98 protein-coding genes, 4 tRNA genes and 1 pseudogene (2 of these 103 running past the window's edge) are annotated in these 115,343 nt (G+C 60.3%); 50 read left to right on the top strand and 53 right to left on the bottom strand.

Annotated features, from left to right (window positions below; genetic code table 11):
• From FRT59_RS07770 to FRT59_RS07760, 3 genes are all read left to right on the top strand, one after another.
• Window positions 1–315: the 3' portion of an ABC transporter permease gene (locus FRT59_RS07770; protein WP_153871130.1), read on the top strand. 2,148 nt of this gene lie to the left of the window's left edge; 315 of the gene's 2,463 nt are visible here — the last part of the coding sequence; its start codon lies off the left edge, out of view; its stop codon occupies window positions 313–315.
• Complete coding sequence (locus FRT59_RS07765; protein ID WP_153870850.1) at window positions 305–1,369, top strand: lipocalin-like domain-containing protein; 1,065 nt, start codon at window positions 305–307, stop codon at window positions 1,367–1,369. Before FRT59_RS07770 ends, FRT59_RS07765 begins: the two co-directional genes overlap by 11 nt.
• A 166-nt stretch (window positions 1,370–1,535) precedes the next feature.
• Window positions 1,536–2,981 (top strand): hypothetical protein, encoded by a 1,446-nt coding sequence (locus FRT59_RS07760; protein WP_153870849.1) that lies wholly within the window; start codon window positions 1,536–1,538, stop codon window positions 2,979–2,981.
• Between the two features lie 5 nt (window positions 2,982–2,986).
• Here the strand turns inward: FRT59_RS07760 and FRT59_RS07755 are convergent, their stop codons facing one another.
• On the bottom strand, window positions 2,987–3,691 hold the full coding sequence (locus FRT59_RS07755; RefSeq protein ID WP_153870848.1) for a sterol desaturase family protein: 705 nt from the start codon (window positions 3,689–3,691) through the stop codon (window positions 2,987–2,989).
• A gap of 744 nt (window positions 3,692–4,435) precedes the next feature.
• On the opposite strand from FRT59_RS07755, the gene FRT59_RS07750 reads away from it, so the two are divergent.
• The 6 genes from FRT59_RS07750 to FRT59_RS07725 all read left to right on the top strand — a co-directional run bounded on the left by FRT59_RS07750 (window position 4,436) and on the right by FRT59_RS07725 (window position 11,406).
• On the top strand, window positions 4,436–5,356 hold the full coding sequence (locus FRT59_RS07750; protein WP_153870847.1) for a substrate-binding domain-containing protein: 921 nt from the start codon (window positions 4,436–4,438) through the stop codon (window positions 5,354–5,356).
• 63 nt (window positions 5,357–5,419) lie between these two features.
• On the top strand, window positions 5,420–6,928 hold the full coding sequence (locus FRT59_RS07745; protein ID WP_153870846.1) for a sugar ABC transporter ATP-binding protein: 1,509 nt from the start codon (window positions 5,420–5,422) through the stop codon (window positions 6,926–6,928).
• Complete coding sequence (locus tag FRT59_RS07740) at window positions 6,894–7,886, top strand: ABC transporter permease (RefSeq protein ID WP_034120454.1); 993 nt, start codon at window positions 6,894–6,896, stop codon at window positions 7,884–7,886. The genes FRT59_RS07745 and FRT59_RS07740 overlap by 35 nt, the downstream gene beginning before the upstream one ends.
• 27 nt (window positions 7,887–7,913) lie before the next feature.
• Window positions 7,914–9,005 (top strand): alcohol dehydrogenase catalytic domain-containing protein, encoded by a 1,092-nt coding sequence (locus tag FRT59_RS07735; RefSeq protein WP_153870845.1) that lies wholly within the window; start codon window positions 7,914–7,916, stop codon window positions 9,003–9,005.
• Between the two features lie 4 nt (window positions 9,006–9,009).
• A complete protein-coding gene (locus FRT59_RS07730) occupies window positions 9,010–10,542 on the top strand; it encodes an FGGY-family carbohydrate kinase (RefSeq protein WP_153870844.1) in 1,533 nt (510 codons plus the stop codon).
• 138 nt (window positions 10,543–10,680) lie between these two features.
• Window positions 10,681–11,406, top strand: a complete 726-nt coding sequence (locus FRT59_RS07725; protein WP_153870843.1) for an SDR family oxidoreductase — start codon at window positions 10,681–10,683, stop codon at window positions 11,404–11,406.
• Here the strand turns inward: FRT59_RS07725 and FRT59_RS07720 are convergent.
• The 16 genes from FRT59_RS07720 to FRT59_RS07645 form a co-directional block, all read right to left on the bottom strand.
• The gene (locus FRT59_RS07720) at window positions 11,403–12,407 is read right to left on the bottom strand and encodes a LacI family DNA-binding transcriptional regulator (RefSeq protein ID WP_034120447.1); all 1,005 of its coding nucleotides are present in this window, start codon (window positions 12,405–12,407) and stop codon (window positions 11,403–11,405) included. The genes FRT59_RS07725 and FRT59_RS07720 overlap by 4 nt on opposite strands.
• A 58-nt stretch (window positions 12,408–12,465) precedes the next feature.
• On the bottom strand, window positions 12,466–13,329 hold the full coding sequence (locus FRT59_RS07715) for a LysR family transcriptional regulator (RefSeq protein ID WP_153870842.1): 864 nt from the start codon (window positions 13,327–13,329) through the stop codon (window positions 12,466–12,468).
• A gap of 77 nt (window positions 13,330–13,406) precedes the next feature.
• Entirely contained in the window at window positions 13,407–14,651 is a 1,245-nt protein-coding gene (locus FRT59_RS07710) for a Vps62-related protein (RefSeq protein WP_167524261.1), read from the bottom strand.
• A 223-nt stretch (window positions 14,652–14,874) separates the two neighbouring features.
• Window positions 14,875–15,117: a hypothetical protein gene (locus FRT59_RS07705; RefSeq protein ID WP_052224604.1), complete on the bottom strand. Its 243-nt coding sequence runs from the start codon at window positions 15,115–15,117 to the stop codon at window positions 14,875–14,877.
• Between the two features lie 124 nt (window positions 15,118–15,241).
• Entirely contained in the window at window positions 15,242–16,642 is a 1,401-nt protein-coding gene (locus FRT59_RS07700) for an amidase (RefSeq protein WP_153870840.1), read from the bottom strand.
• Complete coding sequence (locus FRT59_RS07695; RefSeq protein ID WP_153870839.1) at window positions 16,639–17,907, bottom strand: Zn-dependent hydrolase; 1,269 nt, start codon at window positions 17,905–17,907, stop codon at window positions 16,639–16,641. Before FRT59_RS07695 ends, FRT59_RS07700 begins: the two co-directional genes overlap by 4 nt.
• 13 nt (window positions 17,908–17,920) lie before the next feature.
• A complete protein-coding gene (locus FRT59_RS07690; protein ID WP_153870838.1) occupies window positions 17,921–18,616 on the bottom strand; it encodes an ABC transporter ATP-binding protein in 696 nt (231 codons plus the stop codon).
• Window positions 18,616–19,365: an ABC transporter ATP-binding protein gene (locus FRT59_RS07685; protein WP_153839222.1), complete on the bottom strand. Its 750-nt coding sequence runs from the start codon at window positions 19,363–19,365 to the stop codon at window positions 18,616–18,618. Before FRT59_RS07685 ends, FRT59_RS07690 begins: the two co-directional genes overlap by 1 nt.
• Window positions 19,362–20,372 carry a branched-chain amino acid ABC transporter permease gene (locus FRT59_RS07680; RefSeq protein WP_034120435.1) on the bottom strand — a complete coding sequence of 337 codons (1,011 nt, stop codon included), beginning with the start codon at window positions 20,370–20,372 and terminating at the stop codon, window positions 19,362–19,364. Before FRT59_RS07680 ends, FRT59_RS07685 begins: the two co-directional genes overlap by 4 nt.
• 1 nt (window position 20,373) lies before the next feature.
• Complete coding sequence (locus tag FRT59_RS07675; protein WP_015884776.1) at window positions 20,374–21,234, bottom strand: branched-chain amino acid ABC transporter permease; 861 nt, start codon at window positions 21,232–21,234, stop codon at window positions 20,374–20,376.
• 57 nt (window positions 21,235–21,291) lie between these two features.
• The gene (locus tag FRT59_RS07670; protein ID WP_153870837.1) at window positions 21,292–22,494 is read right to left on the bottom strand and encodes an ABC transporter substrate-binding protein; all 1,203 of its coding nucleotides are present in this window, start codon (window positions 22,492–22,494) and stop codon (window positions 21,292–21,294) included.
• 244 nt (window positions 22,495–22,738) lie between these two features.
• Window positions 22,739–23,506 carry a FadR/GntR family transcriptional regulator gene (locus FRT59_RS07665; RefSeq protein ID WP_153870836.1) on the bottom strand — a complete coding sequence of 256 codons (768 nt, stop codon included), beginning with the start codon at window positions 23,504–23,506 and terminating at the stop codon, window positions 22,739–22,741.
• A 106-nt stretch (window positions 23,507–23,612) separates the two neighbouring features.
• Window positions 23,613–24,368: an alpha/beta fold hydrolase gene (locus tag FRT59_RS07660; protein ID WP_034120431.1), complete on the bottom strand. Its 756-nt coding sequence runs from the start codon at window positions 24,366–24,368 to the stop codon at window positions 23,613–23,615.
• Between the two features lie 107 nt (window positions 24,369–24,475).
• The gene (locus FRT59_RS07655) at window positions 24,476–25,888 is read right to left on the bottom strand and encodes an efflux transporter outer membrane subunit (protein ID WP_198809611.1); all 1,413 of its coding nucleotides are present in this window, start codon (window positions 25,886–25,888) and stop codon (window positions 24,476–24,478) included.
• On the bottom strand, window positions 25,881–27,854 hold the full coding sequence (locus FRT59_RS07650) for a MacB family efflux pump subunit (protein ID WP_034120429.1): 1,974 nt from the start codon (window positions 27,852–27,854) through the stop codon (window positions 25,881–25,883). The genes FRT59_RS07655 and FRT59_RS07650 overlap by 8 nt, the downstream gene beginning before the upstream one ends.
• A gap of 1 nt (window position 27,855) precedes the next feature.
• Window positions 27,856–29,031: an efflux RND transporter periplasmic adaptor subunit gene (locus FRT59_RS07645; RefSeq protein WP_034120428.1), complete on the bottom strand. Its 1,176-nt coding sequence runs from the start codon at window positions 29,029–29,031 to the stop codon at window positions 27,856–27,858.
• 255 nt (window positions 29,032–29,286) lie between these two features.
• On the opposite strand from FRT59_RS07645, the gene FRT59_RS07640 reads away from it, so the two are divergent.
• From FRT59_RS07640 to FRT59_RS07625, 4 genes are all read left to right on the top strand, one after another.
• Window positions 29,287–29,769 carry a sigma-70 family RNA polymerase sigma factor gene (locus tag FRT59_RS07640; protein ID WP_034120427.1) on the top strand — a complete coding sequence of 161 codons (483 nt, stop codon included), beginning with the start codon at window positions 29,287–29,289 and terminating at the stop codon, window positions 29,767–29,769.
• A gap of 119 nt (window positions 29,770–29,888) precedes the next feature.
• A complete protein-coding gene (locus FRT59_RS07635; RefSeq protein ID WP_153870835.1) occupies window positions 29,889–31,226 on the top strand; it encodes a lysine N(6)-hydroxylase/L-ornithine N(5)-oxygenase family protein in 1,338 nt (445 codons plus the stop codon).
• A 76-nt stretch (window positions 31,227–31,302) separates the two neighbouring features.
• A complete protein-coding gene (locus tag FRT59_RS07630) occupies window positions 31,303–32,523 on the top strand; it encodes a putative DNA modification/repair radical SAM protein (protein ID WP_034120425.1) in 1,221 nt (406 codons plus the stop codon).
• A complete protein-coding gene (locus FRT59_RS07625) occupies window positions 32,520–33,353 on the top strand; it encodes a TIGR03915 family putative DNA repair protein (RefSeq protein WP_034120424.1) in 834 nt (277 codons plus the stop codon). Before FRT59_RS07630 ends, FRT59_RS07625 begins: the two co-directional genes overlap by 4 nt.
• A 122-nt stretch (window positions 33,354–33,475) precedes the next feature.
• On the opposite strand, the gene FRT59_RS07620 is transcribed toward FRT59_RS07625, so the two are convergent.
• The 7 genes from FRT59_RS07620 to ctlX all read right to left on the bottom strand — a co-directional run bounded on the left by FRT59_RS07620 (window position 33,476) and on the right by ctlX (window position 39,381).
• The gene (locus tag FRT59_RS07620; RefSeq protein WP_043048767.1) at window positions 33,476–33,973 is read right to left on the bottom strand and encodes an Lrp/AsnC family transcriptional regulator; all 498 of its coding nucleotides are present in this window, start codon (window positions 33,971–33,973) and stop codon (window positions 33,476–33,478) included.
• Window positions 33,974–33,977: 4 nt separating this feature from the next.
• Entirely contained in the window at window positions 33,978–34,808 is an 831-nt protein-coding gene (locus tag FRT59_RS07615) for an ABC transporter ATP-binding protein (RefSeq protein ID WP_203451924.1), read from the bottom strand.
• Window positions 34,809–34,811: 3 nt separating this feature from the next.
• Entirely contained in the window at window positions 34,812–35,525 is a 714-nt protein-coding gene (locus FRT59_RS07610; protein WP_046068753.1) for an ABC transporter permease, read from the bottom strand.
• A complete protein-coding gene (locus FRT59_RS07605; RefSeq protein WP_034120421.1) occupies window positions 35,522–36,223 on the bottom strand; it encodes an ABC transporter permease in 702 nt (233 codons plus the stop codon). The genes FRT59_RS07610 and FRT59_RS07605 overlap by 4 nt, the downstream gene beginning before the upstream one ends.
• 137 nt (window positions 36,224–36,360) lie before the next feature.
• A complete protein-coding gene (locus FRT59_RS07600) occupies window positions 36,361–37,140 on the bottom strand; it encodes an ABC transporter substrate-binding protein (protein ID WP_034120420.1) in 780 nt (259 codons plus the stop codon).
• Between the two features lie 256 nt (window positions 37,141–37,396).
• Window positions 37,397–38,443: an ornithine cyclodeaminase gene (locus FRT59_RS07595; RefSeq protein WP_153870834.1), complete on the bottom strand. Its 1,047-nt coding sequence runs from the start codon at window positions 38,441–38,443 to the stop codon at window positions 37,397–37,399.
• Window positions 38,444–38,454: 11 nt separating this feature from the next.
• The gene (ctlX, locus tag FRT59_RS07590) at window positions 38,455–39,381 is read right to left on the bottom strand and encodes a citrulline utilization hydrolase CtlX (RefSeq protein ID WP_153870833.1); all 927 of its coding nucleotides are present in this window, start codon (window positions 39,379–39,381) and stop codon (window positions 38,455–38,457) included.
• A gap of 282 nt (window positions 39,382–39,663) precedes the next feature.
• On the opposite strand from ctlX, the gene FRT59_RS07585 reads away from it, so the two are divergent.
• Window positions 39,664–40,554, top strand: coding sequence for a GNAT family acetyltransferase (locus tag FRT59_RS07585; protein ID WP_153870832.1), 891 nt, complete (start codon window positions 39,664–39,666; stop codon window positions 40,552–40,554).
• A gap of 72 nt (window positions 40,555–40,626) precedes the next feature.
• Here FRT59_RS07585 and FRT59_RS07580 read toward each other — a convergent pair whose 3' ends face one another.
• The 5 genes from FRT59_RS07580 to FRT59_RS07560 all read right to left on the bottom strand — a co-directional run bounded on the left by FRT59_RS07580 (window position 40,627) and on the right by FRT59_RS07560 (window position 46,679).
• Entirely contained in the window at window positions 40,627–41,646 is a 1,020-nt protein-coding gene (locus FRT59_RS07580) for a branched-chain amino acid aminotransferase (protein WP_034120414.1), read from the bottom strand.
• A gap of 84 nt (window positions 41,647–41,730) precedes the next feature.
• A complete protein-coding gene (gene lpdA / locus FRT59_RS07575) occupies window positions 41,731–43,110 on the bottom strand; it encodes a dihydrolipoyl dehydrogenase (RefSeq protein WP_153870831.1) in 1,380 nt (459 codons plus the stop codon).
• A 4-nt stretch (window positions 43,111–43,114) separates the two neighbouring features.
• Window positions 43,115–44,383 (bottom strand): dihydrolipoamide acetyltransferase family protein, encoded by a 1,269-nt coding sequence (locus FRT59_RS07570; protein WP_153839229.1) that lies wholly within the window; start codon window positions 44,381–44,383, stop codon window positions 43,115–43,117.
• Window positions 44,384–45,442 (bottom strand): alpha-ketoacid dehydrogenase subunit beta, encoded by a 1,059-nt coding sequence (locus tag FRT59_RS07565; protein WP_005789444.1) that lies wholly within the window; start codon window positions 45,440–45,442, stop codon window positions 44,384–44,386.
• A gap of 1 nt (window position 45,443) precedes the next feature.
• On the bottom strand, window positions 45,444–46,679 hold the full coding sequence (locus tag FRT59_RS07560) for a 3-methyl-2-oxobutanoate dehydrogenase (2-methylpropanoyl-transferring) subunit alpha (RefSeq protein ID WP_153870830.1): 1,236 nt from the start codon (window positions 46,677–46,679) through the stop codon (window positions 45,444–45,446).
• A 195-nt stretch (window positions 46,680–46,874) separates the two neighbouring features.
• Between FRT59_RS07560 and bkdR the strand changes: the two genes are divergently transcribed.
• A complete protein-coding gene (gene bkdR / locus FRT59_RS07555; RefSeq protein WP_017136255.1) occupies window positions 46,875–47,363 on the top strand; it encodes a Bkd operon transcriptional regulator BkdR in 489 nt (162 codons plus the stop codon).
• A gap of 120 nt (window positions 47,364–47,483) precedes the next feature.
• Here the strand turns inward: bkdR and FRT59_RS07550 are convergent, their stop codons facing one another.
• Window positions 47,484–48,347, bottom strand: coding sequence for an MBL fold metallo-hydrolase (locus FRT59_RS07550; protein WP_153870829.1), 864 nt, complete (start codon window positions 48,345–48,347; stop codon window positions 47,484–47,486).
• Between the two features lie 94 nt (window positions 48,348–48,441).
• On the opposite strand from FRT59_RS07550, the gene FRT59_RS07545 reads away from it, so the two are divergent.
• The 6 genes from FRT59_RS07545 (at window position 48,442) to FRT59_RS07520 (ending at window position 58,649) form a co-directional block, all read left to right on the top strand.
• Window positions 48,442–48,777 (top strand): ArsR/SmtB family transcription factor, encoded by a 336-nt coding sequence (locus tag FRT59_RS07545; RefSeq protein WP_005789341.1) that lies wholly within the window; start codon window positions 48,442–48,444, stop codon window positions 48,775–48,777.
• Window positions 48,778–48,828: 51 nt separating this feature from the next.
• On the top strand, window positions 48,829–50,073 hold the full coding sequence (locus FRT59_RS07540) for an NAD(P)/FAD-dependent oxidoreductase (RefSeq protein ID WP_153839231.1): 1,245 nt from the start codon (window positions 48,829–48,831) through the stop codon (window positions 50,071–50,073).
• Window positions 50,074–50,880: a sulfite exporter TauE/SafE family protein gene (locus FRT59_RS07535; protein WP_153870828.1), complete on the top strand. Its 807-nt coding sequence runs from the start codon at window positions 50,074–50,076 to the stop codon at window positions 50,878–50,880. It abuts the gene before it with no gap.
• A 338-nt stretch (window positions 50,881–51,218) separates the two neighbouring features.
• Complete coding sequence (locus tag FRT59_RS07530; RefSeq protein ID WP_233094166.1) at window positions 51,219–55,733, top strand: SET domain-containing protein-lysine N-methyltransferase; 4,515 nt, start codon at window positions 51,219–51,221, stop codon at window positions 55,731–55,733.
• A gap of 130 nt (window positions 55,734–55,863) precedes the next feature.
• Window positions 55,864–57,507, top strand: a complete 1,644-nt coding sequence (locus tag FRT59_RS07525; protein ID WP_153870826.1) for an MFS transporter — start codon at window positions 55,864–55,866, stop codon at window positions 57,505–57,507.
• Window positions 57,504–58,649, top strand: coding sequence for an HlyD family secretion protein (locus FRT59_RS07520; RefSeq protein WP_153839234.1), 1,146 nt, complete (start codon window positions 57,504–57,506; stop codon window positions 58,647–58,649). Before FRT59_RS07525 ends, FRT59_RS07520 begins: the two co-directional genes overlap by 4 nt.
• Before the next feature lie 83 nt (window positions 58,650–58,732).
• Here the strand turns inward: FRT59_RS07520 and FRT59_RS07515 are convergent, their stop codons facing one another.
• The 5 genes from FRT59_RS07515 to FRT59_RS07495 form a co-directional block, all read right to left on the bottom strand.
• Window positions 58,733–59,608: an SMP-30/gluconolactonase/LRE family protein gene (locus FRT59_RS07515; protein ID WP_153870825.1), complete on the bottom strand. Its 876-nt coding sequence runs from the start codon at window positions 59,606–59,608 to the stop codon at window positions 58,733–58,735.
• Between the two features lie 31 nt (window positions 59,609–59,639).
• Complete coding sequence (locus FRT59_RS07510) at window positions 59,640–60,458, bottom strand: NAD-dependent epimerase/dehydratase family protein (RefSeq protein WP_153870824.1); 819 nt, start codon at window positions 60,456–60,458, stop codon at window positions 59,640–59,642.
• 118 nt (window positions 60,459–60,576) lie between these two features.
• A complete protein-coding gene (gene copD / locus FRT59_RS07505; protein WP_034120399.1) occupies window positions 60,577–61,434 on the bottom strand; it encodes a copper homeostasis membrane protein CopD in 858 nt (285 codons plus the stop codon).
• Between the two features lie 3 nt (window positions 61,435–61,437).
• Window positions 61,438–61,803 (bottom strand): copper homeostasis periplasmic binding protein CopC, encoded by a 366-nt coding sequence (gene copC / locus FRT59_RS07500; RefSeq protein WP_034120398.1) that lies wholly within the window; start codon window positions 61,801–61,803, stop codon window positions 61,438–61,440.
• Entirely contained in the window at window positions 61,797–62,264 is a 468-nt protein-coding gene (locus FRT59_RS07495) for a GNAT family N-acetyltransferase (protein ID WP_034120397.1), read from the bottom strand. The genes copC and FRT59_RS07495 overlap by 7 nt, the downstream gene beginning before the upstream one ends.
• Before the next feature lie 143 nt (window positions 62,265–62,407).
• Here FRT59_RS07495 and FRT59_RS07490 point away from each other — a divergent pair, with 143 nt between their 5' ends.
• Window positions 62,408–63,028, top strand: a complete 621-nt coding sequence (locus FRT59_RS07490) for a TetR/AcrR family transcriptional regulator (RefSeq protein WP_034120396.1) — start codon at window positions 62,408–62,410, stop codon at window positions 63,026–63,028.
• 122 nt (window positions 63,029–63,150) lie between these two features.
• Here FRT59_RS07490 and preA read toward each other — a convergent pair whose 3' ends face one another.
• From preA to hydA, 3 genes are all read right to left on the bottom strand, one after another.
• The gene (gene preA / locus FRT59_RS07485; RefSeq protein ID WP_153870823.1) at window positions 63,151–64,425 is read right to left on the bottom strand and encodes an NAD-dependent dihydropyrimidine dehydrogenase subunit PreA; all 1,275 of its coding nucleotides are present in this window, start codon (window positions 64,423–64,425) and stop codon (window positions 63,151–63,153) included.
• Window positions 64,425–65,792 (bottom strand): NAD(P)-dependent oxidoreductase, encoded by a 1,368-nt coding sequence (locus FRT59_RS07480; RefSeq protein ID WP_034120394.1) that lies wholly within the window; start codon window positions 65,790–65,792, stop codon window positions 64,425–64,427. Before FRT59_RS07480 ends, preA begins: the two co-directional genes overlap by 1 nt.
• A gap of 162 nt (window positions 65,793–65,954) precedes the next feature.
• Window positions 65,955–67,394, bottom strand: coding sequence for a dihydropyrimidinase (gene hydA / locus FRT59_RS07475; RefSeq protein ID WP_034120393.1), 1,440 nt, complete (start codon window positions 67,392–67,394; stop codon window positions 65,955–65,957).
• Between the two features lie 593 nt (window positions 67,395–67,987).
• Between hydA and FRT59_RS07470 the strand changes: the two genes are divergently transcribed.
• Together FRT59_RS07470 and FRT59_RS07465 are read left to right on the top strand one after the other, a co-directional pair.
• On the top strand, window positions 67,988–69,469 hold the full coding sequence (locus tag FRT59_RS07470) for an NCS1 family nucleobase:cation symporter-1 (protein WP_153870822.1): 1,482 nt from the start codon (window positions 67,988–67,990) through the stop codon (window positions 69,467–69,469).
• Between the two features lie 24 nt (window positions 69,470–69,493).
• Window positions 69,494–70,777: a Zn-dependent hydrolase gene (locus FRT59_RS07465; protein WP_153870821.1), complete on the top strand. Its 1,284-nt coding sequence runs from the start codon at window positions 69,494–69,496 to the stop codon at window positions 70,775–70,777.
• 118 nt (window positions 70,778–70,895) lie between these two features.
• Here FRT59_RS07465 and FRT59_RS07460 read toward each other — a convergent pair whose 3' ends face one another.
• The 4 genes from FRT59_RS07460 to FRT59_RS07445 form a co-directional block, all read right to left on the bottom strand.
• Window positions 70,896–71,354, bottom strand: coding sequence for an REP-associated tyrosine transposase (locus FRT59_RS07460; RefSeq protein WP_153870820.1), 459 nt, complete (start codon window positions 71,352–71,354; stop codon window positions 70,896–70,898).
• Between the two features lie 237 nt (window positions 71,355–71,591).
• Complete coding sequence (locus FRT59_RS07455; protein ID WP_153870819.1) at window positions 71,592–73,010, bottom strand: efflux transporter outer membrane subunit; 1,419 nt, start codon at window positions 73,008–73,010, stop codon at window positions 71,592–71,594.
• Entirely contained in the window at window positions 72,994–74,160 is a 1,167-nt protein-coding gene (locus FRT59_RS07450) for an efflux RND transporter periplasmic adaptor subunit (RefSeq protein WP_153870818.1), read from the bottom strand. The genes FRT59_RS07455 and FRT59_RS07450 overlap by 17 nt, the downstream gene beginning before the upstream one ends.
• Window positions 74,150–77,371 carry an efflux RND transporter permease subunit gene (locus FRT59_RS07445; protein ID WP_153870817.1) on the bottom strand — a complete coding sequence of 1,074 codons (3,222 nt, stop codon included), beginning with the start codon at window positions 77,369–77,371 and terminating at the stop codon, window positions 74,150–74,152. The genes FRT59_RS07450 and FRT59_RS07445 overlap by 11 nt, the downstream gene beginning before the upstream one ends.
• Before the next feature lie 205 nt (window positions 77,372–77,576).
• Here FRT59_RS07445 and FRT59_RS07440 point away from each other — a divergent pair, with 205 nt between their 5' ends.
• Window positions 77,577–77,987 (top strand): PA0061/PA0062 family lipoprotein, encoded by a 411-nt coding sequence (locus FRT59_RS07440; protein WP_034120384.1) that lies wholly within the window; start codon window positions 77,577–77,579, stop codon window positions 77,985–77,987.
• On the opposite strand, the gene FRT59_RS26955 is transcribed toward FRT59_RS07440, so the two are convergent.
• Window positions 77,984–78,145 (bottom strand): hypothetical protein, encoded by a 162-nt coding sequence (locus FRT59_RS26955; RefSeq protein WP_167524260.1) that lies wholly within the window; start codon window positions 78,143–78,145, stop codon window positions 77,984–77,986. The genes FRT59_RS07440 and FRT59_RS26955 overlap by 4 nt on opposite strands.
• A 210-nt stretch (window positions 78,146–78,355) precedes the next feature.
• Between FRT59_RS26955 and FRT59_RS07435 the strand changes: the two genes are divergently transcribed.
• A complete protein-coding gene (locus FRT59_RS07435; protein WP_153870816.1) occupies window positions 78,356–79,018 on the top strand; it encodes a peptidase C39 family protein in 663 nt (220 codons plus the stop codon).
• 125 nt (window positions 79,019–79,143) lie between these two features.
• On the opposite strand, the gene pbpG is transcribed toward FRT59_RS07435, so the two are convergent.
• Together pbpG and folD are read right to left on the bottom strand one after the other, a co-directional pair.
• The gene (gene pbpG, locus FRT59_RS07430; protein ID WP_198809609.1) at window positions 79,144–80,067 is read right to left on the bottom strand and encodes a D-alanyl-D-alanine endopeptidase; all 924 of its coding nucleotides are present in this window, start codon (window positions 80,065–80,067) and stop codon (window positions 79,144–79,146) included.
• 206 nt (window positions 80,068–80,273) lie between these two features.
• Window positions 80,274–81,128, bottom strand: coding sequence for a bifunctional methylenetetrahydrofolate dehydrogenase/methenyltetrahydrofolate cyclohydrolase FolD (gene folD / locus FRT59_RS07425; RefSeq protein WP_034120381.1), 855 nt, complete (start codon window positions 81,126–81,128; stop codon window positions 80,274–80,276).
• A gap of 275 nt (window positions 81,129–81,403) precedes the next feature.
• On the opposite strand from folD, the gene FRT59_RS07420 reads away from it, so the two are divergent.
• From FRT59_RS07420 to FRT59_RS07375, 10 genes are all read left to right on the top strand, one after another.
• Window positions 81,404–81,480 (top strand) — tRNA-Arg (locus FRT59_RS07420).
• 32 nt (window positions 81,481–81,512) lie between these two features.
• A tRNA-His gene (locus tag FRT59_RS07415) sits at window positions 81,513–81,588 on the top strand.
• Window positions 81,589–81,644: 56 nt separating this feature from the next.
• Window positions 81,645–81,729 (top strand) — tRNA-Leu (locus FRT59_RS07410).
• 77 nt (window positions 81,730–81,806) lie between these two features.
• A tRNA-His gene (locus FRT59_RS07405) sits at window positions 81,807–81,882 on the top strand.
• A gap of 397 nt (window positions 81,883–82,279) precedes the next feature.
• Window positions 82,280–83,590, top strand: coding sequence for a trigger factor (gene tig / locus FRT59_RS07400; protein ID WP_153839241.1), 1,311 nt, complete (start codon window positions 82,280–82,282; stop codon window positions 83,588–83,590).
• A gap of 91 nt (window positions 83,591–83,681) precedes the next feature.
• On the top strand, window positions 83,682–84,317 hold the full coding sequence (clpP, locus tag FRT59_RS07395; RefSeq protein WP_034120379.1) for an ATP-dependent Clp endopeptidase proteolytic subunit ClpP: 636 nt from the start codon (window positions 83,682–83,684) through the stop codon (window positions 84,315–84,317).
• 112 nt (window positions 84,318–84,429) lie between these two features.
• On the top strand, window positions 84,430–85,713 hold the full coding sequence (gene clpX, locus FRT59_RS07390) for an ATP-dependent Clp protease ATP-binding subunit ClpX (RefSeq protein WP_010209414.1): 1,284 nt from the start codon (window positions 84,430–84,432) through the stop codon (window positions 85,711–85,713).
• A gap of 188 nt (window positions 85,714–85,901) precedes the next feature.
• On the top strand, window positions 85,902–88,298 hold the full coding sequence (gene lon / locus FRT59_RS07385; protein WP_034120378.1) for an endopeptidase La: 2,397 nt from the start codon (window positions 85,902–85,904) through the stop codon (window positions 88,296–88,298).
• Between the two features lie 133 nt (window positions 88,299–88,431).
• Entirely contained in the window at window positions 88,432–88,719 is a 288-nt protein-coding gene (locus FRT59_RS07380; protein ID WP_221034285.1) for an HU family DNA-binding protein, read from the top strand.
• A gap of 230 nt (window positions 88,720–88,949) precedes the next feature.
• The gene (locus FRT59_RS07375; protein ID WP_153870815.1) at window positions 88,950–90,824 is read left to right on the top strand and encodes a SurA N-terminal domain-containing protein; all 1,875 of its coding nucleotides are present in this window, start codon (window positions 88,950–88,952) and stop codon (window positions 90,822–90,824) included.
• 82 nt (window positions 90,825–90,906) lie between these two features.
• On the opposite strand, the gene nhaA is transcribed toward FRT59_RS07375, so the two are convergent.
• Together nhaA and FRT59_RS07365 are read right to left on the bottom strand one after the other, a co-directional pair.
• On the bottom strand, window positions 90,907–92,250 hold the full coding sequence (nhaA, locus tag FRT59_RS07370) for a Na+/H+ antiporter NhaA (RefSeq protein WP_198809608.1): 1,344 nt from the start codon (window positions 92,248–92,250) through the stop codon (window positions 90,907–90,909).
• A gap of 117 nt (window positions 92,251–92,367) precedes the next feature.
• Window positions 92,368–93,549: an MFS transporter gene (locus FRT59_RS07365; protein ID WP_153870814.1), complete on the bottom strand. Its 1,182-nt coding sequence runs from the start codon at window positions 93,547–93,549 to the stop codon at window positions 92,368–92,370.
• Between the two features lie 115 nt (window positions 93,550–93,664).
• Between FRT59_RS07365 and FRT59_RS07360 the strand changes: the two genes are divergently transcribed.
• Window positions 93,665–94,564: a LysR family transcriptional regulator gene (locus tag FRT59_RS07360; protein ID WP_198809607.1), complete on the top strand. Its 900-nt coding sequence runs from the start codon at window positions 93,665–93,667 to the stop codon at window positions 94,562–94,564.
• A gap of 89 nt (window positions 94,565–94,653) precedes the next feature.
• A complete protein-coding gene (locus FRT59_RS07355) occupies window positions 94,654–95,466 on the top strand; it encodes a DUF2242 domain-containing protein (protein WP_153870812.1) in 813 nt (270 codons plus the stop codon).
• 1 nt (window position 95,467) lies between these two features.
• On the opposite strand, the gene aceE is transcribed toward FRT59_RS07355, so the two are convergent.
• A complete protein-coding gene (aceE, locus tag FRT59_RS07350; RefSeq protein ID WP_153870811.1) occupies window positions 95,468–98,128 on the bottom strand; it encodes a pyruvate dehydrogenase (acetyl-transferring), homodimeric type in 2,661 nt (886 codons plus the stop codon).
• Between the two features lie 145 nt (window positions 98,129–98,273).
• Between aceE and FRT59_RS07345 the strand changes: the two genes are divergently transcribed.
• The gene (locus FRT59_RS07345; RefSeq protein WP_034120371.1) at window positions 98,274–98,744 is read left to right on the top strand and encodes a MarR family winged helix-turn-helix transcriptional regulator; all 471 of its coding nucleotides are present in this window, start codon (window positions 98,274–98,276) and stop codon (window positions 98,742–98,744) included.
• 43 nt (window positions 98,745–98,787) lie between these two features.
• On the opposite strand, the gene FRT59_RS07340 is transcribed toward FRT59_RS07345, so the two are convergent.
• Window positions 98,788–99,792 (bottom strand): transketolase-like TK C-terminal-containing protein, encoded by a 1,005-nt coding sequence (locus FRT59_RS07340; protein WP_153870810.1) that lies wholly within the window; start codon window positions 99,790–99,792, stop codon window positions 98,788–98,790.
• A 122-nt stretch (window positions 99,793–99,914) separates the two neighbouring features.
• On the opposite strand from FRT59_RS07340, the gene FRT59_RS07335 reads away from it, so the two are divergent.
• Complete coding sequence (locus tag FRT59_RS07335) at window positions 99,915–100,112, top strand: hypothetical protein (RefSeq protein ID WP_152612363.1); 198 nt, start codon at window positions 99,915–99,917, stop codon at window positions 100,110–100,112.
• Between the two features lie 8 nt (window positions 100,113–100,120).
• Here the strand turns inward: FRT59_RS07335 and FRT59_RS07330 are convergent, their stop codons facing one another.
• Both FRT59_RS07330 and FRT59_RS07325 read right to left on the bottom strand, forming a co-directional pair.
• Window positions 100,121–101,155, bottom strand: a complete 1,035-nt coding sequence (locus FRT59_RS07330; RefSeq protein WP_153870809.1) for an AraC family transcriptional regulator — start codon at window positions 101,153–101,155, stop codon at window positions 100,121–100,123.
• A gap of 3 nt (window positions 101,156–101,158) precedes the next feature.
• On the bottom strand, window positions 101,159–102,289 hold the full coding sequence (locus FRT59_RS07325; protein ID WP_034120365.1) for a carbon-nitrogen hydrolase family protein: 1,131 nt from the start codon (window positions 102,287–102,289) through the stop codon (window positions 101,159–101,161).
• A 211-nt stretch (window positions 102,290–102,500) separates the two neighbouring features.
• Between FRT59_RS07325 and FRT59_RS07320 the strand changes: the two genes are divergently transcribed.
• Entirely contained in the window at window positions 102,501–104,540 is a 2,040-nt protein-coding gene (locus FRT59_RS07320) for an NADPH-dependent 2,4-dienoyl-CoA reductase (RefSeq protein ID WP_153870808.1), read from the top strand.
• Window positions 104,541–104,597: 57 nt separating this feature from the next.
• The gene (locus tag FRT59_RS07315) at window positions 104,598–105,488 is read left to right on the top strand and encodes a 1-aminocyclopropane-1-carboxylate deaminase/D-cysteine desulfhydrase (RefSeq protein ID WP_153870807.1); all 891 of its coding nucleotides are present in this window, start codon (window positions 104,598–104,600) and stop codon (window positions 105,486–105,488) included.
• Here the strand turns inward: FRT59_RS07315 and FRT59_RS07310 are convergent.
• Entirely contained in the window at window positions 105,485–106,039 is a 555-nt protein-coding gene (locus tag FRT59_RS07310; RefSeq protein WP_153870806.1) for a cytochrome b, read from the bottom strand. The two genes, FRT59_RS07315 and FRT59_RS07310, sit on opposite strands and share 4 nt — an antisense overlap.
• 372 nt (window positions 106,040–106,411) lie before the next feature.
• On the opposite strand from FRT59_RS07310, the gene FRT59_RS07305 reads away from it, so the two are divergent.
• Both FRT59_RS07305 and FRT59_RS07300 read left to right on the top strand, forming a co-directional pair.
• On the top strand, window positions 106,412–111,205 hold the full coding sequence (locus tag FRT59_RS07305) for an RHS repeat-associated core domain-containing protein (protein WP_153871125.1): 4,794 nt from the start codon (window positions 106,412–106,414) through the stop codon (window positions 111,203–111,205).
• 5 nt (window positions 111,206–111,210) lie between these two features.
• On the top strand, window positions 111,211–111,570 hold the full coding sequence (locus tag FRT59_RS07300) for a hypothetical protein (protein ID WP_153870805.1): 360 nt from the start codon (window positions 111,211–111,213) through the stop codon (window positions 111,568–111,570).
• A 401-nt stretch (window positions 111,571–111,971) separates the two neighbouring features.
• Here FRT59_RS07300 and FRT59_RS07295 read toward each other — a convergent pair.
• Window positions 111,972–112,700, bottom strand: a pseudogene (locus FRT59_RS07295) (helix-turn-helix domain-containing protein).
• A 69-nt stretch (window positions 112,701–112,769) separates the two neighbouring features.
• On the opposite strand from FRT59_RS07295, the gene FRT59_RS27510 reads away from it, so the two are divergent.
• The 6 genes from FRT59_RS27510 to FRT59_RS07270 form a co-directional block, all read left to right on the top strand.
• Window positions 112,770–113,063, top strand: a complete 294-nt coding sequence (locus tag FRT59_RS27510) for an RNase A-like domain-containing protein (RefSeq protein WP_167524259.1) — start codon at window positions 112,770–112,772, stop codon at window positions 113,061–113,063.
• Window positions 113,060–113,401, top strand: coding sequence for a contact-dependent growth inhibition system immunity protein (locus FRT59_RS07290; RefSeq protein WP_153870804.1), 342 nt, complete (start codon window positions 113,060–113,062; stop codon window positions 113,399–113,401). The genes FRT59_RS27510 and FRT59_RS07290 overlap by 4 nt, the downstream gene beginning before the upstream one ends.
• A 236-nt stretch (window positions 113,402–113,637) precedes the next feature.
• Window positions 113,638–113,970, top strand: coding sequence for a hypothetical protein (locus tag FRT59_RS07285; RefSeq protein ID WP_034120352.1), 333 nt, complete (start codon window positions 113,638–113,640; stop codon window positions 113,968–113,970).
• 41 nt (window positions 113,971–114,011) lie between these two features.
• On the top strand, window positions 114,012–114,314 hold the full coding sequence (locus FRT59_RS27505; protein WP_153870803.1) for a polymorphic toxin type 47 domain-containing protein: 303 nt from the start codon (window positions 114,012–114,014) through the stop codon (window positions 114,312–114,314).
• A complete protein-coding gene (locus FRT59_RS07275; protein ID WP_153870802.1) occupies window positions 114,311–114,700 on the top strand; it encodes a hypothetical protein in 390 nt (129 codons plus the stop codon). Before FRT59_RS27505 ends, FRT59_RS07275 begins: the two co-directional genes overlap by 4 nt.
• Window positions 114,701–114,923: 223 nt before the next feature.
• A protein-coding gene (locus FRT59_RS07270; RefSeq protein WP_153870801.1) for a hypothetical protein crosses the window boundary here: on the top strand, window positions 114,924–115,343 show its 5' portion. Its footprint extends 237 nt past the window's final position; the window shows 420 of its 657 coding nt (coding positions 1–420); its start codon is at window positions 114,924–114,926; the stop codon falls past the right edge of the window.

The following is a 115,343-nucleotide window of genomic DNA, read 5'->3' as shown; positions in this document are numbered from 1 at the left end:
CTCGCCCCGCTGTGGGCGCTGGGGGTGACGCGGCGGCAATTGATGCTGCTCAACCTGGGCCAGACCTGGTTGCTGGCGGTACTCACGCTGATCCTCGCATTGCCGTTGGGGCTGCTGCTGGCGTGGTGCCTGGATGCGGTGATCAACGTCCAGGCCTTCGGCTGGCGCCTGCCGTTGCAGGTGTTCCCCTGGCAGTTGGCGCAATTGCTGGGGCTGGCGCTGCTCGCCACGTTGCTGGCGTCTGCGTGGCCCTTGTGGCAGCTGTACCGCAGCCGCCCGGCGGATCTGTTGAGGACCTTTGCCCATGAAGATTAAGGCGTTGTACTGCGCTGCCTTTTTGCTGCTAAGCGCGTGCGACAAGGCTCCCGCGCCCGAGGCAAGCTTCGCCGGCCTGGGCAGTGATGCTGCGGACTTTGCCCAGGTCGTGCCTGGCAAAGCCTTTAGTTTTCCCGAGGACCACGGCCCGCATCCAGGCTTTCGTATCGAATGGTGGTACGTCACCGCCAACCTCAAGGACGCCCAAGGCAACGTCTTCGGCGTGCAATGGACGCTGTTTCGCAACGCGTTGAAAGCCGGCCCCACGCAACCGGGCTGGCACGACTCAACCGTATGGCTGGGCCACGCGGCCGTCACTTCGGCCACCCGTCACTACGCCGCCGAACGCCTGGCCCGCGGTGGCATCGGCCAAGCCGGGGCCCAGGCCGTACCGTTCAACGCCTGGATCGACGACTGGAACTTCGCCACCCAACCTGGCGCGGCCAGCCCCTTGGCCGACATGCAACTCAAGGCCAGCGGCGCGCAATTTACCTACGACCTGCACCTGACCTCCAGCCGCCCATTGGTGCTGCAAGGCGACAACGGCTACAGCCGCAAATCCGACCAGGGCCAGGCGTCGTACTACTACAGCCAACCGTTTTTCACCGCCAGCGGCAGCGTCAGCCTCGACGGGCAGGTCTACCAGGTCAACGGCCCGGCCTGGCTCGATCGCGAATGGAGCAGCCAACCCCTGGCCGCCAGCCAGACCGGCTGGGACTGGTTCTCCCTGCACCTGGACAGCGGCGAGCACCTGATGCTGTTTCGCGTGCGGCAAACAGACGGTGCCGGCTACCTCACCGGCACCTGGATCGACGCCCAAGGCCACACCGAGACATTGCACAACGCGGATATCCAACTCACACCGCTCACCACCACTGACATCGACGGGCGCAGCCTTCCTACGCGCTGGTCGCTGAAAATTCCCGGCAAACAGCTGGATATCACGACGCAGGCTGTTAATCCCAAGGCGTGGATGGACTTGAGTATTCCGTACTGGGAAGGGCCGGTGCAGTTTGAGGGTGGGGTGGGGTATTTGGAGATAACGGGGTATTAGGGAGCGAATAGCCAAATCGAATGTTCCTACGAGTCGGAGGGAGCAGTCGCACAAATTATTTAAAAAATACTGTACATGCATACAGTCATATCCTACAGTCCATCCCAGGTGACCGGATGTCACCGGTTACCTGAGCTTCAATTTTTTAACTATGGATGGATAAAAAATGAAATCGAAAAAAGCCTTTATGCTGGGCGCTGCCATGGCGGCCTCTTGCTTCGTCTCGGCCTGTGCCCTGGCCGAGCAACCCCCTCTGAAACTCAGTGCGCAGACGGTCAAGCAGGCCGTGGATACAGCGTTGAAACCTGGTGGTACGCTGGAAAAAACCATCGTTTCCGACGCGCTCAAGCAAAAACTCAATGCGGCCAAGGCCGGGCAGCCCAAGGTCGTCAAGAGCAAGGCAGCGGCCAGCAATGTGGCGATTGATAGCAAAGTCGGCGAGCTGGAAAAGCCCGACCCGGCGCACATGAAACAGGCTGCGATTGCTGCATTCACGCCGCTGTTTCCAACCCTGGATATCAATACCCTTTACACCCTCACCGGGGTAGAGACCGGCGCGCAAATCGCTTACCACTTCAACCTGCCGAAAAACGCACGAATTCAGGTACAACTGCTGAACCAGAGCGCCGGCACGGATATGTCGTTGACCCTGTTCCATGATGATGGCCAGGGTAACCTGACGCCACTGGGTACTTCTGATAACCCTGGCAGTGCCGACGAATACCTCAACGGCGTGTTGCCGGCTGGTGACTACTACTGGTTCATGGTGGCTAATGCCGCGAGTAACGCGCAGTTCAGTTTTGGCGTGGCAGTGGACAGCAACATTGATGCCTACGAGCCCAACGACACCGAGCAAACCGCGTTCGCCCTGCCGGATGCCCTGAACCAGGTGACTGGCAATCTCGACAGCGTCAACGATGTGGATTACTTCTCCTTCGTCTCGTTGCGTGGCCAAGGCGTAGGTATGTTCCTCGGTGATGACGGTGCGGGCACGCGTAACCAATGGATCTTCGAGCGGTTCGATGGCACCAAGTGGGTGGAAATCCCGCAGGGTTCCACCTCCACCTATCCGAACCTGACTCCAGGCTACACGGTCAAGGTACGTGTACGGGCCAACCCTGCGGTGGCGCTGAACCCGCAGGCAAAATACACGCTGAGCCTGGGCTCGGCACCACGCCTGGACCAGTCCGATGTGAACGGTGACAACGTGGTGCGCATCCCCAGTTCGATCTACCAATTGGCCACCCAGGCGGCACGCAGTCTGAGCTGGAGCACCCGGTGGTCAGACAGCACCGGCGAGCCACTGCGCGGGGTCACTCCGGTACTCAGGGTCGACAAGCGATTTAGTGGTCCCTACAACTGGGTCAACTACGAGGCCAAGACCGGTATCACCGGCGCAGCCTCTGGCAACGTCGACCTGGGCACTTGTTCCGGTGATTTCCATGTGGTCTATCCGGACAGCGGGTCCGGCCAGACCTACAACTGGGATACCTGGTTCAACGAAGGGGGGTGGCGCATCGAGCTTAAAGAGTTCCCAGGTGTGGGCGTAGGCGGCAACATCTCGCAGTACGTCAGCCTGGGTCATATCTGCAGCCAACGCATCGTGCGCTGATAGATTTACTTGAGTGAAGCAGGGGGCAGTCCATTGGGGCTGCCCTTTTTTTTGGGTGACGCAGATTCCCAATGCAGGGTGCCGAACAGGTAGTCCATCAGCGGCAGCACGATATTGAAATTGCGCCCCTGCATCAGCTCGCGGCGGTGATGCAGGGCGTGCAGGCGATGCATCTGGCGAATCCACGGCAGGCGCGCCACCGGGTGTTCAGCGGGCAAGTGTTCGCAGGCGTGGAACACTTCGTAGAGCAGGTAGCCGAGGATCATGCACCCGGCAAACAGCCCGGCGACGTTGGGGCTCAGTTGCTTGAGCAGCCACCAGCCGGGGAGGGTGATAGCCAGGCTGTGTAGCACGATCAACCAGGCAGGAAACAGGATCACGCGCCAGTCCCGGGGGCTGTTGTAGGTCATGTGGCCGGGGGTGAAGAAGCTGTGGTGGTCACCGGTGTGGCGTGCGTAGAACAGCCGGGCGAACGCGTGTTTGTGATGGCCGAGGTGGCGGTGTACGAGGTAGATGCACAGGTTGAAGAACACCAGGGTCAGGGGCACGGTAAGCCACTGTAGCGCGGTGATGTTGGCGGTAGACGACCAGGCCAGTGTGATGCAGGCGATGCCGTAGCCGAGGACGAACGTGGCGTGCAGCCAGGGGTTGTAAAGGCGGTGCACGTTGGCGCGGTAGTGGGCACGGAAGGTGTCGGTGGGGTGGGGCATGGTGGTGTGCTCGGTGTTTTTGTTGTGGGCTGAGCTTAGTTGGTGGGGGGGGGATGTGCGAGTTTTTGCTGGGGGGCTTGCTTTCGTGGCGGCTCGATAGTCGACTTTTCAGACCGAGTACATGTCCGTTTTTGCGGTAACGGCGGCTATTGGTTCCGCCCTTACGGCGGCTCACTTTTGAAAAGCCCAAAAGTAAGCAAAAGGCTCTTGCCCCACCACTCGGCACCTCGCTGAGGCTCGGTGTGCCCGAACGCAGGCTTGAATCCGTGGGCCGCCGCAATGGGCCATCCATGGCCCAGTGCGGCTAACCCGGCGTCCTGCCGGGTTACCCACAGATTCAAGCCTGCGTTCGGCCAGCGTGGTTTAACGGGGCGCCTGAGATCAAAAGCCAGATCAAGAGCGACTCGCTACGCATCGTAGTTACGCTGGCGGCGCTTCTGCTTTTCTGTAGGAGCGAGCTTGCTCGCGAAAAACCTGAGTGCGCCGCGCTCATCCTGATTCCCACGTCATCGTTAACCACCTTCGCGAGCAAGCCCGCTCCCACAGGGTTACGCGCACGCAACATCGATCAGGTCGGCTATAAGGCCGCAACGGGCTCAAGCTCTCCCATAACTGACCAAACTCATCGCAGAACCTCAAACGACCAACGGGGGCTTGCGCCACCCCCATTTACTTGTTAGCGTCTCGCAAAATGTTAACGATAACATTTGCTCTAAAAATAAAAACAAAACAGAGACTCACGCCATGAAAATGCTCCCGAAAACCCTGTGTTTACTGGCTGTCGGCATCACCCTCGGCACTCAAGCATTTGCCGCCACTCAACCCGCGCCTATCCGCATCGGCGCGTCGTTCCAGGAAATCAACAACCCCTATTTCGTCACCATGAAAAACGCCCTGGAAGAAGCCGGTGCGACCATCGGTGCGAAGCTGATCATCACCGACGCCCGCCACGACGTGTCCAAGCAGGTCAGTGACGTTGAAGACATGCTGCAAAAAGGCATCGATATCCTGCTGATCAACCCCACCGATTCGGTCGGCGTGCAATCGGCCGTCAAGTCGGCCCATGCCGCTGGCGTCGTGGTGGTGGCGGTGGACGCCCAGGCTGACGGCCCGCTGGATTCCTTCGTGGGGTCGAAGAACTTCGACGCTGGTTTCCAGGCCTGCGAATACCTGGCGAAAAACATCGGTGACAAAGGCAATATCGCCATTCTCGACGGTATCGCCGTGGTGCCGATCCTCGAGCGTGTGCGTGGTTGCAAAGAGGCGGTGGCCAAGCACCCGGACATCAAGATTGTCAGCATCCAGAACGGCAAGCAGGAACGTGACCAGGCGCTGACCGTCACCGAAAACATGCTGCAGGCCCAGCCCACCCTCAAGGGCATTTTCAGCGTCAATGACAACGGCTCCCTCGGCGCACTCTCTGCCATCGAAGCCAGTGGCATGGATGTGAAGCTGGTCAGCGTCGACGGCGCGCCGGAAGCGATCAAGGCGATCCAGAAACCCGGCAGCCATTTCATCGCCACCTCGGCCCAATACCCGCGCGACCAGATCCGCCTCGCCCTGGGCATTGCCCTGGCCAAGAAGTGGGGAGCGCAAGTTCCGGCCAGCGTGCCGGTGGACATCACCTTGATCGACCAGGCCAAGGCCAAGGACTTCAGCTGGTAAACCCCCCAGGCCCCACGCAGTCCGTGGGGCCCAGGTCTTCCTTCTGAACGCGAGGTCGGCGGTATGAGCAGTCTTCTGAAGCTGGAAAACATCTGTAAGCGGTACCCGGGAGTACAGGCCCTCAAGTCCATCAACCTGCAAGTGGAGCGCGGTGAAATCCACGCCTTGCTCGGGGAAAATGGCGCGGGCAAATCTACCCTGATGAAGATCCTCGGCGGCGTCGAGCATCAGGACGAAGGGCAGATCCTGATCGATGGCCAGGCCCGGCAATTTGCGACGTACCGCGACGCGATCGCTGCCGGTATCGGCATCGTGTTCCAGGAGTTCAGCCTGATTCCCTACCTCACGGCGGTAGAAAACATCTTCCTCGGCCATGAGTTGAGCAATCGCCTGGGCCTGTTGCGCAAGCGCGAGATGGCCGAGGCGGCGCAGGCGTTATTCCAGCGCCTGGGGGTGAGTATCGACCTGCACTGCGCGGTCAAGCACCTGAGCGTTGCCGAGCAGCAGTTCGTCGAAATCGCCAAGGCCCTGGCCCTGGATGCGCGCCTGCTGGTACTCGACGAACCCACCGCGACCCTGACCCCCAGCGAAGCCGAGTTGCTGTTCGAGATCATGCGCGAACTCAAGCGCCAGGGCGTGGCGGTAATTTTCATCTCGCACCACCTGGAAGAGATTTTCCAGGTGTGCGACCGCATCAGCGTGCTGCGCGATGGCGGCAATGTGGGCGTCACCGATGTGGCCGACAGCGATATCGACCGCCTGGTGGAGATGATGGTCGGTCGCCGCCTGGAATGCAGTTTCCCACCCAAGCCAACCACCGAACGCGGCCCGTTGTTGCTGGAGGTCAAGGACATCCAGTTGGTGCGCAACGGCCCGCACAATAGTTTCCAACTGCACAAGGGTGAGATTCTCGGCTTCGCCGGGCTGGTGGGCTCAGGCCGCACCGAGCTGGCCCTGGGCATGATGGGCGCGCTGCCGTCGGTGAGCAAAGAGGTATGGCTGCGCGGCGAAAAGATCAGCCTCGACGACCCGGCCCAAGCCTTGGCGCAAGGCATCGGCCTGCTGCCGGAAAGCCGCAAGAGTGAAGGGCTGATCACCGATTTCAGCATTCGCGAAAACATCACCCTGAACAACCTGCCCAAGTATCAGAACGCCTCGGGCCTGATCGACAAGGCCAGGGAATGCGCCAGCGTCGAAGCGCTGATGCGCCAGTTGTCGATCAAGGCGCCCAGCGGCGAGAGCCGGGTGCTTAACCTCAGCGGCGGCAACCAGCAAAAAGTCGTGATCGCGCGCTGGATCAACCATCACTGCGACGTGCTGGTGTTCGATGAACCCACACGCGGCATCGACGTCGGCGCCAAGGCGCAGATCTACGCCTTGATGCGCAGCCTCACCGAACAAGGCTACGCCATCATCATGATTTCTTCCGAACTGCCCGAAGTCATCGGCATGTGCGACCGCGTCGCCGTGTTCCACAAGGGCGCGATCGTCAAGGTGCTGGAAGCGTCCGCCGTCAATCCTCAAGAGGTCATGCGCCATGCAACAGGGGGCTCAAGTGAATACGTCCATTAACCCGACAGGCACCAGTCGCTTGCGCCTGAACCTGGCACGGTTGCTGCGCTCGCCGGCGTTTTATCCGTTTGTCGGGCTGGTGGTGGTGACCCTGGTGATGATCCTTGCCAGTGACACGTTCCTCACCGCCAGCAACCTCTCCAACATCGCCCGCCAGGTATCGATCAACGCGATTATCGCGGTGGGCATGACCTGCGTGATTCTCACGGGCGGCATCGATTTGTCGGTGGGCCCGGTGATGGCGTTGTCCGGCACCTTGACTGCCGGGCTGATGGTCGCGGGTGTGCCGCCGGGCCTGGCGATTGGCGCCGGGCTGCTGGTGGGCGTGGCCTTCGGTATCGGCAACGGGTTATTCGTGGCTTACCTGCACATGCCGCCGATCATCGTCACCCTGGCGACCATGGGCATCGCCCGTGGGTTCGGGCTGATGTACACCGATGGCTATCCGATTTCCGGGTTGCCGGAGTGGTTTGCCTTTTTCGGGCGCGGCAGTGTGTTCGGCATGCAGGTGCCAATCCTGATCATGCTGCTCACCTACCTGGCCGCCTATGTGCTGCTGCAACACACGCGTATCGGCCGCTACATCTACGCCATCGGTGGCAATGAAGAAGCAGTGCGCTTGTCCGGGGTACGCGCAGCACGCTTCAAGCTGCTGGTGTATGGCATCAGTGGCCTCACCGCCGCGATTGCCGGGCTGGTGCTCACTTCGCGCCTGATGAGCGGCCAGCCGAATGCCGGTGTGTCGTTCGAGCTGGATGCGATTGCCGCCGTGGTACTCGGTGGTGCATCGATTGCCGGCGGGCGCGGCGTGATCGTCGGCACCTTGCTTGGCGCCATGCTGCTGGGCGTGTTGAACAACGGCTTGAACATGCTTGGCGTGTCGCCCTACGTCCAGAGCGTGATCAAGGGCGGGATCATTTTGCTGGCGATCTTTATCAGCCGTCAGCGCCATCGATAAATACTTCACCACACAGGACCGAACACCATGGACAAGCACACCCAAATGCAAGCCGTCGTCTGCCACGGCCCGAAAGACTATCGCCTGGAACGCATCGGCAAACCCCAGGCCCGCGCCAATGAACTGGTGATCCGCATCGCCGCCTGCGGCATCTGCGCCAGTGACTGCAAGTGCCACTCGGGCGCGGCGATGTTCTGGGGCGGTGACAACCCCTGGGTCAAGGCGCCGGTGGTGCCGGGCCATGAGTTTTTCGGCTACGTAGTGGAAGCGGGCGAGGGCGCCGAGGAGCATTTTGAGGTCAAGGTCGGTGACAAGGTCATCGCCGAACAGATTGTGCCGTGTGGCAAGTGCCGCTTCTGCAAGTCGGGCAAATACTGGATGTGCGAGGTGCACAACATCTTCGGCTTCCAGCGCGAAGTGGCCGAAGGCGGCATGGCCCAGTACATGCGCATTCCCAAGACCGCCATCGTGCACAAGATTCCTGAGTCGGTGTCCCTTGAAGACTCGGCGTTGGTGGAGCCGATGGCTTGCTCGATTCACACCGTCAACCGCGGTGATCTGCAGCTCGACGATGTGGTGGTGATTGCCGGTGCGGGCACCCTCGGCCTGTGCATGGTCCAGGTGGCGGCGTTGAAGACGCCGAAAAAACTGGTGGTGATCGACATGGTCGACGAGCGCCTGGAACTGGCGAAAAAATATGGTGCCGATGTGGTGATCAACCCGGCCCGTGACAACGCCCGCGAGATCATCAACGGCCTCACGGATAACTACGGCTGCGACGTCTACATCGAAACCACTGGCGTCCCGGCCGGCGTCACCCAGGGCCTGGAGCTGATCCGCAAGCTCGGGCGCTTTGTCGAATTCAGCGTGTTTGGCGCCGAGACCAGTGTCGACTGGTCGATCATCGGCGACCGCAAGGAGCTCGATGTACGCGGCGCGCACCTTGGCCCGTATTGCTACCCGATTGCCATCGACCTGTTCGAGCGTGGCCTGGTTACCTCCAAAGGCATCGTCACCCATGATTTCCCGCTGGACGACTGGGCCGAAGCGTTTGAGCTGGCCAACTCGACCAATTCGATCAAGGTGCTGTTGAAACCGGTGCTGCCTGGCCATGAATAACAGCATGAGCTACGTCATGGGTGTCGACATAGGGACCCAAAGCACCAAGGCGCTGCTGGTGGATGCCCACGGCACGATCATCGCCCAGCACAGTCAGGGCTATCGGGTGGATACGCCGAAAGTGCGCTGGGCCGAGCAATGGCCGCAGGTGTGGCTGGACGCGGTCGAAGCCTGCGTGACCCAGTGCATGGCCAAGGCTGGCGTGCCGCCGCAGCAGGTCAAGGCGCTGTGCATCAGCAGCCTGTACGGTGGCTCGGGGGTTGCCGTGGATGCGCAGATGACGCCGCTGCACCCGTGCCTGATCTGGATGGACCGTCGCGCCGGCGAGCAGGTGGCCTGGGTGCGCGAGCAGGTAGACCTGGACCGGCTGTTCACGGTCACCGGCAACTCGGTGGACAGCTACTACGGCTTCACCAAGATGCTCTGGCTCAAGCAGCATCAACCGCACGTGTGGGCGAACACCCGTTACCTGCTGCCGCCCAACAGCTATATCAATTGGTGCCTGACCGGCGAATTGGCGGTGGACCATAGCAGCGCCGGCAATATCGGCGGTGTGTATGACGTGGCGCAGCGCGGTTGGTCCGAGGAGATGCTCGCGGCGCTGGAGATTCCCCTGGCGATGATGCCCGAGCGCCTGCTGTATTCCGGCGAGGTGGTGGGTGGGCTGTTGCCGGACTGGGCCGTGCGCCTGGGCTTGCAGGCGGGCACGCCGATTCTTGCTGGCGGCGTGGACGCGGCCATGGCGACCCTGGCCGCCGGCGTCACCCAACCGGGCAACCATGTGGCGATGATCGGCACCAGCATGTGCTGGGGTTACCTCAACCAGCAGGTCGATGCACACCATGGCTTGGTGAGCATGCCCCACGTCTACAACGGCCACCGCGACCTGTACATCTTCGGCGGTGCGATCACTGCCGGGGCCTCGGTCAGCTGGTTTCGCGAGCAGTTCTGCCAGGCCGAAGAACAGCAGGCCAAGGCGACGGGGCAAGACAGCCTGGTGCTGCTGGAACAGAGCGCGATGAAGATCCCGGCGGGCAGTGAAGGCCTGTTGTTCCTGCCGTACCTGATGGGCGAACGCAGCCCGGTATGGGATGACCGCGCCAGTGGCAGTTTTGTCGGGCTCAACCTGTATCACAGCCGCATCCACCTGTATCGCGCAGTGCTGGAAGGCGTGAGTTTTGCCCTGCGCCACAATATCGAAGCGGGCACCCAGGGCGCGCACTCCCTGGACCCGCGCCTGATTGTGGTGGGCGGGGCGAGCCATTCGGATGTGTGGATGCAGATCATCGCCGATGTCACCCGCTATCCGGTCTATACCATTGTCCAGGAGGTTGAAGCCGCCTTGGGCGCGGCGTTGTTGGCGGCGCATACGGTGGGGTTGGTGAGTGACGCGGCGATGGACACGGGCTGGGTGCAGTTGGAGCAACGGGCGCAGCCCAAGCGCGAGAATGTCATGGCCTATGACCGGGCGTTTACCGAGTACCTGAAGCTGTATCCCGCCCTGAAACCGATCATGCACAACCTGCAAGTCACCTGACTCAACACAGTCCAAAAATGTGGGAGGGGGCTTGCTCCCGATGGCGGTGGGTCAGTCACAGATGCACTCACTGACACTCCCTCATCGGGGGCAAGCCCCCTCCCACATGGGTCTTTATTGTTCTCGAGAGTTTCGTTTATGCAAGCCACCTTCGATTTCACCCACCAGCGTATCCTCGTCACCGGCGCCAGCAGTGGCATCGGTCGCGAAATCGCCCGGCAACTGATCAACAGCGGCGCCGAAGTCTTCGCCCTCGGCCGCGACGCCAACGCGCTGTCGCAACTGGGCTGCCGCACGTTGTGCCTGGATATCGCCGACAGCCCGGCCCTCGATAGAGCGCTGCAAGACCTGCCGCCCCTGCACGGCCTGGTCAACTGCGCCGGCATCTCGCGCCTGGAGCCCGCCGCCGCCATCAGCGCCGAGGCTTTCGATCAGGTGATGAACGTCAATGCCCGTGCCGCTGCCCAGGTGGCCAGTCGTGTCGTGGCAAAAATGCTCGAGGCGAATATCGCCGGCAGTATCGTCAACGTTTCCAGCCAGGCGTCGTTGGTGGCGCTGGACGACCATCTCGGCTACTGCGCCTCCAAAGCCGCACTGGATGCAATCACCCGAGTGCAATGCGCTGAATGGGGGCGTTTCGGCATACGCGTCAACAGCGTCAATCCCACGGTGACGTTGACGCCGATGGCGAGCATGGCCTGGTCCGACCCGGCCAAGCGCGACCCAGCGCTGGCAGCCATTCCGTTGGGGCGTTTTGCGCAACCGGCGGAAGTGGCGTTGCCAGTGCTGTTCCTGCTGAGCGACGCGGCAAGCATGATCAGTGGCGTGAGCTTGCCTATCGATGGTGGTTACACCAGCCGCTAGCCGTTTTCCAACTGCCCGGCGATGACGACCTTGTCCCGTGGCTTGTACGGGTCTTGCAGGCGGTCGAGCAGCAGGCGTACGGCGCTGCTGCCGGCCAGGGAGGCGTCGTGGGCCACACAGGCGATGGGTACGCCGAAAATATCGGCGAAGGGCAGGCGGTCGATACCGCAGATGGTCAGGCTGTCGTGGGGGATGTTGTGCATGCGCAATGCGCGCAGGGCTCCCAGGGTGATCAATTGGTTGAAACCCATGATTGCGTCCGGCACCGAGTGATCGGCCAGGTAGTCGAGGGTGTGCAGGTAAGCCGGCATCAAGGTGTAGTCGCCGGCCTGCACTTCAACTTCGACCTGCGGGTGTTCGGCCAGCACCTCGCGCAGGCCCTTGAGACGCTCCACGGTGATGCGTGAATGCTCGGGGCCGGTCAGCACCAGCAGGCGTTTGAGGTGTGGGGTCTGGCGTAGCAGGTAGTGTGCGGCCTGTAGGCCACTGTGGTAATTGTCGAGCACCACGCGGCTGAAAGGGCTGTCGTGGATAGTGCGATCAAGCAGTACCACCGGCGTCTTGCCGTTGCCCAGGCGCTCAAGATAGTCAGGCTGGTAGCTGGGCTCATCGGAGACCGGCGAGAGGATGATCCCCGCCACGCGGTAGCCCAGCAGGGTGTCCACCGCTTTGCTCTCGAGTTCTTCCAGCTCGTCGGTGTCCACCAGCATGATGGTGTAGCCGTGCTGTTTGGCCTCGCGGGAAATCGCCTTGATCATCTCGCTGTAGAACGGGTTGTCCACCGATGCGGTAATCACCCCGATGATCAGGCTTTCACTGCGCTTGAGCCCACGGGCGAAGGCATTGGGCACATAGTCCAGCTCGCGCGCCACCTCGAGGATGCGCGCCAGGGTGGCGGGTTTGACCAGGTCGGGTTTGCTCAGCGCCCGGGACACCGTGATGGTGGTCATGCCGACCCGTTTGGCGATGTCGCTGATGGTGACGGACTTTTTCTTGTTCATCGCAAAGGCTGCAAAAGGAAACACCCGCAGGCTAGCATGCGCGGCGCCATCCGGCGCTTCAAATCAGCGGGTCCCAGCGTTGCGACCAGTCACTTTCGGCCTTGACCACCTCGCGCAGCAGCGCCAATGCCTGTTGCAACACCGCCGAATCCCGCGCCCGTGAATACACCAGGTAAGTCGGGAAACTGAACTCCGGTGCCTTGGCTACCCGCTGCATCACGCCACTGTCCAGGTAGCTCTGCACCACCCTCGTGCGGAAATACCCGGCGCCGCCATTCTCCAGGATGTACTGCAACGCCAGCGGCCCGAGGTTGAAACTCAGCGCAGCGCGGGCCTTATCGGGCAGGGCGGTGTCATGTTGCTGGCGAAAACCCTGGCCCCAATCGATATACACGTACGGCTCCGGCTGGCTTGCCAGTTGCACCAGGATCAGTTTTTCCTCCAGCACCTGCTCCACCTGCAAGCCCGGCCAGTAGTGCGGCTGGAACACCAACGCGGCATCGAGCACGCCCAGTTCCAACTGGCGCAACAGATAGTCGCCTTCGCGGATTTCGGTGCGCAGGGCATGCCCGGGGATGTGCTCGCGCAGGGCCTGGGCCCAGCCGAGCATCAACGGGTTGCACAAGCTGACCTCGCCGCCGATATGCAGCACATTGCGGTAACCATCGGGTAACGGCAGGTCACGCTTGGCGGCTTCCCAGGTTTGCAGCAGCTGGTTGGCGTACACCATGAAGGCCTCGCCATCGGCGGTCAGGCGTGCCCCTGCGCGGTTGCGGATAAACAGCGTGCTGCCCAACTGGCTCTCCAGGTTCTTCACGCGGGCGGTGATGGCGGTCTGGGTGACGTGCAGTTTCTCGGCTGCTGCGGCGAGGCTGCCGCAGCGGGTGATTTCGAGGAAGGTGCGTGCCAGTTCGATGTCCATGGGGGAGTCGCAGAAGAAAGTGACGGTTATTGTAGAGTCATTGTCCCCTGGACTGGCATTCATTCATGCAGCAGAGGCTACGAGACCAAATACTCTGCCGTTTCGACTACCGTCGCCGAGCCAGGGGCAGACGGGTACTCGGCCCAGTACAAACTGTTGTGCGGTTGCAGAGTAAGGCCTTCACCCACTTCGCTGCCGTCGGTACGCAGCAGCCGGTATGCATAGCTGATCAAAAATACGCCAACGGCTTTATAGGCGCCCAGGGTGCACCAGACAGTGAACGTTTTTGAGGTTGTCCAACCTTGGGTGATTGCGTTGCTCTGGCTGATGCTGAAGTTGCTTTTCGCAGCGGTTTTGAACAGCCCCGCAAAGCCAGCCTCTACGCTTAACTCTATTCCTGCAGTGGTTGAGTTCGTTTGCGTGCTGCTGGTTGATTCACTGGAATGGATCGCCCAGTTGTAGCGTTGAACGTCACCCGTGTTGTTGTGAGCATGGCGAACCAGCACGTAGTTCTCGGTTCTCTGCAAGTGGTACTGAGGTGATTGAATGAACTGCTGATCCGGCGTCAATACGGGGTCAGAGATAACGAACCAAGGCAGTACCATTGTGTAGGTCGCGTTATTACGCTCGAAGTCCGATGGCCGGGCGTAGCCTGTCAACACCGGCGCGTGCGAGGGCGCGACGGGGGCCTGGATGGGCAGGTGCGTACGCAGGGCGAAGGCGCGGGTGACGGATGAGGGCATTGAATATTGGTTATGACCGATAGAGGTTCCCGTACAAAAGAACACTTCTGCCGGCAAGGGCGAGGGCGGCGCAATTTTCCAGGCGGAGAAGTTCGTGCCCGCCTGCGTGCCCCTGTCGTTCCAGACCTCCTCATCGATCCGGGCTTGAATAACCAGGTCTTTACGCACACATTTGACCCCTGCGTTAGTCGGAGGTCGAAGGGAATTGTTACAGACCAACCCCATGCTCACGTAACCGGGCGGTGCTACCGGGCGCCAGATCGAAAGGGTGAGTTCGGGTCTGTCTAGCTGCCACACCCAGGTAAAGTCGATCGGTGGTTTGAGCGCGGTCCCTGTCGGGCCCTGTGCGTCCGCCACCACTGGCACCACCTTCAGGCCGTGGATATCGCGGAAGTTAGGCTCGAGTACATCGCCCAGTATTGAATATTCGGCCAGTTCCGGGGGAACTCTGGGGCGATAGAACGTGATGGGCTTATCGCCGAAGTGCTCGTTCTCGCTATTGCCGGTACGGTTATTTCCGTAGTAGGAAAAGTTGTGTGTGAAGTTGATCAAAAGATCTTTGTATCTGATCGGGTCCAAGGTGCATGTACTCTTCAAGGTTAAGGGTTATGACCTTGAGGATTTGACTGCTGATCAGGCCTGTGGCGGCGGTACATAGATGCCCCAAGCCTTGATGACTTCACTGTGGGGACGCCCGATGTTCGGTTGGAAATGCCTTGGCGTATCGCTGGCACACCCGCAGTGCGTCAGTGACGGCGGTTGCCGCTTTTGCTTATCTGGGGCGACGTTCGTGCGTAGCGTCTTACTGGATCCCGATAGACCATCGCCGTGTCGTCTGGTCTTCGTGGCGCTTGTCGAGATCAATTTCGTATTGGCACTGCGGACCTTCGCAACTGTGTTCGAGTTTCAGCGCAGGCAGGGTTTGAACCGGGAACAGTGGCTTGGCCGGGGCCGTCGAGTCGACCGGCACAACTTGCGAAGGTGGAGCTGTGTAGGTCAGGTCCAACGGCGCGCCGTGGGCCATAACAGGCAGGAGGGCGAGCACTGCGCTCGTCAGGACAGTCCTTGTGAATTCCATCTGAAACAATCCGGGCAACAAAAAGAGGCGCGAATTATAGGCCATCCGCGACCGCAGATGCACACGGCAATCTGCGGTCGAAAGCCGCGGTTCAGGGCACGCTCGGTGCTTCAAGGTGTTCGGTGGGGAACGCCTTTGCGTACGTTCGACACACCCCTAACACCATCTCATCGGCAAAACGCGCGCCCACCACATGCAAGCCCACCGGCAGCCCATTCGCCGCCAACCCACACGGCACCGACGCCGCCGGTTGCTGCGTCAAGTTGAAGGGGTAGGTGAACGGCGTCCATTCCATCCACTCGTTCATCCCCGAGTCCGGCGGTACGTTGTGTCCGGCGTCGAACGCGGTGATCGGCATCATCGGCGACACGAGCACGTCGTAGTGCTCATGAAACGCCGCCATACGCGCCACCAATGCTGCCCGCGCTTCCAAGGCTGCGTTGAAATCCTTCAGGCTCAGCTGCTCGCCGCGTTGCGCAATACGCAGCAGCCCTGGGTCCAGCAGTTGCCGTTGCGCGTCGTTCATGGAGCCGGTCAAGCGTGCAGCGCCGGCAGCCCACAACGTGCTGAACACCTCAAGCGGGTCGCTGAAACCTGGGTCGATCTGCTCGACATGGGCGCCCAATTGCACCAGGCCCTCCACGGCCTGGGCGACTACCTTGGCGACCTGCGGATCCACATCCACATAGCCGAACGTGGGGCTATAGGCCACACGCAAGCCTTTCAAATCTGTACCCGGCGTCAGCCACGGCGTGGTTCTCGGTGCACCGATCAAGCCATCCCGCGCATCCGCGTGTGCCACGGTCTGTAGCATCAGCACACTGTCTTCCACCGTGCGGGTCATCGGCCCCAGGTGCGAGAGGATTGTCATGGAACTGGCCGGCCATTGCGGCACATAGCCGAAGGTCGGTTTGATCCCGAACGTGCCGGTAAATGCACAGGGAATACGAATCGAGCCGCCCGCATCGCTGCCCTGGTGCAGCACGCCGAGGTTCAACGCCGCCGCTGCACCCGCGCCACCGGACGAGCCGCCTGCCGTGGTGCGGGTGTCCCACGGGTTGCGGGTGATCCCGTACAGCGGGTTGTCGGTCACGCCTTTCCAGCCGAATTCGGGGGTGGTGGTCTTGCCCAGCAATACCGCACCGGCCTTGCGCATAAAGGCCGAGAAGGGCGCGTCCACATCCCATGGGCCTTCGGCTGAAGACGTGCGTGAACCCTTGCGCGTCGGCATGCCGAGAGTCAGCGTGAGGTCTTTGATCGACGCTGGTACGCCATCCAGTGCGCCGCAAGGCTCACCTTTCAGCCAGCGTTGTTCCGAGGCCCGCGCAGCGTTCAATGCGCCGTGTGGGTCCACATGGCAGTAGGCGTTCACCACCGGGTTATAGCGTTCGATGCGCAGTAAAGCGTCTTCGGTGACTTCCACCGGTGACAAGCTCTTGTCGCGAAAATGCTGCAACAGTTGCACCGCCGTCAGTTGCCCAATCTCACTCATGCCACGTCCCCCTGAGCCGCATTGACCATGGCGCGCAGCAACACTGCGCAACCGGCCGCCAGGTCATCCGGCGCGGCGTTTTCGATTTCGTTATGGCTGATGCCGCCCTCGCAGGGCACAAAGATCATCCCGGCCGGGCCCAGTTCGGCGACGAAAATCGCGTCATGCCCGGCACCGCTGACGATGTCCATATGACTCAGACCCAAGGCACGCGCGCCATCGCGAATGGCGTTGACGCAGGCCGGGTTGAAGTCCAGCGGCGGGAAGTCGGCGGTGGGTGTCAGTTCAAACGTCAACCCGTGGCGGGCGGCCGTGGTTTCGATCACGCCGCGCACTTCATCGACCATGGCTTGCAGCTTGTCGGCATGCAGGTGGCGCAAATCGATGGTCATGTGCACCTGGCCGGGAATCACATTGCGCGAACCCGGGTGCAGGCTCAGGCAACCGACGGTGCCGCAGGCGTGCGGCTGTTGTTGGTGGGCGATACGGTTGACCGCACTGACCACCTCGGCAGCGCCGACCAGCGCGTCCTTGCGCAGGTGCATGGGCGTGGGGCCGGCGTGGGCCTCGACGCCGGTGAGAGTCAGGTCGAACCACTTCTGGCCCAGGCAACCCATGACCACGCCAATCGTGGTGGCCTGGTCTTCCAGCACCGGGCCTTGCTCGATATGGGCTTCGAAATACGCACCCACCGGGTGGCCCAGCACTTCACGCGAACCGGCATAGCCGATACGCTGCAATTCGGCGCCCACCGACAGGCCCTGGTCATCGAGCTTGTCGAGGGTGTCCTGCAAGTCGAACTTCCCGGCAAACACCCCGGAGCCCATCATGCACGGCGGGAAGCGCGAGCCTTCTTCGTTGGTCCACACCACCACTTCAATCGGCGCTTGGGTCTCGATCTGCAAGTCATTCAACGTACGGATGACTTCCAGCCCAGCCATCACCCCGTAGCAGCCGTCGAACTTGCCGCCGGTAGGTTGGGTGTCGATATGGCTGCCGGTCATCACCGGCGCCAGGGAGGGATTGCGCCCGGGACGCCGGGCAAAAATATTGCCGATGGCATCCACGCTGACACTGCACCCGGCCGCCTCGCACCACTGCACGAACAAGTCGCGGGCCTGGCGGTCGAGGTCGGTCAGGGCCAGGCGACAGACACCGCCCTTGGCCGTAGCGCCGAGTTGGGCCAGGTCCATCAGCGATTGCCACAAGCGGTTGCGGTTGATCAGCGGGGCGTTGCTCTGGAGCGATTGCGCAAAGCTATTCATCAGAGATCTCCAATCAGGCACTCAACGCCAGATAACGGTTCTTGATCGACGGGTCGGCACGGAAGTCAGCGGCGCTGCCTTCGTACACCACGCGGCCCTGTTCGAGCACGTAATGGCGGTCGGCAAGCTTGTCGCAGACCATCAGGTTCTGTTCCACCAGCAGCACCGGCAGGCCTTCGTCCTTGACCTTGCGCAGGATCTTCACCAGCTCGTCGACGATCACCGGGGCCAGGCCCTCGGTGGGCTCATCGAGGATCAGCAGCTTGGGGTCGTTAAGCAGGGCGCGGGCGATGGCGAGCATCTGCTGTTCGCCGCCGGACAGCGCGTGGCCGGCGTTTTTGCGCCGTTCCTTGAGGCGCGGGAACATCGCGTACACGTCTTGCAGTTGCCAGCGGCTGCTTTTGCGTACGGCGATGCGCAGGTTTTCCTCGACGCTGAGCAGGCGGAAAATCCCGCGGTTCTCCGGCACCAGCGCCAAACCCTGACGCGCAATTTCAAAAATCTTCTGCCCCACCAGTGCCTGGCCGTTGAAGTGAATCTGGCCCTGGCGCGGGCAGATAATCCCGAGGATGCTGCGCAAGGTGGTGGTCTTGCCGGCGCCGTTGCGGCCGAGCAGCGTCACCAGTTCGCCCGGGTTAACGGTCAACGACACGCCTTCGAGCACGTGGCTCTTGTCGTAGTAGGAATGGATATTCTCGACGATCAGCATCAGGCAGCCTCCCCAAGATAAGCACTGCGCACACGTTCATCGGCACGCACGAACGCCGGTGTGCCTTCCACCAGGATCTGCCCGTGGCTCATCACCGTGATGCGTTGGCTGATGGACATGACGATGCTCATGTTGTGTTCGATCAGCAACACCGTGTGGTCGCGGCCGAGGTCGCTGATCAGTTGGGTCATGATCGGGATGTCATCGATGCCCATGCCCGAGGTGGGCTCGTCGAGCATCAGCAGTTTCGGCTTGGAGCAGATCGACATGCCCACTTCCAGCACCCGCTGCTGGCCGTGGGACAACTCGCCGGCCAGGGTGTCGGCGCGGGCGCTGAGTTGCAGGCGTTCCAGTACCTGGTCGGCCATCTCCAGGTGCTCACGTTTGCTGTCCACACGGCGCCAGAAATTCAGGGCGCGCGCACCGTCACGGCCTTGGGCAGCCAGGCGCAGGTTTTCGCGCACGCTGAGGTTCTGGAACAGGCTGGTGAGCTGGAACGAGCGCGCCATGCCCAGGCCAACGCGGGCGTGGGCGGGTTTGCGCATCAGGTTCTTGCCGTCGAAATGAATCGCCCCGGCGGTGGCCTGGCGTTCGCCGGTCAGGCAGTGGAACAGGCTGGTCTTGCCGGCGCCATTGGGGCCGATAATGGTGTGGATGGTGCCGGCCTCGACCTTGAGGTTGACGCCATTGACGGCATGGAACGCGCCATAGGCCAGTTCCAGGTTCTGGGTTTCCAGCAGGATGCTCATAGCCCTTCCTCCTTGGCAGCGACGGCGGTTTTGCGGCTGCCACGCACTTTCTCGAACAGCGACGCCAGGCCGCCCCACAAACCACCGCGCATAAAGATCACCACCAGGATCAGGATCACCCCCAGCAGCATCAGCCAGCGCGGCCACAGGTCGGAGAGGAAATCGCCCAGCAGCACGATGGAGCCGGCACCGAGCAATGAGCCGAACAGCGAGCCGGTACCGCCGACGATGGTCATGATCAGGATGTTCTCGGACATCACCAGGTCGATATTCGACAGCGGTACAAAGTGCAGCAGCATGGCGTACAGCGCGCCGGCAATCCCGGTAACCGCGCCGGACAGCACGAACACCAGGATCTTGAAGTGCCGCGTGTCATAGCCGATGGCCGAGGCGCGGGTTTCGTTTTCGCGGATCGCCATCAGCGTGCTGCCGAACGGCGAGGCGATCACCCGGCGGGCGCCGATAAAGATCAGCAGGAACAGCACCGCGACAAAACCGTAGAAGGCGCGGGCGTCGGCCAGTGACAACAGCACGGTGTCGCCGACACGGATTTCCGGGCGCGGCACGCTGAGCAGGCCGTTGTCGCCACCGGTCCAGTCGCTCAAGGTGTAGGCGACAAAGTAGGCCATCTGGCTGAACGCCAAGGTCAGCATCACGAAGTAGATGCCGGTGCGACGAATCGCCAGGGCACCGACCAGCAAGGCCAGGAACCCACCGGCCAGCGCGGCGCCGAGCAGCGCAGTGAACAGGCCCAGTTGCAGGTGAATCATCAGCAACGCCGCGCAGTAGGCACCGGCGCCAAAGAAGATGCCTTGGCCGAACGATAACAGCCCGGTGTAGCCCAGCAGCAGGTTGCAGGCCAGGGCGGCCATGGCAAAGATCAGGATCTCGGTGGCCAGGGTCGCCGAGGGCAATATCAACGGCAGGCCGATCAGTACCGCCAGTACCCACAGCAACATGGCGTTGGATTGCGTCTTGGCAAACGGCAGGGGATTTTTCTCGCTCATATCAGGCTCTCCCGAACAGGCCGTAGGGGCGGACCAGAATCACCACGGCCATCGCACCGTAGATCATCAGGCTCGCACCCTGGGGCCAGAGTGTGGTCATCAGGCTTTGCACCACGCCCACCAGCAAACCGCCGACCAGCGCACCACTGAAGGAGCCCATGCCGCCGATCACCACCACCACGAACGCCACCCCGAGAATCTCCGGGCCGACGAAGGGCTGGGCGCCGCGCAACGGTGCGAACAACACCCCGGCGACACCGGCCAGGGCCACGCCGAGGGCGAAGGTCATGGAGAACAGGCGGAAAATATTGGTGCCCAGCAGCGACACCGTTTCCGTGCTCTCACTGCCGGCACGCACCAGGGCGCCGAAGCGCGTGCGTTCCAGCAGCAGCCACAGGCCCAGGCCGACCAGCCCGGAAAACACGATGAGGAACAGGCGGTAGTAGGGGTAGACGAAATCACCCACCACCAGCACGCCGCGCAGCAGTTCGGGTACCGCGACGCTTTTGCCCACCGGGCCCCAGATCATCACGCTGGCTTCCTGGATGATCAGCGCGATCCCCAGGGTGACCAGGATCTGGAACATATGCGGTAAGTGGTAAATGCGCTGGATCAGCAAGCGCTCGATCACCCAGGCCAGCGCGGCCACCACCAGCGGCGCGATCAGCAGCGCCAGCCAGAAGTTGCCGGTGAGGCTCACGGCGGTGTAGCAGATGTAGGCACCCAGCAGGAAGAACGCGCCGTGGGCGAAGTTGACGAAGTTGAGCAGGCCGAAAATGATCGTCAGCCCAACCGCAATCAGGAAGTAGATCATCCCCAACCCAAGGCCGTTGAGGATCTGGAACAGGTAAAGATTAAGCATGCAGGAACCCTCCGCAGGACGCCGCTTGCGCGGACCTGCGCGACACAATTTAAGGGGTCAGCCGAGCGAGCAGCCTGTGGCTTCCACTGGCGGGAACGACTGGCCGGCGCTGAGCACTTTGGCCAGGTCGTCCTTGTCGGCCATGTCGCCGCTGGCCTTGCCGACCAGCAGGTAGTAATCCTTGATCACCTGATGGTCGCCGGCACGGATCGACTCCTTGCCGGTCGGGCCTTCGTAGCTCAAGCCTTGCATGGCCTTGGCCACGGTCGCGCCGTCGAAACTGCCGGTGGCGATGATGGTCTCGAGCATGACCTTGGTGCTGATGTAGTCGGCGGCCAGCGGGTAGGTGGGGTTGATGCCGTATTTGGCCTGGGTCAGCTTGACCAGTTCACGGTTGAGCGGGGTGTCGACCTGGTGCCAGTACTGCGCGCCGAGGTACACGCCTTCGAGTACATCGCTGCCCAGCTCTTGGAACTGATCGAGGCCGGCCGACCACACCAGCAGCACCTTCATGCGCTCCTTGATGCCGAAATTCACGGCCTGGCGCAGGGTGTTGGACGACTGGCTGCCAAAGTTGAGCAGCACCAGCACATCGGGCTTGGTGGAAATGGCGTTGGTCAGGTAGCCGGAGAATTCCTGTTCCTGCAGCGAGTGGTAGCTGTTGCCGACGTGTTCCAGGCCATGCTCCTTGAGCACGTTCTTGGCACCTTCGAGCAAGGCTTCGCCAAACACGTATTGCGGGGTGATGGTGTACCAGCGCTTGGCGTCCGGCAGCAGCTTGATCAGCGGCACCATGGTTTCGCGGATCGCGCCGTAGGTGGGCACTGACCAGCGAAAGGTCGCCTTGTTGCAATCTTTGCCTGTGACTTCATCGGCGCCCACCGGGGTCATGAACACGCCGCCAACCTTGTCGACTTCCTTGGCCACCGCCAGTGCCGACGAAGACAAGGTGCAACCCTGGAAGAACCGCGCGCCGTCCTGCGCAATGGCTTCCTGCACCTTGCGCACCGCCTTGCCGGCATTGCCTTCGGTATCGATGACTTTGTAGTTCAGCGGGCGCCCGAGCAACTCGGAGTGCTGGTCTACCGCCAGGCGCGAACCCATGTCGGCAAATTTGCCATAGCTGGCAAAGGCGCCAGACATGGACTTGAGGCCGTAAAAGGTAAAGGGCTCGGCGGCGAATGCCGAACGCACGCTCAGCGGCAAGCTGAGGGCGGCGGCCGCGGTGAGGCTGGCTTTCAATAACGTACGACGCTGCATGGGGTGACTCCCTGGTTTAATTATTGGCAGGAGCGGCAAGGGCGATACGGTGGAGCAAGGGCCTGTGGGCAGGCCTGTTATTGAATTGAGTGAAACGGTCTAACGGTTGCAACTGGGTCGAAATGTGGGAGCGGGCTTGCTCGCGAATGCGGTAGGTCAGCCACGCATGCAGTGACTGATACACCGCATTCGCGAGCAAGTCGAATCGTCGCACCGCCGCTCCCACATTGGTTTTGCGGTGTTCTTATCGATGATCGAACTCCAAAAGGAAATGCGGGCTGACCTGGCCTTCCAGCGCAGTCATGTGGTGTTCGGCATCGCACATATGCTCATGCATCAAACCACGCACGGCACCTTCATCCCCGGCGCGAAACGCGATCAGCAGTTGCTTGTGATAGTCGAGGTTGGCCGCGTCGAACTGTTTGCGTTTGGGCTTGTAGGCTTTTTTCAGCACCACCAGATCGCGCAGCAGGTCATTGAGAAACTGCGCCATAAAGCTCAGCAATGGGTTGGGGCAGGCCCTGGCCAGCAGGTTATGGAACTCCAGTTCCGCCAGGCGCTGTTCGCGCTGGCCGGCTTCGCTGTCTTCGGGGGCGCTGCAGAAATCCACGTTGGCTTGCAAGGCGTGATAATCGTCTTCGCTCAAGCGCCCGAGTACCGACACGGCCAGTTCCACTTCAATGACCTTGCGCAGCTGGTACACCTGCTCGCCATCCAGGTGCTGGAAGTGCAGGTAGTTGCGCAAGGCGCGGCTGGCCGGTTCGGTACCGGCCTGGTTCAGATAGGCCCCGCCACTGGGGCCGGTGCGCGTGCTCACCAAGCCCTCGACTTCCAGTGCCTTGAGCGCTTCACGTGCCGAACCCTTGGAGCACTGGAAGCTTTCCATCAGTTCGCGTTCGGTGGGCAGGCGGTCGCCGGGCTTCAAGGCGTCGGTGACGATGGAGCGCTTGACCGACTCGACAATTACATCGGAAAGCTTCTGGCGTTTGCGGCGTAACGGGCGAGTCAGCATGGTTTATTTATCGTATTAATGCGGATAAATAGCACTTAATAACGATTGGGCAGGAGCGTCAATGCAGGGTGTCGTTTTCGGTGGCCAGAGGTCGTAAATGTGCTGATTACTCCCAGGCGCCGAGGTCGAGACAGCGCGCGGACGCCGGTGGGTATTTGCCATAGGCGAGAAAATCCCCCAGCCAGCGGCTGACACAGCCGTCGGCGCCCGAGCGCGCTGATTCCTTGAGCAGTAGTTGCTCGAAACCCATGGCGATGGGTTCGCCAGGCCCGGCGTTAATCAGCACCATGCGTGCGACCCGTTCAGGAAACAACGTGCCATAGCGGCTGCCGAGGCGGGTGGCGGCGGCGTTGCCCAGATAGTTGAGGCGCGCCTCGCCGAGTTGCCCGCGTACGAACTCCATGTCCTGCGCAGCCTGTTCGACCGCGCTCTTTTGTTTCAGGTCGCGGGCACTCAGTTCGATGATGTCATAGCGGTCGATCAGCGTGCGATAGGCCCGCGTGGCAAGCGACTCCCAGCGGCTGGCCAGGTGAAGGACGAAAGGCGCGCCCTTGGCCTGTGGTGGCTCGCCGGCCTGGATGAACACCACCCCTTCACGGTTGAGCGGTTGCCGCGCGCCGACGCGGGTCACGGTCAGGCGTATACGGCCGCGCTCGGGGGCAGCATGGTCGCGGGGCACGCTGACCAGACCGCATTGGGTACGTCCAACCACCTCGGGGTCCAGGTGCGCAGTCGCAGTGAGGGGGCAGTCCAGCAGCCAGTCGATCGCAGTGGGGGCGATCAAGGGTTCGGCTATTGCCAGCTTTGCTATCAGCCAGCAGCCGATGCAGGCCAGGCTTTTTACAAAAACGCTGGGTTTCATCAAGAGATCCCGGGCAGCCGTGTGATAGCGGCTTTTTTACCAAGGATCTTGGGTTGGAAAATGTAAGGCTAGGAAACAGTTCGTGTACGAAATACCAATTTTGTTTATCAGTCCTCGGTGTTCCAGCCCCCCCCTAATGCCTTGTACAGGGCGATGCTGGCTTGCAGGCGCGCTAGGCGCAATTGCACGTTCAAGTCTTGGGCGGCGTACAGGGTGCGCTGGGTTTCCAATACCGTGAGCAGATCTTCAGCGCCGGCTTCGTAGCGGCTTTGCGCAATCTGGAAGGCTGTCTGCGCCTGTTGCAGCTCTTCGGTTTGCCATTGGCGTTGCTGGTCCAGGCGGGTGATGCTGCTGAGGGCTTTTTCCACATCGGCAAAGCCGTTGATGATCGCCCCACGGTAGGTTTGCAGCAGCTCATCCTGGCGCGCCCGGGCCTTGTTGCGCTCGGCGCTTAAACGGCCATTGTTGAAGATCGGTGCGATCAGGCCGGCGGTCAGGGTGTAGTAGGGGCTGCGCAGGAGTTGCGCGGCCTTGTCGGCGTCGGAGCCGAGCGTGGCGCCAAGGGTTACCGCCGGCAACATCGCGGCGCGGGCCACGGTGACATCGGCCTGCGCCGCGGCCAGCTCGGCTTCGGCCTTGGCCAGGTCGGGACGACGGCTCAGCAATTGGCTGGGCACGCCCGGGCCGATAGTTGGCCAGGTGAGCGTCTGGAAGGGCTCGCTGCCCAGGTCGAGGGCCTGCACCGGCTGGCCGAGAAGGGCGGCGAGGGTGATCCGCGACTCTTCAGCCACCTGTTGAATCAGCGGCAGTTGCCGTTGCTGGCTGGCTACCAGGCTTTTCTGTTGGGCCAGTTCCAGGGCGGTGGCAGAGCCTGCGTCGTAGCGGGTCTGCACCAGGTCGAGGACGTTGCGCGCATTGGCCAGGTTGAGTGTGTCGATCTGCTGGCGTTGCTGCGCCGCGAGGGTTTGCGCGTAGCGGTCGGCGACGTTGCTGAGCAGGGTCAGCTCGACGGTGGCCTGGTCCGACTCACTGGCGCGCAGGCTGTAGAGTGCGCTGTCGCGTGCGGCGGCGCGGCCACCCCAGAAATCCACTTCATAGCTGGCGCTGAAGTTGGCGCCGAAATTGTTTACGGCGTCTTTGCTTTGCGACGTATCCAGGTCAGGCCCGCCGTTGCCGCGCAGTAACTTCTGGTGGCGGGTAGTGAGGTTGAATTTAACCTCCGGCAATAGCGGCGCCCCGGCAATCACCGCCGTGGCCTGGGCCTGGCGCACGCGGGCCATGGCGGCGGCGACGTCGAAACTGTCGCGCCGGGCCTGGTCGATCAGGCGGTTCAGCGCCGGGCTGCCAAACTGCGTCCACCAGCGCTGGTTGGTGGCCTGGGTGGTCGCACGCTCGGCGTATTGCCAGGCGGCGGGCGGGGCGATGCCGCTGTCGAGGGCGGTAGGCTTGCCGGCACAGGCACTGAGCAGCAGGCACAGGCTCAGCACTGACAGTTGTGGTGCGATGGATCGTTTATTCACTGGTCAACGCCTTAACCGGATCGAGCCGGGCAGCTTTACGGGCCGGCATGAAGCCGAATACAACACCGGTAACCAGCGCACAACCAAACGCACCGAGCACCGCCACGAGGGAGAACTGCACCGCCACTTCGGCCAGCACCAGCACGCCGCCCACCAGCATCGCCAGGGCGATACCGAACAGGCCGCCGACCACCGAGAGCATCACCGCCTCAGTGAGGAATTGGCGCAGGATGTCGCGCTGGCGCGCCCCGGTGGCCATGCGTATGCCGATTTCACGGGTGCGTTCGCGCACGGTCATCAACATGATGTTCATCACGCCGATACCGCCCACCAGCAGAGAAATCGCGGCGATCGAGCCGAGCATCAGCGACAGGGTATTTTGCGTGCGCGCCTCGGCCTGGATCATCGCTGCGTCGTTGGTCAGGTGGAAGTCGCGTTTGCCGCCGTGCAGCTTTTGCATAAGCTGGCTGATGGCTTGCTCGGCCTCTTGCACCTTGCGCGCATCGGCCGCGGCAATGACGACGTATTCGGGGTTATAGGTGCCGAACAGGCGCACGCTGGCGGCGGTGTAGGGAATGGCGACACGGTCGTCGCTGTCTTGCATGCCGGAGCTGGAGCCTTTTTCCGCCAGCACGCCAATCACCTGGAAGGGCACGTTTTCGATCAGGATGTATTGGCCGATGGGGTCCAACTGGCCTTTGAACAGCTTTTCGCGCACGCGATGACCGATCACCGCCACCGTGGCCCCGGCGCGCTCGTCGGCTTCGGTAAAGTAGCTACCTTCGGCTACAGGCCAGTTGAAGATGTCGGGGAAGTTGGTGTCGTTACCGCCCACATAGGCCATGTAGTCGACGTTGCCGAAGCGCACACCGGCGTAGGTGCCGTTCACCGGCATGATGCGCTTGACCTGGGGCAATGTAGCCAATGCCGCCACATCATTGAGGGTCACGATACCGGGCGGCGTGCGCGGGTTAGGCGAAAAGCCGCTCAGGTAGATGATGTTGGAGCCGAAGGCCGCCATCTGCGCCATGACCTGGCGCTTGCTGCCTTCGCCCACCGCCAGCATCACCACCACCGACGCCACGCCGATGATGATCCCCAGCAGCGTCAATGCGGTGCGAAAGCGGTTGATCCACATCACCCGCCAGGCCGCCTGCACCGCGTCCAGCAGCTCGGCTTTCCAGGCACCATTGTGTTCGGCGCCGTCGGCCAGGCGCTGGCGCAGATCTACGGCTTGCAATGCGTCGCTGTTGGCCGTGACGGGCACGTGGGTGTGACTCAACGCCGAATCGCTGATGATCAGGCCGTCGCTGATCTCGATGATGCGGTTGGCGTGCGCCGCGACTTCGCGGTCGTGGGTAATCAGGATAACCACGTGGCCCTGGCTGGCCAATTCATCCAGCAGCACCATCACTTCGGCGCCGCTGTGGCTGTCGAGGGCGCCGGTGGGTTCGTCGGCAAGGATGATATGCCCGCCGTTCATCAACGCACGGGCAATCGAGACGCGCTGTTGCTGACCACCGGAGAGCTGGTGAGGGCGGTTGCTGGTGCGGTCGGCCAGGCCTAGGCGGGTCAGCAGAGCCTTGGCGCGGGCATGGCGTTCGGCAGCGCTGATGCCGGCATAGATCGCCGGCATCTCGACGTTTTCCTGGGCCGAGCCGGACGGGATCAGGTGGTAGCCCTGGAACACGAAACCAAAGGCTTCGCGGCGCAGCCAGGCCAGTGCGTCGCTGTCCAGGTGCGCGACGTTTTCCCCGGCGAACAGGTAGTCGCCCACAGTGGGGCGGTCGAGGCAGCCGAGGATGTTCATCAGAGTGGATTTTCCGGAGCCCGAGGCGCCGACGATGGCAACGAATTCTCCTGCATGGATCGACAGATCGATCCCGCGCAATACGTCGACCTGCGGGCTGTCGCCGCCACCGTAGGATTTGCGGATGTTCTTGAGTTCGATCAGTGGCGTGGTCACATCAACCCCCGCTGCTGCCGCTGGCTGGGCCGATCAACAGGTGATCGCCTTCGTCCAGGCCATCCAGCACTTCAACGCGCAGGCGGTCACTGATACCCAAATGTACTTCGCGCTCCTGGATGGCGCCGTTTTTGGTCACGACCCGGGCGATCTGCTTGTCGGTGCCTTGGCTGCCGAGCAGCGCTGCGACCGGGATGGTGAGAGCGTCCTTGACCTGGCTGGCGACGAAAAACACCTGGGTGGTCATTTCGGCCATCAGCGCATTGTCGGTGTTGTCCACATCCAGCAGTACGGTGTACAGCACTACGCGGCCACTCCCGGTTTTGCTCGTGCTGGTGGGGCTGCCACTGCCCTGGCTGGCTTCATTGAGCGGCTTGGGCGGGATCGGCAGGATCTGGCGTACGGTGCTGGTCCAGCGCCGGTTGCCGCCGGCGAGGGTAGTGAAATAGGCGCTCATGCCCGGTTTGACGTGGCTGATATCGGCTTCGGACACTTCGGCCCATACGGTCATCGGCGACAATTTGGCGATGCGCAGGATCAACGGCGTTTGTTGCTGGGCGTTGAGGGTCTGGCCGACCCGTGCATCTACCGCCACTACGGTGCCGCTCATGGGCGCGTAAATCCGCGTATAGCCCAGTTCGGCCTCGTCACTGCGCAGGCTGGCCTGGGCCTGGCGGATCTGCGCCTGGAACATATCGACGCGGGCTTGGGTGGCGCTCAGTTCGGCTTTGGCGGTTTGCACATCTTCTTCACGGGTGGCGTTGCCTGCAGCCAAGCGTTGCTGGCGCTGGTATTTCTGGCGTGCGAGTTCGTGCTGGGCTTTCTGTTCCTGCAACTGCGCCTTGAGGTTTTCAATGGAGTAGCGGCTGGCGTCGAGCTTGGCCTGTTGCGTGGCGGGATCGATTTCCACCAGCAGCTCGCCTTCCTTGACTTGATCACCGGCCTCCACATGGATCTTGCGAATCTGTCCGGACGCCTGGGCACCCACGTCGACGTACCGGCGCGGTTGCAGGGTGCCCAGTGAGGTAACGCTGTTTTCAATGTTGCCGCGGGTTACGGCGACCGTGGGCAGGCTGTCGCGGCCCGACGGCAGCACTTGCCAGGCAGCCACCGCGAGGATGGGGAGCAGGCACGCCACCACAAGCAGGGCGCGTCGGGCAGGTCGAGGGCGTTTCATGTCTTGGTTCCAGCCGGGAGGTGTTGACCGCAGGAGCGGGGAGTTGAAAGTTATACGAGAAAATTGCCCGGGGATTTAGGCTGTTACACACGCCGTAACAGCTCGCACGACGAAAAAAACGCACTGTTGGTGCAAGACTTCTTTAAAAGTAGATGAGAATTACTATAAATTGCACACACTCAAACTGCCATCATCGATGGGCTTGCTCCTACACGGGCTGGCATCGTTAGCACCAAGGCCATGGGGCCAGGAGTCATGTTGGAAAACTACTATCGCGAGCTGGTGTGTTTCCTGAACGCCAAGCTGGGCAACCGTCAGGTGGCCGAAGATGTGGTGCATGACGCTTATGTGCGGGTGCTGGAGCGCTCCAGCGAGACCCCGATCGAACAGCCCCGTGCTTTCCTGTACCGCACCGCCTTGAACCTGGTGATCGACGGCCATCGGCGCAATGCCGTGCGGCAAGCCGAGCCCCTCGACGTGCTGGACAGCGAAGAACGCTTTGCCCCCTGTTCGCCCCACACCAGCCACGATCAGGGCCAGCGCCTGGAGATGCTCGAGCGCGCCCTGGACGAGTTGCCGGCGGCGTGTCGCGACAGCTTCCTGCTGCGCAAACTCGAAGGCCTGTCCCACGTGCAAATCGCCGAACGCCTGAGCATTTCCCGCAGCCTGGTGGAAAAACACATCGTCAACGCGATGAAGCATTGCCGGGTACGCATGCGCGAGTGGGAGGCGCACTGAGCGCCGATTGGTTAAATTTTATTTCACTGTCCTCGTTTCCTATCAACACACGGCCTGTTGTTCAGGCCATGAAGGTATTTCCGCCCCACCGCCAAGGGGCTTATCCAGAGGACACTGGAATGACACAGGCAATTGCTTCGCCCGCGGTTCATGACCTGATCGGGATCGGTTTCGGCCCCTCGAACCTGGCGCTGGCCATCGCCCTGCAGGAGCGCGAAAAGGCCCAGGGCAAGCTGGACGTGCTGTTTCTCGACAAACAAGCCGACTACCGCTGGCACGGCAATACCCTGGTGACCCAGAGCGAGCTGCAGATTTCCTTCCTCAAGGACCTGGTGACTCTGCGCAACCCCACCAGCCCGTACTCCTTCGTCAACTACCTCAAGGCCCACGAACGCCTGGTGGACTTCATCAACCTCGGCACCTTCTACCCGTGCCGCATGGAGTACAACGACTACCTGCGCTGGGTCGCGGGGCAGTTTCAGGCCCAGGCCAACTACGGTGAAGAAGTGCTGGCCATCGAGCCGATCCTGCACCACCAGCAGGTCGAGGCCTTACGCGTGATTTCCCGCGATGCCCAGGGCGAACAGCATGTGCGCACCACCCGCTCGGTGGTGGTCAGCGCCGGTGGTACGCCGCGCATCCCCGAAGCATTCAAGGCGCTCAAGGGTGACAGCCGGGTGTTCCACCATTCCCACTATCTGGAGCGCATGGCCAGCCAGCCTTGTGTGGACGGCAAGGTCATGCGCATTGCGGTGATCGGCGGCGGCCAGAGCGCGGCCGAAGCGTTCATCGACCTCAATGACAGCTTCCCGTCGGTGCAGGTCGACATGATCCTGCGCGGCTCGGCGCTCAAGCCGGCCGATGACAGCCCATTCGTCAACGAAGTGTTCTCGCCGGCCTTCACTGACCTGGTGTTCCAGCAAGTCGGTGCCGAGCGCGAGCGTCTGGTCGCCGAGTACCAGAACACCAACTATTCGGTGGTGGACCTGGACCTGATCGAGCGTATCTACGGGATTTTCTACCGCCAGAAGGTCTCAGGCATCGCCCGCCAGGCGTTTCGCACCATGACCGTAGTGGAAAAGGCTACCCCCGGCCCGCTGGGCATCGAACTGGCCTTGCGCAACAGCGCCACGGGTGAAACCAGCGTCAACCATTACGACGCCGTGATCCTGGCTACCGGCTACGAGCGCCAGATGCACCGCGAATTGCTGGCGCCGTTGCAAGCCTATATGGGCGACTTCGAAGTGGCCCGCGACTACCGCATCGTCACCGATGAGCGTTGCAAAGCCGGCATCTACATCCAGGGCTTCAGCCAGGCCAGCCATGGCTTGAGCGATACCTTGCTGTCGGTGCTGCCGATTCGGGCGGATGAGATTGCGGCGTCGTTGTATGCGCTTGATCATCACCGTGACAAGGCGCGCTCGGTGCAGGACTTGCTGTTGGCCACTGCCAGCTGATCTGTTCCTACAGACGGCACTTGTGACAAAGTGTGGCTATTGGTACTGTACAAAAAACCAGTATCGGTAGCCCGCCATGCAGTTGATCGAAAAACTCAGCATCCTCGCTGACGCCGCCAAGTACGACGCATCCTGCGCCAGCAGTGGCGCGCCCAAGCGCAGCTCCGAGGGCAAGGCGGGGTTGGGTTCCACCGATGGCATGGGCATCTGCCACAGCTACACACCCGACGGCCGCTGCGTGTCGCTGCTCAAGGTGCTGCTCACCAACTTCTGCCTCTACGACTGCCAATACTGCGTCAACCGCCGTTCCAGCGACGTGCCGCGTGCGCGCTTCAGCCCGGAAGAGGTGGTAACCCTGACCCTGGATTTCTACAAGCGCAACTGCGTCAGCGGGCTGTTCCTCAGCTCGGGCATCATCCGTTCGGCCGACTACACCATGGAGCAACTGGTGCGGGTGGCCAAACTGCTGCGCGAAGAGCATGACTTCCGCGGCTATATCCACCTCAAGACCATTCCTGAAGCCGACCCTGCCTTGATCGCCGAGGCCGGGCGCTATGCCGATCGCCTGAGCGTGAATATCGAACTGCCCACCGACGCCAGCCTGCAAACCCTGGCGCCGGAGAAGCAGATCGGCTCGATCAAGCAGGCCATGCAGACCATCTACACCGGCGAACAGACGGTGCTTAATGAACCCCGTGCCCCGCGTTTCGCCCCGGCCGGGCAGAGCACGCAAATGATCGTCGGCGCCGACGACACCGATGACAGCACCATCCTCCACGGTGCCGAGGCGTTGTATGGCAACTTCAAGCTGCGCCGTGTGTATTACTCGGCGTTCAGCCCCATTCCCAACAGCCCGAAAAGCGTGCCCCTGGCTGCGCCGCCGTTGATGCGTGAACACCGTTTGTACCAGGCCGATTTTCTGTTGCGCAGCTACGGCTTCAGTGCCAATGAACTGTTTGCAGGCCCCGGTCACCTGGCCTTGGATATCGACCCCAAGCTGGCCTGGGCCCTGGAGCATCGCGAAGTGTTCCCCCTGGACCTGAACCGCGCCGAACCGACCCTGATTGCGCGGATCCCCGGCATCGGCCTGCGCACCACCCAGCGCCTGGTGGACCTGCGCCGCGAACGCAAGATTCGCTTCGAAGACCTCGCACGCATGCGCTGCGTGCTGGCCAAGGCCAAGCCGTTTTTCATCACCAGTGACTACCACCCGCAACAGGCCGACAGCACCAGCGTGCTGCTGCGTGAACAACTGCGCGACCGCCCGCAGCCGCAACAGATGGGGCTGTGGGGATGATCAGCCTGGAATGCGACAACCTGTTCAGCACCTGGCGCGAACAGGCACGCTGGCTGCTCAGCCATCAGGTTGATCCCAGCCAGGTAAGCTGGGGTGAAGTGCAGGCGGCGGACCTGTTTGCCACCGATGAGCCGATCCCGCCTGGGCTGGGTCCGTTTCAAGCGCGGATTCCCAAGGCATTGCTGGAGCTATTGGCGTCGGCCGCCTGTTACCAGGGTGATCAGCGCTGGAGCCTGTTGTACGAGGTGCTGTGGCGGGTCAGCCATGGTGATCGCACCGCGATGCTGGCGGGGGACAAGCTCGGCAGCGAGTTGCAACGGCGCATCAAACAGGTCAGCCGCGAAGCCCATCACCTGCATGCTTTTGTGCGCTTTATTGCCCTGCCGGCCGAGGCGGGGCCGCAACTGCCGGAGTACGTGGCCTGGCATGAGCCGGCCCACGATATTCTCAAAAGCGCCAGCCAGCATTTTGTCGGGCGCATGGGCCGCCATCGCTGGATGATCGCCACGCCGTTGGACGGGGTGTATTACGACGGCGAGCAGTTGATTCATCAACGCCAGTGCCCCGAGGCCTGGCAGCAACTGGCGCAGACGGTCGAAGATCCCCACAGCGCGATGTGGTTGACCTATTACAGCCACATCTTCAACCCGGCGCGGTTGAACCCCAAGGTGATGGAGGGGCACTTGCCCAGCCGGTTCTGGAAGAATCTGCCGGAGGGCAAGTTGATCCCGGGGTTGATCAGCGAGGCGCGCACGGGCAAGCAGAAGGATGGGCAGGCGAAGCTGGTGGGCGCGCGGCAAGGTAAGAAAATCTTAAGCGGGCATGGTTAAAAATGTGGGAGGGGGCTTGCTCCCGATAGCGGTGGGTCAGTGACAGATGAGCTGACTGACACACTGCTATCGGGAGCAAGCCCCCTCCCACATTCGATCTTCATTGGATTGGCGAGTGGGGCTCAGGCCAGTTCGGTCGCGGTGTTCTTCACCACCGCCAACTCCGGATGCGCCACCAACTTATCAATGTGCAACTCATCATTGTTCAACCAGGTCTCGGTCAGCACCCGGTAATGCTCCATGTCCCGGCAGCGCATGCGCAGGCTGTAGTCGAACGGCCCGCTGATCAACTGGCATTCGAACACCTGGGGGCAGGCTTTGACGCAGGCTTCGAAGGCCTTTTGCGCCGAGCGCCCGCTTTGGTTGGACAAGGCCACCAGTACCAGCAACGAAAGGCCTGGTGAGACCATCTGCACATCGATGATCGCCCCGTATCCACGAATCACCCCGCGTCGCTCCAACTTGCGCACCCGCTCCAGGCAAGGCCTGGGGGTAAGGTGAACCAGCGACGAGAGCCTTTCGTAGGTGATACGCCCCTGGTGCCGCAGCACGTCAATGATCGCCTCGTCGATGCGATCCAGCGCAGGGGAAGAATGGGGTCCGTTGGCCTTGGTATCCATGAGTTCACTTCAAACGATTGGAAAGAAATTGCTGCAAGCGTTCGCTGTTGGGGTGGTCGAGGATCTCGGCGCCGCCGTGTTCCTCGACCCGGCCCTGATGCAAGAACAGCACTTGGCTGGACACCTGGCGGGCAAAGCCCATTTCGTGGGTGACCATCAGCATGGTACGACCTTCCTCGGCCAACGTCTGTATGACTTTGAGGACTTCTCCTACAAGTTCCGGGTCGAGGGCAGAGGTGGGTTCATCGAACAGAATAATCTCCGGTTCCATCGCCAACGCCCGCGCAATCGCCACGCGCTGCTGCTGGCCACCGGACAGGAATGCCGGGTATTGGTCCGCCACGCGGCTTGGCAGGCCAACTTTGTCCAGGTACAGGCGTGCGCGTTTTTCCGCTTCGGCGGCGCTCACGTCCAGCACCCGGCGCGGGGCCATGGTGATGTTCTCCAGCACGGTCATGTGGCTCCACAGGTTGAAGTGCTGAAACACCATGGCCAGGCGCGTGCGCAGGTTTTGCAGTTGGGCCTGGTGCGGAGCGCGGGTGCCGGCGCGGCCTTGTTGCATTTCGATGCTGATGCCGTCCAGGGTGATCACCCCGGCGTCGGGCTGTTCGAGAAAGTTGATGCAGCGCAGCATCGTGCTTTTGCCCGAGCCGCTGGCGCCGATCAGGCTGATCACATCGCCATGGCGTGCGTTGAGGGACACGCCCTTGAGCACTTCGTGTTCGCCGTAGCGTTTATGGATGCCTTCGACTTGCAGCTTGATCGCGGCAGTTGCAGTTTTGACCTCGGGTACATCCACCGGATAAGCGGCCAGGGCCTGCGCGGACTGATTCATGGGTTAGCCTCGGGTAGGAACAAGAAAGCGCATCCAGCGACGTTCGGCCAGCCGAAACAGGCCCACCAGTGCAAAGGACAGCAGCATGTAGAGCAGGGCGGCGATGCCAAAGGCCTGGAAGGTCAGGAACGTTTCGGCATTCGCATCGCGGGCGACCTTGAGGATGTCGGCGACGGTGGCGGTAAACGCCAGCGACGTGGCGTGCAGCATCAGGATCATTTCATTGCTGTAGGCCGGCAGGGCGCGGCGCAACGCGGCGGGCACCACCACGTAGAGGTTCAGGCGCCAGCCGTGCAGGCCATAGGCGCGAGCCGCTTCGATTTCGCCATGGGGAATATTACGGATCGCCCCGGCGAAGATTTCCACGGTGTAGGCGCAGGTGTTGAGCACAAACGCCAACAGGGTGCAGTTCAGCGCATTGCGGAAAAACTGGTTAAGCAAGGCGTTGTCCTGCACCACCTCCAGGCTGTACAGGCCGGTGTAGCAAATCAGCAGTTGGATATACAGCGGCGTGCCACGGAACAGGTAGGTGTAGACCTCCACCGGCCAGCGCAGCCAGAAGTGCTGCGAAACGCGCGCCAGCGCCAGGGGGATCGACAGGCAAAAGCCGAGCACCACCGAGATGATGAACAGCCACAAGGTCATGGCTACGCCGGATAACCCCGTGCCGTCGCTGAACAGATAGGCGAGGCCATATTGCTGGAACAGTTCGATCATCGCGCCATCCCCTTGATGCCCAGGTTGTAGCGCCGTTCGAGGCGCTTGAAGATGCGGTTGGAGAGGGTGGTGATCACCAGGTAAACCAGGCCCGCGAGGATCAGGAAGTACAGGGGCTCACTGGTGGACTTGCCGGCGTTCTGCGCGGCCTTGACCAGGTCGGACAGGCCGATGATCGACACCAGCGCCGTGGACTTGAGCAGCACCAGCCAGTTATTGCCCAGGCCCGGCAGGGCAAAGCGCATCAGTTGCGGGAACAGCACCAGGTGAAAGCGCTGCCAGCGGCTCAGGCCGTAGGCGGTGGCGGCTTCCAGTTGGCCGACCGGCACACTGAGGATCGCGCCACGGAAGTTCTCGGTGAAATACGCGCCGTAGATAAACCCCAGGGTGACCACTCCGGCGGTAAACGGGTCGATTTCAACGTAGTCCCAGCCGAACACGTCGGTCAGGTCGTTGAGCCACAGTTGCAGGCTGTAGAAGATCAGCAGGATCAGCACCAGGTCCGGCACGCTGCGGATCAGCGTGGTGTACAGCGTGGCCGGCACGCGTAGCCATTTGGCGCTGGAGAGTTTGGCGCCGGCGGCGACCAGGCCCAGGGTGAGGCTCAGGGCCAGCGCGAGCAACGCCAGCTTTAGCGTCATCCAGGCACCCTGGGCCAGCATCGGGCCGTAGCCTTGCAGGTTGAGGAGTTCGTTCATGGGGGGACCTCTAAAGGGCGCAGACATACCCCTGTGGGAGGGGGCTTGCTCCCGATGAGGGCGTGCCAGTCGACACATGTATTGACTGACCCACCGCTATCGGGAGCAAGCCCCCTCCCACAAGGGATTGTGTTGGCTTATTCGTTGTAGATGTCTTGATCGCCGAAGTACTTCTTCTGGATCTGCGCGTAAGTGCCATCGGCCTGGACGGCAGCGATGCCTTTGTTGATCAGCTCACGCAGCGCCTGGTCGTTCTTGCGCAGGCCCATGGCGATGTCCAGCGGCAGGGTCGGGTCCTTGAAGGCCGGGCCGGTCTTGAAGTCGGCGCCTTCGGGCTTGGACAGGAAGTTGAGCTGGGCTTCGAGCTTGTCGGTCAGGGTGGCGTCGAGGCGACCGTTTTGCAGGTCGGCGTAGTTCTGCTCCTGGGACTGATACGCCTTGATCTGCGCGCCGAGCTTGGCCAGGTGCGCCCGCGCATAGGCTTCCTGCAGCGAGCCTTGCAGTACGCCGACCTGCTTGCCTTTGAGCGATTCGGGCGTGTCGCCGAAGTCTGCGCCCTTGCGGGTGATCACCGAAGTCGGGCTGAGGAACAGCCGGTCGGTGAAGTCGATGACTTTTTCCCGGGCCGGGGTCACGGCCATGGAGGACATGATCGCGTCGAACTTGCGCGCCCGCAGGGCCGGGATCATGCCGTCGAATTCGTTGTGCACCCACGTGCATTTGACTTCCAGCTTGGCGCAGATGGCGTTGCCCAACTCGATGTCGAAGCCTTGCAGGCTGCCGTCGGCGGCTACGGATTCAAAGGGTGGGTACTCGGGGAACACGCCAAAGCGGATTTCTTTCCAATCCTGGGCATGAGCGACGCTGGCGCACAGTGGCAACAGCAACGCAGCGAAGAGTGATCGCAGTGCAGTCATGTGTAGGTCCCTATATTTTGTAATTGATGTCAGGGCAGTAAAAGGGCGCAGCTTGCATTCATTTGCTGACTCTTTGGTCGGGCTCAGAATGCTTCATGGTGGTGCGTTTTTTGTGTCGTTTAACCCCTGCACAAAGCGCAAATTGCGCTGTTAAAACCTGCAATGCAGCGGAATCGGCTGTAGCACCCGCTGAATCGGCTTTTTACCTCTGCAGAACTGGCCCGCCCTGGGCGCAAAGCGGCAGGCCAGAGCGTTCTCAGGCGCGCTTTTTCTGCTGTGCCATCGGTTGCTGGGCCAGGCGTGCAAACAGGTCTTTCGGGTCGGCCAGGTCGGGCACCAGTTCCAACTCGCTGCCCACATCCAGCGCTTTGGCCACGTCGAGCACATAGCGCAGGGCCGAGTAGTCTTCGATGGCAAAGCCCACCGAGTCGAACAGGGTGATCTGGCGCTCATTCTCGCGGCCGGGTTTCTGGCCGTTGATCACTTGCCACAGCTCGGTCACTGGTGAGTCTTCGGGCATGTGCTGGATTTCGCCTTCAATACGGCTTTGCGGTTCGTACTCGACGATTACACGGGCGCGCTCGACGATGCGGCGGTCCAGTTCGGTCTTGCCTGGGCAGTCGCCACCTACGGCGTTGAGGTGCATGCCCGGCTCGATCATCTCGTCAGTCAGGATGGTGGCGTAGGCTTTGTCGGCGGTGACGGTGGTGACGATATCCGCGCCTTTGACCGCCTCGGCCACGCTGCCAGCCAGGACTACCTTGATCGCCGGGAACGCCTTGAGGTTGGCGGCGAGCTTGGCGGTGGCCTTGGGGTCGATATCGAACAGGCGGATTTCAGTGATACCGAGCATGGCGTGGAAGGCCAGGGCCTGGAATTCGCTCTGGCAGCCGTTGCCGATCAACGCCATGCTGCGGCTGTTGGCGCGGGCCAGGTAACGGGCAACCAGGGCCGAAGTGGCGGCGGTGCGGATCGCGGTGGTCAGGGTCATTTCCGCCAGCAGCACCGGCTTGCCGGTATCCACATCGCCCAAGGCGCCGAAGGCCATTACGGTGAGCATGCCGGCCAGCGTGTTTTTTGGGTGGCCGTTGACATATTTGAAGGCGTACAGCGAGGCATCGGACACCGGCATCAACTCAATCACGCCATCGGGTGAATGGTTGGCCAGGCGCGCGCATTTCTCGAAGTCCTGCCAGCGCAGGTAGTCGGCACGGATGTAGTCGGCCATCTCGGTGATACAGGTTTGCAGGCCTTTCTGCGAGACCAGGTAGCTGAGGTCGTTGACGTCGATATAACGGGTCATGGCAATACTCCTTATTGAAATGAGGGACGGACCGGCAGGTGGACTTCGGCCAGCATGCAGCGGGCACTGCCGCCGCCGATGCGTTCGATGTTGTCGATATTCACCACCACCGGCCGCGTGTGGCGCTCCACGTGCTGGCGTTGGGCTGGTTGCAGGGCGCCCCAGGCGCTGGCGGACATGACCAGCAGCGGCTGGCCGTCACGGTCGTGGACTTCAAGCATGTTGCCGGCAAAGGCTTCCAACTGATCGAAGGTGAGGCTGAGGATGTCTTTACCGGTGTCGCGCAGGGAGCGTTCCAGGGCCAGGCGCTCGCTTTCGTCGGGCAGGGCTTGCAGGCACACCACGGCGAGGTCGCGGCCGACGCTCATCATTACGTTGCTGTGGTAGATCGGCGCGAGGTGGCGGTCGAGGGCATGGAACACGCAGAGCTGGTAGTCCAGGCGTTCGGCGAACTGGCGCAGCGCCGCGTGGTGGGTGCGCCCGGAGTGGCAGGCGTAGCTGATGCGGTGCTGGCGGTCGAGCACCATGCTGCCGGTGCCTTCGAGGAAGATGTTCTGTTGCTCAAGGTGACTCAGGTCGATGGTGTCTTTGATCGCAAAGCGTTGCTCCAGGACTTGCAGCACGCCCTTGTTGCGCTCCAATCGGCGGTTCTGGCCTTCCATGGGATAGAGCACCAGGCTACCGTCGGCGTGGCTGCTCCACCAGTTGTTGGGGAAGATCGAGTCCGGGGTGTGGGGCGCCGGGGTGTCTTGCACCACCAGTACTTCCACGCCGTGATTGCGCAGGGTGTCGACATAACCGTCGAACTCCTCCAGCGCTTTGTGCTGTGCACTGAGCGGGTCCAGTGGCGGGCGTTGGAAGCGGTTGTTGATCGCGGTGTCCGGGTTGAAGGCAAAGCGCGCCGGGCGAATCATCAGGACGGTGTTGGTGGTTTGCATGGGGGCACGGGTCCATGGGGATCTTGTGCCGCTATTGTGTGCGTTGTGGGGAAAGGATCCCGGCTGAAACAGCGGGGTGGCTCAGCCAAGAAAGCTGAAAACGGGAGTGGCGCAGCCGAATCGGCTGCCAGATTGAAATGTGGACAAATGTGGGAGCGGGCTTGCTCGCGAATGCGGTCTGTCTGCACTGAATCTAGTGACTGACACTCCGCATTCGCGAGCAAGCCCGCTCCCACATTGGTATTGTTGTGGCTGTTATAGCGCTGTCAGCCAGGAGGAACCATGTCTACCGCTGTTCGCCTTGCCCAGCCTTCAGATGCCGAGGGCATCAGCCAAGTCATCCTGGCTGCGCTGCACAGCAGCAACGCGCGTGATTACCCAGCAGATGTCATTGCGCGGGTTGCCAGCAACTTCACCCCCGACGCTGTGCTGGCGTTGCTCCAGCGGCGGACGGTGTTGGTGGCGACTCAGGATCAACTGATCGTCGCTACGGCGGCGCTTGATGGCAACGTGGTGCGCTCGGTGTTTGTCAACCCGACGTTGCAAGGGCAGGGCATTGGCCGGCTGTTGATGATCGAGATCGAACTGCGTGCCCGGGAGGCGGGTGTAACGGTATTGAGCGTGCCGTCTTCACTGACGGCGCAGCCGTTCTACGCCAAGCTGGGTTTTCACAGCGTGCGTGACGTTTATCACGGCAACGAGCGCACCCTGGTGATGGAGAAGGCGTTATCGTCTCGACATCCCATCGGCCCCTATCGCGACCGTCAGCACCGCGCCCAGGTGATCGGGTTATGGCAGGAGGCCTTTGGTTATGACACGGCACATAACCTGCCGAGCCTGGCGATCGAGAAGAAGCTGGCGGTCAATGATGGGTTGTTCTTCGTCGCCACCGACAAGAAAGCCGTGATCGGCACGATTCTCGCCGGTTATGACGGCCATCGTGGTTGGTTGTACTCGGTGGCGGTACGTACGGATTATCAGCGCCAAGGCTTGGGAGCTTCGTTGGTGCGGCATGCGGAACAGGCGCTGACGGCCTTGGGCTGCATGAAGATCAACCTGCAGATTACCGGCGGCAATGACGCGGTGGTGGGGTTTTATGAGGCGCTGGGGTATGGCGTGGAGCCGAGGATCAGTATGGGCAAGAAGATTGCCGAGAATATTCCTCAGTCTTGAAAATACTGGAGATCAAATGTGGGAGGGGACAAGCCCCCTCCCACAGGTTTTTTAGTGTTGCTGATGCAGTGTTTAGACCTTGACGATCCAACCTTCTGGCGCTTCCACGTCACCGGTCTGCACACCGGTCAGCTCTTTGTAGAGCTTCTGGGTGATCGGGCCAACTTCGGTCTCGCTGTGGAATACGTGCAGCTTGCCGTTGTACTGGATGCCGCCGATCGGCGAAATTACCGCAGCGGTACCGCAGGCACCGGCTTCCTTGAACTGATCCAGCTTGTCGATCAACACTTCGCCTTCAACCACTTCCAGGCCCAGGCGGGTCTTGGCCAGTTCGATCAGCGACAGGCGGGTGATGCCTGGCAGTACCGAGGGCGACTTCGGCGTGATGAACTGGTTGTCGTGGGTGATGCCGAAGAAGTTGGCCGAGCCGACTTCTTCGATTTTCGAGTGGGTCATCGGGTCCAGGTAGATCGCATCGGCGAAACCGGATTTCTTCGCTTCGGAGCCCGGCATCAGGCTGGCGGCGTAGTTGCCACCCACCTTGGCAGCACCGGTGCCTTGCGGCGCGGCGCGGTCGTAGCCGGAGATCTGGAAGTTGTGTGGCACCAGGCCGCCCTTGAAGTAGGCACCGACCGGGATGCAGAACACCGAGAAGATGAACTCCGGCGCGGTGCGCACGCCAATGTTGTCACCGGTGCCGATCACGAACGGGCGCAGGTACAGCGCGCCGCCGCTGCCATACGGCGGGATGAAGCGCTCGTTGGCCTTGACCACTTGTTTGCAAGCGTCAATGAACGCTTCGGTCGGCACTTGCGGCATCAGCAGGCGGCCGCAGCTGCGCTGCATGCGCGCGGCGTTCTGGTCGGGGCGGAACAGGTTGATCGAACCGTCCTTGCAACGATAGGCCTTGAGGCCTTCGAAGCATTGCTGGCCATAGTGCAGGGCGGTGGAGCCCTCGCTGATGTGCAGCACGTTGTCGTCGGTCAGGGTGCCTGCTTGCCATTCGCCGTTTTTCCAGACCTGGAGAAACCGCTTGTCGGTCTTGATGTAGTCAAAGCCCAGCTTGTCCCAATTGATGCTTTCGTTACCCATGACACCCTCTATCTCTGGTCAAGTCGGTTTTTTCTGGATGGCCGCAACAATACTTCATTCTTGCTTCGTGTGGGAACTTCACTCTTATAGATGCAACGCGTGACCCAAGGCCCGCAGCGCAGCTTCCTGCACCGCTTCACCCAGGGTCGGGTGGGCGTGGATGGTGCCGGCCACATCCTCCAGGCGTGCACCCATTTCCAGGCTCAGGCCAAAGGCGGTGGACAGCTCGGACACGCCAGCCCCCACGGCCTGCCAGCCGACAATCAGGTGATTGTCACGCCGCGCCACTACCCGCACAAAGCCGGCTTTGGACTCCAGGGTCATGGCCCGGCCATTGGCGGCGAACGGGAAGCTCGACACGATGCAGTCCAGGCCAGCGGCCTTGGCCTCGTCCGGGGTCTTGCCGACGACCACCAGCTCCGGGTCGGTAAAGCACACCGCCGGAATGGCTGCCGGGTTGAATTCGCGGGCTTTACCGCTGATCAGTTCGGCAACCATTTCACCCTGGGCCATGGCCCGGTGGGCCAGCATTGGTTCGCCGCTGAGGTCGCCGATGGCATACACATTGCGCATGCTGGTCTGGCAGCGGCTGTCGATCTTGATCGCCGCGCCGTTCATGTCCAGGTTCAAGGCTTCGAGGTTCCAGCCCTGGGTATTGGGTTTGCGCCCCACGGCCACCAGCACCTGGTCGGTGTCCAGTGCCAGGGTGTCGCCGTTGGGCGCGCGTACTTGCAGTTTGTCGTCGGCAAAACCGCTGACGCTGTGCCCGAGGTACAGCTTCACCCCAAGCTTCTTCAGGGACTCCGCCACCGGCAGGGTCAACTCGGCGTCATAGGCGGGCAGGATATGTTCCTGGGCCTCGACCACACTGACCTCGGCGCCAAGCTTGCGGTAGGCAATGCCCAGCTCCAGGCCGATATAACCACCCCCCACCACGATCAAGCGCTTGGGCACGCGGGTCGGCGCCAGGGCTTCGGTGGAGGAGATGATCGGCCCGCCAATCGGCAGCATCGGCAGGTTGACGCTTTTCGAGCCGGTAGCCAGCAGCAGGTGTTCGCACTGGATGCGCTGGTCGCCCACATCGACAGTCTTGCCGTCGACGACCTTGGCCCAACCGTGGATCACCTGCACCTTGTGTTTCTTCAGCAGCGCGGCGACGCCGGTGGTCAGGCGGTCGACGATGCCGTCTTTCCACTCCACGCTTTTGCGGATATCCAGGGTCGGCACATCCACTTCAATGCCCAGTTGCGAGCCCTGGCTATGGTGCACGGTTTGCTGGAATTGCTCGGCCACATGAATCAGGGCCTTGGAGGGAATGCAGCCGATGTTCAGGCAGGTGCCGCCCAGTGCCTGGCCTTCCACCAGGATGGTCGGGATACCCAGCTGGCCGGCGCGAATCGCCGCCACATAACCGCCGGGGCCGCCGCCGATAATCAGCAGCGTGGTGTGCAATGTCTGAGTCATGCCCTTACTCCAGGAACAGGCTGGCGGGTTGTTCGAGCAGGCCGCGAATAGCCTGGATGAATTGCGCCGCGTCCATGCCATCGACCACCCGGTGATCGAACGAGCTGGAGAGGTTCATCATCTTGCGCACCACGATCTGGCCCTTGATCACCATGGGCCGTTCGACGATACGGTTGACGCCGACGATGGCCACTTCCGGCAGGTTCAGCACCGGCGTGCTGACAATGCCGCCCAAGGCGCCAAGGCTGGTCAGGGTGATGGTCGAACCGGACAGCTCATCACGGCTGGCCTTGCCAGTGCGCGCGGCGTTGGCCAGGCGCGCGATTTCTTCGGCATTGCCCCACAAACTACGGGCTTCGGCGTGGCGCACCACTGGCACCATCAGGCCCACGTCGCTCTGGGTGGCGACGCCCACATGCACTGCGCCGAGGCGGGTGATGACCTGGGCTTCGTCGTCATACCGTGCGTTGATCTGCGGGAACTCGCGTAGCGCAACAACCATGGCGCGCACGATAAACGGCAGCAGGGTCAGCTTGCCGCGTGTCGCGCCGTGCTTCTCGTTGAGGTGCACGCGCAACTCGTCCAGGGCGGTAACGTCGATTTCTTCCACGTAGCTGAAATGCGCGGCGCGCCGGGTGGCGTCCTGCATACGCTGGGCGATCTTGCGGCGCATGCCGATCACCGGGATCTGGTGTTCGTCATTGCGCTCGGCATAAGGGTTGGCGGCGCTGGTGCTGGTGGCCGGCCCTTGGTGCAAGTACGCCTCCAGGTCTTCGTGCAGGATCCGGCCCGCCGGGCCTGAGCCCTGGACCAGGCGCAACTGAATCCCGGCGTCCAGCGCGTGCTTGCGCACCGCAGGGGAGGCCAAGGGGCGCTCGCTGGCTTCACGGGCCACGGGCGCTTGTGGCGCCTTCACGGCAGCCGCGGGTTTGTTTTCGACCGGTGCCGGTGCCTGTACCGGTTTGGCTTCGGCCACAGGCGCAGCCTTCACCGGTTCGGCAGCTACCGGCACATCCTTGGTATTGCCCGCGCCTTCGACTTCAATGCTGATCAAAATACTGCCCACCGCCATGACTTCACCCGGCTCGCCGCCGAGGGAAATCACCTTGCCGTGGACCGGCGAGGGAATATCCACCATCGCCTTGTCGGTCATCACATCCGCCAGCACCTGGTCTTCAACCACCAGGTCACCGACCTTCACATGCCACACCGATAATTCAACTTCCGCGATGCCTTCGCCAATGTCCGGCATCTTGATAACGTGCGTGCCCATTCAGACCTCCATGACCCGTTTCAACGCCGCGCCCACTCGGGACGGCCCTGGGAAATACGCCCACTCCTGCGCGTGCGGATAGGGCGTGTCCCAACCGGTGACGCGTTCGATCGGCGCTTCCAGGTGGTGGAAGCAATGCTCTTGCACCAGCGACACCAACTCGGCACCAAAGCCGCAGGTGCGGGTGGCTTCATGCACCACCACGCAACGGCCGGTCTTTTTCACCGACTTGACGATGGTCTCCAGGTCCAGCGGCCACAGGCTGCGCAGGTCGATGACTTCGGCGTCGATGCCGGTTTCTTCGGCGGCGACTTGCGACACATACACAGTAGTGCCGTAGGTCAGCACCGTGACGGCTGAGCCGGGGCGCACAATGGCGGCCACGTCCAGCGGCACGGTGTAGTAACCGTCCGGCACCTGGGCTTGCGGGTGTTTCGACCACGGCGTCACCGGGCGGTCGTGGTGGCCGTCGAACGGGCCGTTGTACAGGCGCTTAGGCTCGAGGAAGATCACCGGGTCATCGTTCTCGATGGAGGCGATCAGCAGGCCCTTGGCGTCATAGGGGTTGGACGGCATCACCGTGCGCAGGCCGCAGACCTGGGTGAACACCGCTTCGATACTCTGGCTGTGGGTCTGGCCACCGTAGATGCCGCCGCCGCACGGCATGCGCATGGTCAGCGGCGCGGTGAACTGACCGGCCGAGCGATAACGCAGGCGCGCAGCTTCCGAGATGATCTGGTCGGTGGCGGGGTAGACGTAGTCGGCGAACTGGATTTCAGCCACTGGGCGCAGGCCATAAGCGCCCATGCCCACGGCCACGCCGACGATGCCGCTTTCCGAGATCGGGGCGTCGAACACCCGCGAGCTGCCGTACTTGGTCTGCAAACCTTCGGTGCAACGGAACACGCCGCCGAAGTAACCGACGTCCTGGCCGAACACCACCACGTTGTCGTCACGTTCAAGCATCACATCCATGGCCGAGCGCAGGGCCTGGATCATGGTCATGGTGGTGGTGGTCATGGCGGTTTCCAGTTCGATGCTGTTGTTGTGGTCGTTCATGTCACACCCCCAACTCTTGACGCTGGCGCTTCAAGTGCTCCGGCATCTCTTTATAGACGTCCTCGAACATGGTCGCGGCGCTAGGAATCTGGCCGCCGGCAAGGGTGCCGTACTGCTCGGCTTCCTTCTGCGCCTTGACCACTTCGTCTTCAAGTTCGGCACTGACCGCCGCGTGTTCCTCTTCGGACCACTGGCCAATCTTGATCAGGTGCTGCTTGAGACGGGCAATCGGGTCGCCCAGGGGGAAGTGGCTCCAGTCGTCGGCTGGGCGGTACTTCGAAGGATCATCGGAGGTGGAGTGCGGACCGGCGCGGTAGGTGACCCATTCGATCAGCGTTGGCCCAAGGTTGCGTCGCGCACGCTCGGCAGCCCAGGCCGAAGCGGCGTAGACCGCGATAAAGTCATTGCCGTCTACGCGCAGGGATGCGATGCCGCAACCGACGCCGCGTCCGGCGAAGGTGGTGGCTTCGCCGCCGGCGATGGCCTGGAAGGTGGAGATGGCCCACTGGTTGTTGACCACGTTGAGAATCACCGGCGCGCGGTAGACGTGGGCGAAGGTGAGGGCGGTGTGGAAGTCCGATTCAGCGGTGGCGCCGTCGCCGATCCAGGCCGAGGCGATCTTGGTATCGCCCTTGATCGCCGAGGCCATGCCCCAGCCCACGCCTTGTACGAATTGAGTCGCGAGGTTGCCGGAAATGGTGAAGAAACCCGCGTCCTTGACCGAATACATGATCGGCAACTGGCGGCCTTTGAGCGGGTCGCGCTCGTTGGACAGCAATTGGCAGATCAGGTCCACCAGCGGCACGTCGCGGGCCATCAGGATGCTTTGCTGGCGATAGGTGGGGAAGCACATGTCGTCGATGTTCAAGGCCAGGGCCTGGGCGCTGCCGATGGCTTCTTCGCCAAGGCTTTGCATGTAGAACGACATTTTTTTCTGACGCTGGGCAACCACCATGCGGTTGTCGAAGATGCGCGTCTTGAGCATGGCGCGCATGCCGCGGCGCATGATCTCGATGGAAACGCCTTCGGCCCACGGCCCAAGGGCCTGGCCCTGGTCGTCGAGCACGCGGATCAGGCCCTTGGCCAGGTCAGCGGTATCGGCGGGTTCTACGTCAATGGCGGGTTTGCGTACCAGGCCGGCGTCGGTCAGGCGCAGGTAGGTGAAGTCGGTCTTGCAGCCTGGGCGGCCCGAGGGTTCGGGAACGTGCAGGCGCAGCGGTGCATACGGCTGGGTCATGGCTTTCTACGCTCTATCTTGTGAATTTCTTGTAGTGGGCGCGCTAGCTGACAGTCAGTCTTCGGGTAGAAGAAATCTTGTCCTACAACAATCATAGGCGTGGCGTCGGAGAATATTTATCTCTGTTTCGTTGCGCCCATGATCATTTGCGGATAAAAAACCTGCATAAACATAATAAACAGGTGATTTTGTCTCATGCGCAAACTGGACCGTACCGATATCGGCATTCTCAACGCCCTGCAGGAGAATGCGCGGATTACCAACGCCGACCTGGCCCGCTCGGTCAACCTGTCGCCCACGCCGTGTTTCAACCGGGTCAAGGCGATGGAAGAACTGGGCCTGATTCGCGACCAGGTCACGCTGCTGGATGCCGACCTGCTGGGGCTGCACGTCAATGTGTTCATCCATGTGAGCCTGGAAAAGCAGAATGAACTGGCGTTGCAGCAGTTCGAGGGGGCCATTTCCGACCGGCCCGAGGTGATGGAGTGCTACCTGATGGCCGGCGATCCGGACTATCTGATCCGCGTGCTGGTGCCGACGATCCAGTCGCTGGAGCGTTTCATGATGGACTTTCTGACCAAGGTGCCGGGGGTGGCGAATATCCGCTCAAGCTTTGCGCTCAAGCAGGTGCGCTACAAGACGGCGTTGCCATTGCCGGCCAACGGCATCAGCCTCGGTTCCTGATTCAACACAGGGCGAAATGTGGGAGGGGGCTTGCTCCCGATTGCAGTGTGTCAGACCACTCATTTGTTATTGGTACACCGCCATCGGGAGCAAGCCCCCTCTCACATTTTTTTCCGCATTTCAAAGTTGGTTGAGTGGGATCTTCAGGTAGGTCACGCCGTTTTCTTCCGCAGGTGGCATGTTCCCCGCCCGCACATTCACCTGGATCGCCGGCAACAACAGCGTCGGCATGCCCAACCCGGCATCACGGGTGGTGCGCATCTCTACAAATGCCGCTTCATCCACTCCATCATGTACATGGATATTCCCCGCCCGTTGTTCTGCCACCGTGGTCAGGCACTTGGCCTCACGCCCTTCAGGTGGGTAGTCATGGCACACATACAGCCTGGTGTCAGAGGGGAACGCCAACAGCTTGCGCATCGACGCATACAACTGCCGCGCATCACCGCCGGGGAAATCGCAGCGGGCGGTGCCCACATCCGGCATGAACAGGGTGTCGCCCACCAGGATCAAGCGGCCGTCGATCAAATAGGCCATGTCGGCAGGGGTGTGACCCGGCACATGCAGGGCCTGGGCCTTCAAACCGCCGATATGGAAGATTTCATCCGGCGCAAACAGGTGATCGAACTGCGAACCGTCGACGCGAAATTCCGGCTCCAGGTTGAACAGGTGCTTGAACACGCCCTGCACCTTGCTGATCGACTCGCCTATCGCGATCTTGCCGCCCAGGGTGCGACGCAGGTAGGGCGCGGCGGACAGGTGGTCGGCATGGGCGTGGGTTTCGAGCAACCACTGCACCTGCAAGCCATGCTCGCGCACAAAAGCGATGACCTTGTCGGCCTGGGCGGTGTCGGTGCGCCCGGAGGCCGGGTCGTAGTTGAGCACCGAGTCGACGATTGCGCAGGGGCCACCGTCGGTTTCATAGACGATGTAGGTGTAGGTCGACGATGCCTCGTCCAGAAAGGCTTGAATCAACGCTGGCATGGCGGCTGTCCCCGATGAAGAAAAAAGTGGTTACAATCAGTTTACGTTTACACATAATGTTTTGAGCTTAAGTGACATAAAGGACCCGAGGCAAATGGAATCTACTTTGAGTGAGGGCGAAGTCGCCCAGTTGCGTGCGTCGGCGTCCAAGGCGTGTTCCTTGCTCAAGGCCCTGGCCAATGAGGACCGCCTGTTGATCCTGTGCCAGTTGACCCAGGGCGAGCGCAACGTCGGCGAGCTGGAAGCCCTGACCGGCGTCCGCCAGCCCACCCTGTCACAACAGCTGGGTATCTTGCGCGATGAAGGGCTGGTCGCTACTCGCCGGGAAGGCAAATACATTTTCTACGGGTTGGCCAGCCACGAAGTGATTCAAGTGATGAAGACCCTGTCCGGCCTGTACTGCGGCGCGGTCATAAAAAGCTGGGCGTGATGCCAACTGGCAACGACCCTTGTGTGCATTGACTATAAAAGGCAGTAGACCATGACCGAACAACACTGGGGCCCAACCATCAGTGGCGATATCGTAGTCATCGGCGGCGGCTCGGCAGGCATCGGCCTGCTGGCCAGCCTGCTCAAGCGTGACCCGCACCTGAACATCATCCTGATCGAACCCAACGACTACCACTGCTACCAGCCGGCCTGGACCCTGGTGGGCGGCGGCGCCTACGACCTGCAAAAGACCCGCCGGCCCCTGGCTAATGTGCTGCCCAATGGTGTCAGCTGGGTGCAGGCCGCCGTCAGCGAAGTGCTGCCGGACGAGCAGACCCTGGTGCTCGACAATGGCCAGCGCGTCACGTGGGACAACCTCATCGTCTGCCCGGGCCTGCGCCTGGCGTGGGAGAAAATCGAGGGCCTGCAAGATACCCTCGGTCAGCACGGTGTGACCTCCAACTACAGCTACGAGCACGCCGCGTACACCTGGCAGTTGGTGCAGCAACTCAAAGGCGGCAAGGCGTTGTTCACCCAGCCGGCCATGCCGATCAAGTGTGCTGGCGCGCCGCAGAAAGCCATGTACCTGTCCTGCGATCACTGGCTCAAGCAGGGCACTCTCAAAAATATCGACGTCGAGTTCAACCTGGCCGGTGCCGCATTGTTCGGCGTGGCGACTTTTGTGCCGCCGTTGATGAAGTACGTCGAGAAATACAATGCGCGCCTGGCGTTCAATTCCAACCTGGTCAAAGTCGACGGCCCGGCGCGCAAAGCCTGGTTCGAAGTGAAAGACACCGAAGGCAACGTGAGCGTCGAAGAGAAAACCTTCGATATGTTGCACGTTGTACCGCCGCAACTGGCCCCGGACTTTATCCGCCAGAGCCCGCTGGCCGACGCCGCCGGCTGGTGCGAAGTGAACCCCCACAGCCTGCAACACCTGCGCTACCCGCATATCTTCGGCCTGGGCGATGTGTGCGGTACCACCAACGCCAAGACCGCGGCGGCGGTGCGCAAGCAAATCGTGGTGGTGGCCGAGAACCTGTTGGCCCTGCGCAAACAGGCGCCGCTGCCACTCAAGTACGACGGCTATGGCTCCTGCCCGCTGACGGTAGAGAAGGGCAAGGTAGTGCTGGCCGAGTTCGGTTACGGCGGCAAGCTGCTGCCGACCTTTCCCCTCGACCCTACCCGCGCGCGCCGCTCGATGTGGTTCCTCAAGGCCACGTTGCTGCCGTGGTTCTACTGGAACGGCATGCTCAAGGGCCGCGAGTGGCTGACTCGCCTGGCCAAGGTGGACTGAATGCTGCTGGCCAGTGTGTTGGGAGTATTGATGGGCCTGGTCATGGGCCTGACCGGCGCCGGCGGCGGCATCCTCGGGGTGCCGGCGTTGGTGCTGGGGCTGGGCTTGAGCATGACCCAGGCCGCCCCGGTGTCGCTGCTTGCGGTGGGCGCGGCGGCGGCAGTCGGCGCGATTGATGGCCTGCGCCATGGCCTGGTGCGTTATCGCGCCGCGTTGTTGATCGCCGTGCTCGGCGGGCTGTTTTCGCCCTTGGGGGTGTTCGTTGCCCATCAATTGTCGGAGAAGCTGTTGATGGGCCTGTTCAGTGCCTTGATGGTGCTGGTGGCCTGGCGCATGTTGCAGCGCGAAAAGGTCGAGGCCGGGCCAAGCGACCATGGTTCTGCGTCTTGGGCGCAGAAAAACTGCATGCTTAACCAGCAGACCGGGCGCCTGGCCTGGACCGCCAAATGCACTGCCACCCTGGCTGCATTGGGCGCGGTGACCGGCGCGGTGTCGGGGCTGCTTGGCGTCGGCGGTGGCTTCCTGATCGTGCCGGCGTTCAAGCAACTGACCGATGTGCAGATGCGCGGGGTCGTCGCGACTTCCTTGATGGTGGTCAGCCTGCTTTCGCTGATCGGCGTGGTGGGGGCGTTTCATGCGGGGGTGAGCATCGAGCCGGTGGGCTGGGTGTTTATTGGCGCGAGTATCGTCGGGATGTTAGCGGGACGGCGCCTGTGTTCGGTGATTCGCGCCCGCACCTTGCAGGTGGGGTTTGCCAGCCTGTGCGTGGTAGTGGCGATTGGAATGTTGTTTAACGCGTTGGTCTGACTCTGTGCCGGCGACCCGTAAGGTCGCCGTCCATTGCGATAGTCACAAAATCTAGTAGTTGGGCAGCAACCTCCTGATTGGGCTTTAACACCCAGTGAGCACTGCAAACGCCAGGATGATTTTTTGACTATGGACAGGCATCGCTCATGACAGCTATTCCCCCTGCACAGACCTACTCCTCATCGCCACTGTTGACGCTTGACCATCAATCACCTCCTGTTACCGAAGAAGTCGACACGTCGGTTACGCCTGAGCGCTCTAGCCCAGGTTCAGCGTCAGCCGTCAGGTCCGGCTCCCCGCTGGGCAATCTGGGAGGGGCGCTGTCGTGGCCGATACCGTTGAGCGCCGACGAACAACGTCGCTTGCGTCTTATCACGATGAATCACGCACACCATTTGGGCGACGAGCCGCTGGTGATACAAACCAAAGGCGGTGTGCTGGAGTTCTTGCGCTACCGCCAACCCTTGCCAGCGGCCGCGCAGAACGACCCGGCCAAGATGCTCGAGGCGCTGGTCAGTTCCCCCCAGGGGCAACGGATGGGCAAGGCGCTGCAACAGAAAATGCAAGGCATTGACAGCGATAGCAGCGTGACGGATTACCTGTTGGCGGGGATTGCGCTGCAGATGGACCCTGAGTCGATCACTGCCCCCGCACGCAACAAAATAGCCGGCTTCGATCTGGCCAGTGACAAATATTGGGGGCAAACCGCATCCGCAGTGGTGGATGGCCTGGCCGAGTACTTGAGTGGCACAGGTAGAACCAGCGCTGGGCTGGCAAAGGTCGGTGCCCACCTGTTGCTGGCCAGGTCGGCCCCGCAGTTTCTGATTAAAGACATTCCCAAGTCTGTGAAAGTTGGCAGCCAGGCATGGGCCAACCTGACGATTGCGGCCATGACGATCGAAGCGCAGGCACCGGGCAAAGTCCTCGGTATGACGTTTGCCCAGGTCATGAGCGAGGCCGAAGAGGCGCGGCGGCTTGACCCTGCGGTCACCCAGACAGCACAAACGGCTGCTTTGCTGGATTGGGCAATCGCCAATGGAGTGCTCACAAAAAGAAGCAACGACAACTACCTCCCCGCACACCTCGAATCGGCAAGAACCGCATTCAACGCACAGCTTGACGCTCGACTCATTGCTTCCAGGGCTCTGGACAAAGCACTACCGACGCGAAAAGAGATCGCACTGGCCACGCTGAAGGAGCGGTTTGGAGACCTGGGCGCGTTTTTCGAAGAGAAAATATTCAGTGTTGATCAGCATTACGTGGAAGGTGAAGGAGGCAGGCATTCGCTATTGGATATCGCCATGATCGACTGGCTGGAACCCAGACCCTTCAAGGCGCATGAACCCAGCAGTTCACTTAAGCCCAATGACCTGCGCAGGGTGTTAACGACGTTAAACGTTAACCCGCAGTTTGGCGTACCGGCTGAATTCGAGAGGCAGTTCAACCGCGCCATCGAGGAAAAAAAGGCCGCCGTCAATACCACCGTCAGGCACATGATCTCGCAACTGCCTTTGCAAGATCGGAAAAATTTTGAGTGTGGAAAAATCAGTTTTTTTCAAAAAGGCTCATACGTGTCAGATGGTTTTTTTAACAATACCTATGCTCAGAATGAACCGGATCTGCTCGTCAAGACGGATCTGGGCAGCCAGTCCCAGGCCTATGTCATCAACTTCAATGACGGCACGATTGAACGGACGGACCTGTACAAGGCGAAAAACAGGGAGTTAAGGGACGCCAACAAGGTGTTTACCACCAAAGCGTTCACGCCCAGTCATCAGGCAGATGATCTCGGTCGTGAGCGCCCGTTGAATAACCCACTCTTGGATAGCTTTACCAGCTCTCGATCCCATGCGATTGCCACGGCGTTCGTCGAGCACTTGGGGCTTGACGATCCTGCTATCAAAGAACAAGCCCGTGGGCAAACCGCCTTTGACAAAGCAAAGGCCAGTTTCAAGCCGTTGAGCGAGTTTTTGTTAAACCTGATCCCGTTCAGATCCGCCATTGTCAATTTTCAGAGCGGCCAGTATGGCGCGGGCGCATTCGATCTCTTACTGGATGTATTCGGGTTTCTTACCGCCGGCGCCGCAACCGCGGGAAAACTGCTCAAGATTGGCAGTACTGCGCTCTCCAGCGCAGCCAAGGCGTTGCGGACGGTGAAAGTCATCGGCGTGGCGAGTATAGACCTGCTCAACCCTGTGAGTGGTTTGCGCGATTTGGCCAGGCTGATGGGCAACGGCGTCCTTTATCTTGGCGGCAAAGCCATCAACCGCCTCAGGGGCGCCACCGGTAGTTACGATCAATTAAAAGCGCTCAGCAAACAGTATGACGCTGCTGCAATCGGCACCATAAAGGTGGCTGGCGAGACCATCGAAGGCGCCGCAGTGCTCAAGAGCGGCCATTGGTATGCTTTTGATGCCGACACGATGCGACCTTACGCAAGCCCGCTCGACGAATTTGCAGTCGCGACCCAGGCTGTCGCAGGTAGCGTCAGCACCGGCCATACCGATGCACTGTACGCATTGAGCCAAGAGCTGTACGGGCACTTCAAAGTGCCCGAGTCGCGCATCGCCGGGCTCTCACGCAACAGTCAGGGCGTGTATGTGGCAGCCGATGGGCACCTGTCGCATATACGCCATACCGAAAGCAGCGGTAAGACGGCGGTGTACGAGGTCCGACAGGTCTCTCGCACGCAGGATGGCGGCGTGCAGGCGCATATTTATCACAACGGCAAGAAAACCGAATTGCTGGTCATGCACATACAGGGTGACCAATGGCAACGCGTGGGGGCAGCCGGTGGCGGGGCGCCAAAGCAGATCACGGCTGAACATTTGCGGGCTTGGGAAGCGTTGCCGCGCCTGGAGCAAGTCAGGCTTAGCCCTAAGGGCTTTGCCCGGCAGCATCAACTGCCTTGGAAAGCGTTTGAGTACTGTGTGAAAGCTGACGGTGGGCTGAGCGAAACCGGCTTGATCGTGCGTAGCCGCCCCGCCAACACGCCCTTCAATAAGGTGTCCGAAGCGCATATCCGTATTTGGCAAGGCATGACTCAGCAGGAACGTGGCGCGATGACCATAGACGGGTTTGCCTGCCATCATCACGTTAATATGCATACGCTCAGAAATCATGTACGGGTAGATGGTAGCCTGGGCCCAGAGGGTGAAGAGCTGCTGGGCAGGGCTGCCGGTGCTGCCTATGAGGTGATTACCGATGAGCATTTACACCAGTGGCGCACGCTCTTGGCGCAACCGAACAACTCAGTGACACAAGCGCAGTTCTTAAGCCAGCACAGGCTCAGCCCAGGCAGTTGGAGTCGCTTCGTGAAAAAGGACGGCTCCTTGAAAGAGGCGGCCGTGCAACGTCTCAATCAGGCAGAGCAAAACACCGCGCTTGCCCCCACGTTCCAGGCTTCGGCACGCAAACAGCTAATCACTGCCGAACATCTACGCGAGTGGGAGGCGTTGTCGCCCGCGCAACAGCAAAGCATGACCCGTGAGGGCTTTGCTCAACAGCGCAACCTCTCCCCGAAAACCTTTACCTACTACGTGCAGCCTGACGGCCAGTTGAGCGATACCGGCAAGATTGTGCGCGACCGCGCCGTCAACATACCCTTCAATACGGTGACTGAAACGCATATCCGTGATTGGCAAAGCAAGACACAGCAGGCGCGTGACGCCATGACCATGCATGGATTTGCCGGTCAACATCACCTTAATCCGAGTACGTTCACAAACTGTGTGCGGCGAGATGGTGGCCTGGGGCCGTCCGGTGAAGCGTTGTTGAACAGGGCGGCCGGTCACACCTACACCGTGCTTACCGATGACTATTTACGCCAGTGGAGCGCGCTCTTCGTTCAACCGAACAATTCAGTCACGCCGTCGCAGTTCTTGAGCCAACATGGGCTCAACCCAAACACTTGGCGTCAGCACGTTAACGCCGATGGTTCTTTAAAGGAGGCGACCGTGCAGCGCCTCAATCGGGCAGGGCAAAATCCCGCGCACCCCCCTGCGTCCGGGCCACCTGCTGCGGGTACGGCACGAAAACGACCTGCGCCAGCCCCTTCGGATCCGCCGCCGCCGAAATCTACGGGTCTGAACAAACCCACTGACACATCACAGAGCGAACAGGTCCCTGGTCCATCTTCGGACGTCGTCGTTGTCAAGGTTGAACCCAACGTTTCTCCGTCACTGCCTCGCCATCAGATCGATAACACACTGCCGATTCTGCAGGACCCGGTGAACCCCAGGCTCAGCTTGACCCAAGCACTTGAGGGCTCTATCGATGACATTCGTATCGCCCACTGGAATGGCGTGCTTGACGGGCTGGATAGCCCAACGAAGGCGCGCGTTTCAGCCCAGATCAAGGCGTCGATCAAAGACTGGCTGCGCACCGAAGGCCAACACCCGTCTCGGTTTGATGAGGCTATGGAAGTGGTCACGGCGCTGGACGACGGTGGGCCGGCTCGCGGCGCATCGGTGTGGGCGCGGCGCGATATTCCCCAGTTCGAGGTGCTTGGCCCGTATGCAGGCAAATACCATGCAGACGAGGCGTCGCTGTTCCAGGAGCAACGCAAGCAAGGCTCACGGGCTGTGCTGACTTACCTGTTCGGTACACGTTCGGGCACGCGGACGGTCAGTGGACTGCACACGGGCAACACCCTGAGCCTGATCAATACCTCGCAACTGCGTAATGGGCCGGCGTGGCAGTCGAACAATGTCGTTTCCGTCGCGGTCGGAAAAAACCTGACGTTCTATGTGGCGCTGAAGGACATCAAGAAAGGTGATGAATTGCTGCTGGACTATGGGCCGTTCTATGAGCCGGTGCCTGATATCGCGATCAAGCCGGATCCCGATAGCTGAGTTCAAGCGCTCGGTGCCCGTCTGAGGAGCAATTGCGCCCTTGGCATGGCAAGATAAACGCTGCTCAGGTTTACTACGCCCTGAGCAGCGGATTCACCGGCCTTGCACGTCGGATCACCAAGGTCACCGAATGGATAAATACACCCCCCACACCTGGCAGCCCCATGAGCGACCGAGCCTGCCCGGCTCGCCGTCGACGCCGTTGCACCCCACCCACAAGCGCTGGCTGTTTGCGCTGGTGGGCGTGCTGGTGGCAATCACCGGTGGCCTGGGCAATGCCCTGGTTATCGCCAACCTGCAATACCTGCAAGGCGCCCTCGGCGCGACCACCGCCGAAATGGCCTGGCTGCCCGCCGCCTATGTCATGACCAACGTGTGCATGAACCTGCTGTTGGTCAAGTTTCGCCAGCAGTTCGGCCTGCGGGCGTTCACCGAGGTGTTCCTGGTGCTGTATGCGCTGGTGACGTTCGGCCACTTGTTCGTCAACGACCTCAGTTCGGCCATCGCGGTCAGGGCCGCCCACGGCATGGTGGGTGCGGCGCTGAGTTCGTTGGGCTTGTACTACATGATCCAGGCCTTCCCGGCCAAATGGCGCTTGAAAGCCCTGGTGCTGGGGTTGGGCACCGCGCAGTTGGCCCTGCCCCTGGCGCGATTGTTCTCCGAGGACTTGCTGCAAATCGCCGAATGGCGCGGGTTGTATCTGTTTGAACTGGGCCTGGCGCTGATCTGCCTGGGTTGTGTGTTTCTGCTCAAACTGCCGCCCGGTGACCGCTTCAAGACCTTTGAAAAACTCGACTTCCTCACCTTCGCCATCCTCGCCAGTGGCGTGGCCTTGCTCTGCGCGGTGTTGTCCCTGGGGCGCATCGACTGGTGGCTGGAGGCGCCGTGGATCGGCGTGGCCTCGGCCTGCTCCCTGGTGTTGATCATGGCGGGGCTGGCCATCGAGCATAACCGCAGCAACCCGATGCTGATGACGCGTTGGCTTGGCAGCGGCGTGATGATTCGCCTGGCCCTGGCGGTGGTGCTGATCCGCATGGTGTTGTCCGAGCAGTCCACCGGTGCGGTGGGGTTCATGCAGATGCTGAACATGAGCTACCAGCAGATGCACACCCTGTACGTGGTGATGCTGGCCGGGGCGATTGCCGGGCTGGTGGTCAGCGCCTTGACGATCAACCCGGCGCACCTGCTGATGCCCTTGATCATTTCCCTGGCGTTGATGGCGACAGGCTCGGTGATGGACAGTTTTTCCAGCAATCTCACTCGCCCGCAAAACCTGTACATCAGCCAGTTCCTGCTAGGCTTTGGCGGCACGTTCTTCCTCGGGCCGACCATGGTGCTGGGCACGAAAAACGTGCTGACCAACCCGCGCAACCTGGTGAGCTTTTCGGTGATGTTCGGGATTTGCCAGAACCTCGGCGGCCTGATCGGCGCGGCGTTGCTCGGCACCTTCCAGATCGTGCGCGAGAAGTACCACTCGAGCATGATCGTCGAGCACCTGACCCTGATCGACCCGCGTGTGGCGGCGCGGGTGCAGAGCGGTGGTTCGGCCTATGGCGGGATCGTCGCCGACCCGGAGTTGCGCAACCTGATGGGCATCCGCAGCCTGGCCACGGCGGCCACCCGTGAGGCGAACGTAATGGCGTACAACGATGTCTTCATGCTGATCGCGATTATCGCGATCCTGACCATGCTCTGGATCTTTACCCGCAGCCTGTGGCTGATGAGCACCACCAAGGCAACCCCTCCTGTTCAACCCAGCGGCGCGACTTCATGACTGAACCTTCAACCACCACCACGACTGCCATCGCCGCCACACCGGAAGGCAGCACGCCGCCGGGCGCCGTACCTACCGAGTTGCGGCCACTGCGGGTGCGCATCCTCTCGTCCCTGGGCTTTGCCGCGATTGCCATCATCGGTGTGCTGATCGTGCTGTACGCCTGGCAGCTGCCACCGTTCAGCAGCGCGGTGGAGACCACCGAAAACGCCTTGGTGCGGGGGCAGGTGACGATTATCGGCCCGCAGCTCAGCGGCTATGTGTTCGAAGTGCCGGTGCAGGACTTCCAGTACGTCAAGGCCGGCGACCTGCTGGTACGCCTGGATGACCGCATCTACAAGCAGCGCATGGACCAGGCCCTGGCGCAACTGGCGGTGCAGAAAGCGTCGTTGGCCAATGTAGTACAGCAACGCAACAGCGCCGAAGCGACCATCAAGTTGCGCCAGGCCGCGTTGGTGGACAGCCAGGCCCAGGCGCGCAAGAGCACGGCGGATCTACGCCGCAATGAAGAGCTGATCAGCGATGGTTCGGTGTCCAGGCGCGAACTGGACGTGACCCGTGCCGCCAATGCCCAGACCATCGCCGCCGTGGCCCAGGCCCATGCCAGCCTGGAAATTGCCCGCCAGGACCTGCAGACGGTGATCGTCAACCGCGGCTCCCTGGAAGCGGCAGTGGCGAGTGCCGAGGCGGCGGTGGAACTGGCGCGCATCGATTTGTCCAACACCCGCATCACCGCGCCCCGGGATGGCCAACTGGGGCAGATCGGCGTGCGCCTGGGCGCCTACGTCAACTCTGGCGCGCAGTTGATGGCCTTGGTGCCCAAGCAGCTGTGGGTGATTGCCAACATGAAAGAAACCCAGATGGACAATGTGCAGGTGGGCCAGCCAGTGACCTTCACCGTGGATGCGCTGAACCACCGCAAATTCCATGGCACGGTGCAGCACATCTCCCCGGCGACCGGGTCCGAGTTCAGCCTGTTGCAGGCGGACAATGCCACCGGCAACTTCGTGAAGATCGCCCAGCGGGTGCCGGTGAGGATTACGGTGGACCCGGATCAGGCCGAGAGTGAGCGGCTGCGACCGGGGTTGTCGGTGGTGGTGAGTATTGATACCGCAGGGCGCCTCAAGAATTCACCACCCTGACACCCAGACAGGGGAGAGCAACATGTGAGAGCGGGCTTGCTCGCCAATTGTGTCATTACTGTATTCAAGGCACAGCGATGCAGCTAGAGGATGAAGCGCGGTTCGGGCAGCCCCTGGACGCTGGGGTTAAGGGCGAATACGCCGCCGGACAGCGACTGTTCACTCACATCGTCACGTATCGACGTGACGTACAGCGTGTCCAGGCGACTGCCGCCAAATGCACACATGGTGGGTTTTTTCACCGGCACGCTCAGGGAGCGGTCCAGGCGTCCGTCGGGGGTGAAGCGGTGGATCAGACCGGCGTCGTTGGCACAGATCCAGTAGCCGCCCTCGGCATCCACGGCGGCGCCGTCGGGGCGGCCGGGGAACTGATTCATATCAATGAATACGCGGCGATTGGACGGCGTGCCGGTCTCGATGTCGTAGTCGAAGGCCCAGACCTGCTGCACCCGCGGGTGCGAATCCGAGGCGTACATCGTGCGGCCATCGGGGCTGAAGGCCAGGCCATTGAGCGTGATGAAGCCACCCAACTGCGCGTAGGGCGCAACCCCTGAGGTGTAGCGATAGAGGGTGCCCTCGGCCGCGTTCAGGCCCATGTCCAGCACCATGCTCCCCGCCCAGAAACGGCCCTGGCGATCACAGCGGCCATCGTTCAGGCGCATGTCCGGGCGCGGGTGCTCGACGCTGGCCAGGGGCATAGTGTCGAGGCTGCCGTCATTGTGAGGCGTCAATTGGAAGAAGCCGGTCTGCATGCCGGCCACCCAGTTGCCCGCCTGGGTGCGTGCGATACAGGCGAGCGCCTGCGGGGCTTTCCACACGGCCATATGGCCGGTAGCGGCGTTCCAGCGTTGCAGGCTGCCGTTGGGGATATCCACCCAGTACAGGGCGTTTTCCTCAGGGACCCACACCGGGCATTCGCCCACGGCATTGCGGGCGGCGACAATCAGTTCTGCACTCATGGCTACTCATTCCCTTGGGGTTGCTGTGCACTCAGTCACCGAACGGCCCTGCTGCGCAAAAGGCACCGCCCTGGTAGACCGCAGCCGGGTCATCGGCAGCCACTGGCGGCTGGGTTTCAACCTCGGCGCGGAACACTTCCGAGCTGTCCTTTGGAATAAAGCCCAAATGTGCGGCGTAGCGGTTATCCCACCAGGTCTCGAGGTTGGCCGACATGCCGTAGACCACGGTATGGCCGACATCGGGCGTGTACAGCGCGCGCTCGAGCAGTTGGGTCAGGTCATCGAAACTCAGCCAGGTGTGCATCATCCGGCGGTTCTGCGGTTGCGGGAACGAGGAGCCGATACGGATGCTCACGGTCTGGATGCCATAGCGGTCGAAGTAGAAACTTGCCATGTCTTCGCCGTAGGACTTGGACAGGCCGTAGTAGCTGTCGGGGCGACGCGGGGAGTGAGCGTCGAGTTGCTGGCCCTGCTTGTGGAAGCCAATCACATGGTTGGAACTGGCGAAGATAACGCGCTTGACCCCGTGACGGCGCGCAGCCTCATAGATATGGAAAATGCCACTGATATTCGCGCCAAGCACTTCTTCGAACGAGCGCTCCACCGACACACCGCCAAAATGCAGGATCGCGTCGACGCCTTCCACCAGGTGGTGCACGGCGTGCTTATCGGCAAGATCACAGGTTTGCACTTCTTCGCGGGCATCGGTGGCGGGGGCCATTTCGGCAATATCCGACAGGCGCAGGACCTTGGCGTAAGGGCGCATGCGTTCGCGCAAGACTTTGCCGAGGCCGCCGGCGGCACCGGTGAGCAGCAGGCGGTTGAAGGGAACGGGCGTTAAGGTGGTCATGGGCATTCCAATTATTGTTGTAGGTTGTCGTACGACTATGTGGAAATAGTGTTAGGGATTCCCCAGGTTGTCAATGTTCTTGCATTGGATGGGTGTACGACCTGAAAACGCAGCGGTTTCAGCCAGCCATGACCATCGGTGGCAGGGTACCCAGCAGGGAAACCGCGGCCACCGCACAAACCCCCAGCAGCCACTCCACCATCACACTGGCTTTCAAACTGCCCACGCGTTGTTCGCAGCGTTCGATACGTAACCGGTTGAGCAGCGCCAACCCCAACATACCCAACACCAACAGCACCTTGATCAACAGAATCAAGGCAAACCCATTGAACAGCGGGGTGGGCCACAGTTGCCCGGTGAGCACACGCACATTGATCAAGCCGGTCACCAGCAAGCCGCCGACCAGGCCGTAACCCACGCCGCTGAAACGCCGCAGAATCGGCTCCAGCCGGTGGTCTTGCGCGTGCCCGAGGATCAACACCAGCATCAGCAACCCGCCGAGCCAGGCCCCCACGCACAGCAGATGCACCACCTGGTTAAGGATCAGCAACTGCCCGCTCAGCCCATTGAGCATGGCGCCATGGCCCACGGGTGCCAGGGTCGCCAGCAACAGCGCGATCAACGGCAAGCGCAAGGCCGGCCAGGGCTTGATCAGCGCGATCACCAGCAGCAGGTTCAGCAGCAGATGCCAGGTCCATACCTGGCCAAAGAAGGTCTTGCCCAGCACCAATTGCACGGTGGCCGGTTGCAGCGCGGCGTCCCAACTGCCGGCCATGCTGGCGGTGATCAACAGCAACCACATCACGCCGGAACCGAGCCCCAACCAGGCCAGGCCACGGGTGATGCGCAGCAATTGCCGGTCGAGTGCCGGTTGCACTTGATTGCCGAGCAGCCAGGGCCTGAACACGCAGGCCCCGAACATCAGCAGCACGACGATGAAGTGCAGGAAGCGGCACAGCACCAGCAGGGTTGCCATGGGTTATTGGCCGACCTTGAAGCTGTATTCTCCGTTGCTCTTGTGGGTGTCGACCGACACAGCGTTCCACACCACTTTGTAGTGACCGGCTGCGAGCGGTGCTGCTGGCGTCACTACCAGGACTTTCTTGTCGGCGTCCGGGGTTTCCAGGCCCTTGATGGCGATTTCAGTGCCGTCCTTGCTCAGGGAGACCTTGGTGAATGTCGCTTCGACGCCTTCGCTGAAGGTCAGGCGCAAGTCTTTTGGCGCGGCAACGCTGCTGTCAGCCGCAGGTTCCGCGCTCTTGAGGTGGGCGTGGGCGAATGCCGCCGAAGCACCCAGCAGGGAGGCCAGCAGGGTGACGGTGGTCAGGGCTTTCTTGATCAACATTGTTCAGTACCTTCAGTATGGGGAGTCGGTAAGGCCATGTGCAGCAAGGGGAAGGGTTTGCCTTCGCCGTCCAGCGGCGAGCGCGCGACCTGGATAAAGCCATAGTGCCGGTAGAAACCCACGGCCTGGGGGTTTTGTTCGTTGACGTCGACCGTCAGGGTGTCATGGCGGGAGCGGACGTGGTCCAGCAATTGACGGCCGATGCCCTGGCCACGGCGGTCAGGGTCGATAAACAGCATCTCCACATTGTGCCCGCCGGTGCCGATAAAGCCGGCGATGCCTGCGTTGTCTTCATGCACCCATACCTCAAGGGCAGGCATGGGCAGGTAAGTGTCGCGTACCAAGGGCAGCAGGCGCTGGATGTCATCCTCGGGGAGGAAGTCATGGGTGGCCCGCACCGAACGTTCCCACAGCGCTCCCAGCACTGGGTCGTCGGCGGCCACGCGAGGTCGGATAGTCATGGCAATGATCCTTCAGGTGGACCGCGATGCTAACCAATCCGATTTCCCGGGGAAAGGTTAGCGTCAGAAGTTTCACTATGGTCTGTCGCCGCGATCTAGAGCCGATGGTAGTCTTTAGGCCGTGTTGTTGTCAGGGAGCCCTTATGGGCAATCACAAGATCGGTATTCGTCGGGTCAACGTCGAGAAAATCCTGCTGGCGGCGGAAAAAGTCTTCGCCGAAAAAGGCTATGGCAGCACCGCCATGGCCGACATCGCCGAAGAGGTGCAACTGCCGCGCTCCAACCTGCATTACTACTTCACCACCAAGAGCGAGTTGTACAGCGCGGTGCTGTTCGACCTGCTGGAGCTGTGGAAGCAGGACGCCCTGAGCTTCGAGACCTTCGATGATCCGCGGGTGGTGCTCAGCAGCTACATCCGCGCCAAGATGCAACGCTCGCGTACGCGGCCGTATGGCTCCAAGGTCTGGGCCAATGAAATCATCCACGGCGCGCCCACACTCGGCGAGGCCCTCGATGAAAGCCTGTACGACTGGGCCAAGATGAAGGAAGCGAAGATTCGCCAATGGGTGGAAGACAAACGCATCCTGCCGGTGGAGCCATCGAGCCTGCTGTACATGATCTGGGCCTCGACCCAGCACTATGCCGACTTTGATCACCAGGTGAAGATCCTCAATGATCACCAGCCGTTGTCGGATATGCAGTTTGAGAAAGCGATTCAGACGGTGACCAGTGTGATTTTGCGGGGGATTGGGTTGGAGCCTTGAGCCCTGTGGTGAGGCAGAGGGCCTCTTCGCGAGCAAGCCCGCTCCCACATTCGACTGCATTCCTCCAGGCAAAATGCGGTCAACTGTGGGAGCGGGCTTGCTCGCGAAGGCGGCCTGAAGGGCTACACAGCTTCCCGGTAAGGATTCCTCGGATCCTGCGTCCAATTCAAAAACGGCTTGCCGGTGTCCATCGGCACCATCTCGATGCAGTCCGCCACCGGGCAGGTGATCTGGCACAGGTTGCAGCCCACGCACTCATCATCGATCACCTCATACTTATGCGTGCCGTCCGCCTGCTTCAAGCTGGCAATGGCCTGGTGCGACGTATCCTCACAGGCAATATGGCAACGCCCACAGCCAATGCAGGCCGCTTGGTCAATCCTGGCGATGACCTGGTAGTTGATATCCAGGTACTTCCAGTCCGTGGTATTGCCCACCGCCCGCCCGGAAAATTCCTGCAGGCTGGTGTAACCCTGGCTGTTCATCCATCGCGACAGTCCATCCTTCATCTCTTCAACGATGCGAAACCCATGCAGCATCGCCGCCGTGCATACCTGCACCGCGCCGCAGCCCAGGGCGACGAATTCTGCGGCGTCGCGCCAGTTGCCAATGCCACCGATGCCGCAGATCGGCAGGCCCTGGGTCTGTGGGTCGCGGGCAATTTCGGCGACCATGTTCAGGGCAATGGGCTTGACCGCCGAACCGCAGTACCCGCCATGGGTGCTCTGGGTGCCGACCATCGGCAGGGCGACCATGCGTTCCAGGTCCACGCTGGTGATGGAGTTGATGGTGTTGATCAGCGATACCGCATCCGCACCACCGCGATAGGCCGCCCGCGCTGCCACGCGGATGTCGGTGATATTCGGCGTGAGCTTGACGATCACCGGCAGCGAGCAGTACGTCTTGCACCAGCGCGTCACTTGCTCGACATACTCCGGCACCTGGCCGACGGCCGCGCCCATGCCACGTTCGGGCATGCCGTGGGGGCAGCCGAAGTTCAGTTCGATGCCGTCGCAGCCAGTGGCTTCCACCAGCGGCAGGATGTTTTTCCAGGACTCTTCAACGCACGGCACCATCAGCGACACGATCAGCGCACGGTCGGGCCAATCCTTTTTCACCTGGGTGATTTCCCGCAGGTTGATCTCCAGGGAACGGTCGGTGATCAGTTCGATATTGTTGATGCCCAGTACTTCGCGATTCGCCCCGTAGTGCGCCGAGTAGCGCGACGACACGTTCACCGCCGCCGGGTCTTCCCCCAGGGTTTTCCATACCACGCCGCCCCAGCCGGCTTCGAAGGCGCGGACCACGTTGTAGGCTTTGTCGGTGGGTGGCGCGGAGGCCAGCCAGAACGGGTTGGGGGCTTTGATACCGGCGAATACAATCGAGAGATCGGCCATTACGCAGCCTCCACATTCAGCATGAGTTGGGCGTGCATGGCTTCGGCGGCCAGCTTGCCATGTTGCACGGCCTGGACGGTGAGGTCCTGGCCGAGGCTGACGCAATCACCGCCGGCATACACCCCGGGGATGCTGGTGCGTAGCTGTTCGTCGACAAAAATGCGCTCGCCCACGCGGTGCAGTTGCTGGGCCAGCGGGTCGTGCAGCGCGTCGCCGTCAAAACCTTGGCCGATGGCCTTGAAGATCGCATCGGCGGCCAGCTCGAAGGTTTCCCCAGTGGGCAGCAGGCGGCCGTTGTCCAGGCGGGTGCGGGCGAAGCGCATGCCACGGACGCGACCCTGATCGTCGAGGAGTACTTCGTCGGGTTGGGCCCAGGTCAACAGCCGCACTTGGTTGGCCTTGGCGATGTCCTGCTCGTGGTGAGTCGCGCCCATGTCCGCCAGGCCGCGGCGGTACACGAGGTTCACATCACGCGCACCGAGGCGGGCCATTTGCACGGCCATGTCGATGGCGGTATTGCCGGCGCCGAGCACGATGCAGCGGTCGGCCAGGGGCAGTTGGGTGAGGTCATCGGCCTGGCGCAGTTCGCGGATGTAGTCGGTGGCGGCGAGCAGGCCGGGGGCGTCTTCGTGGGGCAGGCCGAGCTGTTTGCTGGCTGCCAGGCCGAGGCCCAGGAACACTGAGTCGAAGTGCTGGTGCAGTTCGCTCAGGCTCAGGTTGTCGCCCAGGCGTTGGCCGTGGCGAATGTCGATGCCGCCGATCTGCAGGAGGAAATCCAGCTCCTTCTGGGCAAAATCGTCCACCAGCTTGTACTTGGCAATTCCGTATTCGTTCAGGCCCCCGGCTTTTTCTCGGGCTTCGAAAATCACCACGTCATGGCCGTGCAGCGCAGCGCGGTGGGCGCAGGCCAAGCCCGCCGGCCCGGCGCCGACCACGGCGATGCGTTTACCGGTAGGCGCGGCGCGCTGGAATGGGTGTTCGCTGAAGTGCGCATTGTCGATGGCGTAGCGTTGCAACAGGCCGATCAGCACCGGCGCGCATTCCTCGGCGTTGTTACGCACGCAGGCTTGCTGGCACAAGATTTCCGTAGGGCAGACCCGGGCGCAGCTGCCGCCGAGGATGTTGGCCGAAAGGATTTTCTGCGCTGCGCCCTGGACGTTGTCGGTGTGGATATTGCGGATGAATGACGGGATGTCGATCTCGCTGGGGCACGCATTCACGCACGGCGCGTCGTAGCAGTACAGGCAGCGCGAGGCTTCCAGTTGGGCTTGGCGGGCGTTGAGGGGCGGAGCCAGGTCGGTGAACTGGCTGGCGAGGGTGGCCCCGTCTTCGTGGGGGTGGGGGAGGTGGGTCAGGGTCTGGATCACGGTTTTGGCCTCACGGTGATTGAGGTGCTGCCTCTGATGGGCATTGGTTTTTTTGTTGCCTGTACTGGCCTCATCGGGAGCAAGCCCCCTCCCACACTTGATCGCGTTGATCCTGTTGGAATGGGGCCAAGTGTGGGAGGGGGCTTGCTCCCGATAGCGGTCTCAGCGTTTCACAGCAACCGGCCTGGAATGCTCCGCCCGCTTGCTCAACTGCTCAAACACCGACGGATACGCCGGCCGCTCCACATAGCGTCCGGCACCGCGTTCGGCGCGCAGGTCGCCATCGGCCCAGACCAGCTTGCCCTGGCTGATGGTGTGGCTCGGCACGCCACGCACGGTCTTGCCTTCGAAGATGTTGAAGTCGACCTGCTGATGGTGGGTCTTGGCGGAAATCGTCCGCGTGCCTTCGGGGTCCCACAACACCAGATCGGCATCGGCGCCCACGCGCACCGCACCTTTGCGTGGGTAAAGGTTGAAAATCTTCGCGGTGTTGGTGGAGGTCAGCGCAACGAACGCCTGCATCGACAGGCGCCCAGTGTTGACGCCCTCGTGCCACAGCAAAGCCATGCGGTCTTCGATACCGGCGGTGCCGTTGGGGATCTTGCTGAAATCGTCACGCCCGGCGGCTTTTTGCTCGGCGCAGAAGCAACAGTGGTCGGTAGCGGTGGTGTGCAGGTTGCCCGATTGCAGGCCATGCCATAGAGCCTCCTGGTGCCCACGCGGGCGGAACGGCGGGCTCATCACGTAGCCGGCGGCGGTCTGCCAGTCGGGATGCTGGTAGACACTGTCATCTAGCAACAAATGGCCGGCGAGAACTTCACCGTATACCGCCTGGCCCTTGCCCCGGGCGTAGGTGATTTCATCCAGCGCTTCCTTGGTCGACACATGCACCAGGTACAGCGGCGTGCCGATGGTCTCGGCAATACGAATCGCACGGCTGGCCGCTTCGCCTTCCACCTGGGACGGGCGCGACAGCGGATGCGCTTCCGGCCCGGTGATGCCCTGGGCCATCAGCTTGCGTTGCAGGTGGTACACCAACTCGCCGTTTTCGGCATGCACGGTGGGCACCGCGCCCAGTTCCAGGCAGCGCTCGAAGCTGGCCACCAAGGTGTCGTCGGCGGCCATGATCGCATTCTTGTAGGCCATGAAATGCTTGAAGCTGTTGATGCCGTGCTGGCTGACCAGTTCGGCCATTTCCTCGCGCACCTGCTCGCTCCACCAGGTGATCGCCACATGAAAACCGTAGTCGGAGGCGGACTTTTCTGCCCAGCCGCGCCACTGGTGGAAGGCCTCCATCAGCGACTGCTGCGGGTTGGGAATCACGAAGTCGATGATCGACGTGGTGCCACCGGCCAGACCCGCCGCCGTACCACTGAAAAAGTCTTCACTGGCCACGGTGCCCATGAAGGGCAGTTGCATATGGGTATGGGGGTCGATGCCGCCCGGCATCAAGTATTGGCCGCTGCCATCGAGTGTTTCAGTACCGGCGGGAATATCCAGATCCGTGCCAATGGCGCGAATTAGACCGCCTGCGCATAAAACATCGGCGCGGTAACTTTCATCATGGGTAATAACGGTGGCGCCACGGATCAACAGCGACATGTCGAGTTCCTCACAGGCTTGACCGGCTCGTGCCAGTTCTAAGTGTTGTAAAGCGGCCTACCGATAGTCGGCTAATTCCTGTCATCGGTGACAGGAATAGAAACTAGCCCGAGTTTTTAGAATGAGCAAGAAGATTTTTCTTAACTGTTTATAGGATTTAACTTGCTGATTTAGATAGATAAATTACTAAAATCACCAAAATGAAGCACGCCATGACTATTTTGACGCGCTTGACAGGTTATTGATTTGAACAATATTTCTTATTGCAAATCAGGCGCTTGAGATATGCCTCTTGACGGCGCCGGGAAATAAAAATAATTGTGGTGCACCAGATTGAGACCTGAGGGTTCTGGCAACTTGCGCCTTATTTAGCCTGAGTAACGCGGCAAGTATCCAAGGCTTAATCGGAAAGCTGATAAACATCAGCAGGTTATATAAGCGGTGCGGGTTGAATGGCGGTTGTCGGCACGGTTATTGAGTGCAACGGCAGCTGGCCGGGCCCGTGATGTCATGTTGTTTACGCGGTACTCCGGCCACCTGAACACAGCGTGCAGGTGAGCAAAAATAATTTTAAAAAAAACCGTGGAGCGGCCATGCAACAGAACAGATCGCAAGTCATCGAGCGCAACGGCCTGTACGAACTCGACGCCGGCCCCGACGTCCTCGACAGCCCTCGCTACAACCACGACATGGCACCTACCAAGGTGCACGAGCGCACCTGGAACAAGTGGCACATCACCGCGCTGTGGGTCGGCATGTCGATCTGCGTGCCGACCTACACCTTGGGCGGGGTGCTCACCGCGTATTTCGGGCTCTCGGTTGGCGAGGCGCTGATAGCGATTTTGTTGGCCAATATCGTGGTGTTGATTCCGCTGACCCTCAACGCATTCCCCGGTACGAAGTACGGCATCCCGTTTCCGGTGTTGCTGCGCTCATCTTTTGGCATCCTCGGTTCCAACGTGCCGTGTTTGATCCGTGCGCTGGTGGCCTGTGGCTGGTTTGGCATCCAGACGATGTTCGGCGGGCTGGCGATTCACCTGTTCCTGGGCTCGATTTTCGACGGTTGGAAATCCCTCGGTGGTACCGGCGAGGTGATCGGCTTCATGATCTTCTGGTGCCTGAATCTATGGGTGGTGCTGCGGGGCGCCGAGTCGATCAAGCGCCTGGAAACCCTGTCGGCGCCGCTGCTGGTGGCCGTGGGGATTGGCCTGCTGGTGTGGGCGATGCCGAATGTGTCCCTCAGCGAATTGATGGCGATCCCGCCCAAGCGCCCCGAAGGCGCGAGCCTCACCGGTTACTTCATGGCGGGGCTGACGGCGATGGTGGGGTTCTGGGCCACCTTGTCGCTGAACATTCCCGATTTCAGCCGCTATGCCAAGAGCCAGAAAGACCAGATCCTCGGGCAGATTTTCGGCCTGCCGCTGACCATGTTCCTGTTCGCCGCCCTCGGTGTGATCATGACCGCCGCCTCGGTGAAGCTGGTGGGCGTCAGCGTCTCCGACCCGGTGACCCTGATCGGCCATATCCAGAGCCCGGTGTGGGTGGCCGTGGCCATGGCGCTGATCATCGTCGCGACCTTGTCCACCAACACTGCGGCGAACATCGTCTCGCCTACCAACGACTTCCAGAACATCGCGCCCAAGCTGATCAACCGCACCACGGCGGTGATCCTGACCGGCCTGGTAGGGCTGGCGCTGATGGCCCATGAACTGCTGAAAAAGCTTGGGTTGATCGTCTCGGACGTCAGCTTGGAAACCGTGTATTCCAATTGGCTGCTGGGCTATTCGAGCCTGCTGGGACCGATTGCCGGGATCATGGTGGTGGACTACTTCATCACCCGCAAACAGCAGTTGGACCTGGCCGGGTTGTACCGTGATGACGTGTACCCGGCCTGGAACCGGCGCGGTTTTATTGCCTTTGGTGTGCCGGTGGTGCTGACGCTGCTGTCGTTGGGCAGCGATGCATTCAGCTGGTTCTACAGCTATGGCTGGTTTACCGGTTCGGCGTTGGGTGGGTTGTTGTATTACGCGCAGAATGCCAAACGTGGCGTCAGCCCTGTCACCGCCAATTCATAAGAAAGTTACCCTGAGGAGAACCCCATGAACGCTGCCCTCGACGTTCTGCAATCGACCCATCAGCACATCAACCGCGACCGCCTGTGGCAGTCGCTGATGGACCTGGCCAAACTCGGCGCCACCCCCAAGGGCGGGGTGTGCCGCCTGGCCCTTACCGACCTCGACCGCAAGGCCCGCGACCTCTTTGTACAGTGGTGCGAGGCGGCTGGCTGCACAGTGACCATCGACGGCATCGGCAATATTTTCGCCCGCCGACCCGGCCGCAATCCCGACCTGCCACCGGTGATGACCGGCAGCCATATCGACACCCAGCCCACCGGCGGTAAGTTCGACGGTTGCTTCGGTGTACTGGCCGGTGTGGAAGTACTGCGCACCCTCAACGATCTCAAAATCGAAACCGAGGCGCCGCTGGAAGTGGTGGTGTGGACCAATGAAGAAGGTTCGCGCTTCCCGCCGTGCATGATGGGCTCCGGGGTGTTCGCCGAGAAATTCACCCTGGCTGATACCTTGGCCAAGGTCGATGTGGATGGCGTCAGCGTGGGTGAGGCGTTGAGCGCAATTGGCTACGCGGGAACCCGTCCTGAGAGTGGGCACAAGGTCGGCGCCTATTTCGAAGCCCATATCGAACAGGGGCCGATTCTGGAAGATGAAAAGAAAACCATCGGCGTGGTGCTCGGCGCGCTGGGGCAAAAGTGGTTCGACCTGAAACTGCGCGGTGTTGAGGCGCATGCGGGGCCAACGCCGATGCATTTGCGCAAGGACGCCTTGGTGGGCGCAGCGGCAGTGGTGGCAGCAGTCAATGCGGCGGCGTTGGGGCATCAGCCCCATGCGTGTGGGACCGTAGGCTGCCTGCAGGCGTATCCGGGCTCTCGCAATGTGATTCCCGGTGAAGTGCGCATGACCTTGGACTTCCGTCACCTGGAGCCAGCGCGGTTGGATTTGATGATTGCCCAGGTGCGCAAGGTCATCGAAGACACCTGCGCCAAACATGGCCTGACTTACGAAATGGAGCCCACCGCCGATTTCCCGCCGTTGTACTTCGACAAAGGCTGCGTTGACGCCGTGCGCGATGCGGCCAACGGCTTGGGGTTGTCGAACATGGACATTGTCAGCGGGGCAGGGCACGACGCGATCTTCGTCGCCGAACTTGGCCCGGCGGGGATGATCTTCGTGCCGTGTGAAGGCGGTATCAGCCATAACGAAATCGAGAATGCTGCACCGGATGATCTGGCGGCGGGGTGTGCGGTGTTGATGCGGGCAATGCTCGCCGCTTCGGCAGCCATCGCCAGTGGCAAGTTAGCCGCTTGAAATGCGGTAAAAAAATGTGGGAGGGGGCTTGCTCCCGATGGCGGTGTATCAGTTACAGATGAGCTGACTGAGCTACCGCTATCGGGAGCAAGCCCCCTCCCACATTTGAATTGCGGCGCTACAACCAGATGGCATCCCACAACGGATAATCTCCAATCCGCTCGACCAAACCCGCTCGTAATGGATTGGCCACCACATACCGTGCCATTTTCACCAAGTCATCTTCCTTGCGCAGGGCACGGTCATGGAAGCTCTCTTGCCACAACCGCCCCTTACGGCCGCTTGCACCATTCACGGTACGCGTGCTTTTCGATTTCACCTGACACATCAAATCCGCCAGCGAGCCTTTTCGCAGCTCGACAATCCAATGAAAGTGGTCGGGCATGATCACCCACGCCAGAGAATTAGCCAGCCCTTGATACTGAGCGACTCGAAACTGCCAGACAACCAGGCGACCGAGATAAAAGTCGCTGAAGATGGGTAGGCGTTCATGGGTGTTGGTGGAGATGAGGTAGATGCGATTCGGCTCGCTGAATCGACCGATGCGCAGGCGGTGTGACGCCGGTAAATCTGCCATTCCCTGGCCCTCTCAAATGTGTCTAGAGAGGCTAGGTCGCAGAGCAAGAAGCTGGCGGATAGGCTTTTGGCAGGATGTGTCTGGAAGGGCGCAATCGGGAGCAAGCCCCCTCCCACATGGGGGCTGCGGTGTTCACACATTATGTGTCTGACACAGAGTCAGTGTGGGAGGGGGCTTGCTCCCGATGGCGGTGGGTCAGCTACGGATAAGTTGGCTGTTCCACCGCCATCGAGAGCGTCAGGCTCCAGGCTGCCAACCGCCGCCCAGGGCAGTCACCAGCCCTACACTCGCCTGCAACTGCCTGGTCTGCACCGCCTGCAATGTCCGCTGCGCCTGCAACGCTGCCGTCTGTGCAGTGACCACATCCAGATAGCTCACCGCCCCGGCCTGATAGCTGTTCATCGCCAGGGCCTGGGTATGCTGCGCCGCATCCGCAGCCGCCTGTTCGTCCTGAGCTTGCTGCTGCAAATCCCTTAGCTGCCCCAGGTTATCTTCCACCTCGCGCACAGCTTTCAGCACCTGGCTCCGGTACTGCGCCGAAGCCTCTTCAAACTCGGCCTTGGCCTGACGCTCGTTGGCGCTCAGGCGCCCGCCATTGAAGATCGGCACGTTCATCAACGGCCCCAGCGCCCAATATCGGTTTCCTGCTGACAATAGATTGCCGACCCCTTGCGTCTGCCCGCCAATCAGCCCGGTCAAGCTGAAATCCGGATACCACGCCGCCTTGGCCACACCGATATTCGCGTTGGCCGCAAACACGCGCCGTTCAGCCGCGGCAATATCCGGGCGACGTTGCAGCAGGTGGCTCGGTAACTGCGATGGAATCCCTGGCAAGGCAATTAACTGCGGGCTGGGCGGCAATGAAAAATCACTGGCTGCCGCGCCGATCAGCTCACCGATGGCATGCTCGGTCAGGTTGCGTTGCCCACGCACTTCATCCAGTTGTGCCCTGGCTTCGGCCAGTTGATTTTGCGCGCGGGTCAGGTCCAGTTCTGAAGCAATCTGGCCTTCGTAGCGACTGCGGGTCAGTTGCAGCGCCTGGCTGAAGTCCTCCAGTGTGCCGTCGAGTATCCGGCTTTGTGCGTCCAGCCCATTGAGCTGCACATACAGGCTCGCCAGTTGGTGTTGCAGGCTCAGGCGTGCTACCGCCAAGTCATCCGCGGACGCTTGCGCCTGGGCGTCCCCGGCTGCCACTTGGTTGCGAATTTTGCCCCACAGGTCGAGGTCGTAACTCAAGGAAAAACCGGCGGTATTGCTGTTGTACACCGACGGCTGCGTATCGCCCCGCAACGGTCGCGAATCCGATTGGCGCTGGCGCAACGGTTGCGCGCTCGCGCTGATTTGCGGGAACAGGCCAGCGTGCAGTTGGCTGGCGTATGCCTGAGATGCGTCGAAGTGCGCCAGGGCTGCTGCCAGGTCGGGGTTGGCCTTGAGCAATTGCTGTTGCAGGTTATCCAGCGTTGGGTCGTTGTAGAGCTTCCACCATTCGGGCGCCAGTTGGTCTGAGGGTTGCGCGCTGTGCCAGGGGCCATCGCTGGTCTGTTCGCGGTAGTGTGCGGGCAGGTCAATGGACGGCACGGTGTACGTCGGCGCCATCGAGCAACCCTGCAACGCCAGCAGCATCAGCGCTGCGAGAGATTTAAGCCCCGTGCGCATGCGCACCTCCGGCGTCGGCCAGTTGCACCGGGTCGCCTTCGCGCAGGGCGTCAGGCGGGTTGTCGATGATGCGGTCGGCTGGCTTCAGGCCTTGGTCGATCACCAGGCGTTCGCCGAGGTCGAGGCCGATATGAATGCCTTGCAGGTGCACATGGTCGTGCCCATCCAGCACCGCAACTTGGGTGCCCTGGGCGCGGAAGATCAAGGCGCTGGCCGGAATGCTCACGCCATGGGTATCGGCCGGAATCGGCAGGGTGGCTTCGGCGTAGTCGCCGGGCAGCAGTTCGCCGTTGGGGTTGTCGGCAACGAATTGGGCGAGCAAGGTGCCGGAGCGGCGGTCGATGGCGGTGGAGTCGCCGATCAGGCGTGCCTTGAAATGCTCGCCGGGGTGTTCGGGCACCGTCAGTTCGGCTTCGAGGCCAGGATGGATGACCGCCGCGTAGTTCTGCGGCACCGGTACGTAGAGGCGCAACTGGTGGGTGTCGGCAATGTTGAACAGCTCCGGGTCGCTGTCGGTATCGGCCTTGATCAACTGGCCGATATCGGTGTTGCGGGCGGTGATGGTGCCGGCGAACGGCGCGCGAATGGTCTTGTAGCTTTCCAGCGCCGACAGCCGTGCATAGTCCGCCGCGGCGGCCTGGGCGTTGGCCTTGGCGGCCGCGGCGTTGGAGGTTTTTTCATCGGCCTCCTGGCGCGATACCGAGTGGCTGGCCAGCAAGTTTTGCCAACGGGTTGCGCTGGTGGCTGCCAGGCGTGCATTCGCCTGCTGCTGGATCAACCGCGCATGGGCCTGGGCCAGTTGTTGATCGAGGTCGGGGCTGTCGATTTCGGCGAGGATTTGCCCGGCCTTGACCTGGCTGCCGATATCGACTTTCCAGTCCTTCAAGTAGCCGCTGACCCGTGCATGGATCGGCGCCTTGCTCCAGGCGTCGAGGTGCGCGGGCAGGCGCAAGGTGTCACCCGCGGCATTTTGCCTGGGTTGAAATACCATCACTTGCGGGACAGCGGCGGCCTCGGTCCAGGCGGTGACCGATTGTTCGTGCAGCGTGCGGGCGTGCAGGCCGCTGGCGACCAACAGGGCGGCCAACGTCAGGCCGCCGACACCCATGAGCATCAGACGCTTGCGCGAGGGTTTTTGATCAGACGACATGTGCGGTTTCTCCAGCTGCAGCGCGAGTAGGGTGACGACCGTGGACCAAGCTGAAGACCACGGGAACAAACAACAGGGTGGCGATGGTGGCGAAGATCAAGCCACCGATGACCGCACGGCCGAGCGGGGCGTTTTGCTCCTCGGAAATCGCCAGGGGCAGCATGCCGATGATCATCGCCAGGGCAGTCATGCACACTGGCCGAAAGCGTGTGTAGCCAGCCTCCAGCGCCGCTTTCAACGCATCGCCATGTTCGGCCAGGCGCTCACGGCAGAAGCTCACCACCAGGATCGAGTTGGCGGTGGCCACACCCATGCACAGGATGGCGCCGGTCAGTGCCGGCACCGACAACGAGGTGCCGCTGAGGAACAGCATCCACACGATGCCCGCCAGTGCCGCCGGCAACGCCGTGATAATCACGAAAGGGTCGGCCCACGACTGGAAATTGACCACGATCAGCAGATAGATCAGCACCACCGCGCCGAGCAAGCCGAAGCTCAAGCCGCTGAATGCCTCATGCAGCGCATCGATCTGCTCGTGCAGGCTGATCACCGCGCCTTTGGGGCGCATGGCAGCCGTGTCGTCGAGGACTTTTTGCACATCGCGGGCCACGCCGCCGAGGTCGCGACCTTGTACGTTGGCATACAGGTCCAGGGTCGGTTCGATGTTGTAGTGGGTGACCACGGCCGGGCTTTGCACGCGGGAGATAGTTGCCACGCCGCCGAGGATCTGCGATTGCCCATCGGCTCCGGTCACCGGCAGCGCTTCCAGTGACGGCAGGCTGTCGAGGCGGTACTGCGGGGTGGCGGCGACGATGGAATACGACACGCCATTGGCCGGGTTGAGCCAGAAGGTCGGCGCGGTTTGCGAGCTGCCGGCGAGGGAGGCGACCATGCTGTTGGTGACGTCACGCTCGGTGATGCCCAGGCCATTGGCGCGCATGCGGTCGACATTCACCTGCAGCGACGGGTAGCCGGTGGACTGCTGGATACGCAGGTCAGCAATGCCCGGTACGTGTTGTAAGCGACGCTCAAGTTCCACGGCGTAGGCGCGGTTTTCTTCATCGCTGCGCCCAGAGATTTTTACATCCAGTGGCGCCGGCGCACCGAAGTTGAGGATCTGGCTGCTGATGTCGGCTGGCAGGAACGCAAAGTGGCTGCCGGGGAAACTCTGCGGCAGGGCCTCGCGCAGTTTTTTCACGTAGTCGGCGGTGGGTGCGTGGTGCTTTTTCAAACTGACCTGAATGTCGCCATCCTGCGGGCCGATGGTGCCGCTGCTGCTGTAGGCCATATCGATGCCGCTGAGCGGGATGCCGATGTTGTCGACGATGGTGTCCAGTTCTTCGGCGGGAATCACTTCGCGAATCCGCGCTTCGATGCGGTCGAACGCCGCTGCGCTTTCCTCGATTCGCGTGCCCAGCGGCAAGCGCACATGCAGTGCCAGCGCACCGGCATCAGTGGCCGGAAAAAAGTCCTGGCCCAGGCTTGGCAACAACAGGAATGATGCGAGTACGCAGGCCAGGAAACCGACAATGAAGCGCTTGCGCGCGCCCAGCGCCAACGTCAGCAGGCCATGGTAGGTGTCACGGATATTTGAGAAATGACGCTCAAAGCCCTGCTGGAAATTCAGCACCGATTGCAGCAGCGCATTGCGCGGCCTCGGGTGTTGCTCACCTTCGTGGTGGTTGATGAATTGATCTTCCGGGTGATGCCCAGCGCCCTGCTCTGGTGTATGCGGCTTGAGCAGAAACATCGCCAGGGTCGGCACCAGCGTGCGCGAAAGGATGAACGAACTGGCCATGGCGAATATCACCGCCAGCGCCATCGGCCGGAACAGATAACCGGCGATGCCTTGCAGCAAAAACATCGGCACGAACACGATGCAGATACACAGCAGCGAGACGAACGCCGGGCCGACGATTTGCGCGGCGCCGTCGAGGATCGCGGTCTTCACCGCCTTGCCTTGTTCCAGGTGCCAGTTGATGTTTTCGATGGTCACCGTGGCGTCGTCCACCAGGATCCCCACCGCCAACGCCAAACCGCCGAGGGTCATCACGTTGAGGGTCTGCCCGCTGACCGCCAGCAGCGCGATGGCTGACAGTACCGCCAGGGGGATCGACGCGGCGATGATCAGGGTCGAGCGCCAACTGCCGAGGAACAGCAGGATCATTGCACTGGTCAGCAACGCGGCAATGATGCCTTCCTGGGCCACGCTGCCCACCGATTGCTTGACGAACACCGAGGCGTCACCCAGCAGTGAAGTCTTCAGCGATGGCGGTAGGGTTTCGTTGATGCGCGGCAGCATCTGGCGGATGCCGTCGATGATCGACAGGGTGGAGATGCTGCCGTTTTTCAGCGCCGGCATCAGCACGGCGCGGTGGCCGTCGACGCGCACGATGTTGGTCTGCGGCGGCGAGCCATCACGCACGTGGGCTACCTGGCCAATGGTGATCAGCGCGCCATCGACGGTCTTGATCGGCAGGTCGTTGAGCTCATCGATTGCTTTGGGGCTGTTGTTGAGCAGGATCGTGTATTCGTCAGGGCCGAGCTTGGCGGTGCCCACCGGGATAATCTGGTTCTGCAAGGCCAAGGCATTGCCTACGTCCTGGGCCGACAAGCCCTTCGCCGCCAGAGCCTGCGGGTCGAGGTCGAGGGTGATCTGCCGCTGCTTGCCACCCATTGGCGTGGGCATGGCCAGGCCGGGTAGGGCGCTCAAGGGCAGGCGGATATTGTTCTGCACCAGGTCGCGGATCTTGGCTTCCGAGAGGCTGGGGCTGGAGAACGCCATTTGCAGGATCGGCACCGTGGAGGCGCTGTAGTTGAGGATCAGCGGCGGCGTGATGCCCGGTGGCATCTGCTTGAGCACGGTTTGTGACACCGCCGTGACCTGGGCGTTGGCGGTGCGGATATCGACGCCGGGTTGGAAGAAGATCTTGACGATGCCCATGCCGGGCAACGATTGCGATTCGATATGTTCGATGTCGTTGACGGTGGTGCTCAAGGAGCGTTCGTAGGTGTAGATCACCCGCCCGGCCATGGCGTCCGGCGACAGGCCGTTGTACTGCCAGACCACGGCGACCACAGGGATGCCGATATCGGGGAACACATCCGTAGGCGTGCGCAGGGCTGCCATGGGCCCGATGATGCAGATGAATATGGCCAACACGATGAACGTGTACGGCTTTTGCAGTGCGGTCTTTACCAGCCCGAGCATGCGTGAGTCTCCGAGAAGAGCAGGATTGCAAACCCCGGCAGTCTTGCCCGACCCACCTAACACGCACCTTTCAGCCAGGTGAAGGAAGATTTAGTTAACGGCTGAAGATCGTTTCATATGTATTCATTTGTTCTACAACGGCGCGCTGATCAAGCTTGTCAGCCATCGGATACAACCTTTTTTTGATGTCCTTTGGAGCCCTGCCATGTCACTAAAACTTTTGTTGTCAGTCCCTGCCCTGGGTGTTGTGTTGCTGCTGTCCGCCTGCGCGGGGCCCATCCCGAAAGCCGACCCCAGCCAAGCCTGGATCGGCTTGAAGGAAGAAGCGCCGAATGACCTGATGGCCGAGCGTGTCGACGGCAAGCGCGTGGATGATGGGCGCTATTTTGAAGTGACCCCGGGAGACCATCGCCTGGACGTGACGTTGTTTGAAGAAGAGCCAGGCGACGACAACCAGCAGGATTGCCAGGGCCGCATCGAGTACAAGCATTTCAAGGCGGGTGAACACTACACCCTGGTTGAGTCGAGCCTGGGCACTACGGTGCGTGCGTCCCTCACGGACGGTCACGGCAAGGAAATCGCGACGACGCAGGATTTCAATTGCATGCCTGGCTAGGCGTGATGCGCCGTCGCCTCAGTGGGCTTGGCGGGTGCAGCGGGTTTGACGTGGGGGTGGTGATGCCGGCGAGTTACGCGCATTACCCCCCATAACATAGCGGCGGCTACTGCCAGCCAACCACAGATCAACAGGAAAATCGTTGTAGCAAGGCTCATTCGGGCCTCCTTTCGCCCACTCGGGGCACACACAGTCTTCTCAATGGACAGTCTAGCTACCTGGCGGTTGCCTGCTATTGACCAATGGTCGAGTCCGTCCAACTTCTTTGCTCTATCAGCAAAGCTTTACTGGGTCAGTGGGCTATACCGACGTGGCAGAGCACCCTATGATCGGAGCCTTTACCGGCGGTTGATCAAGAGAGTCAAACATTGCGCACACGGTCGAACGTTAAAACCTCCTTGCTGCTGGCCGTTGCCCTAGGGCTTGCGGCCTGTTCCAGCCATCCATCGAAACTGCCTGGCCTGCCGGAACGCGTTGAGCTCAACGGCGTGCCGACCTTCCGCAGCGAGGCTTATCAGAGCGGTCCTACGGCACTTGCCAGCATGCTGTCGCAACAAGGCATTGTCATGACACCGGGGCTGCTCGATAAGCCACTGCATTTGCCGGGTGCCGAGGCGGACTTGGAGCGCAACATGCAGGTACTGGCGCGTGAATACGGGCTGATGGTGTACCCGCTGGACGCCAGGTTGCCTGCGGTGTTGGCGCAGGTGGCGGCGGGGTATCCGGTGATGGCACGGATCAACGCCAGCTTCTGGTCAGGCGCTCGTTATGTCGTAGTGGTGGGGTTCAACCAGCAGAAGAGTACGGTGTTGTTGCGCTCTGGGAACGATCGCCGATTGATGATGGAGTTCAGCGACTTCGAGTCGGCGTGGAAGAGCGCGGGGCATTGGGCAATCCTCACCCAGCGGCCGAGCCAGTTGCCGGCGAATGTGGATGTGCAGCGCTGGCGAGAGGCGGCGAATGCTACGGCGCAAGCCGGACAGGAACAGGCAGCAGCCCAGGCGCTCAAGGTCCTGGCAGAGCGCAAATAAAAATGTGGGAGGGGGCTTGCTCCCGATAGTGGTGGGTCAGTCACTGAAGCGGTGAATGACACTCTGCTATCGGGAGCAAGCCCCCTCCCACATTGGTTTGCGGTGCTTCAGTGAGGCTGGTGAGATTAACGGCGCACTTCTACCGCATTCCCCCGATTTTTCAGGTTTTTGTCAGCCTTGTAGCGCAACGCCACATCCGGTACCGCGCCGCCCTTGCCGGTCTCGACCCAGCTGCGAATACGGCTGGCATCGGCAAAGTGGGTGAACTTGCCAAAGGCATCCAGGATCACCAACGAAACCGGGCGGTTACCCATGCTCGTCACCAGTACCAGGCAATGACCGGCCTGGTTGGTAAAGCCGGTCTTGGTCAGCTTGATATCCCAATTGGCGCGGTTGATCAGGTGGTCGGTGTTGGAGAAACCCAAGGTGTAGTTAGGCTTGCGGAACGCCACGGTCTTTTCCTTGGTGGTGCTCAACTGGCTCAGCATAGGGAATTTGCGCGCGTAGGCCAGCAGCTTGCTCAGGTCGCGGGCGGTCGACACGTTGTGAATCGACAAGCCGGTGGGCTCCACGTAGTGGGTGCTGGTCATGCCCAGGGACTTGGCCTTGGCGTTCATCGCCGCAATGAATGCCGCGTAGCCACCGGGATAGTGGTGGGCCAGGCTCGCAGCGGCGCGGTTCTCCGAGGACATCAGCGCGATCAGCAGCATTTCCTTGCGCGGCATCTGGCTGCCGATCTTCACCCGCGAGAACACGCCTTTCATCTCTGGCGTGTCGGTGATGTTGATGTCGATGTACTCGTCCATATTCTGTTTGGCTTCAAGGACGATAAGGCCAGTCATCAGCTTGCTCACCGAGGCGATAGGCACCACCACATCGGGGTTGCTGGAATAAATGACTTTGTTGGTCTGCAGGTCGACCAGCATGGCGCTGCCGGAGGCGATTTGCAGCTTGGAGGCATCACGCGGGGCCAGGGTGGATTCGGCGGCGTGGGCTAAGGTGCCTGTCAAAGCAAAAAACAGGCTGACGATGGAGAGACGAATTTTCACGCGGATGAACTCGCTAAAAAGTAAGAAATACCGTTTGGGAACGGGTTTTATGACAAATGACGTTACATTTTATGAGTATGGATGAAGAACTGTCGAATGTTCTTATGGAACCAGACGAAAGTGCTTAAAAACTAAGAAAAAACAGCTTTTTTTCGGGCAATAAAAAGCCCTGCGATAAGGCAGGGCTTTTTCATTACGCCTGGTTATTAACCGTGCAGGGTTTCCGCTGCATACAAAGTATTTTCCAGCAGGCAGGCCCGGGTCATCGGGCCGACGCCGCCGGGTACCGGGGTAATCCAGCCAGCGCGGGGCAGGGCAGTTTCGTACACCACGTCGCCAACCAACTTGCCGTCGTCCTGGCGGTTGATACCTACATCGATGACGATGGCGCCTTCCTTGATCCACTCACCTTTCACCAAACCTGGCTTGCCGGCGGCGACTACAACCAGGTCGGCACGGCCGACATGGCCGGCGAGGTCCTTGGTGAAACGGTGGGTGACGGTCACGGTGCAACCGGCCAGCAGCAGCTCCATGGCCATCGGGCGACCCACGATGTTGGACGCACCGACGACCACCGCGTCGAGGCCGTAAAGGTCGACGCCGGTGCTCTCCAGCAGGGTCATGATGCCTTTTGGCGTGCAGGGGCGCAGCAGCGGGATGCGCTGGGCCAGGCGGCCGACGTTATAAGGGTGGAAACCGTCGACGTCTTTATCCGGGCGGATGCGCTCCAGCAGCTTGGAGGCGTCCAGATGCTCGGGCAATGGCAGTTGAAGCAGGATGCCATCGATTGCCGGGTCGTCGTTGAGGCTGTCGATCAGATCGGTGAGAGCCTGCTGGGTGGTCTCGGAAGGCAAGTCATAGGCCTTGGAAATAAAGCCGACCTCTTCACAGTCTTTACGCTTGTGCGAGACATAAACCTGAGAGGCAGGATCGCTGCCGACCAGGATCACCGCGAGGCCCGGCGTGCGCAGGCCTTGCTGGCTGCGCTCGGTGACTCGTTTGGCGATCTGCTGGCGCAGGCTGGCGGCGATTGATTTGCCGTCGATAAGTTGTGCAGTCATTACGCGTGATTAACCATCGAGAGGGGGAAGAAAAGTGCGCGCATTCTCGCATGCCAGGGCGCAAGGGCAAAGGCGCTTGGTCTGCAAATTGCCCTAACCCCTTAAATAAAATGAATTTTTTTCAAAAAAGATTTGACGGGTTTCCGGGGCATCTATACTATTCGTCGCACTTGTCGGGCACAGCCTAGCACTGGTTAAGAAGGTCGAGCAGAATAGTTGTACTGCAAGGCTGGAAGCACTTAGTTTGTAATTCTCAAAGAGTACAGATTAATCAGGCGCCCGTAGCTCAGCTGGATAGAGCATCCGCCTTCTAAGCGGATGGTCGCAGGTTCGAGTCCTGCCGGGTGCGCCATTAGGCAGCTTTGGCACAAGTAGCGCTATATGGTGGGCGTAGCTCAGTTGGTAGAGCACGGGATTGTGACTCCCGTTGTCGAGGGTTCGATCCCCTTCGTCCACCCCATATTTTGAAAGGCGCCAGATTAATCATCTGGCGCCTTTGCTTTAAGAGCTTCAAGCGCGGATGTGGTGGAATTGGTAGACACACTGGATTTAGGTTCCAGCGCCGCGAGGCGTAAGAGTTCGAGTCTCTTCATCCGCACCAATTAAAGCTTTTCCCGGTCGTCAGGCAGGGGAGGGCTCGACAAAGAAGTAGTTTGGTTTCTTTGTTAACGCAATATGGTGGGCGTAGCTCAGTTGGTAGAGCACGGGATTGTGACTCCCGTTGTCGAGGGTTCGATCCCCTTCGTCCACCCCATATTCGAAAGGCGCCAGATTTAACAGTCTGGCGCCTTTTTTGGTTTTGGCGGTTGGTGTTTTGCGGCAGCGAGTACTGGGTCGCAATGGCAGGGCGTTTCATCGTATTTATGTGTCTCGATGATGCTGCGTTGTCTATCCGCCCTATTGCAGGGCGGGGCGTCAGGGAGATGAATGACGACTCCTTCTATATATAGAAGAAGCGGCGTAGAGCCCTGGCGTGATTGGCTTTATTTGTCACCGGGGCGGGGCGCAACAGTGCTTTCGTACCGATAAATTGCCGGCTGTTTACGGGCGTATTTCCTGTAGGGTGACTTCTTGAGTTTGACCCACTAGAATGCATGCCCTTGATTGGGGTCGGAAATGGCCGGCTAACGTCTGTGCAACGAGGAATATCCATGCAAGTTTCTGTTGAAAATACTACTGCTCTCGAGCGCCGCCTGAGCATCACCGTGCCGGCAGAGCGTATCGAGACTGCGGTCAACAAGCGTCTGCAGCAGACTGCCCAGAAGGCCAAGATCGCTGGTTTCCGTCCAGGCAAAGTGCCGATGAGCGAAATCAAACGTCGTTTTGGTGCCGATGCGCGCCAGGAAGCTGTGGGTGACGTGATCCAGGCTTCCTTCTACGAAGCCGTTGTCGAGCAGAAGCTGAACCCGGCTGGCTCGCCTTCGATCGAGCCTAAGTCCCTGGAAGCGGGCAAGGACCTGGAATACGTTGCCGTATTCGAAGTGTTCCCAGAGTTCGAAGTGGCCGGTTTCGACGGTATCGCTATCGAGCGCCTGAGCGCCGAAGTGGCTGATTCGGACCTGGACAACATGCTGGAAATCCTGCGCAAGCAGAACACCCGTTTTGAAGTGGCCGAACGTGCTGCCCAGAACGAAGACCAGCTGAACATCGATTTCGTTGGCAAGGTTGACGGCGAAGTCTTCGCTGGCGGCTCCGCCAAGGGCACCCAGCTGGTGCTGGGTTCCAACCGCATGATCCCTGGTTTCGAAGACGGCCTGGTTGGCGCTAAAGCCGGCGAAGAGCGCGTGCTGAACCTGACTTTCCCTGCTGACTACCAGAACCTGGACCTGGCCGGCAAAGCCGCCGAGTTCACTGTTACTGTCAACAGCGTTTCCGAGCCTAAGCTGCCTGAGCTGAACGAAGAGTTCTTCGCCCAGTTCGGTATCAAGGAAACCGGTATCGAAGGCTTCCGCACCGAAGTTCGCAAGAACATGGAGCGTGAGCTGCGCCAGGCTATCAAGTCCAAGGTCAAGAACCAGGTCATGGACGGTCTGCTGGCCGCCAACCCGATCGAAGTGCCTAAGGCCTTGCTGTCCAACGAAGTGGATCGCCTGCGCGTACAAGCTGTCCAGCAGTTCGGTGGCAACATCAAGCCTGACCAACTGCCAGCCGAGCTGTTCGAAGAGCAAGCCAAGCGCCGCGTTGTGCTGGGCCTGATCGTGGCTGAAGTGGTCAAGCAGTTCGACCTCAAGCCAGACGAAGACCGCGTTCGCGAAATGATCCAGGAAATGGCTTCGGCCTACCAGGAGCCTGAGCAGGTCGTGGCTTGGTACTACAAGAATGACCAGCAGCTGAACGAAGTACGTTCGGTTGTGCTGGAAGAACAAGTTGTGGATACTGTTCTGCAGAAGGCTAAGGTGACCGATAAAGCGGTCTCTTACGAAGAAGCAGTCAAACCGGCGGAAGCAGCACAAGCCGACTGATTGTCCAACTCGTTGGAAATTCAACCATAAGCCAGCCTCGCGCTGGCTTATGCGTTTTCAAGACATGACTATTTGGGAGTAACTGCAGAGCATGTTCCGTAATTCCTATATTCAGCAGAACTCTGATATCCAGGCCGCAGGCGGCCTGGTCCCGATGGTTGTCGAGCAGTCCGCTCGTGGCGAACGCGCCTACGACATCTACTCGCGCCTGCTCAAGGAGCGAGTGATCTTTCTGGTGGGCCCGGTAGAGGACTACATGGCCAACCTGATCTGTGCGCAACTGCTGTTCCTTGAAGCGGAAAACCCGGACAAGGACATCCATCTCTACATTAACTCGCCGGGCGGTTCGGTGACGGCGGGCATGTCGATCTACGACACCATGCAGTTCATCAAGCCAAACGTGTCGACCACCTGTATCGGCCAGGCCTGCAGCATGGGCGCGTTCCTGCTGACCGCGGGTGCCGAAGGCAAGCGTTTCTGCCTGCCGAACTCGCGCGTGATGATTCACCAGCCACTGGGCGGTTTCCAGGGCCAGGCGTCGGATATCGAAATCCACGCCAAGGAAATCCTCTTCATTCGTGAGCGTCTCAACACGCTGATGGCCAAGCACAGCGGGCACACCCTGGAAGAAATCGAGCGCGATACCAACCGTGACAATTTCATGAGCGCTGAAGCCGCGAAGGAATACGGGTTGATCGACGCAGTGATCGACAAGCGCCCCGCTTAATATAAGCCGCTCAAAATAGGGCTGGTCGGCATGTCCGACCACTGGCGGGCTTGAAAAAGCCCGCATAAGCCTTCATCTTGTGTTGCAAGCCTATCGGATTTGGATCGAACGAATGACTGACACCCGCAACGGCGAGGACAACGGCAAGCTGCTCTATTGCTCCTTCTGTGGCAAAAGCCAGCATGAAGTGCGCAAATTGATTGCCGGCCCCTCGGTGTTTATCTGCGACGAATGCGTCGACCTGTGCAATGACATCATCCGCGAGGAGGTGCAGGAAGCCCAGGCCGAGAGCAGTGCGCATAAATTACCTTCGCCTAAAGAAATCAGCGGCATCCTTGATCAATATGTCATTGGTCAAGAGCGTGCAAAGAAGGTTCTGGCCGTAGCGGTGTACAACCACTACAAGCGCTTGAACCAGCGTGACAAGAAAGGCGACGAAGTTGAACTCGGCAAGAGCAACATCTTGCTGATCGGTCCTACAGGCTCGGGTAAAACCCTGCTTGCAGAAACCCTCGCTCGCCTGCTGAACGTTCCGTTCACCATCGCCGACGCCACCACCCTCACCGAGGCTGGCTACGTGGGTGAAGATGTCGAGAACATCATTCAGAAACTGCTGCAAAAGTGTGACTACGACGTAGAGAAAGCCCAGATGGGTATTGTCTACATCGACGAGATCGACAAGATCTCGCGCAAGTCCGATAACCCGTCGATTACCCGGGACGTATCCGGTGAAGGCGTGCAGCAAGCTCTGTTGAAACTGATCGAAGGCACGGTTGCTTCCGTACCGCCACAAGGCGGCCGCAAGCACCCGCAGCAGGAATTTCTTCAGGTTGATACGCGCAACATCCTGTTCATTTGTGGCGGTGCGTTCTCGGGTCTGGAGAAGGTTATCCAGCAGCGTTCCACCCGTGGCGGCATTGGTTTCAGTGCGGAAGTGCGCAGCAAGGAAGAAGGCAAGAAGGTGGGCGAGTCGCTGCGTGAAGTCGAGCCTGACGATCTGGTCAAGTTCGGTCTGATCCCCGAGTTCGTTGGCCGCCTGCCGGTCCTGGCCACGCTGGACGAGCTGGATGAGGCTGCTTTGATTCAGATTCTCACCGAGCCGAAAAACGCCCTGACCAAGCAATACGCCAAGTTGTTCGAGATGGAAGGTGTAGACCTCGAGTTCCGTACCGACGCACTCAAATCAGTGGCCAAACGGGCACTGGAGCGCAAGACCGGTGCACGTGGCCTGCGTTCGATTCTTGAAGGCGTCTTGCTCGACACCATGTATGAAATCCCCTCGCAGTCCGAGGTGAGTAAAGTGGTGATCGACGAAAGCGTTATAGAAGGCAAGTCCAAGCCACTGTATATCTACGAAAACAGTGAGCCGGCTGCCAAGGCTGCGCCAGACGCCTAAGCGTCCAGCAGTTGCGGTACAAGCAAGGGGCCTCTAGGGGCCCCTTGTTTTTTTGGGTGATTTCTCGGTGCGGTGGTTAAAATCGCGTTTATTCATGCGTTTAACTGCTGGCAATGAGCTTGTTTTTTTTGCATGTAACCCCCATCTTGGTTTCAAGCTTACTTTTCAACTGTCATAGAGGCGAAATCATGAAGACAACCATCGAATTGCCTCTCCTGCCGTTGCGTGATGTCGTCGTCTATCCGCACATGGTTATCCCGCTGTTCGTGGGGCGCGAGAAGTCTATCGAAGCCCTCGAGGCCGCGATGACGGGCGACAAGCAAATCCTGCTGTTGGCCCAGAAGAATCCAGCTGATGATGATCCGGGCGAAGAGGCCCTGTATCGCGTCGGCACCATTGCCACTGTGCTGCAATTGCTCAAGCTGCCTGATGGCACCGTCAAGGTGCTGGTGGAAGGTGAGCAGCGCGGTGCCGTAGAGCGTTTCATGGAGGTGGACGGTCACCTTCGCGCTGAAGTGGCGCTGATCGAAGAAGTTGAAGCCCCGGAGCGAGAGTCCGAGGTATTCGTTCGCAGCCTGCTTTCGCAGTTCGAGCAGTATGTGCAGTTGGGCAAGAAAGTCCCGGCTGAAGTCCTGTCTTCCCTCAATAGCATTGATGAGCCAAGCCGCCTGGTCGACACCATGGCTGCGCACATGGCACTGAAAATCGAGCAGAAGCAAGACATCCTCGAAATCATCGACTTGCCGGCGCGTGTCGAGCATGTGCTGGCACTGCTGGATGGCGAAATCGACCTGCTGCAGGTTGAGAAGCGCATCCGTGGCCGCGTGAAGAAACAAATGGAGCGCAGCCAGCGCGAGTACTACCTGAATGAGCAGATGAAGGCCATTCAGAAAGAGCTCGGCGACGGCGAAGAAGGCCACAACGAAATCGAAGAGCTGAAAAAGCGTATCGACGCCGCTGGCCTGCCGAAAGACGCCTTGACCAAGGCCACCGCGGAGCTGAACAAGCTCAAGCAGATGTCGCCGATGTCGGCCGAAGCCACCGTGGTGCGCTCCTACATCGATTGGCTGGTGCAGGTGCCGTGGAAGGCTCAGACCAAGGTGCGCCTTGACCTGGCCCGCGCTGAAGAGATCCTCGACGCGGATCACTACGGTCTCGAAGAGGTCAAGGAGCGCATCCTCGAATACCTCGCTGTGCAAAAGCGTGTGAAAAAAATCCGTGGCCCGGTGTTGTGCCTGGTCGGCCCTCCGGGTGTGGGTAAAACCTCCCTGGCGGAGTCGATTGCCAGTGCGACCAACCGCAAGTTCGTGCGTATGGCCCTGGGTGGCGTGCGCGACGAAGCGGAAATTCGTGGTCATCGCCGCACCTACATCGGTTCGATGCCAGGAAGATTGATTCAAAAAATGACAAAGGTGGGCGTTCGCAACCCGCTGTTCCTGCTCGATGAAATCGACAAGATGGGCAGTGACATGCGTGGCGATCCGGCGTCGGCCTTGCTCGAGGTGCTTGATCCCGAGCAGAACCACAATTTCAACGACCATTATCTGGAAGTCGACTACGACCTGTCCGACGTAATGTTCCTGTGCACCTCCAACTCCATGAACATTCCGCCAGCGTTGCTGGACCGGATGGAGGTGATTCGTCTGCCGGGCTACACCGAAGACGAGAAGATCAATATCGCGGTCAAATACCTCGCGCCCAAGCAGATTTCGGCCAACGGCCTGAAGAAGGGCGAGATCGAATTTGAGGTCGAGGCGATCCGCGACATCGTGCGTTACTACACCCGCGAGGCCGGTGTACGGGGCCTTGAGCGCCAGATCGCGAAGATTTGCCGCAAGGCGGTCAAGGAACATGCGCTGGAAAAGCGCTTCTCGGTGAAGGTAGTTGCCGACTCGCTGGAACACTTCCTGGGCGTGAAGAAATTCCGCTACGGTCTGGCCGAGCAACAGGACCAGGTCGGGCAGGTAACTGGCTTGGCGTGGACCCAGGTGGGCGGCGAGTTGCTGACCATTGAAGCGGCGGTTATTCCGGGCAAAGGCCAGTTGATCAAGACCGGTTCCCTCGGTGACGTGATGGTCGAATCCATCACGGCCGCGCAGACCGTGGTGCGCAGCCGCGCCCGGAGCCTGGGCATCCCCCTGGACTTCCACGAGAAGCACGACACCCATATCCATATGCCGGAAGGGGCGACCCCGAAGGATGGCCCTAGCGCGGGTGTAGGCATGTGCACGGCCCTGGTGTCGGCATTGACTGGCATTCCTGTGCGCGCCGATGTGGCAATGACGGGCGAAATTACCCTGCGTGGTCAGGTATTGGCCATCGGTGGATTGAAAGAGAAATTGCTCGCCGCCCACCGGGGTGGAATCAAGACGGTGATCATTCCTGAAGAGAATGTTCGCGACTTGAAGGAAATTCCTGACAATATTAAGCAGGATCTTCAGATTAAACCGGTTAAATGGATTGACGAGGTCCTGCAAATTGCGCTGCAATACGCGCCGGAGCCCTTGCCGGATGTGGCTCCGGAGATAGTCGCGAAGGACGAAAAACGCGAGTCCGATTCCAAGGAAAGAATTAGCACGCATTAATGTGTTAAAGCCTGGGGGCTTCCTTGACAGCTTTTTAGAGCCCTTGTTATAAAGCGGCTCTTAAGTGTCTGTAGGCCATTCAGCACTGGTTTTTGCTTTCACCAAAAAACTTAGAATCATACTCAATAGATATATAAGGGGACTTAGAGTGAACAAGTCGGAACTGATTGATGCTATCGCCGCATCCGCTGATATCCCGAAAGCTGCTGCTGGCCGTGCGCTGGACGCAGTAATCGAATCCGTCACTGGCGCTCTGAAGGCCGGCGACTCCGTGGTACTGGTAGGCTTCGGTACTTTCTCTGTGACTGACCGCCCAGCTCGCACTGGCCGTAACCCACAGACCGGCAAAGCACTGCAAATCGCTGCTGCCAAGAAACCAGGTTTCAAAGCCGGTAAAGCCCTGAAAGAAGCCGTTAACTAAGCTTCGTTCAAGCCTTGCCTACCCGGGTCGGACGCAGTCCGGCCTGGCAGCGGAGCGGCAGCTGACCCACGTATCCATTGGGTCGCCACGCCGGGGGTGTGGGTTCAAACCCCCGTCCGCTCCGCCAGTTACGAGAAGGCGCATCCTCGGATGCGCCTTTCTTCTATCCGGACTCTACCCACGCTCCACGGTTGCCTAATTTTTGAAGTTCAACCGTTTCTGGGGGACGCATGCTGCAAAATATCAGGGACAATTCACAAGGCTGGATTGCCAAGACCATTATCGGGATCATCGTCGCATTGATGGCGTTCACCGGTATCGAGGCTATTTTCCAGGCTTCGGGTAATAACAAGCAGGACGTGGCCAAGGTCAACGGTGAGGAAATCACCCAGACTGAATTGAGCCAGGCCGTCGATATGCAACGTCGCCAGCTGATGCAACAGTTGGGCAAGGATTTCGATGCTTCCCTGCTGGACGAGAAATTGCTGCGCGACGCGGCCCTCAAGGGCCTGATCGATCGCAAGCTGCTGCTGCAAGGCGCTGCTGATTCCAAGTTCGGCTTCTCGGAAGCGGCATTGGACCAGGTGATCCTGCAGACGCCGGAATTCCAGGTGGACGGCAAGTTCAACGCCGAACGCTTTGACCAGGTGGTCCGTCAACTGGGCTATAGCCGTATGCAATTCCGTCAGATGCTGACCCAGGAAATGCTGATTGGCCAGGTTCGCGCAGGTATCGCCGGCAGTGGTTTCGTGACCGACGCCGAGGTGCTGGCATTCGCCCGTCTGGAAAAACAGACCCGCGATTTCGCCACCGTCAATATCAAGGCTGACCCCGCGGCGGTGAAACTCACCGACGATGAGGTCAAGGCTTACTACGACCAGCACGCCAAAGAGTTCATGACCCCGGACCAGGTGGTGATCGACTACCTGGAATTGAAGAAGTCGTCCTTCTTCGACCAGGTCACCGTCAAGGACGATGAATTGCAGGCTGCCTACGAGAAGGAAACCGCCAACCTCGCTGAACAGCGTCGTGCCGCGCACATCCTGATCGAAGTCAACGACAAGGTCACCGAGGCTCAAGCCAAGGCCAAGATCGAGGAAATCCAGGCGCGCCTGGCCAAAGGCGAGAAGTTCGAAGCCCTGGCCAAGGAGTTCTCCCAGGATCCAGGTTCGGCCAACAACGGTGGCGACCTTGGCTTTGCCGGCCCGGGCGTCTACGACCCGGACTTCGAAACCGCCCTGTACGGCCTGAAGCAAGACCAGGTATCGGTTCCGGTGCGCAGTGCCTTCGGTTGGCACTTGATCAAGTTGCTGGGCGTTGAAGCGCCTGAGGTGCCATCGTTCGCCAGCCTGAAAGACAAGCTGACCCGCGAGCTCAAGACCCAGCAGGTTGAGCAGCGTTTTGTCGAAGCGACCAAGCAATTGGAAGACGCGGCATTCGAAGCCTCCGACCTGGCTCAGCCAGCGTCTGACTTGAAGCTGACCGTCCACACCTCCGCGCCGTTTGGCCGTGAAGGTGGCGAAGGCGTTGCGGCCAACCGTGCCGTGGTCACTGCTGCATTCAGCCCGGAAGTGCTGGATGAAGGTGCCAACAGCAGCGCCATCGAGCTGGATCCGGAAACCATCATCGTGCTGCGTGCCAAAGAGCACCTCAAGCCGGCCCAACTGCCGCTTGAGAACGTCGCTGCGGCCATTCGCACCCAGATGACCAAGGAGCGTGCGAGCGCTGCCGCCAAAGCCCATGCTGACGAGTTGATCGCCGGCCTGCGTGAGGGCAAGACCGCGCTGGACCAGCCGGTTGACGGTCAAGCCTGGAAAGTCGTTGAAGCGGCTACCCGTGGTCAGGAGTCCATCGACCCTGCCGTGCTGCAAGCCCTGTTCCGCATGCCCAAGCCTGCGGCCAAGGACAAGCCGACCTTCACCACCGTGACGCTGCGCGATGGCAGCCTGGTGCTCGTGCGCTTGAACGGTGTCAACGAAGCGGCAGCGCCTACGGATGAAGAAAAGGCGCAATACCGCCGCTTCCTCGCTTCCCGTGTTGGCCAGCAGGACTTCGCGGCGTATCGCAAACAGCTGGAAACCCAGGCAGACATCAAGAAGTACTGATGCCGGCTTGAATAAAAAGACCCCGTCCTGAAAAGGCCGGGGTCTTTTTTTTGCTCTCGATAAAGCGGGTGCTGAACTCGCCTTATTTGTTCTTGCCTGAAAACTTGAGCTTGCCCCAGGTCAGGCCGATCACTGCTGCCAGGGTCGATGCTGCCAATACGCTCAGCTTGGCCGCTGACAGTAAGGCTGGGTCGGAGAAGGCGAGGGAAGAGATAAAGATCGACATGGTGAAACCGATCCCCGCCAGCAGGCCGACCAGGCCGACGCCCGTCCAGGTTACACCTTCGGGCAGTTTGCAGATGTTGAGCTTGACCAGCGCCAGGCTCGCCAGCATCACGCCCAACGGCTTGCCGAGCACCAGGGCGAAGATGACGCCCATGAACACACCGTGGGCCAGCGGATCATCCACGTTGAAACCGTCCAGGCTCACACCAGCGTTGGCCAGGGCAAACAGCGGCATCACGCCGAACGCTACCCACGGGTGCAGTGCCGATTGCACCCGTTGCACGGGCGGCAACATTTCCCGTTGGGCATCGCGCAGTTGCTTTAGGGGTTTGGCGACTTGCTGCGGGCTTTCAGCCGAGTGTGAGAACCGCTCCATCAGTTCGTTGAACGTGCGTTCGATGGTCTTCAGTGGGCGTTCGGTGGTGGGCTTGGAATTGACCGGTGTCATCAAGCCCAGGATCACCCCGGCGAGGGTCGGGTGCACGCCGGTCTTGAGCAGGCCAAACCAGACTATCGCACCTGGCAGCAGGTAGATCGCGGCCTTGCCGATGCCCATGCGCTGGAAAATCAGCACCAGGGCCAACCCGCCTGCGGCAATCACCAAACCCATGTAGTCGAGGCTGGCGGTGAAGAAGATCGCGATGATCAGAATCGCCACGATGTCATCGATGATCGCCAGGGCCAGCAACAGGATACGCACGCCACTGGGAATCGACTTGCCCAGCAGCGCCAGCACGCCCACGGCAAAGGCGATGTCGGTTGCGGTGGGCACGGCCCAGCCGCTCGCGGCGGCGGTGCCGTGGTTGAGCAGGGTGTAGATGAGCGCAGGCATGAGCACGCCGCCCAACGCGGCGCCCAGCGGCAGCGTGGCCAGCTTCAGGTTGGCGAGGGCGCCGTCTTTGATTTCCTGACGGATCTCGGCACCGACTACCAGGAAGAAGATAGTCATCAACCCGTCGTTGACCAAAAAGTGCAGTGAGCGTGTGACGCTGTAGTCGCCCAGCCCCAAGGTGATGGGCGTGTTCCAGAAATGCTCGTAGGTCGCGGCGGCGGGGCTGTTAGCCCAGATCAGCGCCGCGATCGCCGCCAGCAGCAGGACGATACCGCTCACGGCTTCGATACGTGAAAAACGCTCAAGGGCAGACAGCGCGCCCTCGGTCAAACGCTGAGGGCGCGGGATGGCGGGGTGTTTATCAGGCACGACAAATCTCCATTGGCGGCCCGACCAATGCTTGGCATTTAACCTGCGCCGTACCTTATGCAGCGACGCACCCAGGGTGATGATAGGAAGCTGATGAATAAGTTGTAAACAAACTTGTCATCGTCTGTGCAATGCCTTGCCCAGCGTTGCGCTCAGCGCCAATAGCATCAGCCCGAAAACTGCCCATGGAAATACCACGACGCCCCCACGTTGCAGCATCAGGCCACCCGCCAATCCACCCCCGGCGATGCCCAGGTTCCACACCGTGACGAGCATTGATTGCGCGGCATCGGCCGAGTTGCCGGCCGACTTGGCCAGCGCAGTTTGTAGCAGGGCGGGCAGGCCACCGAAGGCTAGGCCCCACAACGCAACGCTGACGTAGATGATGATTGCCGAACTGAGCCAGAGGCCGAGCAGTACGGCGGCCACGGCGAACATCGTGCAACTGATGAAGGTCATCAGCCGAAGGTGTCGATCAATCCAGATGCCCACCAGCCATAGGCTCAGCAAGGCGGCCAGGCCAAATACCAACAACACTCGGTCGATTCCGCTGCCGATACCGGCGGGCACCAGCAAGGGGGCGATATAGGTATAGAGAATGTTGTGGGCCAATACGTAGGTAAAGGTCACCCACAGCACCGGACGAATTCCCGGCAAGGCCAGTACGTGATGCAAGCCCAGGCGTTTGCTTGCCGGTTCACCAGCGAAGTCCGGTAGTTGCCAGCGCGCCCACACCATCAGTACCAGGGTCAGGCCGGTCATGATGGCGAAACTGGTGCGCCAACCGACCAGCGTACCCAGCAGGGTGCCGGCGGGTACGCCAAGGGACAAGGCCAGCGGCGCGCCGAGCATGGCCACGGCAATTGCCCGGCCCTGCAGGTGAGGGGCGACCATGCGGCTGGCGTAACCTGCCAGCAATGCCCATAGCAGCCCGGCGAACACCCCGGCAAAAAAACGTGCAACCAAGGTCAAGCCATAGTGGCTGGAAAACGCAGTAACACTGTTAACCAACGCAAAGCCACCGATGGCGATCAACAGCAGGGGTCGTCGACGCCAGCCACGGGTCAGTAAGGTCAGCGGGATGGCGGCGAGCAATGAGCCGAGGGCGTAGAGCGTCACCAACTGCCCGACGAGGGCCTGGGACACGCCCAGCCCTACACCCATTTGCGGTAGCAGCCCGGCGGGCATTGCTTCGGTGAGGATGGTGATAAAGCCTGCCGAGGCCAGGGCCAGTAAACCTGCCAGGGGCAAGGGCTCATCCTGAGGGGCTGTATCGGCCAATAAGCAGCTGTCGTTCATAAGGGTTCTCCTTGAAGGGCAAGGAGGCAGGGTAGGGGGCTGCGACGCGCGGAAAAACAGGCTAAGGTTCCGAACTTATCGGACGTTTATGTCCGCAATTGGCAGAGGCATCACCATGGACAGTCTGGGCAGCCTCTCGGTATTCGTGCAGGTCGCGGAAACCCGTAGCTTCACTGCAGCGGGCCGGGTATTGGGCGTTTCATCTTCAGCGGTAGGCAAAAGCATTGCGCGGATGGAAGCGCGCTTGGGTGTCAGGCTGTTTCATCGCAGCACCCGCAGTATCACGCTGACCAGCGAGGGCGCGCTGTTCCTGGAGCGCTCGCGGCGCATCCTGGCGGAAGTGGAAGCGGCCGAGCAGGAGCTGACCGAGGCCAGTGCCACCCCTCGCGGCAAGTTGCGTATCAGTGTGCCCCAGGTACGTGCGTTGTTGATGCCGGTGATCAGCGATTTTATGCGCGCCTACCCGGATATCGAGTTGGATGTGGATTTTTCCGACCGTATGGTAGACGTGATCGAGGAAGGCTTCGACGCGGTGATTCGCACAGGCAAGCCGGAAGATTCGCGCTTGATGGCGCGCCATTTGGGGCATTATCAATTGGTCCTCGTCGGCACGCCCGGCTACTTCGATCAATACGGCACTCCACGCCAGCCGCAGGACTTGAATCATCACGCCTGCCTGCGGCATAAGTTCTGCGCCACCGGCAAGCTGGAGCCCTGGCCCCTGCGCCACGTACCGGGCGCAGCAGAGCCGAACTTGCGCGCGCCATTGGTCAGTACCACCATCGAGTCCCTTAATCATGTGGTGCACGAAGGGCTCGGTATTGCGTGCCTGCCGGACTACATGGTCAATGAGGCGGTGAAGCAAGGGCGGTTGCGCAGGGTGCTGGACGACCACCTCGAGCACCGTGGCAGTTTCTGGTTGCTTTGGCCGGCCAGTCGCCATGCCTCGGCCAAACTGCGGGTATTTGTCGACCATATGTATGCCGGGCTTTTTCCTACCGGCGTGGCTCCCTAAGCCTGTGACGTTTCACCGACAGGAATGCGCGCTTCAAGGCCCCGTTCTGTTGCACAATACCGTCCGGACCGTTTTCCTCAGGATTTTCAATGTCGACATCATTTCACTTGCGTAGCCTCGGGTTGGCGCTGGTGCTGGCGAGCGCCGCAGGCTGCTCGTCACCCAAGACCGCTATCTATGAACATGAGAATTTCGACGACTCCGGTACGTTTTCCCGCGATTACCCGGTCAGCGATGTGGCGGCGTGCGAAGCCGCACGCCGTGCCTTGCTGAGCCAGGGTTACATCATCACCAGCAGCGATCCGAAGCTGGTGGCCGGCAACAAGAGTTTCCAGCAGACCGGCGAAACCCACCTGCAGATCAGTTTCAATGTGGTGTGTGCCGCTGATGGCAAGGGCAGCAATCACTCGACGATGTTCGCCAATGCCCTGCAGGACCGCTATGCGCTGAAGAAGGTCAACAACTCCGCCAGCCTTGGCGTGGGTGTGCTGGGCTCGGTGTCGATGCCGATTGGCTCCACCGATGACTCGATGGTGAAAGTGGCGAGCGAGACCGTTTCGGCGCCGAAGTTCTACGAACGTTACTTTGCATTAGTGGATGTATTCCTGCCCCAGGAAGTGAAGCAGGCCGAGCATATTCCCGAGAAGCCCAAGGCTGATCTGGGCGTGCCTGAGCCCAAGGCCGCTCCGGTAGCCGAGAAGGTCGAGGCGCCGCAGGACGCACCGGTGGTGCCTGCCGCTGCGCAACCGCTTGCACCGCCACCTGAGGCCGCGCCGATCGCGCCGAACCCAGAGCCTGCACCGACGCCGGCGCCTGCAACCGAGCCTGCGCCAGCGCCGACCAATCCCAGCCTGCCGGCACCGACAGAGGCGATTCCGCCCCTGCCAACGCCTGCGCAGTGACTCAGACGGCTACGGGATCTGCCTTGTCGACGTTGATCCCGTAGCGGCTGATGGCCTCTACGATTTTGTCACGGCCTATGACGCCGTCATCTGCTAACGCCTTCAAGGCCGCCAGAACGATGAAGTGACGATCGACCTCGAAGAACTCGCGCAATGACTCCCGGGTATCCGATTGCCCGAAGCCATCGGTGCCGAGTGCGACGAAACGGCGACCGTGCACGAAGGGGCGAATCTGGTCGGCGAATAACTTCATGTAGTCCGTGGCCACCACCACCGCTCCGGTTTTCCCGGCGAGGCAGGCTTCGACGTAGCTCTGGCGCGGCTCGCTTTGCGGGTGCAGCAGGTTCCAACGTTCGGCGGCGTGCCCGTCACGGCGCAGCTCGGTCAGGCTGGTGACGCTCCAGACATCGCTATGCACGGCGAAATCCTTGGCCAGCAGCTCGGCTGCGGCGATCACTTCGCGCAAGATCGAGCCGCTGCCCATCAGTTGCACCTGCGCTTGCGGGTGAGTGCTCAGCGGATACATGCCCTTGAGAATCCCTTCTTCAACGCCTTCGGGCATCGCCGGGTGCGGGTAGTTTTCGTTGAGCAGGGTGATGTAGTAATAGATATCCTCCTGCTCGACATACATGCGCCGCATGCCCTCGCGAATAATCACCGCCAGCTCGTAGGCAAAAGTCGGGTCATAGGCGATGCAGCACGGAATCACCGACGCCAGGATATGGCTGTGCCCGTCGTCGTGCTGCAAACCTTCGCCCATCAGCGTGGTGCGCCCGGCCGTGGCGCCCAGCAGGAAGCCGCGCGCGCGTGCATCACCCGCCGCCCACGCCAGGTCGCCGACGCGCTGGAAGCCGAACATCGAATAGAAAATATAGAACGGCACGGTCATCAGGCCATGGTTGCTGTAGGACGTACTTGCCGCTATCCACGAAGAAATGGCGCCGGATTCGTTCAGCCCTTCCTGCATGATCTGGCCGTCCTTGCTCTCCTTGTAGTAACTCAATTGCCCGGCGTCCTGTGGGGTGTAGAGCTGCCCGACAGCGGAGTGGATGCCGATCTGGCGGAACAGGCTTTCCATGCCGAACGTGCGCGATTCATCCGGCACGATGGGGACGATCAGCTTGCCCAGTTGCGGGTCCTTGAGCAGGGTACCGAGGATGCGCACAAAGGCCATGGTGGTGGAGATGGCGCGCTCGCCGGTGTCTTTGAGCTGGGTGGCGAACGCGCTCAGTTCCGGGATCTGCAACGGCGCGGCGGCCGTGTGGCGCGCCGGTACATAGCCGCCCAGGGCTTGGCGCCTTGCGGCGAAGTAGCGGGCTTCTTCGCTGTCGGCGGCGGGTTTGAGGTAAGGGATTTCGTCGAGCCGGTCATCGGCGACTTCCAGGCCGAAGCGGTCGCGAAAGGCTTTTACCGCGTCGGCCCCCATCTTCTTCAATTGGTGGTTGATGTTCTGGCCTTCGCCGGCTTCACCCATGCCAAAACCCTTGACGGTCTTGGCCAGGATCACCGTGGGCTGGCCCTTGTGGCGCACGGCGGCAGCGTAGGCGTTGTAGACCTTGTCCGGGTCATGCCCGCCCCGTGAGAGTTTCCAGATATCGTCGTCGGACATGTCCGCAACCAGCGCCAGCAACTCTGGGTATTTGCCAAAGAAGTGTTCGCGCACATAGGCGCCATTCTGGGATTTGTAGTTCTGGTAGTCGCCGTCCACGCATTCCATCATGCGTTGGCGCAGCAGGCCGCTCTGGTCCTTTTCCAGCAGCGCGTCCCAGCCGCCGCCCCAGATCACCTTGATCACATTCCAGCCGGCGGCGCGATACAGGCTTTCGAACTCCTGGATCACCTTGGCATTGCCGCGCACTGGGCCATCCAGGCGTTGCAGGTTGCAGTTGACCACGAAGATCAGGTTGTCGAGTTTTTCGCGGCCCGCCAGGGAGATGGCGGCCAGGGACTCCGGCTGGTCCATTTCGCCATCGCCGAGGAATGCCCACACCTTGCGGCCCTGATGTTGCTTGAGGGCGCGAAACTCCAGGTAACGCATGAACCGCGCCTGGTAGGCGGCGGTGATCGGCCCAAGGCCCATGGACACGGTGGGAAATTGCCAGAAGTCTGGCATCAATCGTGGATGCGGGTAGGAAGACAGCCCTTCGCCACCGACCTCGCGGCGGAAGTTGTCGAGCTGAGCTTCGCTGATACGGCCTTCCAGGTAGGCGCGGCCATAGATGCCCGGAGAGGAGTGGCCCTGGATGTACACCAGGTCGCCGTCGAAGGTGTCGGTTCGGCCACGGAAAAAATGATCGAAGCCTACGTCATACAGCACCGCAGCTGATGCGTAGGTGGCGATATGCCCACCCACACCTGAGTGTTTGCCTGCGCGCAAGACCATCGCCATGGCGTTCCAGCGGATAAACGCATTGGTGCGACGCTCGATGTCCAGGTTGCCGGGGTAGGGCAGTTGGCGCTCGACCGGGAGGGTGTTGACGTAGGGAGTGGTCACCCGCCCGTAGAAGTCGCCATGCCGCGCTACGTCGAAATCCAGCAACTGATCGATCAGGTAATGGGCGCGGGGGCGGCCTTCGGTGGACAGCACCGATTCGATGGACTCCAGCCATTCGCGGGTTTCCTGTGGATCGTCGTCGAGTCTTGCTGCGTTATTCGGGGTCATGTGAGGCTCCAGGGTAGGCGGATTCAAGCGGCGAGCTCCTTGTGAGAGTGACGCAAATGTAGTTGCAATTGCAACTACATGGCGGAATCTAGCGCGGGATGAGCTACTATTGCAACCTTCTTGAAATCCCCCCGGATGGTGTTGCATGTCGTCGAAAGAACCGGATGTCTGGTTCCGTTTTGTCAGGGCTCACAGGACGGTCATCCGTGAAATCGAGCGGCGGCTGGCCGCTGCGGATCTTCCGCCGTATGCCTGGTACGACGCGTTGTGGGGCCTGGAAAGCGGGCCCGACGGTACCCGTCGCATGCACGAATTGGCCGATGTGCTGGCCATCGAACGCTACAACCTCACGCGCCTGGTGGACCGCCTGGAAAAGGACGGCCTGGTGGTGCGCTCGCGTTCCGACGGCGACGGGCGTGCGGCGTTTGCCTCGATCACGGACGCTGGCCGGGTGTTGCGCAAAAAAATGTGGAAGATCTACGAAAGCACCGTGGACGAGCTGTTCCTGTCGCAGATCGAACCCGGGCAGCGCCGGGCGTTTGCCGATGCCCTGGAGCGCACCGCCGGGCTGGCGATGGACGCGGGCGTGCCGACCCGCAGCCGAGGCAAGCGCTGAGAAACAATGGAAAGCCAATGCAAGCCCGTTCCCGCAATCCAGCTCATCCAAGTGGGTAGCGGGCTGTTGCTTTCTCCACGTCTAAGGCATCGATCCGCCCTTCCTCCGCCAATGCCCTGAGTGCCGATATCACCACCCAGTACCGACTTGGTGCCGTCGCCTGCACCGACCCCGCGCCCAACGCCATGAAGCGCGTAGCCACGTGCGCCCTCAACTGATCGACAATCGCCTGCGGATAGCCGGTCACCGCAATCACCGGCGCTGCATTTCCCGCCAGGCAATCGCGCAAATGGCAGCTGCGCCTGGGGGCCATGGGGTGCAAGCGGCTCCAGCGCTCAGCCGCCGCCGCCTCACGAGCCAGCCGTGTGTAGCTGGGGCAACTCCATACCTGCGTCGTGATATTCCAGTCCTGTGCCAGCAACCGAGCGGCGTGCATGACTTCTTCAAGCGCCCGGCCAGCACCGAGCAGGCGCACATCTCCTACTTGCCCACGTTGGATCGGGTACATGCCTTTATGGGCGTCTGCGCGGTCCTGGCTATCCAGTGGGGTGTTGCCATCTTGATCATGCAGCGCCAGGTAATAAAAGCCCGGCTGGCCGTCGACGTATAGCGTGCGCAGCCCCGCCAGCACAATTGCCCGGGCTTCGTCTCCCGAGGCGGGATCGTAGGGCGTGCAGCGCGGATGGGTCGCCAGCCATAACGGCAGCGACGGGTCTGCGCCCCTGGGCCATGGGGATGGCCGGTTTTCGATGTCATTGCACAAAATGCCGCGCTGGGCGGTGTGTTCCGACAGTGCATGTAACTGTGCCGACGACGTCGCGCTATGCAGGTAAAGCAGGGGTTTTTCGCCACGATTGCGTGCAAACCAGGTGGGCCAGTTGCCCATGCGGCGGCTGCGTGACTGGCCACGGATCACCCAGGCTTGTTGGCTGGATTCCAGGGTGTTGGCCATGGCCATGACCGTACACAACGGCGAGCTGCCCGGGCTGGCGGCGGTGTTGAGTGCGTCGATGCAGCGCTGCGCAGAGTGCGCGGTAGAAGCAGGCATGGGTCGAAGCTCCTTTCAACGGATGCTTGTACCCTAATGGAAATGTGGTTGCATTTGCAATGATTGCAATTGCACCTGGATAGCGCCGCAGCTAAATCATCCTGATCCTGGCGCGTTTGATCTTGAGGTACAGGAATGTCATCACGTCGACATTTTTTCGTCATGACGGCACTTTAGGCTGGGTTCGCAGGTCATTTATCTGCAACCGCTTTGAACTCAAGAAGGAGTCCACCATGGACGAATATCAGGAAGAACTGCTGGAGTACCAGGCATTCGAGCTGGATCCGCTGGATCCCGCCGACGATGCCACCGAGCTGTAAAACCGACTTCAGGCGGAATGCCGCTGACTGCGGCGAAATTCCCCTGGGGTCTGGTTGTTCCAGCGCCTGAACGCCCGCTGGAAGGCTTGGGCCGAAGCAAAACCAAGCAAGTAGGCAATCTCGCCGAAGGCCAGCTCCGTATCGCGAATGTAGGTCATGGCCAGGTCGCGACGGGTGTCGTTGAGAATCGCGCGAAACTGCGTGCCTTCTTCCGCCAGTTTGCGCCGCAGTGTCCAGGTCGGCAGCTTCAAGCGTGCCGCCACTTCTTCCAGGTCGGGTTCCCGGCCACCATTGAGCATCGGCCCGAGCAACCGGGTAATGCGCTCGCGCAGGCTGCGGGTGCGGGTTAACTGCTCCAATTCCCTTTCACATAACTGCAGCAACAGGTGCCAGGTGCTGGGGCAGTGCTGTGGGTTGCGCAGGGCCAACGTCGGTTGGCTGAGGCGCAATTGATTGGCGTCGGCGCCGAAGTGGACCAGGCCTTCCCCCAGCACGCTGTAGTGTTCGTGGTAGTCCGGCGCTTCAAATTCGATTTCAATTCGCTGTGCCTGCACCGGCTGCTGCGCCAGGCCGGACAGTTGTTGCAGCCAGCCGGCAATGATCGAATCCACTACGAAGCGGTTATAGGCGTTGTAGGGACTGATGGAATAGAACCGTAGCCAAGCACCCTCGGCATCTTCATGAAAGCTCGATTGCCCGCGATAGTTGGAGCCGTATAGCGCTTCAAAGCGTGTCAGCGTGCGCGCCGCTTCACGCACGTTGGGCGCCTGGGCGGCGGTGACGCCGGCAAGCCCTGCCTGGCTCAAGCGGCTGAGCTGGCCCATGCGCAGGCCCAGGCCCGGGTCGCCGGTCAGTTGGATGGCCGCGTGGCCCAGGCGCATATAGCGCGGGATCGACAAGCGTGCCCCGGCTTCAGCCAGGCGCGCCGGATCGAGGCCGTATTGCAGCAGCAGCGGTTGCGGGTCCAGGCCGTGGCTGTGGATGGCGTCGGCCAGGGTATGCACAAAGCCCACCGACAGATCCCCCAGGCGCACCGGCTTCAAGGGCTACAGCCAGATATTCAGCAAGCGCGCACCACGGGCGTCGCCGTCGGCGAACACTTGCCCATTGCTGCTGAGAAAGCTCTGGCCGGCGCTGCCCAGGTCCCAGAACTGCCCGCGCAAAAACACGCTCATGCCTGCCGTGGCTTGGCTGACGGGTTGCTGGCTGATCAGGGTCAGGCGGCGCCAGGCAGCGCCCTCGCTGGTTTCTTCGGGCTTGAGGCTGACTTCAGAAGGCGTCGACACGCTCTTGAAGCCGCGCCATGGACGCTCCCAGGTGTCGCGACCGGTGACAAAGGCCGGCACTGCGACCAGTTGCGCACCTTGCTCGTTGAGCTTGCGGTAATTGTCCGGGTACCAGCTGTCGCTGCCCACCAGGATGCCCAGGCGTCCGGCCGGGGTGTCGACCACGTTGAGGGTGTTTTCATCGCCTGGTGCGATAAACCCGCGTTCATCGTAGATCGGGTAAAGCTGGCGCTGCGGCTGGCCCAGTGGCAGGCCATCGGCAGCAAATACCACGCTGGTGTTGTACAGCGCGCCGTGCCCGACCTGCAGTAGCCCTTGGCTGACAGTGGGGTTGGGCAGGGTGACGGAGCCGGCTACCAGGGTCACGCCGAATTCCTTGGCCAGGCCACCAAACAGCACTTGGTAGTCACGCGCCATCGCAGGCGCTTTCATGCGCAAGTACGCATCGTCCATCCGGTTGTCGCCGGTGGCGCTGATCCAGGCGCGCATGAACAGCAACGGGTTGCTGATCGACAGCCAGTTCATCGCGTCCTTGAGATGCGCGGCTTGGTACAGCTCGTTTTTTTCGCCACTGAGCATCAGCCAGGTGCCGATATGTTCCGGCAGCACCACGATGGTCTTGGGGTTGATCAGGCCCTGGTCCTGTGCGTTTCGCAGGTAGGCCGCCAGCTTCAGGTGCAGGCGTTCCAGGCTCTGGTAGTCGGCGGGGAACAGCTCCGGCTGGATGCCCAGCAGGTTGCCACGGTCGGCCGGTTGGCCTTCATTGACGGCGAGGGTGATGCGCAGGTCCGACAGGTAATGCGCCACGGGGCGCTCCTGGGTCCAGACCAGATACGCGGCGAGGGCGGCAACCAGGGCCATGGTGACGGTGAACGCTAGAAGTTTACGCATGGGGCAACAGACAACAGACCGGGGGCAGGGTTCGCGACTAGGGTAGGGCTCATGGCCCGGCTTGCCAAGGGGCGCTGTGCATTTGGATCAATAACTTGTCAGTTTCAGTCATTGAGCCGTGGTCCACTGCCTCTTAGTCTGTGGGACATAAACCGATGGCACGCCGTTCGAGTGCGCCACGTCCCGTGATGATCCGTTGTGGAGCTGTACCATGACCGCTGCTGCCTACCCGCACCTGCTGGCCCCGTTGGACCTGGGTTTTACCACCTTGCGCAACCGCACCCTGATGGGCTCGATGCATACCGGCCTGGAAGAGAAACCCGGCGGTTTCGAGCGCATGGCCGCCTACTTTGCCGAGCGCGCCCGTGGTGGCGTGGGCCTGATGGTTACCGGCGGCATTGGCCCGAATGACGAGGGCGGTGTGTACGCCGGTGCAGCCAAGCTGACCACTGACGAAGAGGCGCGCAAGCACAAGATCGTCACCCAGGCTGTGCACGAGGCGGGCGGCAAGATCTGCATGCAGATCCTCCACGCCGGGCGTTACGCCTACAGCCCCAAGCAGGTAGCCCCGAGCGCGATCCAGGCGCCGATCAACCCGTTCAAGCCCAAGGAACTGGATGAAGAGGGCATCGAGAAGCAGATCCAGGATTTCGTCACCTGCTCGTTGCTGGCCCAGGTTGCCGAATACGACGGCGTGGAAATCATGGGTTCGGAAGGCTACTTCATTAACCAGTTCCTCGCTGCCCACACCAACCATCGCACCGACCGCTGGGGCGGCAGCTTTGAAAACCGCATGCGCCTTGCGGTGGAAATCGTGCGCCGTGTGCGCGAAGCGGTAGGCCCGAACTTCATCATTATCTTCCGCCTGTCGATGCTTGACCTGGTGGAAGGCGGCAGCGTCTGGGAAGAAGTCGTGCAGTTGGCCAAGGCCATCGAGCAGGCCGGCGCGACGATCATCAACACCGGCATCGGCTGGCACGAAGCACGTATCCCGACCATCGCCACCAAGGTGCCCCGTGGTGCGTTCAGCAAGGTCACGGCCAAATTGCGCGGTGCGGTGCAAATACCACTGATTACCACCAACCGCATCAACACCCCGGAAATCGCCGAGCAGATCCTGGCCGAAGGCGACGCCGACATGGTCTCGATGGCGCGACCGTTTCTTGCCGACCCGGAGTTCGTCAACAAGGCGGCGGCCGGGCGGGCCGATGAAATCAACACCTGCATCGGCTGCAACCAGGCGTGCCTGGACCACACCTTTAGCGGCAAGTTGACCACCTGTCTGGTCAACCCGCGGGCGTGCTATGAAACCGAGCTCAATTACTTGCCTGTCAAGCAGATCAAGAAGATCGCAGTAGTCGGCGCCGGTCCTGCGGGCCTGGCCGCTGCCACCGTTGCGGCCGAGCGTGGCCACCACGTGACCTTGTTCGATTCCGCCAGCGAGATCGGTGGCCAGTTCAATATCGCCAAGCGCGTGCCGGGCAAGGAAGAGTTCTTCGAAACCCTGCGTTATTTCAAGCGCAAGTTGCAGACCACGCACGTCGAGTTGTGCCTCAACACTCGCGTTGATGTGGAGCAACTGGTGGCGGGCGGTTATGACGAAGTGATCCTGGCCACCGGCATCGCGCCACGTACCCCGGCGATCCCGGGCGTCGAGAACGCCAAGGTGTTGAGTTACCTGGACGTGATCCTCGAGCGCAAACCGGTGGGCAAGCGTGTGGCGGTGATCGGCGCTGGTGGCATTGGTTTTGACGTGTCGGAATTTCTCGTACACCAAGGCGTGTCCACCAGCCTGGATCGCGAGGCGTTCTGGAAAGAATGGGGCATCGACACCCAGTTGGAAGCTCGTGGCGGTGTGGCCGGGATCAAGCCCGAGCGCCACGCCCCGGCCCGTGAAGTGTTCCTGCTGCAGCGCAAGACTTCAAAGGTCGGCGACGGCCTGGGCAAGACCACCGGTTGGATCCACCGTACCGGCTTGAAGAACAAGCAGGTGCAGATGCTCAACAGTGTCGAGTACTTGAAGATCGATGATGAAGGCTTGCATATCCGTATCGGCGCCGAGGGCGAGCCAAAGGTGCTGGCGGTGGACAATATCGTCATCTGCGCCGGCCAGGACCCGCTGCGCGAATTGCACGACGGCCTGATTGCCGCCGGCCAGAACGTGCACCTGATCGGCGGTGCCGACGTGGCGGCCGAGCTGGATGCCAAGCGCGCGATCAACCAGGGCTCGCGCCTGGCTGCCGAGTTGTAAGGCGACAACAGGGGCGGTGTTAGACTACCGCCCCTTTTTTCATGCAGATGCGCCCACATGGGTCCTTTCGACTGGCTGCCCCGCGCGCCCCTTGAACCCTTGCAGCTTGACTGGCTGAACGGAGTCGAGCTGGCGGTGCTGCGCCTGGACCGTATCGACCCGCTGATCAGCGGCAACAAGTGGTTCAAGCTCACCGAACACCTGGCCCAGGCTCGCGACGCCGGAGCGTCAGGGATTATCAGCCTCGGTGGGGCTTACTCCAACCATTTGCACGCACTGGCGGCGGCGGGCAAGCGTTTTGACTTCCCCACTGTCGGCCTGTTGCGCGGCCATGCCCAAGACACCCCCACAGTCCTCGACCTCAAAGCCTTCGGCATGCAACTGCACTGGCTTGGTTATGGCGGCTATCGCGCACGGCATGAGCCGGGTTTCTGGTTGCCTTGGCACGAGCAATATCCCCACCTCTATCCGGTGCCTGAAGGCGGCGGCGGGCTGGCCGGTGCGCTGGGCTGCGGGGTGTTGGTCGAGCAGGCGCGGGCGCAGTTGGGCAACCTCGGTTGGGCGGATTACGACGCCTGGTGGCTGGCGGCGGGTACCGGCACCACCTTGGCCGGGTTGGTGTTGGCGGAGGCGGGCGCGCACCCGGTGTATGGCGCCATGGCGGTGCCGGATGATCATGGGGTGGCGCAGAATGTGAGTGACCTGGTTCAGGGCGGTTATGAACTGCTGGAGGCTAGCCGAAGTGGCTTTGCCAAGGTCGATCCAGTGTTGCTCGATTTTATCGAGCGCACCGAACAAGCCTGCGGTATGCCACTGGAGCCGCTCTACACCGGCAAGGCGCTGCTGGCATTGAAGCAACAGATCGAGGCCGGACGCTTTGCCGCCGGCACTCGCCTGATCTTCCTCCATACCGGCGGCTTGCAAGGCCGCCGAGGTTTTAACGCTTAGAGCCCCCTGCTACCTGGCATCATTCGCAAGGCAGTGTTATCGCGCATCACGTAATGATGAAAGATCCCCGCCAGCGCATGTAATCCGATCAACCAATAACCGACCTTGCCAAACCACACATGCCAACCCTCAATCTCCTTGGCCAGAGCCTTGTTTTCCGCGATCAGCGGCGGCAACTCCATCCCATAGAACATCACCGAATGCCCTTCGGCACTGACGATCAGCCAACCGGCAATCGGCATGCCGATCATCAACGCATACAACGCGACGTGCATCAGGGTCGCCAGCAGGCTCTGCCATTGCGGCGGTGCCGGCACGATCTTCGGCGCCACACCCAGGCTGCGCGCAAACAGGCGCAACCACACCAGCACAAACACGGTGAGGCCGAACATGAAGTGCATTTCGACGATCAGCGTGCGTGCACCGCTGCCTTTGGGGAACTGGCCGCGTAACTCAATGCAGGCGTAGACCACCGCCAGCAGCACCACCATCAACCAGTGCAACGCAATCGACAGGGTGCTGTAGCGCGTATCGGAATTTTTCCACGGCATTGCTTTTTTCCTCACTCATCAGGGCATACCTCCGTTCTTTAGCGACGGAGTGCTTTAACTGTATGCCTGTTTTGAGCGGTTTGCCTGGTGCGGTTTCCGTTGTCTTGACCTCGATCAGTAGCTTTGCGGCATTTTGCCATGCGCCAGGCGCTGGTTGTTTCTGCCCGGGTTATGCAGCTGGGTACTGGGACGGGAGAAGATTCAAACTGATGAAACTTCCCACGTAAGGGTCGGATAACCTCTACTCCCTGCCGCAAGTAACGTCTGCAAAGTCTCTCGCCTGAATACACAGCGCGAGGGATTGCGGATGGATTTTCCAGTTTTTGGAGTTGTTTCGTGAACCCGGCCATCGGCAGGCTGGCCCTGACCCCGATGGATGCGCAGACGCCCAACGTTGATGGTGTTCTGCGCGATTTTCGCGATTGCCTGAACACGTTTGACGCATGGGCTTCGAGCTTCTGGAGCTTCTCGGCACTGGATGTGGAGCAGGTGTTCAAGGTTGGGGATGAAGTGGCGCTGGTTGCGCCGATCAAAGCTTCCAGCCCTCCCAGCAGCACCGTTGCGATGTGCCAGGCCAGCGGTACGTTGACCCTGGTGCATATGTTCCAGAGCACGCGGTTTGTGCCCATTGGCAATACACCGGTGATGCTGCAAGCCCTGGCCCGGGATGGCACTCCGGTGGGTGCGCCGATCCACCGGACCATCGGCCCCAGCGGCATCCTTGAAGTCAACGGCTGTACCCGTGACCAGCAGTACCAAATCACTTTCTATCCCAACGTTTCCGCGGATCACGTCAAGGCGCTGTATGCGTCTTATCAGGCGGTAATCGGCGGGCTGGAAGTGCGCTTGCGCGAAACGTGGAACGGCACCTTCCAGGCGCAATGGAAAAGCTACACGGACACGACACCGCTTGACCGACGCCGACTCGTGGAAGCGGCGTTTCTCAGTGGCATGGGCAAGGCGCTTTACCACCTGTGGGACAACGTCACACAGCTGTATGACCTGTTGGCAGACCTCAAGCCCAACAGCGAAAAGCTGCTGCAATACCTCTCTCAAGCTGAACTGGATGAGCTGCTGACGCTGGGCAAGGACACAATTGCCCAGGGTTTGCTGGTGCTCAGTGATGAGCCGCTGTTGTTTATCTATCTGTCGGCGATGGTCAGCTGGATGCGCATGCTGCCGCCGCCGGAGATGAATGAACTGTGGGGCGAAATCACCGGTGAGGTGCTGATCAGCCTGCTGTTGATTCGCGTCTTGGGGGCGATGGGGTTGACGGCGCGGCTGGGGACTCAGGTGCTCAGTCATATCAAATCTGGCCGTGCGCGGGCGTTATTGGAGTTGCTGGCCAAGCAGCTTGTGGGGCCGGGGTTGGGGCCGCATGTGGAGGCGGCAAAGCCGTTGTTGTTGGGGAGTGTGGCGACGCCGGTCAAGGCAGTATCGGTTGCGCCGTTGAAGGCTGGGGAAAATCTGGTTGCCAACTCGGTGCCGGCGGTTCGTAACAAGACTCGGCAGACGGTGCTGGTCCGGCAGGAGCCTGTGGATGATGTGCCTGCCGTGGCTTCGAATCCGAAGGGAGATGCTGCGGCCCCAGCGAATAAAACGGCCACCAATGGCTGCCCGGTATCGATGGTTACCGGGGAGGAATTGCTGACCCTCACCGATGGTGCGCTGGACGGGATTTTGCCGTTTGAGTGGACGCGGTTGTATCGCACCAGTGCGGTAGAAGTGGATTGTGGGTTGGGGTTTGGGTGGAGTCATTCGCTGGCCCATCGGCTTGTTGTTTCTGGCGACTCGGTGGTGTGGACCGATCATGAGAACCGCCGTACTCAGTTTCCCTTGCCCACTGACTCTCGACCCGCGATCACCAATAGCCTGGCGGAAGCGGCGATCTACTTGGGCTCGGCTCCTGATGAGTTAGTGCTGGCCCAGGCGTCGCGGTTCTATCACTTTCGCGACGGTGTGCTGGTCTCGATCAGCGATGCGTATGACAACCGCCTGCGCATTTGCCGTGATTATTCAGGGCGGATTGAGCGGCTGGATAACGGTTGTGGCCGTTCGCTGCTTCTGCGCTATGAACTGGATCGCATCGTCGCGGTGGACTACCAGGTTCATCGCGCAAAAGGGCGTGAGCCCTACGTCTGGGTGACCGAGCAAAACGTTGTTTCCTACGCCTATGACGAAGATGGACGACTGGTTTGCGCGACCAATGCCGTCGGTGAAAGCGAGCGTTACCGGTACGACGAGCAGCGCGTCATTGTTGAGCGACAGTTGGCCGGTGGGGCGAGTTGCTTTTGGGCGTGGGAAGGCTCCGGCAAAGGGGCGCGCTGTGTCCGGCATTGGGCGAGTTTTTCGCAGATGGACACGCGCTATGCCTGGGGCGATGACGGCCGCGTCACCGTGCATAACGCCGATGGTAGCCAGGAAGTGTATGTCCATGACGACCGGGCGCGGCTGGTGCAGCGGATTGATCCGGACGGCGCCCAGCACTTCAAATCCTACGATGAAAAAGGCCGGCTAACCGTCGAGCAAGACCCGCTGGGGGCGGTGACGGCGTATCAGTACGACGAAGCTGGGCGCTTGGTGGCGTTGTTTCCGGGGGATGATGAGCCGACGTCCTACGAGCATGACAACGGCTTCGTACGGGTTGTACGGCGTGGCGAGGCGGTCTGGAAATACGAGCGTAATGATCAGGGCGATGTCACCCGCAAGATTGACCCGGATGGCAACGCGACCGACTACAGCTACAACAAACATGGGCAACTGACCGGGGTTTGGTACCCGGATCACAGTTGTCATCGGTTAGTGTGGAATGAGCGTGGACAGCTCGTTGAAGAACAACTGCCCAATGGCGGGGTTAAGCGCTATCGCTATGACGACCTTGGACGGCAGATTGCCCGTGAAGATGAACATGGCGCGCTGACTCAGTATCAATGGGACAGCGTCGGTCGGTTGATTCGTCTGATCTTGCCAGGCGGTGCCACACGCGAATTCAGCTACAACCCCTACGGAAAAATCATCGCCGAACGCGACGAACTCGGCCACGTCACCCGCTACGAATACGCCGACGGCCTGCACCTGATCAGCCGCCGCCTTAATGCCGACGGCACCCAGGTCCAATACCGCTACGACAACGTTCGATTACTGCTGACTGAGATCGAAAACGAAGTCGGCGAAACCTACCAACTCGACTACCACCCCAACGGCCTGATCCAGCAGGAAACCGGCTTTGACGGCCAACGTACCGCCTACGTTTACGACCTCAACGGCAACCTGCAAGAAAAGACCGAATACGGCGACGATGGCTCTACGTTGGTCACCCGCTACGAGCGCGATCACGCCGGACGCCTCGTACGGAAAACCCTGCCCGATAACAGCGTGGTCGATTACACCTACGACCGCCAAGGCAATCTCCTCAGCGTCGAGGACGGCCACTGGGCGTTAGCCTACGAGTACGACCGTCAAAACCGCCTCACCGCCGAACACCAAGGCTGGGGCACCCTGCGCTACGGCTACGACGCCTGCGGTCAATTACAAAAACTACGCCTGCCAGACAACAATCGTCTTACCTTCAACCACGACAAAGGCGGCCACCTCGCCACCGTCGAACTCAACGGTGAAGAGCTCACCTCGCATCTATTCCACAGCGGTCGCGAACACCAGCGCCAGCAAGGCCAACTGCTCAGCCACTACCACTACGACGACCAGCACCGCCTGCACGCTCACGCCGTCACACAGCAGGAAAACTACCTTTACCAGCGCCAATACGACTACGACAAAAGCGGCAACCTCACCCGCCTGCACGACACCCGCAAAGGCCAACACGACTACCGCTACGACCCGCTCGCCCGCCTGACCCGCGCTGACCACTCGCAGGACGTGCAGGAACGCTTCGGCCACAACCCAGCGGGCAACCTGCTCATGCAAGACCGCCCGGGCCCGGACATCGTCGCCGCCAACCGCCTGGTGATCCAGGGCGACCGCAACTACGACTACGACGCCTTCGGCAACCTCATCCGCGAACGGCGCGGCAAGGGCCATCAACTCGTCACTGAATACCGCTACGACTGCCTGCATCGGTTAATCAGCATCACAAAGCCGAACGGCGAAACCGCCAGTTACCGATACGACCCGTTTGGGCGGCGCATCAGCAAGACCGTAGATGACAAAACCACGGAATTTTTCTGGCAAGGCGACAAACTGATTGCCGAACACCATGCGGACTGTCATCGCAGCTACATCTACGAGCCGAACAGCTTCCGCCCATTGGCACTGCTGGAAGGCTATGGCCCAAAGGGCACCACGCCCTACCACTACCAACTCGACCACCTCGGCACACCGCAGGAACTCACCACTCCTGAAGGCGAAATCGTCTGGTCCGCCCACTACCGCGCCTACGGCCAGATTGCCCGGCTCGACGTAGGCAAAATCGACAATCCGCTGCGTTTCCAAGGGCAGTATTTCGACCAAGAAAGCGGGCTGCACTACAACCGCCATCGCTACTACAATCCGGATATTGGTCGTTACCTGACGCCGGATCCGGTGAAGTTGGCGGGTGGGATCAACGGGTACCAGTACGTGCCCAATCCGACAGGTTGGGTTGACCCGCTAGGCTTGAATACATGCCCAGGTGAGAACGGATGTAAACCCAGCGCTAGTGCTCAAAATCCTACGGAGAGTGTTAACCACGGAGAACCGGCCTTACCGCAACTGACCCGTGCGGCGCGACAGGCGAGAATTAATGAGCTTGCGGAGGCAAACGCCTATAGGCGTCTAGACGAACTTGAGAAGGCAACGCCAGGAGCACATTTTCTAGAGAAACATGGCGCGCAGACCACACTTGAATCTCAGCTCGAACGACTGAATACCGCAAAAAACCCGACGACAGGAATTATTGAGCGTTACACGTCAGGTCCACAAGTAGGGGAACCTAAATACCCACCGGCTGCAACTCATTATCTCAGCCATAGGGATCAATTAAACTCGATATACCGAGCCCAGCTCATTTTTAGAAGAAAGGGACTCACTGCATCATTTAAACCAATGAACATGGGCAAAACTGTTGGTGAAGGATATACAAAGGATGGAATGAGATATAGTCAGCAGCGTAAAGCTAGGGTGATACTAAATAATCAGGGCCAACCAAAAACTGCTTACACGGAGCTATGACTAAAATGAAAAACAAGCCCAGCATGTCAATAATTCGTGGACTACTGTTCACTTACGACATTGAAAATACGGACGACTTAGAGCGGGAGAAAATCATTGCATCAAGAAATATAAATGACGACAAAGAACTTGTAAGGCTTTTTGACGAACTGACCAAACCAGAATTCCTACTTTATACTAGGATTGAGCAAGAGTGGTTCATTGATTCGATATCACACTTCCTAGCTACAAACGACAATTTCGATGCGGTTTTTAAAACCATGTCAACTTATTTCAGCGCACCCGTAACCGATCAGAAAAACTTTATGCGAGTCCTTTTAAACTGTTTGAGAAACTACTACAACGCATCAAATTTAAAATTTTAAAAAATCGCTCTCCAACGCCATATCAGTCCCTTGTGGCGAGCGAATTTCTCGCGCGGGGCTGCAAAGCGGCCCCTGTCCAGGGGACGTGTTTCTATAAGACCGAGCCGATGCATGGACCAATCTAATGCAAAACGACCTTACAGTTACACGACGCTGGACAACGTATTTCTTCATAGCTTTAAGGATCTCGAATGAAACTCAAGCCAAACCTCTCGATAATCCAAAGTCTACTTTTTACATACTGCATCGAAAACACTAGAAACTCTCAAAGAGAAGAAATCATCGCCTCAAAAAATATTAACAAGCCAAAAGATCTAATGGAGCTTTTCGACGCTTTAACCAAGCCAGAATTTTATACTTACACTCCAGAAGAGTAGGGTTGGTTTTTTGAGACTGAGTACCTAAACAAAACTGATCTTGTATCGCTCTCCGTAATTTGATAACACGCTGAGGACATGATCGGTGAGTGACTGGAAGCTTTGATAGGCGGTGACAGGCAACCATTCATACTTGATTTTCTTCCAGAGCATTTCGATCAAGTTGAGCTCGGGTGAGTACGGGGGCAGAAAGATCACATAAAGCCGTTGCGCACGCCACTCCAGCGCCTTGCTCTTAAAGCTCGGTTTCTTCGCGTTCTTCCCATTGCCAGAGCTCTTGAAGCAAGTTTTGAGTGTTACGGAAATCGGTTTCATCACGCTGCTCTTTCAAAGATCGGCGAGCCCGTTTGAAGCTATACTCCAGCTTTTTTTAAAGCCCGCTTGAGGGTCATCGTGCAGGACGTTTTCCCCGTTTCTTGTTGCAAGCGTGCCTGGACGGCTTTGAACTGATGGGGGGCTTCTGACACCAGGGCTTTCAATCGTTCTCGGTCCTGATCGTTGTAGATTTGCGGCCGCCCCGTGCGAGGTTTATCAATGAGCCCCTCCAGACCGTCGATTTCCCAAGTTTTGATCCAGATGCTGACGGTGTCACGCCCAACACAGAGAATCTTGCTGATCTGATTGATGGTGTGCTCATTGTTGCTGAGCAAAATGGCATGAGCGCCGACGGCGCAAGGTAGGCTTTTCTCCGTGCAGATAGGCTTCGTTCAACGCCTGGACATCGGTAGGAGAACGAGTTGATACAAATCTCATGAGGGATTTTAAGCAAGGAGAATAGATGCGAAAAATCTACCAGAAAATTTATGTTTCAGCACTTAGAAAGTGCTTGAGGCGGAACCACATATACCTGCAGCATCTACGTTCAAAACTTTAGAAGACGCAGAAGCACTTGTATCCAAAAGCTTGGCCTCGCGCAGTCAGGAAATATCCAAATTCCTAAAAGGAACGAAGGACAAGCATATTATTAGAGAGCATTCGAGCCAGCCCGTAGGCTTGAGCGCTATAAGAGGTGCCACAGAATCCATACCTGTTTATAAGTTTATGCTAGTTTTAATTCGAAAACCAAAGATGCCAGATGGCTACCTTTTACTGACAGAATATCCAATAGAAAAATGAATAACCAACTAACTGAGCTTCAGCAATTTTTTGGAGCTTACTTCCATCAAGACTGGATAGAAGAACACGCCACAGCTGACGAGGTCATTGATGCTTTTCTACTAGACTCATCTATGGATGTAATCGCCACCGTAAAAAAAGAAATTCTAGAATTGATCAAATCCTATACAAACGAATCCAATTTTTTGGAGAAGCTGCTGCATGAACAGTATTGCTATTATTACTATCCGCACGAGTGGGCATCAGGACCGCTCTGGCTGAGCCACGTTGTGAGTAAATTTGAGAACTACTTATTTTTCAACAAAGAAATCAATCGGACACTTAAGCTGCTAAATTAATGAATCACGCAGGAAAATCCGATTAGCGTGGGCTAGTTGCTCGAGTGGCACCAGAAGAAATATCTTTAATGCTCCCAGGAGCAATTGTAGGTGAAGGATATTCTGGCAACGAAATCAAATATAGCCAGCAATCTAAAGTCCGAGCAATAATTGATAGGGGTGACAACCATAAACGGTTTATACGGAACAAAAATCGAATGCAACGAGGTTGCACATTTCAATAAAGGATATAATCAATGAAGTTGATTTGCACGCCTTTGACTGGCGAAGCCATGTCTCTGCTAGACCTAGATGCGTGTCCAGACGACCAGATGGAACGCCTGCTCCTCACGAACACAGAGCACCAATTACTTCTAAATTCAGGCATATTCGAAGAAATCAACAGTTCTTTAAGAAAAATCATAGATGACTACGAAGACGAATGCATCAACACTGATGAAGAACTTGCTGAAATGTTGAAAATACTGGAAAACCAGTCATTACCTGAACAGCCAGAACTATTAGAGAAACTCATCCGCCTAAACAAATTAGCCATCAGTAAAAAAACTGGCGTGTTTTTCTATTTTTAGATTGTGCATATACATTCACAGAGAGATGTCGACACTAGTATTTGCTGAGATATCCACGCTACCGCAGAACAGGCATACCGAAGACTGAATATAGCGTATCGAAATGGGGCAAAGACCAAGATGGCAAATCATTTCCAACGCAATGGCGTGTACAAAGCGCCCCTAATAGGGGGGCGGAAGTGAATATTGACGACCCTCTGCTTTTGCCAAGCAAAGAAGGCCCAAAATCACCTCATATCGGCTATCAAACTCCTGGAAAGAGGGCCGGTGGAGGCGCAAAGAGAGGCCATATACTACTCAAGCTGGTCTCGGTTAGCCGCTCCAAAATAGGTATCCCTCGATGAGCTACTTGGAAAAGGAAATAGACGAAGCATGTGACACCTTGAAAATCAACTCGAGGAAGCTTGATTCAAATGAACTAAACGTATTGGTAAATTCTCTGACGAGAAAATTTTTCAAATCACAAAGCAACGTGCTTGATCCCACCGAACTGAACGAAAAATGCACAGAGCATAACCCTAAATTTTGGAAAGAGATGTCGTATCGCATCAGCAAGAATGGTCTAGTTCTGCTGGTATTCGACTCAAAATATAGGGCATGGGAAATTGATACTGCACCAGTTTTAGCATCTGTTTTAGGCGAAACCACCGGTTATCCATTTTGGATAACCGATAACGAACTGACGTTTTTAGTACACATGGATGACCATCACTGTGTGATTTGGGCATGAAGATCACTCCACCCAAATTGTTCTCTACGGCGGACACCATAGAGCCTTGGGCGAGTGTACGTCTCAGCTTAAAAAAGCACCGCCTAACTAAAGCTTATGAGCATTCACTAGGTCACAAAGAGGGTAACCATGGACCTCACTTCAACACCAAAAACACAGTGAATGAAATCAAAATCCCGTTAAAAATTGGTGATGATGCACATACCTACTTCAAGAGATCAAAATGAAAACTGCATACATAAACCAATTCGGTATAAGGCCATGGGAAAGCATACACCCTACAGGCAATGTAAGGTTCACTACTACAACATTGATAAACCATAACTTTAATAGCGTATGGGAATCATGGTGTGAAATAATGGGCCAATTAGTAGGCTGGCCTATAAAAAGAGCGTGGTGTGCCGCCACTGGCGCCGCATTCAACTCAAGAACTGAAGAATATTTATACAAAAAAACTCACATCAATACATTGAACTCTGAAGACCTATTCAGAAAAAACAAAAAAAGCAACACTTATAGCAGGATTAGAAACCTTCCAAACAATCCACGAAATATAGACAATCTAGCTCTGGAGAGCTCTCACGACACTCTAATGGTTATTGAAAAAACCAGAAGCGAAATAGACAAACTCTGGACCAATATG

Source organism: Pseudomonas haemolytica, from assembly GCF_009659625.1.
In the GTDB taxonomy this organism is placed as follows: domain Bacteria; phylum Pseudomonadota; class Gammaproteobacteria; order Pseudomonadales; family Pseudomonadaceae; genus Aquipseudomonas; species Aquipseudomonas haemolytica.
Note: the sequence above shows the minus strand (reverse complement) of the source record. Positions and strands in the feature narration are given on the sequence as shown.

Excerpts from the sequence above, each read along its gene's own strand:
- FRT59_RS07660 (WP_034120431.1), bottom strand. The coding sequence starts at position 24,368 with ATGAAACCCAGCGTTTTTGTAAAAAGCCTGGCCTGCATCGGCTGCTGG.
- FRT59_RS07600 (WP_034120420.1), bottom strand. The coding sequence starts at position 37,140 with ATGACTGCACTGCGATCACTCTTCGCTGCGTTGCTGTTGCCACTGTGC.
- FRT59_RS07620 (WP_043048767.1), bottom strand. The coding sequence starts at position 33,973 with ATGGATACCAAGGCCAACGGACCCCATTCTTCCCCTGCGCTGGATCGC.
- tig (WP_153839241.1), top strand. The coding sequence starts at position 82,280 with ATGCAAGTTTCTGTTGAAAATACTACTGCTCTCGAGCGCCGCCTGAGC.
- FRT59_RS07685 (WP_153839222.1), bottom strand. The coding sequence starts at position 19,365 with ATGAGCATCCTGCTGGAAACCCAGAACCTGGAACTGGCCTATGGCGCG.
- clpX (WP_010209414.1), top strand. The coding sequence starts at position 84,430 with ATGACTGACACCCGCAACGGCGAGGACAACGGCAAGCTGCTCTATTGC.
- clpP (WP_034120379.1), top strand. The coding sequence starts at position 83,682 with ATGTTCCGTAATTCCTATATTCAGCAGAACTCTGATATCCAGGCCGCA.
- FRT59_RS07730 (WP_153870844.1), top strand. The coding sequence starts at position 9,010 with ATGAGCTACGTCATGGGTGTCGACATAGGGACCCAAAGCACCAAGGCG.
- FRT59_RS07450 (WP_153870818.1), bottom strand. The coding sequence starts at position 74,160 with ATGTCGTCTGATCAAAAACCCTCGCGCAAGCGTCTGATGCTCATGGGT.
- lon (WP_034120378.1), top strand. The coding sequence starts at position 85,902 with ATGAAGACAACCATCGAATTGCCTCTCCTGCCGTTGCGTGATGTCGTC.
- FRT59_RS07645 (WP_034120428.1), bottom strand. The coding sequence starts at position 29,031 with ATGAAACGCCCTCGACCTGCCCGACGCGCCCTGCTTGTGGTGGCGTGC.
- FRT59_RS07570 (WP_153839229.1), bottom strand. The coding sequence starts at position 44,383 with ATGGGCACGCACGTTATCAAGATGCCGGACATTGGCGAAGGCATCGCG.
- copD (WP_034120399.1), bottom strand. The coding sequence starts at position 61,434 with ATGGCAACCCTGCTGGTGCTGTGCCGCTTCCTGCACTTCATCGTCGTG.
- lpdA (WP_153870831.1), bottom strand. The coding sequence starts at position 43,110 with ATGACTCAGACATTGCACACCACGCTGCTGATTATCGGCGGCGGCCCC.
- FRT59_RS07300 (WP_153870805.1), top strand. The coding sequence starts at position 111,211 with ATGAAAAACAAGCCCAGCATGTCAATAATTCGTGGACTACTGTTCACT.
- FRT59_RS07355 (WP_153870812.1), top strand. The coding sequence starts at position 94,654 with ATGTCGACATCATTTCACTTGCGTAGCCTCGGGTTGGCGCTGGTGCTG.
- FRT59_RS07595 (WP_153870834.1), bottom strand. The coding sequence starts at position 38,443 with ATGACCCGTTATATCGACGTCAACGACCTCAGCTACCTGGTCTCGCAG.
- FRT59_RS07720 (WP_034120447.1), bottom strand. The coding sequence starts at position 12,407 with ATGAACAAGAAAAAGTCCGTCACCATCAGCGACATCGCCAAACGGGTC.
- FRT59_RS07755 (WP_153870848.1), bottom strand. The coding sequence starts at position 3,691 with ATGCCCCACCCCACCGACACCTTCCGTGCCCACTACCGCGCCAACGTG.
- hydA (WP_034120393.1), bottom strand. The coding sequence starts at position 67,394 with ATGTCGCTGTTGATCCGTGGCGCCACCGTTATTACCCATGATGAAAGT.
- FRT59_RS07670 (WP_153870837.1), bottom strand. The coding sequence starts at position 22,494 with ATGCAGCGTCGTACGTTATTGAAAGCCAGCCTCACCGCGGCCGCCGCC.
- FRT59_RS07525 (WP_153870826.1), top strand. The coding sequence starts at position 55,864 with ATGGATAAATACACCCCCCACACCTGGCAGCCCCATGAGCGACCGAGC.
- FRT59_RS07465 (WP_153870821.1), top strand. The coding sequence starts at position 69,494 with ATGAACGCTGCCCTCGACGTTCTGCAATCGACCCATCAGCACATCAAC.
- FRT59_RS07635 (WP_153870835.1), top strand. The coding sequence starts at position 29,889 with ATGACACAGGCAATTGCTTCGCCCGCGGTTCATGACCTGATCGGGATC.
- FRT59_RS07565 (WP_005789444.1), bottom strand. The coding sequence starts at position 45,442 with ATGAACGACCACAACAACAGCATCGAACTGGAAACCGCCATGACCACC.
- aceE (WP_153870811.1), bottom strand. The coding sequence starts at position 98,128 with ATGACCCCGAATAACGCAGCAAGACTCGACGACGATCCACAGGAAACC.
- FRT59_RS07320 (WP_153870808.1), top strand. The coding sequence starts at position 102,501 with ATGACCGCTGCTGCCTACCCGCACCTGCTGGCCCCGTTGGACCTGGGT.
- FRT59_RS07440 (WP_034120384.1), top strand. The coding sequence starts at position 77,577 with ATGTCACTAAAACTTTTGTTGTCAGTCCCTGCCCTGGGTGTTGTGTTG.
- FRT59_RS07310 (WP_153870806.1), bottom strand. The coding sequence starts at position 106,039 with ATGCCGTGGAAAAATTCCGATACGCGCTACAGCACCCTGTCGATTGCG.
- FRT59_RS07490 (WP_034120396.1), top strand. The coding sequence starts at position 62,408 with ATGGGCAATCACAAGATCGGTATTCGTCGGGTCAACGTCGAGAAAATC.
- FRT59_RS07445 (WP_153870817.1), bottom strand. The coding sequence starts at position 77,371 with ATGCTCGGGCTGGTAAAGACCGCACTGCAAAAGCCGTACACGTTCATC.
- FRT59_RS07325 (WP_034120365.1), bottom strand. The coding sequence starts at position 102,289 with ATGCGTAAACTTCTAGCGTTCACCGTCACCATGGCCCTGGTTGCCGCC.
- preA (WP_153870823.1), bottom strand. The coding sequence starts at position 64,425 with ATGGCCGATCTCTCGATTGTATTCGCCGGTATCAAAGCCCCCAACCCG.
- FRT59_RS07695 (WP_153870839.1), bottom strand. The coding sequence starts at position 17,907 with ATGAATAGCTTTGCGCAATCGCTCCAGAGCAACGCCCCGCTGATCAAC.
- FRT59_RS07285 (WP_034120352.1), top strand. The coding sequence starts at position 113,638 with ATGAAGTTGATTTGCACGCCTTTGACTGGCGAAGCCATGTCTCTGCTA.
- FRT59_RS07725 (WP_153870843.1), top strand. The coding sequence starts at position 10,681 with ATGCAAGCCACCTTCGATTTCACCCACCAGCGTATCCTCGTCACCGGC.
- FRT59_RS07495 (WP_034120397.1), bottom strand. The coding sequence starts at position 62,264 with ATGACTATCCGACCTCGCGTGGCCGCCGACGACCCAGTGCTGGGAGCG.
- FRT59_RS07340 (WP_153870810.1), bottom strand. The coding sequence starts at position 99,792 with ATGCCTGCTTCTACCGCGCACTCTGCGCAGCGCTGCATCGACGCACTC.
- FRT59_RS07715 (WP_153870842.1), bottom strand. The coding sequence starts at position 13,329 with ATGGACATCGAACTGGCACGCACCTTCCTCGAAATCACCCGCTGCGGC.
- FRT59_RS07515 (WP_153870825.1), bottom strand. The coding sequence starts at position 59,608 with ATGAGTGCAGAACTGATTGTCGCCGCCCGCAATGCCGTGGGCGAATGC.
- FRT59_RS07275 (WP_153870802.1), top strand. The coding sequence starts at position 114,311 with ATGAGCTACTTGGAAAAGGAAATAGACGAAGCATGTGACACCTTGAAA.
- FRT59_RS07610 (WP_046068753.1), bottom strand. The coding sequence starts at position 35,525 with ATGATCGAACTGTTCCAGCAATATGGCCTCGCCTATCTGTTCAGCGAC.
- FRT59_RS07765 (WP_153870850.1), top strand. The coding sequence starts at position 305 with ATGAAGATTAAGGCGTTGTACTGCGCTGCCTTTTTGCTGCTAAGCGCG.
- FRT59_RS07470 (WP_153870822.1), top strand. The coding sequence starts at position 67,988 with ATGCAACAGAACAGATCGCAAGTCATCGAGCGCAACGGCCTGTACGAA.
- FRT59_RS07580 (WP_034120414.1), bottom strand. The coding sequence starts at position 41,646 with ATGGGTAACGAAAGCATCAATTGGGACAAGCTGGGCTTTGACTACATC.
- copC (WP_034120398.1), bottom strand. The coding sequence starts at position 61,803 with ATGTTGATCAAGAAAGCCCTGACCACCGTCACCCTGCTGGCCTCCCTG.
- bkdR (WP_017136255.1), top strand. The coding sequence starts at position 46,875 with ATGCGCAAACTGGACCGTACCGATATCGGCATTCTCAACGCCCTGCAG.
- FRT59_RS07740 (WP_034120454.1), top strand. The coding sequence starts at position 6,894 with ATGCAACAGGGGGCTCAAGTGAATACGTCCATTAACCCGACAGGCACC.
- FRT59_RS07365 (WP_153870814.1), bottom strand. The coding sequence starts at position 93,549 with ATGAACGACAGCTGCTTATTGGCCGATACAGCCCCTCAGGATGAGCCC.
- FRT59_RS07760 (WP_153870849.1), top strand. The coding sequence starts at position 1,536 with ATGAAATCGAAAAAAGCCTTTATGCTGGGCGCTGCCATGGCGGCCTCT.
- FRT59_RS07315 (WP_153870807.1), top strand. The coding sequence starts at position 104,598 with ATGGGTCCTTTCGACTGGCTGCCCCGCGCGCCCCTTGAACCCTTGCAG.
- FRT59_RS07290 (WP_153870804.1), top strand. The coding sequence starts at position 113,060 with ATGAATAACCAACTAACTGAGCTTCAGCAATTTTTTGGAGCTTACTTC.
- FRT59_RS07545 (WP_005789341.1), top strand. The coding sequence starts at position 48,442 with ATGGAATCTACTTTGAGTGAGGGCGAAGTCGCCCAGTTGCGTGCGTCG.
- FRT59_RS07615 (WP_203451924.1), bottom strand. The coding sequence starts at position 34,808 with ATGAATCAGTCCGCGCAGGCCCTGGCCGCTTATCCGGTGGATGTACCC.
- FRT59_RS07560 (WP_153870830.1), bottom strand. The coding sequence starts at position 46,679 with ATGACCCAGCCGTATGCACCGCTGCGCCTGCACGTTCCCGAACCCTCG.
- FRT59_RS07605 (WP_034120421.1), bottom strand. The coding sequence starts at position 36,223 with ATGAACGAACTCCTCAACCTGCAAGGCTACGGCCCGATGCTGGCCCAG.
- FRT59_RS07345 (WP_034120371.1), top strand. The coding sequence starts at position 98,274 with ATGTCGTCGAAAGAACCGGATGTCTGGTTCCGTTTTGTCAGGGCTCAC.
- FRT59_RS07460 (WP_153870820.1), bottom strand. The coding sequence starts at position 71,354 with ATGGCAGATTTACCGGCGTCACACCGCCTGCGCATCGGTCGATTCAGC.
- FRT59_RS07540 (WP_153839231.1), top strand. The coding sequence starts at position 48,829 with ATGACCGAACAACACTGGGGCCCAACCATCAGTGGCGATATCGTAGTC.
- FRT59_RS07680 (WP_034120435.1), bottom strand. The coding sequence starts at position 20,372 with ATGAGCGAGAAAAATCCCCTGCCGTTTGCCAAGACGCAATCCAACGCC.
- FRT59_RS07735 (WP_153870845.1), top strand. The coding sequence starts at position 7,914 with ATGGACAAGCACACCCAAATGCAAGCCGTCGTCTGCCACGGCCCGAAA.
- FRT59_RS07640 (WP_034120427.1), top strand. The coding sequence starts at position 29,287 with ATGTTGGAAAACTACTATCGCGAGCTGGTGTGTTTCCTGAACGCCAAG.
- ctlX (WP_153870833.1), bottom strand. The coding sequence starts at position 39,381 with ATGCAAACCACCAACACCGTCCTGATGATTCGCCCGGCGCGCTTTGCC.
- folD (WP_034120381.1), bottom strand. The coding sequence starts at position 81,128 with ATGACTGCACAACTTATCGACGGCAAATCAATCGCCGCCAGCCTGCGC.
- FRT59_RS07745 (WP_153870846.1), top strand. The coding sequence starts at position 5,420 with ATGAGCAGTCTTCTGAAGCTGGAAAACATCTGTAAGCGGTACCCGGGA.
- FRT59_RS07750 (WP_153870847.1), top strand. The coding sequence starts at position 4,436 with ATGAAAATGCTCCCGAAAACCCTGTGTTTACTGGCTGTCGGCATCACC.
- FRT59_RS07520 (WP_153839234.1), top strand. The coding sequence starts at position 57,504 with ATGACTGAACCTTCAACCACCACCACGACTGCCATCGCCGCCACACCG.
- FRT59_RS07305 (WP_153871125.1), top strand. The coding sequence starts at position 106,412 with ATGGATGCGCAGACGCCCAACGTTGATGGTGTTCTGCGCGATTTTCGC.
- FRT59_RS07375 (WP_153870815.1), top strand. The coding sequence starts at position 88,950 with ATGCTGCAAAATATCAGGGACAATTCACAAGGCTGGATTGCCAAGACC.
- FRT59_RS07455 (WP_153870819.1), bottom strand. The coding sequence starts at position 73,010 with ATGCGCACGGGGCTTAAATCTCTCGCAGCGCTGATGCTGCTGGCGTTG.
- FRT59_RS07550 (WP_153870829.1), bottom strand. The coding sequence starts at position 48,347 with ATGCCAGCGTTGATTCAAGCCTTTCTGGACGAGGCATCGTCGACCTAC.
- FRT59_RS07700 (WP_153870840.1), bottom strand. The coding sequence starts at position 16,642 with ATGAGTGAGATTGGGCAACTGACGGCGGTGCAACTGTTGCAGCATTTT.
- FRT59_RS07665 (WP_153870836.1), bottom strand. The coding sequence starts at position 23,506 with ATGCTGACTCGCCCGTTACGCCGCAAACGCCAGAAGCTTTCCGATGTA.
- FRT59_RS07630 (WP_034120425.1), top strand. The coding sequence starts at position 31,303 with ATGCAGTTGATCGAAAAACTCAGCATCCTCGCTGACGCCGCCAAGTAC.
- FRT59_RS07675 (WP_015884776.1), bottom strand. The coding sequence starts at position 21,234 with ATGCTTAATCTTTACCTGTTCCAGATCCTCAACGGCCTTGGGTTGGGG.
- FRT59_RS07625 (WP_034120424.1), top strand. The coding sequence starts at position 32,520 with ATGATCAGCCTGGAATGCGACAACCTGTTCAGCACCTGGCGCGAACAG.
- FRT59_RS26955 (WP_167524260.1), bottom strand. The coding sequence starts at position 78,145 with ATGAGCCTTGCTACAACGATTTTCCTGTTGATCTGTGGTTGGCTGGCA.
- FRT59_RS07690 (WP_153870838.1), bottom strand. The coding sequence starts at position 18,616 with ATGCTGATCGTCGAGAATATCCATTCCTACTACGACAAGAGCCACGTG.
- FRT59_RS07585 (WP_153870832.1), top strand. The coding sequence starts at position 39,664 with ATGTCTACCGCTGTTCGCCTTGCCCAGCCTTCAGATGCCGAGGGCATC.
- FRT59_RS07360 (WP_198809607.1), top strand. The coding sequence starts at position 93,665 with ATGGACAGTCTGGGCAGCCTCTCGGTATTCGTGCAGGTCGCGGAAACC.
- FRT59_RS07535 (WP_153870828.1), top strand. The coding sequence starts at position 50,074 with ATGCTGCTGGCCAGTGTGTTGGGAGTATTGATGGGCCTGGTCATGGGC.
- FRT59_RS07510 (WP_153870824.1), bottom strand. The coding sequence starts at position 60,458 with ATGACCACCTTAACGCCCGTTCCCTTCAACCGCCTGCTGCTCACCGGT.